Below are 81,725 nucleotides of genomic sequence, written 5' to 3' on the forward strand. Positions count from 1 at the left end.
GACGCACATCGCGATCCAGTCGGGCGCTGAGATCGGCGCGCAACGGCTTACCGCTGGCTGCCGGGACATTCGCGGCGTACAGCGTGCCGTCTTCGGTTTCCGGCATACCGGGTATGCCAATCCCTACCGACCCTTTTACGCCAAATCGCTGGTCGGCTTCCGCGACCAGCTCGCACACGGCGTCTAAAAAGGCGCTATAGCTGGCATGGGGCGTGGGAACCCGTTTTTCCCACTGCAGCCGCCGCGTTGAGTCAAATACGCCTAACGCAATCTTTGTTCCGCCAATGTCAAACCCGTAATACATCACCGCTCCTTGTTTTTATATTCCGCGATTACTGGCCGCTCAATACTCGCGCAGGGTCAATGTTGCTCGCCCGCCGCGCCGGATACCAGCTCGCCAGTAAGCTTAACAACAACGCCGTGACCAGTACGTAAACAACGTCCAGCCAATGTAATTCGGATGGCAGGAAGTCGATAAAATAGATATCGCCGGACAAAAACTGATGCCCGATCTCCTTTTCAATCCCATTAATAATGGCGGTAAGCTGAAGCGAAACGACAACGCCGATCGCCACGCCAATCAAGCTGCCCAGCAAGCCCGCCAGTAGCCCGTACCAGACGAAAATGGCACGAATCAAACCATCTTTCGCCCCCAGCGTTCTTAATACCGCAATGTCGCCGCTTTTGTCTTTTACCGCCATCACTAAGGTGGAAACGATATTAAAACAGGCCACGCCGATCACCAGAATCATCGCCAGATACATAATGGCGCGAATCATCTGGATATCGCGATACATATAGCCGTAGGTGCCGATCCAGCTCTTAATGTAGACATAGCTGTTAGTCACTTCACCCGCGTCACGCACCAGTTTGTTCGCATTAAACACGTCGTGGACTTTAAGCGCGATACCGGAAACGCTGGACCCCATATCCAGATACTGCTGCGCATCCTCAAGCGGGATCATGGCGAAGCTGTGATCGAGCTGGCCGCTCAGTTGCAGAATCCCGATGACATGCAAACGCACGCGTTTGGGCTGGAGCAGCTTATGGTCGGCATTCGCATTGGGGATCATGATGGACACCCAGTCGCCCTGTTTCACGTTCAGCGCATCGGCGACGCCTTTGCCGATAATGATCTGCTGCTCGCCCGCTTTGAAATGATCCCAGGCGTGATTTTGCACAAATGACGGTAACGCGCTAAGCTGCTGCTCTTGCTTAGGGTCGACGCCTTTAACCTGAATGGCGCGCAAATTCGCCCCGCTCTCTACCAGGCCGGTAAAATTGATATACGGCGCGGCGGCGGCAATGCCCGGCACCTTCTGCACTTTTGCCAGCGCTTCACGCCAGTTGGTCCACGGCTGATTGACCGCTTCAATCTCCCCGTGCGGAACCACCGCCAGAATACGGTTATTCAACTCGCGTTCGAAACCGTTCATCGCGCTTAAACCGACAATCAATACCGCCACGCCCAGCGCGATACCGATGGTAGAAATGACGGAAATGAGCGAAACCATACCGCCGCGCCGCCGCCCACGGCTGAAGCGCAAGCCAATTAACAATGATAAAGGCGACGCCATTACTCAGCCCCCATCAGGCTCAGTTCCGCCGTCAGGCGGCCATCGCGCATCTCAAGCTGGCGGCTCATACGTTTCGCCAGTTGCAAATCGTGAGTCACCACCAGAAACGCGGTTCCCTGCAGACGATTTAACTCGCCCAGAAGCTCAAAAATACTGTCGGCATTACGCGCATCCAGATTACCGGTCGGCTCATCCGCCAGTACCAGACGCGGGTTATTCACCAACGCGCGCGCTATCGCGACACGCTGGCGCTCACCGCCGGAAAGTTCCGAAGGTCGATGGGTTGCGCGATGCTCCAGCCCTACGGCGTGCAGCATTTCTCGCGCCCGAGCGTCAATCTCCGCCGGTTTCTTTTTGCCAATCAATAATGGCATCGCCACGTTTTCCAGCGCCGTAAAATCCGGCAGGAGATGATGAAACTGATAGATAAACCCCAGTTTCTGGTTACGTAATTCCGCTTTTGCCGCAGAAGAGAGTTTGCTCATCGGCTGGCCGCTAAAAATCACATCGCCGGAGGTGGGCGTATCCAGCCCGCCTAACAGATGCAGCAACGTACTTTTACCCGAACCGGAACTGCCGACGATCGCCATCATTTCGCCTTCGCCGATACTGAAGCTGACATCGTGCAACACGTCGGTTTGTACGGTGCCTTCCTGATAGCGTTTGCACAGGTTGTCGCATTGCAACAGGATCTTATTCATAACGTAAAGCCTCAGCGGGTTGAGTGGCGGCAGCGCGCCAGGAAGGATAAAGCGTAGAAAGCAGCGCGATGGCCATTGCCACCAGCGCGATAACGATCACCTGTAACGGCTCTATCGCCACGGGCAACGCAGCGCCATCCAGAAACGCGCCGATGATCGGCATCAGGTTATTCAGTTGGCTGGCAAGCAATGCGCCCAGCGCGGCGCCCAACAGCGCGCCGATAATCCCGGCGCTGGCGCCCTGCACCATAAAGACCATCATAATTTGTCGCGGCGTCAGCCCTTGAGTTTGTAAAATCGCCACTTCACCCTGCTTCTCCATGACCATCAGGCCCAACGAAGTAATTATGTTAAAAGCCGCGACTGCCACGATGAGACTCAGCAACAATCCCATCATGTTCTTTTCCATGCGCACAGCCTGGAACAACTCGCCTTTGCGTTCGCGCCAGTCCTGCCACTTCGTGCCTTGCGGCAGCGTCTGTTGGCTGAGGGTATCGACTTGCAGCGGTTCATCCAGCCACAGACGCCAGCCGGTAATATTGCCTGCCGGATAGCGCATTAAACGCGACGCGTCCTGAATATTGACCAGCATTTCATAGCCATCGACCTCGCTATTGGCGGCAAATGTGCCAATCACCGTAAACAGACGCTGACTGGGCAGGCGTCCCATTGGCGTAAACTGGCTGGCAGATGGCACCATTAGCCGAATCTGATCGCCGCGGTTGACCCCTAACTGTCCGGCGAGCTGCTCGCCGAGGATGACATTATACTTACCCGGCTGTAATTCGCTTTGCTTCACATTGACCAGATACGGCGTTAATGGATCTTTTTGCGCCGGATCGATACCTAACATCACGCCAACCGCAACGCTACGCGCGCTTTGCAGTACGACATCGCCCGTCGTCAGCGGCGCAATACGGTTAACGCCTTGCAGATTCACCGCTTTTTCCGGCATCTGATTCGGGTTAAGAGAACCATGTTCAGCAGAGAGGATGGCCTGAGGCATCAAACCAAGAATGTTATTTTGCAGTTCGCGCTCAAAACCGTTCATCACCGACAATACCGTGACCAGCGCCATCACCCCCAGGGTAATGCCGATAGTGGAAAGCCAGGAAACGAAGCGACCGAAGCGATCTGCTGCACGCCCGCGCATGTAACGCAGGCCAATGAATAGAGCGACAGGTTGATACATGTAATCCGTCTGGTTGCTGTTAGCAAAGTCCCGAGTATATAAGCGAAAGCGGAATGCGTAAATGTCTGAACCGTAAGAGTTCGTCAGCGTTATTCTGAAAAAGGCCGACAAATCAAGTCACTTACATGTTCATACTTTACCTGTTCGGCGCGTTATCCGGCGGATTCAATTTGCTAATAAACAACGATCGCGGATAATAAAGAACATTGCTTATCAGTCATATGCCCCTGAATACCTGAGTCCTTCATGCTGTCCCGGCGCGCAGCCAACCATGAAGCAGCCTGAAGGGTGACGCGTAGAGTGCGGCGTAAAACAAAAAGAGATACTGACAACCGTTATGCCTGAAAAACAACGTTACACGCTGCCGACAAAAGCGGGCGATCAGCGCCAGTTGGGCGAACTTACCGGTGCCGCCTGCGCTACGCTGGTGGCGGAGATAGCCGAACGCCATGCCGGTCCGGTGGTACTCATAGCGCCTGACATGCAAAATGCTCTGCGATTGCATGATGAAATCCGCCAGTTTACCGATCAGATGGTCATGAACCTGGCGGACTGGGAAACGCTACCGTATGACAGCTTCTCCCCGCATCAGGAAATTATCTCTTCGCGTCTGTCCACGCTCTACCAGTTGCCGTCGATGCAGCGCGGCGTCTTGATTGTACCGGTAAACACCCTGATGCAGCGCGTTTGTCCGCATAGCTATCTGCATGGTCATGCGCTGGTGATGAAAAAAGGCCAGCGGCTGTCCCGCGACGCTCTGCGCGCGCAGCTTGACAGCGCCGGTTATCGGCATGTCGATCAGGTGATGGAGCATGGCGAATACGCGACGCGCGGCGCGCTGTTGGATCTCTTTCCGATGGGCAGCGAACAGCCTTATCGCCTCGACTTTTTTGATGATGAAATCGACAGCCTGCGTCTGTTTGACGCGGATACCCAGCGTACGCTGGAGGAGGTTGAGGCCATCAATTTGTTGCCCGCGCACGAATTTCCTACCGACAAAGCCGCTATTGAGCTTTTCCGTAGCCAGTGGCGCGATACCTTTGAGGTAAAACGCGACGCCGAGCACATCTATCAGCAGGTCAGCAAAGGCACTCTGCCCGCCGGGATCGAATACTGGCAGCCGCTCTTTTTCAGCGAACCGTTACCGCCATTATTTAGCTATTTCCCCGCCAATACTCTGGTGGTGAATACCGGCTCGCTGGAAACCAGCGCCGAACGCTTTCAGGCCGACACGCTGGCGCGTTTTGAAAATCGTGGCGTCGATCCTATGCGCCCGCTTTTGCCGCCGGAAGCCCTCTGGCTACGGGTGGATGAGCTCTTTTCCGAGCTTAAACGCTGGCCTCGCCTCCAGCTTAAAACCGACCATCTGCCGGAAAAAGCCGCCAATACCAATCTCGGTTTCCAGAAATTACCGGATTTGGCTATCCAGGCACAGCAGAAAGCGCCGCTGGACGCGCTGCGTAAGTTCCTCGAATCTTTCAGCGGTCCGGTGATTTTTTCTGTGGAAAGCGAAGGACGCCGCGAAGCGCTGGGAGAGCTCCTGGCCCGCATAAAAATCGCGCCGAAGCGGATATTACGCCTGGACGAGGCGCAGGATGCGGGACGCTATCTGATGATTGGCGCCGCAGAACATGGTTTTATCGACACCCAACGCAATCTGGCGCTGATTTGCGAAAGCGATCTCCTGGGTGAACGGGTCGCGCGTCGCCGCCTGGATTCCCGTCGTACGATCAACCCGGATACGTTGATTCGTAACCTGGCGGAGCTCCACGTCGGTCAACCGGTAGTGCATCTGGAGCACGGCGTCGGACGCTATGCCGGCATGACCACTCTGGAGGCTGGCGGCATCAAGGGTGAGTATCTGATGCTCACCTACGCCAATGACGCCAAACTGTATGTGCCGGTTTCCTCATTGCATCTGATTAGCCGCTATGCTGGCGGCGCGGAAGAAAGTGCGCCGCTGCATAAACTGGGCGGCGACGCCTGGTCGCGCGCCCGGCAGAAAGCGGCGGAAAAAGTGCGCGATGTCGCAGCGGAACTGTTGGATATTTATGCGCAACGGGCGGCAAAAGAGGGGTTTGCCTTTAAGCATGATCGTGAGCAGTATCAGTTATTCTGCGACAGCTTCCCGTTTGAAACGACGCCCGATCAGGCACAGGCGATTAACGCCGTATTGAGCGATATGTGCCAACCGCTGGCGATGGACAGGCTGGTGTGCGGCGACGTCGGCTTCGGCAAAACCGAAGTGGCGATGCGCGCCGCGTTCCTGGCGGTGGAAAACCATAAACAGGTAGCGGTACTGGTGCCTACCACGCTGCTGGCGCAGCAACACTATGACAACTTCCGCGACCGTTTCGCCAACTGGCCGGTACGCATTGAGATGCTGTCCCGCTTTCGCAGCGCCAAAGAGCAGACGCAAATCCTGGCGGAAGCCGCCGAGGGTAAGATCGATATTCTGATCGGTACGCATAAACTGCTACAAAGCGATGTGAAGCTGCACGACCTCGGCCTGCTGATTGTCGATGAAGAGCACCGTTTCGGCGTGCGCCACAAAGAGCGAATTAAGGCGATGCGCGCCGATGTCGATATTCTGACGCTCACGGCGACGCCGATCCCGCGGACGCTGAATATGGCGATGAGCGGTATGCGCGATCTCTCCATTATCGCCACTCCCCCTGCCCGTCGTCTGGCGGTAAAAACCTTTGTTCGCGAGTATGATAGCCTGATAGTAAGGGAAGCGATTCTGCGTGAAATCCTGCGCGGCGGTCAGGTTTACTATTTGTACAATGACGTCGAAAATATTCAGAAAGCCGCAGAGCGGCTGGCGGAACTGGTACCGGAAGCGCGAATCGCTATAGGCCACGGGCAGATGCGCGAACGTGAGCTGGAACGGGTCATGAATGATTTCCACCATCAACGTTTTAACGTGCTGGTGTGTACTACCATTATCGAAACGGGGATCGACATTCCCACCGCTAACACGATCATCATTGAACGCGCGGATCATTTCGGCCTCGCGCAGTTGCACCAGCTGCGTGGCCGCGTTGGGCGCTCGCACCACCAGGCCTACTCCTGGCTGTTGACGCCACATCCTAAGGCCATGACCACCGATGCGCAAAAACGGCTGGAGGCGATTGCGTCGCTGGAGGATTTAGGCGCCGGGTTTGCGCTGGCGACCCACGACCTGGAGATCCGCGGCGCGGGCGAACTGCTTGGCGAAGAGCAAAGCGGCTCAATGGAAACCATTGGCTTCTCACTCTACATGGAACTGCTGGAAAACGCCGTCGATGCGCTGAAAGCAGGCCGCGAACCCTCGCTGGAAGATCTCACCAGTCAGCAAACGGAAGTCGAGCTGCGAATGCCGTCGTTACTGCCGGATGATTTTATTCCGGATGTTAATACCCGGCTGTCATTCTATAAACGCATTGCCAGCGCGAAGAACGAAAACGAGCTGGAAGAGATCAAAGTGGAATTGATCGATCGCTTCGGCCTGTTGCCCGATCCGGCGCGTAATCTGCTGGATATCGCCCGCCTGCGCCAACAGGCGCAAAAGCTCGGCATCCGAAAACTGGAGGGTAACGAGAAAGGTGGAACGATTGAGTTCGCCGAGAAAAACCACGTTGACCCCGCCTGGCTTATCGGGTTACTGCAAAAACAGCCGCAGCATTTCCGTCTGGATGGCCCGACGCGCCTCAAGTTTATTCAGGATTTAAGCGAACGTAAAACGCGTATAGACTGGGTACGCCAGTTCATGCAGCAACTGGAAGAAAACGCTATTGCATAAGCGTCAGGTCGGGCGTCATTACTCTGCGTCCGGCCTAATCTTTACAAATTCTTTGCACTTCCCTGCAGTTCCAGACACAGCCAGCCGCCATAATTCTTATTTCCTCTTTTATAAAAATAACCACATAATAATCATGGGTTTATTATAATGTTCAACAATACGCGACTCTCTCGCTGGTGGGCGTTGCTTGCGCTTACCGCGACCATCATGCTTGCCCTTCCCGCGCAGGCGAATACGTGGCCTCTTCCGCTCCCCGGCAGTCGACTGGTGGGAGAAAATAAATTCCATGTCGTTGAAGACGACGGCGGCTCGCTGGAGGCGATCGCCAAAAAATATAACGTGGGCTTTTTAGCCCTGTTACAGGCCAACCCCGGCATTGATCCTTACGTGCCACGCGCAGGCAGCGTGCTAACGATTCCGCTGCAAACGCTGCTACCGGACGCGCCACGTGAAGGTATCGTCATTAACCTCGCGGAATTACGGCTTTACTATTATCAACCGGGGAAAAATACGGTCACGGTCTACCCTATCGGGATTGGCCAACTGGGCGGCGATACCCTGACGCCAACGATGGTGACGACCATTTCGGATAAACGCGCCAATCCAACCTGGACGCCGACCGCCAATATTCGCGCCCGTTATAAAGCGCAAGGCATCGATCTCCCCGCCGTGGTGCCTGCCGGTCCCGATAACCCAATGGGGCATCACGCGATTCGTTTAGCGGCCTACGGCGGCGTCTATCTGTTACATGGCACGAATGCCGATTTTGGCATTGGTATGCGCGTCAGTTCCGGCTGTATCCGTCTGCGCGACGGTGATATAGAGACATTGTTCCGTCAGGTCACGCCGGGAACCAAAGTGAATATTATCAATACGCCGATTAAAGCCTCGGTGGAGCCAGGCGGCGTGCGACTGGTGGAAGTTCATCAGCCGCTGTCTAAAAATATAGGCGACGATCCGCAGGTGCTGCCGATTGTGCTGAATGGCCCGATGCAGGCCTTTAAGGACGCGCCGCAGACCGATGCTGCGGTGATGGAACATGTTATGGAAGTGCGTTCCGGAATGCCGGTGGATGTAACCCGTCAAGCAGAGGCGAAACCGCAGTCGCTGTAAGCGTGAATAGCTGACCGACAAAAAAGCCTCGCGATGCATCGCGAGGCTTTCTCTTTTTATTGTGGCAATCGCAGCGGCATTAATGAGGGTTAATGCTTACTTATAGATTACCGCCGTACCGTGGAGGGTATTCGGGCCGGTAACAGAGGTAATACGGAAAGACTTCGCCCCCATCTCCTGTGCTTTTTGCGCCAGCTGATCTTCCAGCGAGCCCAGATTCGTGCCGCCATTCGCGGAAATGGTGCCGAACTTCTGTTGACCTTCTGGCGTTGCCTGAACTTCAACGGCGGCGAAGCTGGCGAATGAGAGCGAACTCAGTACCGCAGCAGCGATGAGGGTTTTTACGTTTTTCATAGTGATGACCTTTAGCAGATGAATGGGTGTCGTAAGCATTAACTTAACGATCGATAAGTTAATCATAGATGTGATCTACATCACACGTCAACCTCTTTTTATAATGATCGTTATATAATTTATAAAGATGTTATTTTTCATGTGAATAGAATTGATTTATTTTTCTAATGAATACTCTGGAGCCAGAAGTGGTTTGTTTTTATAATAGAGAGACTGCTCTTTAAACAGGTACAACGGCATCATGACAACGGATACCACGAGTTGCGCGAAGAAAAGCCGTGGCCGACCAAAAGTGTTCGACAGGGAAGCCGCGCTTGATAAGGCCATGACTCTCTTCTGGCAGCACGGCTATGAAGCAACTTCGCTTGCCGATCTCGTAGAGGCTACCGGGGCGAAAGCGCCTACTCTCTATGCGGAATTCACTAACAAAGAAGGATTATTTCGCGCTGTCCTGGATCGCTACATCACTCGCTTTGCCTCAAAGCACGAAGCCCAGCTCTTTTGTGAAGAGAAAAGCGTGGAATCGGCGCTGGAAGATTACTTCACAGAAATTGCCGCCTGCTTTACCAGTACAGACACGCCGGCTGGCTGCTTTATGATTAATACGTCCGCCACCCTCGCCGCCTCCTCGCGCGATATCGCCCGCACGGTAAAATCACGCCACGCCATGCAGGAACAGACGCTCATCCAGTTTCTGCGCCAACGTCAGGAGCGCGGTGAAATTCCGGCGCACTGTAACCCGCAGGCGCTCGCGGAATATATAAACTGTATTTTACAGGGAATGTCGATCAGCGCCCGTGAAGGTGCCACCTTCGAACAACTGATGCAAATTACGCGTACGACTCTGCGCATCTGGCCTGAACTGATCAAGTCCTGAACGACGCGGCTTCGGATAAAAAAAAGCCCCTCAGCCTGAGCGAATGAGGGGCTAACTTGCAGAGTACAGCTTTTTTATGCTTTGTTATTCAGAACCAGTTGGCCATTGCCGTCGAGGGGAATTTGCGTTCCGGGGTCTTTATCCATGCGGATTTTGCCCTGCTGATCGCCAATTTTGTAGGTCACGTCGTAGCCAAGCATCTTTTCAGATTTGTCATACACCGTCTTACAGCGTTGCTGCGTGGTAGTGTAGGTATCACTTTCCTGCATTGATCCCTGGATTTGATTGCCAGCATAACCGCCGCCCAGCGCTCCGACGACCGTCGCCACATCTTTACCACGACCGCCGCCAAATTGATGTCCAATCACGCCGCCTGCTACTGCGCCAAGCACCGAGCCGGCAATACGGTTTTCGTCCTGAACCGGTCTACGATGCGTGACCGTGACATTACGGCACTCCTGACGCGGCGTTTTTACCGTCTCTTTAATCGGTTTAGCCGATATCACCTGCGCATACTGCGGACCACGATCAAATACGTTGAGACTGGCCACTGCCGCCACACCCAGCGCAGCCGCTACGCCAATCCCTATACCCGCCAACATTGATTTATTCACGGGAGTTCCTCCTTCGTTGCTATTGGTAACAATTTTGCAACCAGTATGCGAACAAAGCCAATCGGAATGAGGATGAAAAATGCGGGATGAGGCGGTAAAGCTGAAGGATTCGGACAACTCCGAAGCAAGAGATGGAGAATCGCTCACCGGCGCGAGCAGCCGGTGAGGCACAGAGAAATTAATGCAGTTTCAGGCGCGGACGAATGACGCGGTTAATACTGCCCACCAGCATCATCAGGCCGGTTTTAAAGTATCCATGCAGCGCTATCTGGTGCATACGGTATAGCGAGATATACACGAAGCGGGCGATACGTCCTTCAATCATCATTGAACCGCGGGTCAGGTTCCCCATCAGACTACCCACGGTAGAGAAGTTGGACAGAGAGACCAGCGATCCATGATCTTTATACTGGTAAGCTTTCAGCGGTTTGCCATTCATCTGCGCCAGAATGTTATTCATCGCGCAGGTAGCCATCTGATGCGCCGCCTGAGCGCGAGGCGGCACAAAACCTCCTTCCGGACGTGCGCAGGAAGCGCAGTCGCCAATCGCATAAATATCAGGATCGCGCGTGGTTTGCAGCGTCGGTTCCACCACCAGTTGGTTAATGCGGTTCGTTTCCAGACCACCAATCTCTTTCATAAAATCCGGCGCTTTGATACCCGCCGCCCACACCATCAGATCGGCCTGAATATATTCACCTTCTTTCGTATGCAGACCGCCTTCGTCGGCGCTGGTGACCATAGTTTGCGTCAGCACGCGAACGCCCAGTTTGGTCAGTTCATTATGCGCGGCGCTGGAGATACGCGGCGGCAACGCAGGCAGAATACGCTCGCCAGCCTCAACCAACGTCACGTTCAGCGCGTCGTTGGTCAGCCCCTTATAACCATAGCTATGCAGCTGTTTTACCGCATTATGCAGTTCAGCCGACAGCTCAACCCCCGTCGCACCACCGCCAACGATGGCGATATTGACCTTACCGTTCGCGCCCAGATTAGCCGAATACTTGAGGAACAGGTTCAGCATCTCCTGGTGAAAACGGCGCGCCTGATGCGGGTTATCGAGGAAGATACAGTGCTCTTTCACGCCCGGCGTGTTGAAATCATTAGAGGTGCTGCCCAGCGCCATCACCAGCGTGTCATACGCGATTTTGCGCTCCGGCACCAGCAGTTCGCCCTTTTCATCACGCAACTCGGCAATGGTGATGGTCTTCGCTTCGCGATCGATATCCATCACCGACCCCAGTTGGAACTGGAAACCATGATTGCGCGCATGGGCCAGATAGCTCAGCGCATCCACGCCTTCGTCCAGAGAGCCAGTCGCCACTTCGTGCAGCAATGGTTTCCACAGATGGCTGTGATTTCTGTCTACCAGCGTGATTTTCGCTTTTTTCTTGCGCCCCAGTTTATGGCCTAACTGCGTCGCCATTTCCAGCCCGCCAGCGCCGCCGCCGACAATCACGATCTTTTTTAATGGTGTAGTCAACGTGACCCCCTTAAATTTATTAACCAATTGTTAATTAAAAGTTATTAGTATAGCCTTTAATTAACAACAAGTTACGTTAATGAGAATAAGCTTCTGATATGAGAATAGCATGAACGGTGCATTGGTCATACCAAAATTGATGTGCATCAAGTTTTCATGCTGAAAAGATAGACAGTTTGCGAGAATTGAGCATAAAAAAACCAGCCGCAAGGCTGGTTATCCGGTCACTGATAACGCCATATTGCCGGATGGCGTTACCCCAGCGTTTTAAACGCTTTGATACGTTGCAAGTGCGGCGAAATATTTTTGAATTTGTGAGTCTGTTCCTCATCCCACACAATTTCATAATACGGGTGAAGCGCTTGCGCTGAGCGTTGGCTGTCCAGCGCTTCGTCATGACGCGAGAGGATCACCAGACAACGATCGCGATTTTTTTCGCGAAAGTTGGTCACGCACTTTGTAGCGATGTCCGCATATTCTTCCGGGCGATCGATTTTCCCCTCCATGTTTTCATAGGGGAACAGGTTCGGGTTAAAAACCACCTGACGGATATCGCACAAAAAGCCAATCCGCTCCGCCCAGTAACCGCCCAGCCCCACGCCACAGATTAAAGGGCGCTCGTCCACATTCAACTGCAACATTTTGTCCACTTCTTTCAGCAGATGCTGCATATCGTGCTTAGGATGCCGCGTACTGTAGCTTACCAGCCGAACATCCGGGTCGATAAACTGTAATTGCAACACTTTTTCATGGTTGCCCGGACTATTTGAATCAAAACCGTGTAAATAAATAATCATCTGGCACCCTCACGAAAACTCGAGTTAATGACCTGCTTTTTCTTCCTGCCAGCGTTCATGTAACTGGTTGAGCTGGGCGCTGGCTGTTTTCCAGCGTGCTGAGTCCATGAGCTCCCGGCGTGAAAATGAACCTTTATGATACAAACGTGTAACACGCTCTGCTTTGATCGGCGACAGATTATCCAGCACGCTGACTGCGCCTTTACGATTATTGCAGACCAGAATCATATCGCAACCCGCATCCAGCGACGCCTGAGCGCGCTCAGCATAGCTGCCCATAATCGCCGCGCCCTCCATCGACAGATCGTCGGAGAAAATGACGCCGTCAAAGCCTAACTCCTGACGCAGCACCGTTTTCAGCCAGTACGGCGAACCGCTTGCCGGGCGTGGATCGATAGCGCGGTAGATCACGTGGGCAGGCATAATCGCATCCAGTTTATTCTCGCTAATCAGCGTGCGGAATACCGACATATCTTTGCCACGGATGTCCGTTTCAGGACGTGGATCGCACGGCGTCTCTTTGTGGGAGTCCGCCGTGACCGCGCCGTGGCCGGGGAAATGCTTACCGGTCGTTTTCATCCCGGCGTCATGCATGCCGTCAATAAAGCGCGTTGCCATTGCCAACGCTTTTGCGGGATCGGCATGATAGGAGCGCTCGCCAATTGCCGCGCTGATATGCCCGACGTCCAGCACTGGCGCAAAACTGATATCAATATCCATCGCGATCATTTCGCTGGCCATCAGCCACCCTGCCTCCTGCGCCAGTCGCCCCCCCTCTTCCAGCCCATGCAGCGCAAAAAAAGATTGCGCCGCGGGCAGGCGGGTAAACCCTTCACGGAAACGCTGTACGCGCCCGCCTTCCTGATCGACGGCCACCACCAGATGGTTACGCGATGCCGCCCGAATCTGGCGCACTAATTCGCGCAGCTGTTCCGGGTCATGGTAATTACGCGTGAACAGAATAAGCCCGCCAACCAGCGGATGCGCCAGTATCTCGCGCTCCTCCGCATCCAGCTCACATCCTTCGACATTCAACATTACTGGGCCCACACTGCTCTCCTTATCCTTTCATACGTAGCTGGCGCCAGGTTTCATCGGCCAGCCTGATAAATTGTTGCTCGCCGGTTTGTCGCCAGCGGTATTCGAACCACCCTGCTTTTAGCATAATGACCCAGGGGTGCCATAATCGTATCTGTCGCCATAGCTGCCGGGCGTCGATTCGCGCGCGCGCGGCATAAGCGTCTGCCAGTTGTCGGTGCTGGCGTTCATCCTCAACCCATACTGCCGCCAGCTCCAACGCAATATCGCCGTCGCCGGCATACTCCCAGTCAATCAGTCTCAACCCGGCGGACGTTAATACTATATTGTCGCCATGGACATCCATATGCAAAGGCGCGAGCCGCAACGGGCGAGGTTCACCGTTTTTTTGCAACTGTTTGAGCCGCCGCAACCAAAACGGCGTACGCCTTGCCGGATCGCAACACGACCAGTACTGCGCCAATAGTGGCGATAGCGCGATACGCCAGCCAAAACGCGGCTGTTGATGCAAATGATACAGTAAGGCCGCCAGTTCGTCGGCATCTGGCAGAGCGGAATTTACCACACCATGCAGATATTCTACCGCCATCCAGCCTGGAGTATAAAAAAGCGCTCGCGGCGCAAGACTGGCCGGCAATTGGGATAAGGCGCGGTAATGACGTAAAAAATGGGCTGGTGGAGCGTCAGGGTCGTGATGACGGCGCAGCACGACACGGTGAGTATCGTGGGCAATAATACAGCTCCCGCCGCTTAGCCCCTGCGATGTGGCGACGGCGGGACGATACTGGGGAAAATAGCGCGACAGGATCTCGTCGCGCGTTAAGGGATTATTGTTGTTGGACCGCACCTTTACCTGACCAGATTATCTCGCCAGTTTGCACCAGCATTAACTGCATCTGTAATGCAGGCGCGTTAACGTTACCGGATGCGCTGGAGTAAAGTACATATTGCGCCCCGACATTGCGCGCAATGCCAATAGCTTTACTGCGCGTTCCCAGACTATCCTGCGGAGACAATCCTAACTGCTGTTTTGCCATCGAGAGTTGCTGTACGGACACCAGCGTAAATTTACCGTTGTTCGCCAGCGCATTACGTAACGTTTCCGTTGCCTCGTTCGCATTTAACGACCCATTCGTCCGGTTATTCACGCTGTCAACAAGCAATACGCTTCCGGCCGTCACGCCATCAGCCTGCAACATTTTGCTGACCAGCGGTTGCATCGCGCCGTTCCAGTCATAGTGGCGCACCTTAGGCGCTGGCTGGCCCGTTTGATCTTCATGTTCGATCGGCCCCGGTTGCTGTGGAATCGTTGGCACAGACGGCACAACAGGAGGCTGCGGCGGCTGCGCGGGTTGTTCTGGCGCTGGTTTTACCTCTTCAACTGGCGCAGGTTGACGTTGCGCCATACACCCGGAGAGAAATATCGCCAGCGCAGCAATGGCAGCGTAGCGATGCATTTTTGTCATCAAAATTCACTCCTCACAAATAAAGATAAAGCCTGACCTTATGCGCCCCCAGATAATTGGCGCTGCCAAATAGCGTTACCGACGAACGCGCGGGTATGGTTACGCTACGCGGCGCCTCCAGCGGATGCATCTCCAGCCCCCGCGCGTCATACCAGTAAAACCGATAATGAACGGTTATGGGCTCTTGCCTTTCGTTATAGACGCGGGAAGAGGCTGATGGCTGGATATCAGACGCCGTCAGTTCAGGCGGCTCTGCGGTGACGCCCGCCGCCAGAACCGTGGACTCCATCACCAGCGACTGCGCGTCGCTTACCGGAATTTCAGGGTGTAACCGGCAGCCGGTAAGCAGCAGCAAGCCCAGAGAAACCACGATGCATCCTTTGATCATACTTACAAGCCTTTATGCGCCAGCATCGGGCCTAGCGGGCGGCCGCCCAGTAGGTGCATATGGATATGATAAACCTCCTGGCCCCCATGACGGTTGGTATTCATGATTAAACGATACCCATCTTCGGCAATGCCTTCCTGTTCGGCGATTTTCGCCGCCACGGTGATCATCCGACCTAACGCCTGTTCATGTTCCGCCGTCACGTCATTGACGGTTGGGATCAGGATATTGGGAATAATCAAGATATGCGTCGGCGCCTGCGGTGAAATATCACGAAAGGCGGTGACCAGCTCATCCTGATAAACGATATCCGAAGGGATTTCACGACGAATAATTTTGCTGAATATAGTTTCTTCTGCCACGACGTTTTCCTTTTTCATAATAGCCCTTGCAGCGCACATGCTACGCCGAGCCATACTGCGAGTATAGAGTATGAGCGAGTTACCGACGCTCTTTCAACTTTAACCCACGATTTATTAAGCGAAAAATGACTACATGCTGGACTTACCGCCATATCCCCCTGCCATGACGCCTTTGTACGCTTAAAAATATTTCTGGTTTCCCTGTTTATACCGTTTTACACATTTAATACAAATGCGTATATTTCTCATTTGCATTTTTATGCGCATTAACTAGCAAAGAATGAAAAGGTTCAACGTCATACGTCCTGAACTTACCCCAATAACAAGCAAGGATTTTCAGATGTCTTTCATTCAATACCGCCGGGACAAACACCTTCCGTCCACCGCCGCACCGTCGCTGTTAGCTATGGGTATGGCGATGGCATTTATGCCTGCCGCCTTCGCGGCTGAGGATACCGTTATTGTCGAAGGCGCGACGACCGCTGACGCCGTAAACCGTGAAGAACAGGATTACAGCGTGAAAACGACCGCAGCGGGCACCAAAATGCCGATGACTCAGCGCGATATCCCGCAGTCGGTCAGTATTGTCAGCCAACAGCGTATGGAAGACCAGCAGTTGCAAACCCTGGGCGAGGTGATGACCAATACGCTGGGAATCAGTGGAAGCCAGGCTGACTCCGATCGCATCAGCTATTACTCGCGCGGGTTTGAAATTGACAATTATATGGTTGACGGTATTCCAACGTATTTTGAGTCCCGCTGGAATCTGGGCGATGCGCTAACGGATACCGCGCTGTATGAGCGCGTGGAGGTGGTTCGCGGCGCGAATGGGCTGATGACCGGAACCGGCAATCCTTCTGCCTCAATTAATATGATCCGTAAACACGCCACCAGTCGGGAGTTCAAAGGTAACGTCTCCACAGAATACGGTAGCTGGAATAAGCAGCGTTACGTCATGGATCTGCAAAGTCCGCTCACCGCAGACGGCAATGTCCGTGGGCGCATCGTGGCGGGTTATCAGAATAATGATTCCTGGCTGGACCGCTATAACAGTGAGAAAGCGTTCTTTTCCGGAATTATCGATGCCGATCTGGGGGCAACTACCAGCCTTTCAGCCGGTTATGAATATCAAAAAATTGATGTCAACAGCCCGACCTGGGGCGGTCTGCCGCGCTGGAACACCGATGGCAGCAAAAATAGCTATGACCGCGCGCGTAGTACCGCCCCGGACTGGGCTTATAACAATAAAGAGATAAATAAATTCTTCGTCACGCTTAAGCAGCGTTTTGCCGAAAGCTGGCAGGCGACCCTGAATGCGACCCATACTGAGGTCAAATTCGACAGTAAAATGATGTATATCGATGCGTTAGTGGATAAAGAGACAGGTACGCTGGTGAGTCCTTATGGCGCAAGCTACCCCGTGGTCGGCGGTACGGGCTGGAACAGCGGCAAGCGCAAAGTAGATGCCATAGATCTCTTTGCCGATGGCGCTTATGAGCTGTTTGGCCGTCAGCACAATATGATGTTTGGCGGCAGTTATAGTAAACAGAATAACCGCTATTTTAGCGCCTGGGCGAACGTCTTTCCGGACGACATTGGCAACTTCAGCGCCTTTAACGGTAATTTCCCCCAAACCCACTGGGCGCCACAAAATCTGGCGCAGGACGATACCACGCATATGAAATCGCTGTATGCCGCTACGCGCATTTCGCTGGCCGACCCGCTGCATCTGATTCTCGGCGCTCGTTATACCAACTGGCGTGTTGATACACTGACCTACAGCATGGAGAAAAACCATACCACGCCGTATGCCGGGCTGATTTATGATATCAACGACAACTGGTCCGCTTATGCCAGTTATACCTCTATCTTTCAGCCGCAGAATAAACGCGACAAAGCGGGTCAATATCTGGCTCCGATTACCGGTAATAACTATGAAGCGGGTCTGAAGTCCGACTGGATGAACAGTCGCCTCACCACCACGTTGTCCGTGTTCCGCATTGAGCAGGATAACGTCGCTCAGGCAACCACTATTCCCATCCCTGGCAGTAATGGGGAATTTGCCTGGAAGTCTACTGACGGAACGGTGAGCAAAGGCGTCGAATTCGAAGTGAACGGCGCAATTACCGATAACTGGCAGATGACTTTCGGGGCTACCCGGTATGTTGCCGAGGACAATGAAGGTAACGCCGTGAACCCTAATCTCCCGCGCACCAGCGTGAAGTTATTCACCCGCTATCGTCTGCCGGCGATACCGGAGCTGACGGTCGGCGGCGGTGTGAACTGGCAGAATCGGGTTTACAAAGATACCACGACGCCGTACGGCACTTTCCGCGCCGAACAGGGCAGCTATGCGCTGGTCGATCTGTTTACCCGCTATCAGGTGACGAAAAATTTCTCCGTACAGGGAAACATCAACAACCTGTTTGATAAAACCTACGACACCAATATTGATGGTTCCATTGTTTACGGCGCGCCGCGTAACGTCAGCCTCACCGCCAATTATCAGTTCTGACAGACTGTCGGAGAGCGGCATGTAAAGCGCCATTAAAAAAGGCAGCCGAATGGCTGCCTTAATTCTCCCCAACATCATTACTGCTTAGCTGTTACGGATGTACTCATCCATTTCCGTTTTCAGGTTATCGGATTTCGTACCGAAAATAGCCTGAACGCCGGAACCCGCGACGACAACGCCTGCCGCGCCCAGTTTCTTCAGGCCAGCCTGATCCACTTTCGCTACATCGGCTACGCTCACGCGCAGACGCGTGATACAGGCATCCAGGTTAGTGATGTTCTCTTTACCGCCAAACGCCGCAACCAAAGCCGGCGCCATTTCGCTGGTCGCGCCCGCTTTTGCGTCATCAGTAGTGTCTTCACGACCCGGCGTTTTCAGATCCAGCGCTTTGATCAGCACGCGGAACACGGTGTAGTACACAATCGCGTAACCGGCGCCAACAATCGGGAACAGCCACAATTTACTGCTGTTACCGGACAGCACGATAAAGTCGATCAGACCGTGGGAGAATGACGTACCGTCACGCATCCCCAGCAGGATACAGATCGGGAATGCCAGACCTGCCAGAATCGCGTGAATAATGTACAGGATCGGCGCCACGAACATGAAGGAGAACTCGATAGGCTCGGTAATACCCGTCAAAAACGAGGTCAGCGCGGCGGAAATCATGATACCGCCCACTTTTGCGCGGTTTTCCGGTTTAGCAGAGTGCCAGATAGCAATGGCCGCAGCCGGCAGACCGTACATTTTGAACAGGAAGCCACCAGACAACATACCCGCCGTCGGGTCGCCCGCCATATAGCGCGGAATGTCGCCGTGGAATACCTGACCCGCGGCGTTGGTGTATTCGCCGATCTGCATCTGGAAAGGAACGTTCCAGATATGATGCAGACCAAACGGCACCAGGCAACGCTCGATAAAACCGTAAATACCAAACGCGACAACCGGATTCTGATAAGCCGCCCACTGCGAGAACGCCTGGATAGCCGTACCGATTGGCGGCCATACGAAAGACAGCACCACACCGGTAAAAATAGCGGCCAGACCCGAAATGATCGGCACGAAGCGTTTGCCCGCAAAGAAGCCCAGATACTCAGGCAGTTTGATACGGTAGAAGCGGTTAAACATATACGCTGCGATCGCACCGGAGATAATCCCCCCGAGAACACCCGTATCAGCAAGGTGTTTAGCGGCGATCTCTTCAGCAGGTAAATGCAGAACCAGCGGCGCAACCACAGCCATGGTTTTCACCATGATGCCATACGCTACTACCGCCGCCAGAGCCGAAACGCCGTCGTTGTTGGTGAAGCCCAACGCCACGCCGATAGCGAAAATCAGCGGCATATTGGCAAAAACAGATCCGCCCGCTTCTGCCATAACGTGCGATACAACGGCTGGCAGCCAGCTGAAGTTAGCGGAACCGACACCCAGCAGGATACCTGCGATAGGGAGTACGGATACCGGCAGCATCAGCGATTTACCGACCTTTTGCAGGTTAGCAAATGCATTCTTAAACATAATTGAGAGTGCTCCTGAGTATTTGTGCTTTTCTACGTTCTCACGCATTGGCGAGGGGGGAGAACCCCGCCGTGGACAGGACATCTAAGTGCCCTTTTATTTATTACACAGAGTAAAATAAATACGTCTGATTTTGTTTGACGGCTATCACGTTTCAGCGCCAGATAGCCTAAAAAGTATCACATTCTGCCAAAATGAGTTTCCGAATGTTTCCATAAACTTGCTCACCGCCCCTTTTGTGGCGGTGAACTTTACGCGCTTTGCTTATTAATTACGAGCTTTAAAAAAACTCGTTTAACGGATTGATGACAGGCGAGACGCGTCAATATGGAACAGGCGAGCAAAGTTATCGGTGGTGATCTGCGCCAGTTCTTCAACGGCAACCCCTTTCAATACCGCCATATATTCTGCGACGTCGCGTACCATCGCAGGCTGGTTCTCTTTACCGCGATGCGGCACCGGCGCCAGATAAGGAGAATCGGTCTCGACTAATAACCGATCCAGCGGCACATAGCGCGCCGCATCACGCAACTGTTCAGCGTTACGGAACGTTACGATGCCGGAAAAAGAGATATAAAACCCCAGATCCAGCAATTTGCCGGCCGTTTCTCTGTCTTCTGTAAAACAGTGTAGTACGCCGCCGCAATCCGTCACTTTTTCTTCGCGCAGGATAGCCAGCGTATCGGCACGCGCGTCGCGAGTATGGACAATCACCGGTTTATGCAATTCGCGGCCAATCTGGATATGATGAATAAAAGACGCCTGCTGACGGATTTTGGTCTCAGGCGTGTAAAAGTAATCAAGCCCGGTCTCGCCCATCGCCACCACATCGTCTTCTGCAGCAAGGAGGCGCAGTTCTTCTACGTGATATGCTTCATTCTGATTTAACGGATGCACGCCGCAGGAAAAGACCACATTATCGCGCTTGCCCACCAGCTCGCGCATATGGCGATACCCCGGCAGCGTCGTCGCCACCGCTAAACAGAACTTCACATCGCGCGCGGCGGCTTTCGCCAGCACATCGTCCACGTCCTTATGCAAAGATTGATAATCCAGACCATCAAGATGGCAGTGTGAGTCGACTAAAAACATAATGTCTCTCTCAAAGATGAGGAACAGGCAACAAGGTGCCTGGTTGCAGGTAATGCTCGATGCGGAGAATGAGATCGGTTAATACCAGTTCGCGGTTTAATCCGGTCACATGAAGTAATTGATCACGACAATGGCAAACATCGTTCAGGATTGCCTGAATACGCGCCGGGGATAGCGGCCCCGCCAGCGCGGCAACAACCGCGTCCGCATCAACGTTTGTCAGGTACGACGCGCCGTGCTGACGTTTCAGCGCGTCTACCAGCAGCGTCGCCAGCCAGTGCAGGCGCGCCGGGGCTTGCTCATGATTGAGCGCCGTTAATACCGCATACCAGTCGCCCGTATGCAAACTGTCCATTAACGCCTGACACAGCGCCTCACGCTGCGCCCAGCGTTCAGACTGCAACAGCGCCAGCGCGGCGCCGGGCGACCCCGCATTCAGACGTAGCGCCGTGAGCAATGCTTCTTGTGACGCCGTCACTTCTCGCGACAGCCATGACATCGCATACGATTCGGACGGCGGCGCCAGATGATGCAGCCGGCAGCGGCTGCGTAATGTCGCCAACAGACGAGCAGGCTCCGGGCTGGCAAGGAAAAACCAGGTTTGCTCCGGCGGCTCTTCCAGCGTTTTGAGCAACGCATTGGCGGCGGCGTCGGTTAATAGCGCCGCATCCGCAATCCACACCACCTTCGCGCCGCCCAGACGGGAGTGCTCGTACAATTTCTCGCTGACCTCGCGTACCGCATCTACGCCGAGGCTGCTTTTGCCTTTATCCGGCGTCAGCGTGTAATAGTCCGGATGCGTGCCAGCCTGCATAAGCTGACAGCCACGGCAATGCCCACAGCTTTTGTGGCCCTCAGGCTGCTGGCATAACAGATAACGGCTCAGCGCATAGCACAGCGCCTCGTCGCCCATGCCAGGTAAGGCCTGAATCAGTAGCGCATGGTGCCCACGTCCCGCCTGGTAACTTTCTACCAGTTTTTCATAGGCGGGCCGTAACCATGGATACCATTTCATGCCGCTTGCTCCTGCACCCACTTCGTCACCGTGGCGCGAATGTCGCGCATGACGACATCCAGCGGCTGGGTCGCGTCAATGGTGCGGATACGCGAGTCTTGCGCCGCCAGTTCCAGATAGCGCGCGCGAGTCCGGTTAAAGAAATCAAAAGATTCCTGCTCAATGCGATCCAAATCGCCGCGCGCTCTGGCGCGTTTTAGCCCGACTTCCGGCGTGACATCCAGATACAGCGTCAGGTCAGGGCGAAAATCGCCCAGCACGGCATCGCGTAGTGTCGCCAGCATGGTTTGATCAATGCCGCGCCCTCCCCCCTGATACGCCTGGGTCGAGAGATCGTGGCGATCGCCGATCACCCATATGCCTTGCGCCAGCGCGGGCTTGATTACCGTTTCGACGAGCTGTACGCGAGCGGCATAAAACATCAGCACTTCCGCTTTATCGGTAATCACTTCGTCGCCTACCGATCGAATATCCAGCACCAGACTTCGTAGTTTTTCGGCAAGCTGCGTACCGCCCGGCTCACGGGTAAAAATCATGTTACGAATACCCAGTTGCTCAAGGGTCTCCACCACCACGTCGCGCGCAGTGGTTTTTCCGGCGCCTTCCAGGCCCTCGATGACGATATAATTACTGCCCATTTTTTTCCTTAAGCACTTTCAGGTACTCCTGCACTGACCGATTATGGCTGGCAAGATTGGTGTTAAATGTGTGACCGCCTTTACCGTCGGCCACAAAATAGAGATACGGCGTTTTCGCCGGATGCGCCGCCGCCTGCAATGACGCTTCGCTGGGCGATGCAATCGGTCCTGGCGGCAGCCCGGTTATGGTATACGTGTTATAAGCCGTCGGCTTTTCCAGATCCGCACGCGACAAGTTACCATTATAACTCGTCCCCATCCCGTAAATCACGGTGGGATCGGTCTGAAGGCGCATACCGATTCTCAGGCGATTAATAAAGACTGAGGCCACCTGATCGCGTTCGCTGGCGACAGCCGTCTCTTTTTCAATAATCGAGGCCATTGTCACCAGTTGGTTCTGATCTTTATAAGGCAGCCCCTCGGCCCGACCTTTCCAGACAGTATCGACAGCTTTCACCATCTTTTGATGCGCTCGCTTGAGAATAGCGACATCGCTGGTGTTGGCGGTATACATCCAGGTATCGGGCCAGAACCACCCTTCTACCCATTCCGGGTGCGCAAGCTTTAATGCCTGAGCGACAGTGGCGTAGTCATCATCCGGCAATGTATGGCGAATATACGGCGCCTCTCGTAGCTGTTTTAGGTAGTCGCTAAGGCGCATCCCTTCCACAAACCGCAACGGGAATTGCGCTTCTTTGCCGCTCTCCAGCAACTCAAGCATCTCCCGTACGGTCATCCCCGGCGTAAAACGGTAAGTTCCCGCTTTAAAGTGCGATAACTCAGGCTCCACGCGCAGCAGCCACTGAAATACCCGGGGGCGATTAATGATTTTTTCATCATAAAGCTGGTCGCCAAGCGCCAGCCGCCCCGTTCCCGCCTTGAGCGTAAAGATAGTCTCGTTTTTAATAAGTAACGTGCTGTTTGCCAGATGGCGAACTTTCCACATCCCCACGCCCGCGGCAATACCCAGCACAACCAACAGCAGAAGGAAAACGCCTGACAATTTTTTCATAACTAATTCGGATGCTCACAAAATGGGGCTAAAAATTGAAACAGTGTTCGCGAAGAATACGACGTCCCGTGATAGGCGCGTATGGGAATAATCGGCATTAGCGCGTTGCAGATGATAACCTCATCCGCCTGCCTGACCGCCTCCTCTCTCGCCTGTACTTCAAGAACCTGGAAAGGAGATTGCGCCAGTTGGCGTAAACAAAATTGTCGCATAATGCCGTTCACCCCAGCCTGATCCAGACGCGGCGTAAAAACAATATCGCCTGTACGCCAGAACAAATTAGCCGCACAGCATTCCGTAACCCATCCCTCGCTGTCAAGAACCAGCGCCTCATCGGCGTCCGTCTGCTCAAGATGAGAGCGAATCAACACCTGTTCGAGGCGGTTCAGATGTTTTAATCCGGCAAGATAAGGATTGCGCCCAAGCGGTATGGGACTAAGGGTAAGAGTGATGCCTTGCTTACGCCACTGAGAATAATAAGCGGGATAAGCAGAAACGGAGAGGATTCGGGTAGCTGCCTGACAATTCGTGGCGCTGTATCCCCGGCCGCCGCTGCCACGGCTAATGATCACTTTCAACACGCCTGAATCATGCCCTGTGGCCAACATTGTCATCTCTTGCCGAAGGGTCGCCCAATGGCTAAAAGCGATCCGTAATTTTTCACAGGCAACCTGCAAGCGCTGAAGATGCGCTTCCAGATGGCAAATGTTGCCATCAACAATACGTGCGGTCGTAAAACTGCCATCGCCGAACTGCGTCGCCCGGTCGCTTACAGCAAGTTGATCCTGCGCATGGCCATTAATTAAAAACATAGTGGCTCCTTATCCGTCGCCTGCTAGTGTGGCAGGATGAATAACGCAGAACAAGAGGTGATATGCCTGATAAAAAAGGCCCGACAAGCGGACCTTTTTATTAATGTCTGTCTCTGGCTTAACTTAGATCTTTTTAAAGATCAAGGAACCGTTAGTTCCGCCAAAGCCAAAGGAGTTACACAGAGCGTACTCCAGATCGCTGACCTGGCGCGCTTCATGCGGCACGAAGTCCAGATCGCAACCTTCATCCGGGTTATCCAGATTAATGGTTGGCGGAATGGCCTGATCGCGTAGCGCCAGAATAGAGAAAATAGACTCTACTGCGCCTGCGGCGCCCAACAGATGGCCGGTCATCGATTTGGTCGAGCTCACCATCACTCGGCTTGCGGCATCGCCAAAGACTGACTTAACCGCCTGCGTCTCAGCTTTGTCGCCGGCAGGCGTCGACGTGCCGTGCGCGTTGACGTAGCCAATCTGAGCAGGCTCAATCGCGGCATCACGCAACGCGTTAACCATCGCCAGCGCAGCGCCTGCGCCATTTTCCGGCGGCGACGTCATATGGTAAGCATCGCTGCTCATACCAAAGCCGACGATTTCAGCATAGATTTTCGCACCACGCGCTTTCGCATGTTCGTACTCTTCAAGCACCAACATACCGGCACCGTCGCCCAGTACAAAACCATCGCGTTCTTTATCCCACGGACGGCTTGCCGCCTGTGGGTTATCGTTGCGGGTCGACAGCGCGCGCGCTGCGCCAAAACCACCTACACCCAGCGGCGTACTGGCTTTTTCTGCGCCACCTGCCACCATCGCGTCCGCATCGCCATAGGCGATGATACGCGCGGCATGGCCGATGTTATGCACGCCTGAAGTACAGGCAGTCGCAATAGAGATGCTTGGCCCACGCAGGCCATACATGATAGTCAGATGGCCTGCTACCATGTTAACAATCGTCGACGGGACAAAGAACGGGCTAATCTTACGCGGTCCGCCTTTTACCAGCGAACTGTGGTTTTCTTCGATCAGACCGAGACCACCGATACCGGAGCCGATAGCGGCGCCAATACGGCTTGCGTTCTCTTCCGTCACTTCAAGGCCAGAATCCTGCATGGCCTGTACGCCAGCGACAATTCCATATTGAATGAAGGCATCCATCTTGCGCTGTTCTTTGCGCGAGATAATGTCATCACAGTTAAAATCCTTTACTAAGCCAGCAAATTTCGTTGCATAGGCGCTAGTATCGAAATGGTCGATCAGGCTGATGCCACTCTGACCGGCAAGGAGAGCTTTCCAGGTAGACTCTACGGTATTGCCGACAGGAGACAACATGCCCAGTCCGGTCACAACTACACGACGCTTAGACACGGTTGTCCTCCAGGGAGGGAAAATGATTCTAGTGGGACAAAAAGATAAAACTCAGGCGGTCGAACGACCGCCTGGAGATGTTCACTTACGCCTGGTGGCCGTTGATGTAATCAATGGCAGCCTGAACGGTGGTGATTTTCTCAGCTTCTTCGTCCGGAATCTCAGTATCAAACTCTTCTTCCAGAGCCATTACCAGCTCAACGGTGTCAAGAGAATCTGCGCCCAGGTCTTCAACGAAAGAAGCATTGTTGGTTACTTCTTCCTGCTTAACGCCCAGCTGTTCGCCGATAATTTTCTTAACGCGTTCTTCGATAGTGCTCATACTCTTAAATTTCCTATCAAAACTCGCTTTCGCGATGGTTTTCGTAGTGTATAAAATGTTGAAAAATTTGCAACTAAATCCCGGCAGGTCTTACCACGATTTTACGTTATTTTGCGGCCTTTCGCCCTAATAACGCAAATATTTTTCAATCGTGATTAAACCATGTACATTCCGCCGTTGACGTGCAGAGTCTCACCAGTGATGTAACTCGCTTCGTCAGAGGCTAAAAATGCAACCGCACTGGCGATTTCCTGAGCGCCGCCGAGGCGACCCGCAGGCACCTGCGCCAGGATACCCGCACGCTGATCGTCAGACAGCGCACGCGTCATGTCCGTTTCAATAAAACCCGGAGCCACAACATTGACAGTAATACCACGGGACGCAACTTCACGCGCCAGTGATTTACTGAAACCGATCAGGCCCGCTTTCGCCGCAGCGTAGTTTGCCTGACCTGCATTTCCCATGGTACCAACCACAGAACCAATAGTGATAATGCGACCACAACGCTTTTTCATCATAGCGCGCATTACCGCTTTTGACAGGCGGAAAACGGATGATAAGTTGGTTTCGATAATATCGTTCCACTCATCATCTTTCATTCGCATCAACAGATTATCACGAGTGATACCGGCATTATTAACCAGGATATCCACTTCACCAAATTCTGCGCGAATATTTTCCAGAACAGATTCAATAGATGCAGGATCGGTCACATTCAACATCAAACCTTTCCCGTTAGCACCTAAATAGTCGCTAATGTTCTTCGCACCATTTTCACTGGTCGCAGTCCCGATAACTTTCGCGCCGCGGGCAACGAGAGTCTCTGCAATTGCGCGGCCTATGCCACGGCTTGCACCAGTCACCAGCGCAATCTTTCCTTCAAAGCTCATGGTTTTCCTCTTTTATTGCGTAAGTGCCGCAGACAGCGCCGCCGGCTCGTTCAGCGCCGACGCTGTCAGGGTGTCGACAATACGTTTCGTCAGACCAGTGAGGACTTTACCTGGACCCACTTCATAAAGATGTTCAACGCCCTGCGCCGCGATAAATTCCACGCTCTTCGTCCACTGTACCGGATTGTACAACTGGCGAACCAGCGCATCGCGGATAGCGGCGGCATCGGTTTCACATTTCACGTCAACGTTGTTTACTACCGGCACCGTTGGCACGTTAAAGGTAATTTTGGCTAATTCAACCGCCAGCTTATCTGCCGCTGGTTTCATCAGCGCGCAGTGCGACGGTACGCTCACCGGCAGCGGCAGCGCGCGTTTCGCGCCAGCGGCTTTACAGGCTGCGCCTGCGCGTTCTACCGCCTCTTTATGCCCGGCGATAACCACCTGTCCCGGCGAGTTAAAGTTAACCGGTGAAACAACCTGCCCTTCGGCAGATTCTTCACAGGCTTTAGCAATAGAGGCATCATCCAGCCCGATGATCGCAGACATGCCGCCAGTACCTTCCGGAACCGCTTCCTGCATGAATTTACCGCGCATTTCCACCAGACGAACGGCATCAGCAAAGTTGATGACGCCAGCGCAAACCAGCGCGGAATATTCGCCCAGGCTGTGACCTGCCATTAACGCAGGCATTTTACCGCCCTGCTGCTGCCAAACGCGCCAAAGCGCGACGGAAGCGGTTAATAACGCCGGCTGCGTCTGCCAGGTTTTATTCAGTTCTTCCGCTGGACCTTGCTGGGTGAGCGCCCACAGATCATATCCCAGAGCCGCAGAAGCTTCAGCAAACGTTTCTTCTACGATAGGGTAATTTGCCGCCATCTCGGCCAACATCCCAACGCTCTGAGAACCCTGACCGGGGAACACAAATGCAAATTGCGTCATGTTTAAATCCTTATACTAGAAACGAATCAGCGCGGAGCCCCAGGTGAATCCACCCCCGAAGGCTTCAAGCAATACCAGCTGACCGGCTTTAATTCGCCCGTCACGCACGGCTTCATCCAGCGCGCACGGCACAGAAGCCGCGGAGGTATTGCCGTGCCTGTCCAGCGTGACGACGACATTGTCCATCGACATGCCGAGTTTTTTCGCTGTCGCGCTAATGATACGCAGGTTAGCCTGATGCGGCACCAGCCAATCGAGTTCTGAGCGATCCAGGTTATTAGCCGCCAGCGTCTCATCGACAATATGCGCCAGTTCAGTGACCGCCACTTTAAAGACTTCATTACCCGCCATCGTCAGGTAAATCGGGTTATCCGGATTTACGCGATCGGCATTCGGCAGGGTCAGTAATTCACCGTAACGGCCATCGGCATGAAGATGAGTGGAGATAATACCCGGCTCTTCAGAAGCGCTCAGTACGGCCGCGCCTGCGCCATCGCCGAAAATAATGATCGTACCGCGATCGCCAGGATCGCAAGTGCGGGCTAATACATCGGAGCCGACCACCAGCGCGTGTTTAACCGCGCCGGATTTAACGTACTGGTCGGCGATGCTTAACGCGTAGGTGAAACCTGCGCACGCTGCCGCGACATCAAACGCCGGGCAACCTTTAATACCGAGCATACTTTGAATCTGACATGCCGCGCTTGGAAATGCATGCGTTGCTGATGTGGTAGCTACCACAATCAAGCCAATTTGGTCTTTATCGATCCCCGCCATCTCAATCGCGCGATTCGCAGCGGTAAAGCCCATCGTCGCGACAGTTTCATTAGGCGCGGCGATATGGCGTTCACGAATACCTGTACGAGTGACAATCCACTCGTCAGAGGTCTCAACCATTTTTTCCAGATCGGCGTTAGTCCGCACTTGTTCAGGCAGATAGCTGCCAGTACCAATAATCTTCGTATACATGTACGCTCAGTCACTTTTCGGTTATATACCGTTACCTGTAAACGTCTGGCACGCTGGCGGCGCCGGGGAGACAGCGATTATTATCTGTGCGCCCGCAGGTTTACGCCTTTGCCATCGTCCAGCGGTTCAAATCCGGCTGGGTATACAGATTCCAGGCGAGCGGCAATTCGCTGAGGAACTTGTCGCTGCACCGCCTGCACTGCCTGTTCAATCGCGACTGCAAATGCTCGCTGATTGGCCGCACCATGACTTTTTATCACCGTGCCGCGCAATCCTAACAGACAGGCGCCATTATACTGGTCGGGGTTGAGGTGACTGAATCGCCTCGTCAGGCTTTTTTGTAACCAACGTTTTAATAACAGCAGCCACCACGACCGTTTTTTCCCCTCGCCCTGTGATTTCAGCAGTGAAAGGAACATTCTGACAACCCCCTCCATCGTTTTAAGTGTGACATTGCCTGTAAAGCCGTCACACACCAGTACATCGGTTTTTCCCGTCAGTAACTCATTCGCCTCAAGGTAGCCGATGTAATTGATGGTTGGGACTGTTTTTAACATTAAAGAGGCTTCGCGAATACTGTCGAGGCCTTTGGTTTCTTCTTCCCCGATATTGAGTAGCGCCACGCGGGGATTTTTGATCCCGACGACCTCTTCCGCCAAAACGGCGCCCATCACGGCAAACTGCACCAGCATGGTACTGTCGCAGTCGACGTTGGCCCCCAAATCAAGCACTACCGTTTTGCCCTTTTGCTGGTGCGGTAATACCGTCACCAACGCCGGACGCTCAATCCCCTCAAGAGGCTTGAGCAATAATTTCGCCAGCCCCATCAGCGCCCCGGTATTACCGGCGCTAACGCAAGCTTCGGCTCGGCCTTCTTTCACAAGCTCCAGGGCCACACGCATGGATGTCCCGCGACTGGCGCGGATCGCCTGCGAAGGCCGGGCATCACTGGCAACAACTGACTGTGCAGGGATAATCTGCAGACGCGAACGTTGTTCAAAGTCAGCTTTGGCAAGTAATGGCGTGATAATATCGGGATTCCCGACTAAAAGAAGAGTGAGCTGCGAATTAGCGTTCAGTGCCTGCAATGCTGCAGGCACCGTCACGGAAGGACCAAAATCGCCCCCCATGACATCTAACGCCAGGGTTAGACGTGTCAAGGTATCGTCGCTGCCTGGTTCGGTGTTCTCCGCTTACGCGGAGAAATCCTCACTAAGCTTTATCACGCTTGTACTCTTCGGCTTTTACACCACAGGCACGCCTGTGATGCAAAAGGCATCGAGTATCGCGCGATTACTTAGCGATGACCTTACGGCCGCGGTAGTAACCGTCGGCAGTGATGTGGTGACGCAGGTGTTTTTCACCAGAAGTTTTGTCTACAGACAGGCTGGTGACTGCGGTCAGAGCGTCATGGGAACGACGCATGCCACGTTTGGAACGGGTTGGTTTATTCTGTTGTACGGCCATGGACCTTACTCCTCAATTACGGTTTATCCCTGCGTCCGCGGGGAAGACCTATTACTTACGCTTTAAGCTGGCTAATACGGCAAATGGGTTTGGCTTTTGCGCTTCATCAGGCAGTTCGCCAAAGACCATGTCCGCCTCGGACACTTCACAGTGTTCAGAATCATGCACCGGAACTACCGGCAAGGCGAGGATGATTTCATCTTCAACCGTCGCCAGCAGATCGATTTCGCCGAATTCGTTTACCTCAATCGGCTCATACGCTTCCGGCAGTGCTTCAGCCTGCTCGTCGGAACGGACAGGGCTAAAACAATACGTTGTGTGAACCTGATGGGTAAACGGTTTCCCGCAACGCTGGCATTCGAGCGACACCGTAACGACCGCATCGCCGGTTAAAACGGCGAGACGCTGGTTATCGATAGCGAACGACATGGAGCATTCCACATCACTGTCCACACTGACTACAGATTCGGCAACGCGCTCAACCTGATCGGGGGTATAGATACCCTGGTAATCAAGGCGTTTTTGAGCGGTACGAACCGGATCAAGAGTCAGGGGTAATTTTACCTTTTGCATAGGGCGCGCATATTAACTTCGTAACGTCATATAGTCAAAGAAAAAGGCAGCCTGCGGTTGCCTTTTGCCAATAATTCGCACACATTGCGGGTTACAGACTTATTTTCGCTCAAGACGAGTCAGTATGACAGGCTTGAAGACCGAAGAGCATAGTTTAAGATGGCTCTCATCATTACGCTATATCTGAGGGAAAAAATATGCCCCGTCTCATCCTTGCGTCTACCTCTCCCTGGCGTCGCGCGCTGCTGGAAAAGCTGACGATTCCTTTCGAATGCGCCGCGCCGGATGTTGATGAAACCCCCATGCCGGGCGAAGCGCCGCGTCAGTTGGTGCTGCGGCTGGCGCAGGCGAAGGCGCAATCGCTCGCCGCGCGTTTCCCGAATCATTTGATTATTGGCTCCGACCAAATTTGTGTTCTGGACGGCGAAATCACCGGCAAACCGCTGACGGAAGAAAAAGCGCGTCAGCAATTAGCCAAAGCCAGCGGAAATATTGTGACGTTTTATACCGGACTGGCACTGTATAACTCCGCCTCCGGGCAATTACAAACCGAAGTGGAGCCTTTTGACGTTCATTTTCGCCATTTAAGCGAAGCGGAAATAGACGACTATGTCCGTAAAGAGCATCCGCTGCACTGCGCGGGAAGTTTTAAAAGCGAAGGTTTAGGCATTGCATTATTTGAGCGCTTAGAGGGTCGTGATCCGAACACGCTGATCGGCTTGCCGCTTATTGCCCTGTGCCAGATGCTGCGACGGGAGGGCTTCAACCCGCTACAGCAGTAAACGGCCTACTCTGTAGGCTTTTCAAATACCCCTAAAAGCCGTTTCTGCACGTGTTGGTAGTTATCTCCCGTTTATTGGGGAGCAGTTTCGACCGCTTCCAGTTCTAACCAACTGGAAAGCGCTTGTTGTGAACAATTTAGCGCCTGCCGATCTTCACTCTCTTCGTGCGGGCCCGTTTCCTGGTCAATCCATTCACCGACCAGAAAAAAAGCATTGGCATTACGAACCGATGTACGGTGCGTTTTATCCCATAGGGTATCAACAGCGGTATACGTGCGCGTTAATGAATTCCCCATCTCAGTTCAGTTTTGTAAAAACACATGTTCTCAATACTCGCCTGACGCGCTCTACGGCGTCAAAAGCGGCTTACGAACTTATTCTCGCGAACAACTCTCAGGACGTTTACTGTCCTGAAACCTTCCCTTTGCGACTCGTTAAATTCCATCTCGCGATGAGTTTACGCCCTCCCCCGAACATTGCTTCACCTCACGACACATTCCTTTAATTAACGCCGCCAGCGTCAGCCGCATCTTGTTGACTATGTATAAATTCAACCATCTGCTGAGTAAGATGGTTTATATCATTCTGCGTAATGAAAAAATTAAATTTTTGATCCTGAAAGTGTTCTTTTGCTGCCAGGTCTACAAAAACCGCTTTTCCATCCGTTTCAAAGCGGACTTTATTTCCCTGTTTTTGCAGAAACTCGCCCATTGCGACCAGCTGGTCGAGCCGCTTTCCGCGCAGAAAATAATAGCGAGTCATCGTCTCATCCAGCGGTGTTACGGTTTTATTCCACGCAGCGTCAAAGACAGGCTTCACATCAGAGGGGAGCTTTAAAGCAGAATATTTTTTTCTGTTTTCACTACTCACATTTTTCAACCGAAGGATAAATCGATTGTTTACGTCACGAGCCACACGTAGCTCGTTCAGGAAAACCAGATTATCACGCTCAGACTGGATAACACCGGTGATCTTATCCTCCTGGCCGGTCTCATACACCACAGCAAAGATTTGCCCGTAGGCAGCTAATAGTACATCGTAGTCATCGGCGTAATGACCAAAAGCCTGACGTTGGGCTGGCGTCAACTCACAGACGCCCACCACGGGAGACGTAATGACTTGCGTATTCAAATACTCAACGAAAGCCCGTCGTGAACTATCGCCCTTCCCTTCGCAACCGGTCAGCATCGCGATAACGAACGGCACGATAACGTATTTTCCCCAACGCTGAGTAAATGAGCGCATCCAGCTAGTATTGGCCATCTGTTCGTCCTTAAACACGCCGAAATCCGGATCGCAAGAATAAACAGTACACAACGGTAAAAATGCGTCGGATACAGCAAAACAAAAATATTATGAGAAAAGTGAGATTCGGGCAGATAACCTGCCCGAGAGAGGAACTATTTTGCGTTACGCAGCACCTGTAGACAGCGCTTCAGGGCGTTATCCATTGGCGCTTCAATGCGCATGACGTCGCCCGTTCCCGGATGCGTGAACTTCAGCGCCGCGGCGTGCAGAAAGAGACGTTTAAGACCGGTTCCCGCTTCGGTAAGCTGTTGATCAAACTCACGGTCGCCGTAGCGATCGTCGAACGCAATAGGGTGACCGGCATATTGGGTATGTACGCGAATCTGATGCGTACGGCCCGTGACCGGGCTACAGCGCACCAGCGTGGCGAAGGCATAGCGCTCTTCCACCTTGAAGCGCGTTTCTGACGGTTTGCCTTCCTGGCTCACGCGAACAATGCGTTCGCCGCTTTGCAGAATGTTCTTTAATAATGGCGCCTGTACGGTTTTAACGTGCGATTGCCACTGGCCGCGCACCAGCGCCAGATAATCTTTCTGCATTCCCTTTTCGCGCAGTTGCTCATGCAGCGAACGCAGCGCGGAGCGTTTTTTCGCCACCAACAGCACGCCGGAGGTATCGCGGTCAAGACGATGCACCAGTTCCAGGAATCGCGCTTCCGGGCGCAATGCCCGCAGCCCTTCGATGACGCCGAAACTTAACCCGCTCCCGCCGTGTACGGCGGTGCCGGAAGGCTTATTCAGCACCAGAATATGGTCGTCTTCATACAAAATGACGTCCGCCAACGCCGCCACTTTTTGCAAATGCGGCGACACGGCCTCTTCTTCGCGTTCAGCAACGCGAACCGGCGGAATGCGGACTTCATCGCCCGCTTCCAGTTTGTATTCCGGTTTAATGCGTTTTTTGTTCACCCGCACCTCGCCTTTACGCAAGATGCGATAAATCATACTTTTTGGTACCCCTTTCAGTTGGGTGCGCAAAAAGTTATCAATGCGTTGCCCCGCTTCGTCAGCGGCGATAGCAACAATTTTTACGGATGGCGTTTCTGTTTTCATGGGGGGCGATTCTAAATAGCCTGTGAGATTCGCGCCACACATTTTTCTATGCTTATAGAGACGTCTACGCCAGTGGATGAACATTTTTCACTGCGGTTTTGCTGGTTATTAAAGCGATTGGCTCACGCTGGTGAAAAAACTGTGAGTAAGCGGGTGATAAATGGTAAAAGTCATCTTGCTATAACAAGGTTAGCAGTGGAATAATGATGCGGTTTCCGCACCGAAACTTGTTAAAACAAAAAGTTTAGCGGAATAACCCATTTTGTCTGACCGATCATCAACGCAGCAATGGCGTAAGACGTATTGATTTTTCAGACAGTTAGCGGGCTGCGGGTTGCAGTCCTTACCGGTAGATAGGATCTTCTCTGGAGAGTAATGCCCAGGCTGCTTCCCTGATAATTGCGCTGTGTTTCCGTATGAAATACAGGCAACCGACACTCTGCGCCTCTTTGAGCTGACGATAACCGTGAGGTTGGCGACGCGAAATAGTCACGAGGCCATCGGTTCATGCCCGGTAAGGCGTCACCATGCCCGCAGCTTAGTCGTCAACGTAAGAATAATGAGTAAGTTACGATGAAAAGAATGTTAATCAACGCGACTCAGCAGGAAGAGTTGCGCGTCGCCCTTGTAGATGGGCAGCGTCTGTACGATCTGGATATAGAAAGCCCCGGACACGAGCAGAAAAAAGCGAACATCTATAAAGGCAAAATTACCCGTATTGAACCGAGCCTGGAAGCGGCTTTTGTTGATTACGGCGCAGAACGCCACGGTTTCCTCCCGTTAAAAGAAATTGCCCGCGAATATTTCCCCGCTAACTACAGCGCTCATGGTCGCCCGAACATTAAAGACGTGTTACGCGAAGGCCAGGAAGTCATTGTTCAAATCGATAAAGAAGAGCGCGGCAACAAAGGCGCGGCGTTAACCACCTTTATCAGTCTGGCGGGCAGCTACCTGGTACTGATGCCGAATAACCCGCGCGCGGGTGGTATCTCCCGTCGCATTGAAGGCGACGATCGTACCGAGTTAAAAGAAGCGTTGGCCAGCCTGGAACTTCCTGAAGGGATGGGGCTTATCGTGCGTACCGCGGGCGTGGGTAAATCCGCCGAAGCGTTGCAGTGGGATTTAAGCTTCCGCCTGAAACACTGGGAGGCCATTCAGAAAGCCGCTGAAAGCCGTCCCGCGCCTTTCCTGATCCATCAGGAAAGCAACGTCATCGTACGCGCGTTTCGCGACTATCTGCGTCAGGATATCGGTGAAATCCTGATCGACAATCCAAAAGTGATGGAAATGGCGCGTCAGCATATCGCCGCGTTGGGCCGCCCGGATTTTAGCAGCAAAATTAAGCTGTACACCGGTGAAATCCCGTTGTTCAGCCATTACCAGATCGAATCGCAGATCGAGTCAGCGTTCCAGCGTGAAGTGCGCCTGCCCTCCGGCGGCTCCATCGTCATTGACAGTACCGAAGCGTTAACCGCCATCGATATCAACTCCGCCCGCGCGACTCGCGGCGGCGATATCGAAGAAACCGCGTTCAATACCAACCTGGAAGCGGCCGATGAGATTGCCCGCCAGTTGCGTCTGCGCGACCTGGGCGGCCTGATCGTTATCGACTTTATCGATATGACGCCGGTACGTCACCAGCGCGCGGTAGAAAACCGTCTGCGTGAAGCGGTGCGTCAGGACCGGGCGCGTATTCAGATTAGCCATATTTCCCGCTTCGGCCTGCTCGAAATGTCGCGTCAGCGCCTGAGCCCGTCGCTGGGCGAATCCAGCCATCACGTGTGTCCGCGCTGTAGCGGTACCGGCACCGTGCGCGATAACGAATCTCTGTCGCTGTCCATTCTGCGCCTGATTGAAGAAGAAGCGCTGAAAGAGAATACGCAGGAAGTCCATGCCATTGTTCCGGTGCCGATCGCCTCTTATCTGCTTAACGAAAAACGGACGGCAGTTAACGCTATTGAGACGCGTCAGGATGGCGTCCGCTGTGTCATCGTCCCGAACGATCAGATGGAAACGCCGCACTATTCCGTGCTGCGCGTACGCAAAGGGGAAGAAACGCCGACCCTGAGCTACATGCTGCCGAAGCTGCACGAAGAAGCGATGGCGCTGCCTTCTGAAGAAGAGTACGCCGAGCGTAAACGCCCGGAACAGCCTGCGCTGGCGACATTCGCTATGCCAGATGTGCCTCCGGCGCCGACGCCTGTCGAACCGGCGGTTAGCGTCGCCACGGCGAAAAAGGATAATGTTGCCGTCGCGCAGCCTGCCCAGCCGGGTCTGTTTAGCCGCTTCCTTAACGCGCTGAAACAACTGTTCAGCGGTGAAGAAACGAAAGCCGTCGAAACAGCCGCGCCGAAAGCGGAAGAAAAAGCGGAGCGTCAGCAGGATCGTCGCAAGCCACGGCAGAACAACCGTCGCGATCGTAACGAACGCCGCGACACCCGTGATAACCGTGCCGGACGTGACGGCGGCGAGAGCCGCGACGATAATCGTCGTAACCGTCGCCAGACGCAGCAGCAAAATGCGGAAGCGCGCGATACCCGCCAGCAGGAAACGGCGGAAAAAGTGAAAACCGGCGATGAGCAGCAACAGACGCCGCGTCGCGAACGCAGCCGCCGCCGCAATGATGACAAGCGCCAGGCGCAGCAGGAAGTAAAAGCGCTTAACCGCGAAGAACAACCTGTCCAGGAGACCGAGCAGGAAGAACGCGTTCAGCAGGTTCAGCCGCGCCGCAAGCAGCGCCAGCTTAATCAGAAAGTCCGCTTTACCAACAGCGCAGTGGTTGAAACGGTTGACACGCCGGTCGTCGTCGACGAACCACGCCCGGTTGAAAACGTTGAACAGCCCGTTCCAGCGCCGCGTACCGAGCTGGCGAAAGTTGATTTACCTGTCGTCGCCGATATCGCGCCGGAGCAGGATGATAGCGTAGAACCTCGCGATAATACCGGTATGCCGCGTCGCTCCCGCCGTTCTCCGCGCCACCTGCGCGTAAGCGGTCAGCGTCGCCGTCGCTATCGTGACGAGCGCTACCCGACACAATCGCCGATGCCGTTAACCGTCGCCTGCGCGTCGCCGGAAATGGCGTCCGGTAAAGTCTGGATCCGCTACCCGATTGTCCGTCCTCAGGAAACGCAGGTTGTTGAAGAGCAGCGTGAAGCAGATCTGGCGCTGCCACAACCGGTTGTCGCTGAACAGCAGGTTATCGCTGCGACCGTAGCGCTCGAACCACAAGCGTCAGTACAGGCGGTAGAAAACGTTGCCGTTGAGCCGCAGACCGTCGCCGAACCACAGACGTCGGAAGTCGTCGAGGTCGAGACAACGCATCCGGAAGTCATTGCCGCGCCGGTTGATGAACAGCCGCAACTGATTGCCGAAAGCGATACGCCGGTGGCGCAAGAGGTTATTGCTGACGCCGAACCGGTAGCAGAAACCGCCGACGCGTCCATTACGGTGGCTGAAGACGTAGCTGATGTTGTCGTTGTCGAGCCAGAAGAAGAGACAAAAGCGGAAGCGGCTGTTGTGGAGCACACGGCAGAAGAAACCGTTATCGCACCGGCCCAGGTGGTGGAAAAACCGCAGGACGTTGTCTGCGTTGACGATCATAACCACGCCAGCGCGCCGATGACGCGTGCGCCAGCGCCGGAATATGTGCCGGAAACCCCGCACCATAGCGACTGGCAGCGCCCTTCCTTCCACTTTGAAGGTAAAGGCGCAGCAGGCGGACACAGCGCCACACGTCACGCCAGCGCCCCGGCGACACGCCCACAGCCGGTAGAATGATGTAAATGCTGATACAAAGCCGACCGCCAGGTCGGCTTTTTTATGCCCCTTACAGGGCGATGCCTCACCCCATGGCGTCTTTTAGTCACTCCAGGCGTTTATGAGATCGGGCGGGATAATACGTACGGATGGCGACGCTACGGGCGCGACAATATGACCACTAACTCAATGACGACTAAAAAAATGCCCGCGCCGGGGTGGATGGCGCGGGCAGACAAAACATATCCAGTTTCGTGATATGTTTCAAAAAGAGGCGTTACCGGTTCAACTGGAAAAGCGACATTCCCTGCATGTCGGTAAACGTTTTATAGGACGCCTGTAATGCCGCCTGTTGCATTACGTAGGAGGAAATGACCGAGTTCCAGTCCACATCTACCAGGTTGCTCATCTGCAACTTCTGTCCCAGCGCACGGTCGCTTCCCAGTGAATCCAGCGTACTGAGTTCGCTCAGTTGCGTTCCCAGTTCCGCACGAACGGTCAGGACGTTATTAAGCGAATTTTTTAAGCCGCGATTGGTTTTATCAATGGCGGCAGCGGCTTTTTCTTTTTCCACGTCATTGCCTTCCACCGGGGTCTTGAGCGCGGCAATTGCCGTATCGAGCATGACAAACAGATTCTTTTCGGAGTCCGAGCCATCCGGTTCCGGCACCGCATTGCTAGTGATGCTATTAAAAATTTGCGCTCCCGTATGGCCAATTACCATCGTGCGTGCGGAATCCACCTGCTGGGTAACACTTTTCTCGCCGCCATGATAACCACCTGTCGCCTGGTCGAATGGCGCCGCTTCCGTTTTATACCCGGCAAAGATATAGCGACCATTGCCGTCAGTGCTGTTTGCCAGGTTCATCAGCTGATCGCGGATGCCCTGTAAATCCGTCGCCAGCGACGCGCGGTCATCGTCGCTTAACGTGCCGTTTCCGGCATAGACGATTTTTTCCTGCGCGGTTTGAATCGCCGTCGTCACCTGACTGAGTACGCTTTCTTCCAGCGACACTTTTTGGGTGGCAAACGTACGCGCCAGGGCGTACTGGCTATTCTGCGCCTGCGCCTGAGAGAGTACTACCGCCTGCGACGCGGCGATCGGATCGTCAGATGGGTTGGTAACGCGCTTACCGGTAGACATCTGCTCGCCCAGCTTCATCCATTCGGCCTGAGAATTAGTGATGCCGCTCATATTTTGTTCGTACATCATCTGGGTACTGATACGCATGTCATCCTTCTCCTTTAGCGAATATTCAATAACGCATCAAACAGCGCATTCGCGGTCTGCAATACTTGCGCATTCGCCAGATAATACTGCTGATAACGCTGCAAATTGCCGTACTCTTCGTCGAGGTTAACGCCGGAAACCGACTGTTGCTGTTTATAAAGCTGTTTAACCACATTCGCCTGCGTGGTGCTGCTGGTTTTCAGCGTTGACGTTTTGTTACCCACATCGCTGACCAACGTGGCGTAAGCATCGTTAAAAGTTTTGTTGCCGCCCACTACATTGCTGTTTTGTAAGTCCAGCAATGCCTGACCATTGCGGTTATCGCTGTCGCCGGTATCCACGTCAGGATCGAGTTTTGACTCAGACGCCATCGCAATCTCGGCTTCATTCGTCACTTTAACGTTCATGTCGACGATAGCATTGCTAACCGGCTTGAGAAGAAAACTGTCGTTTTTCTGTGCGCCGGTCCCTACCGTCACTTTCAGACCGTCAATCTCCAGTTTTCCGTCAGCATCTTTTGTCGCCGTGAAGGTGGTGTTATCCGCAGTGCGAGTAACCTGCCAGTCTGTACCGTCAAAAACAATCTTATAATCCGTTGCCTGAACCTTCGTGCTGTCGACCACCTTAGCGGTTAGCGATACCGTTTTATCGGCATTATTACTGTTGCTATATACCACCGGCGAGCCAATGCTAAAGAAGTCTTTCCCTTTATTGCCGTCGGCGTCATAACCTTTGGTATGCTGCGCGTTAAACGCATCGGCAAACGCCAACGCCAACTGGCCCAGCGTATTACGAGTCTGATCCAGATCCTGAGAACGGAACGTCAGTAGCCCGCCGAGCGAACCGGTGTTCAGCAACTTTTCCGGAATTTCGATGTTACCGGCGGCCTCATCGACATAAGCGACAGTCGTTCGCGTCGGGTCGGCGCTGGAGGGAACCGCCGCCAACTGACGCGCCGTCGACCCCTGCACCAGCGTATAGCCATTGGCCATCGTCAGGTTATAGGTGCCGCCGTCCTGTACACTCACCTCGACGCCAACGATCTTGTTAAGCTCGCTGACCAACTGATCACGCTGATCGAGCAGGTCGTTCGGCGATGCGCCCGCGCCTACGCCCGTCATACGGGAGATTTGATCGTTCAGGTTAGCTATCTGCTTCGCGTAATTGTTGATTTGCGCCACGCTGGAGCCAATCGCGATATTGACCTGTTTATCCTGATCGCGCAGATACTGATCGGTGGTTTTGAACTGGTTTACCAGCCCTTCCGCTTTACCAATCAGCGCCTGACGCGCCGCAGGATCTTCCGCATTACTGACTAACGTTTGCAGGCTGGTAAAAAAACTCTGCAACGAACCAGACAGTGAGCTGGATTTATCGGCCAGCAGGTTGTCGATTTTCGACATCTGTTCATAGCGCGTGGTCAAGCCGCTGCTCTGGTTTTGCGCGCCGCGTAGCTGATTAGTGATAAACGCATCATATTCGCGCTGTACGCCTGAAACGTAAACGCCATTACCTATCCAGCCGCCAGCCCCTAACGTACTGTTTGCCTGCGCCAGAATAGTTGTCTGCCGGGTATAACCCGCAACGTTATAATTGTTGATGTTATTACTGACCGTATTTAACGCGGCCTGCGCGGCGTTAAGTCCGCTCATGGCGTGATTAATCAAGCTGGACATGATGGTTCCTTTTAATCCTTCAATACTCGTTGTTATCGGCAGCGACTACGTGGACTTGAGCAATTTAAAAGAGATTGTCGAGATTCGCGCTGTAGGTTTTGCTGACCTTTTCACTCATCGCTTTCAACTGCTGAATCATGCTGGTCAATTTACGCGCGTAATTCGGGTCAGTGGCGTATCCGGCGTTTTGCAGAGCCACTGCGCCCTGCTCTGCCGTGGCGGCAGTGGTCACGGCAGCGTAGCGTGGGTTACGCGTTAACAGCGCGACATAATCCGATAATGCCTCCAGATACGAGCTATAGACGCGGAATTTCGCTTTCACTTTTTTCGCTTCGCCATTTTCGTATTCAGTGGTGGTGATTTCCGTCACCGGCCCTTTCCAACTGGCGGTCGCTTTCACGCCAAATACGTTATAGCTGGGTTCGCCATTCTCCCGCAGGATTTGCCGCTGCCCCCAGCCGGACTCCAGCGCCGCCTGCGCCAGAATCAGATGATGCGGCACCCCGCTTTGTTCGCTGGCCAGCCTCGCCGGGAGCGAAAGCCGGGCCAGAAAGTCTTTACTGTCGCCGGAGAGCGGCGCATCGCTGCTGTCCGGCGTTTTCGGTATGGCTTTGCGCACCAGTTGGGTCAGCGCCTGATTTTGATAGCTGTTTACCGTCTCCAGGGAGAATTTAAGCGGTACTTGCGGCGCATCATCCGCAGGCATCGTCTGCCCGCTGGTCATCTGTTTAACCATCATATCCGCCAGCCCCAGTCCCTTGCCGGCAGTCATCTGCTGGGCGATCTGCTGGTCATACATGCTGGTATACAGACGCGTCTGATCGCTGCTGAATAAACCATCTTTGGGTAAAGCCTCGCGCATACTTTTCAGCATCATCTGCACAAACATCCCTTCCACCTGACGGGCCACAGGACGGATATTCGCCGCCGGGTCCTGGCCCGCTTTCGCTTTCAGTTCGTTCAGAGATTGCGCATCCCAGGCCGCGCTGGCCAGCAATTTACCGTCTCCGATCATCAGATGATTTCCAGTTTGGCGCGTAGACAGCCCGCGCTCTGCATGGACTGCAAAATCGACATCAGGTCCATCGGCGTCGCGCCAAGCGCATTCAGCGCACGCACTACGCTGTTCAGATTGGCGCTGGAACGCACGCTCTGTAGCGATCCGCCGCTCTGACGCAAATCTATTTGAGTCTGTGGCGTCACCACGGTCTGCCCGCCGCCAAATGGCGTATTCGGCTGGTTGACGTTGAGCTGGCGATTGACTGTCACTGACAAATTGCCCTGCGCCACAGCGCAGCTATCCAGCGTGACTTCCCGATTCATGACCACCGAACCGGTACGCGAGTTGATCACGACTTTTGCATCCTGCGGCGTCACGTTGACTTCCATATTTTGAATGTCCGCCAGAAAACGCACCTGCGAGCTGTTGCCGCTGGGCACGCGCACCTGTACCGTTCGCGCATCAAGCGCAGTGGCGCTGCCGTAACCGCGGGCGCGGTTAATGGCGTCGGTAATTTGCTGCGCCATCGTAAAATCTTCGTCGTTCAATTGCAGATTAATGGTGTTGCCAGCGCCGAACTGAGTCGGCAACTCGCGTTCGATAATCGCGCCATTAGTGATGCGCCCGCCATTAAGCTGGTTAACCTGCACGCTACTGCCGCCTGCGGAAGCGCCCGCGCCGCCGACCAGAATATTGCCCTGCGCCAGAGCATACACCTGGCTGTCCACCCCTTTTAACGGCGTCATTAATAACGTCCCGCCACGCAGACTTTTAGCGTTCCCCATTGAGGAAACGACGACATCGATCGTTTGTCCCTGTCGCGCAAAAGGCGGATACGACGCCGTCACCATCACCGCCGCCACGTTTTTCAACTGCATGTTGGTGCCGGTGGGGACCGTAATCCCCAGTTGTGACAGCATATTATTCAGCGTCTGGGTGGTAAATGGCGTCTGGGTCGTCTGGTCGCCCGTACCGTCCAGCCCGACCACCAGCCCGTAGCCGATCAGCGAGTTTTCCCGTACTCCCTGGACACTGGTCAGATCCCGGATACGCTCGGCGTGCGCCAGAGTGGCAACCAGTGCCAGAACGATTCCTGCAAGAGCTTTAAACACATACACCTCGCTTACATCGGCGACAAATTAAGGAAGAAACGTTGCAGCCAGCCCATATTTTGCGCTTCGTTAATATAGCCGTTCCCGACATATTCAATCCGCGCATCCGCCACCTGTGTCGAGGGAACGGAGTTGCTGCCGCTGATGGTGCGTGGATTTACCACGCCGGAGAAGCGGATGAATTCCGTTCCCTGATTAATCGCGATCTGTTTTTCCCCCACGACGTGTAAATTGCCATTGGCCAGAACCTGATCGACGGTCACGGTCAGCGTGCCGCTAAAGGTATTGCTGGCATTCGCGCCGCCTTTACCATTAAAAGAGTTGCCGCCGGAGGCCTCCATATCCGCGCGGGAATTACCGAATAATCCCTGCAGATAACGCGGTACCGTATCAAAACCAAAGCTGGTTTTGCCGTCGCGGCTGGCATTTGCCGACGAGCTTTTACTGGCGCTGACGTTTTCCTGTAACACAATCGTGAGCGTATCGCCGATATTACGCGGTCGACGATCTTCAAAAAGCGGCTGATAGCCATAATTAATCGGCTGCGCAGACTGAAATATGGAGCCATTCGCCACCGGTACCGGGCCAGGTATCGGCTGCGCCGTGGTCGCCCCCTGCACGAGCGGTTTAGCGGGTATCCAGGCGCATCCTGTCAGCGTCGCGACCATCAGGGCCATAACTGGGTAAGCGTGAAGCGCGTATTTTTGCATTACCTTCATCTTCAAAATCAGGGAGCCGGTGGCGTATCCCCACCGGCGGCCCCTTAGAGTTGCGTCAGTTTCTGCAGCATCTGATCGGTCGTCGATACTGCTTTACTGTTAATTTCATAGGCGCGTTGAACCTGAATCATGTTCACCAGCTCTTCCGCCACGTTAACGTTCGACGTTTCGACATACCCTTGATACAACAACCCCGCGCCGTTGAGCCCCGGCGTGCTTTCGTTCGGCGCGCCGGACGATTGCGTTTCGATATAGAGGTTCTCGCCGATGCTTTCCAGCCCGGTGTCGTTCATAAAGGTGGTCAGGTTAAGCTGCCCGACCTGAACCGGCGCGGCCTGCCCCTGCTGGGTCACGCTGACCACGCCGTCGCGGCCAATCGTGATGCTTAACGCGTTGGCCGGAATGGTGATTGCCGGCTGCACCTGAAAACCGCCCGCCGTCACCAGTTGACCATTCTGATCCACCTGGAAAGAGCCATCGCGGGTATAAGCAGACGTACCGTCCGGCAGCATGACCTGGAAAAAGCCCTGCCCTTTAATCGCCACATCTTTACTGTTGTTGGTCTGCGACAGGTTCCCCTGACTGTGCAGACGCTCCGTGGCGACCGGACGCACGCCGGTACCGATTTGCAGCCCTGAAGGCAGCGTCGTCTGCTCGGACGACTGCGCGCCCGGCTGGCGGATGGTCTGATACAACAGATCTTCAAATACCGCGCGCTGACGCTTAAAACCATTGGTGCTGACGTTTGCCAGGTTATTGGCAATCACATCCATATTGGTTTGCTGCGCGTCCAGACCGGTTTTGGCGATCCATAATGAACTGATCATAAAATGTCCTGTATTAACTCATCGACAGCAGTTGGTTAGCTCGCCCTTCGTTCTCATCTACGCTGGTGATAACCTTCATCTGCATTTCAAAACGACGTGCGTTGGCGATCATGTCGGTCATCGCTTCAACCGGCTTGACGTTACTGCCCTCCAGCACGCCCGACATAATGCGAATTGACGGGTCGGCGGCCAGTACCGCCCCGCGTTCAGCCTGTGCCTCGGCGGTAAGGCGGAATAAACCGTCATCGCTCCGCTGCACCTCATTGCCTTCCGCTTTGACCAGCTTCAGTCGCCCAACGGGCGCCACCGTGTTTGGCGGGTCGCCGGGATTGAGCGCGGAGATCGTGCCGTCTGCCGCAATGGTGATTTCCGACCCTTCAGGAACGGTAATCGGGCCGCCTTCGCCGATAACCGGATGTCCCTGAATGGTTAACTGCCCGGTCGGACCCACCTGGATATTCCCGTTACGGGTATATCCTTCAGCGCCATCCGCCGCTTGCACTACCAGCCAGCCGTCCTGCTGTAACGCGACATCCAGCGGACGGGAGGTGTAGTCCAACTGACCCGGGGTCATATCCGCCCCGGGCGTCGACGCCGTAACCAGCGTGCGCGTTGCTAAAGAGAGGCCATCAACGGGCACCGCGCGTAGCGCGTTAAGCTGCGCGCGAAAGCCCGGCGTTGAGGCATTAGCCAGGTTGCTGGCCGTTACCGCCTGCTGGTTAAGCGTCTGGCTGGCCGCCCCCATGGCGGTATAAATTGCGTGATCCATTAAGCTATCCCGTCAGGCGCTTAGCGCAGGTTAACCAGCGTATTGAGGATCTGGTCCTGGGTTTTGATGGTCTGCGCATTCGACTGGTAGTTACGCTGCGCGACGATCATATTCACCAGCTCTTTACTCAAATCCACGTTAGAGGCTTCCAGCGCGCCGTTCGTCAGCTTACCGAAGTTGCCGGAACCGGCAGTCCCCAGCAGCGCAACCCCGGAAGCCTGCGTCGCCGCCCAGACGTTATCGCCCTGGGATGCCAGACCTTCGTTGTTGGCGAAGTTAGCCAGCACAATCTGCCCCAGCACCTGCTCCTGCTCGTTGGAGTAGTTGCCAACCACGGTGCCGTCGTTGTTAATCTGGTAGCTCACCAGGTCGCCCGGCTTATAGCCGTTCTGATTGGTGGCGACGATGTTGTTAGCCCCGGTGTTCTGCTGCATGGAGTTAAGGAAGCTGAGGGAGAAGGTGGCCGCTGTCGCGCCATTAATCGTACCGGTGGTGATGTTCACCGTACCGCCGGATTGCAGTGTCCCGTTTGCGTTAAATACCAGAGTGGTTGATGGTGCCGCCGGCGCTGTGGCTGCAGGATCGCTGCTGTCATGGGTGTACACGGCCCATTCATTATCTTTGGTTTTCACAAAATAGACGTTCATATCATGGGCATTACCCTGGCTGTCATAAACGGTGACGGTGCCTTTTTTGTTATACGAATCCGCATCACTCACGCTAAAGGGCGTTTTAGACGGTACAGGGTCCGTTGAGTTCAGGTTGATCTGCATTGACGCGGTGGTGGTCGATTTCGCCGCCATCAGCGTGTTCGGAATGGTGATCGGCGCAGGATTCGCCCCCTGCTGAATGGTCGGCGGCGTACCGGTGGCCGGATAGCCGGTCAACTGCATCCCCTGCATATTGACCAGGTTACGGTTCTCGTCCAGTTTGAACTGGCCGTTGCGGCTATAGAACACGGAACCGTTGCTGTCTACCAGGCGGAAAAAACCGTTCTGGCTAATCGCGACATCCAGCCCGCGCCCGGTGTTCGTTGTCGTACCGTCGGTAAAATCCTGGGTAATCCCCGCCACTTTTACGCCCAGCCCCACTTTGGAACCGGCGAACATATCGGCAAATGATGCCGTACCGGACTTAAAGCCATAGGTGGCGGAGTTGGCGATGTTATTACCGATAACATCAAGGTTGGTGGCCGCAGCGTTCAGGCCGCTAACCGCTTGAGAAAAAGACATGACTGACTCCTGATAAGTGTAAGGGCTTAGATTATTTGCCGAACTTCGTCGAGTGTGGTGGTGCCGTAGGTACCCAGATCCAACAGGTTGCCGTTACTGCCCTTCGTCACGCCCTGTACCAGAGCGAATTGCAGCGGCTGCGCCACCAGTTGCGTCCCGCCATTGCTGGCGGTAATCGCAATGTTGTAAGAACCATTCGGTACCGTTGTTCCGTCCGTTTGCTTACCATCCCAGGTAAAGGTGTGTACCCCGGCTCGCAACTCACCGATCTCCAGCGTCCGTACCACCCGGCCATCTTTATCGGTAATGGTTGCCGTCACTTTGTCCGCAGGCTGTTGCAATTCCACGCCAAACGGCGTCGTGGACGTCACGGCCCCTTCTTCCGCGCCTTTACCCGCCAGAATTGTGGTGCCAGGCACCATAACGCCATGTCCAATCAGCGTGGTCGCCTGTAGGGACTGACTATTATCGATTTGCCCGGAAATAGCCCCCAGCGTCGTATTCAGTTTTTCAATGCCGCTCACGGTACTGATTTGCGCCAACTGTGTCGTTAACTCATTATTTTGTAATGGGTTAGTCGGGTCCTGGTTCTTCAATTGCGCGACCAGTAAGGTCAGGAAACTGCTTTGCAGATCGGCAGCGTTGCTTCCGGTCATCGACCCGCTGCCGGTCGTCGTTTTGACGCCCGTGTTGGTCGGGTCATTCATATTTACGGCAATAGACATACGCGCCTCCTTTACTGGCCTAATGTCAGCGTTTTAAGCATCATGCTTTTTACGGTATTCAGGACTTCGATATTTGCCTGATAGCTGCGCGAGGCTGACATCGTGTTGACCATTTCGCCGACCACATCGACGTTGGGCATTTTGACGTAACCATTAGCGTCCGCCAGCGGATTGCCTGGCTCATAAACCAGCTTTTCCGGTGCCTGACTTTCAATCACGCTGGCGACCTTTACCCCGCCAGTGGCTTGACCCGGCGCGGCGTCCACCTGAAAAACCACCTGTTTGGCGCGATAAGGCTGTCCGTCCGGGCCGGTGACGCTATCCGCATTCGCCAGGTTACTGGCCGCAACGTTCAACCGCTTGGACTGCGCGGCAAGCGCCGATCCGGCAATATCAAAAATGTTTAACAGCGCCACGAATTAGTTTCCTCCCTGTAGCACATTCATCATGCCTTTGAGTTGGCTACCCAGAACGGTAAGCCCCATCTGATATTTGAGACTGTTATCCGCAAACTGCGTACGTTCCCTGTCCATATCTACGGTGTTACCATCCAAAGAAGGCTGATCGGGTACGCGGTAAAGCAGATCCACTGCGGGAGAAGAGACCGCCTGGGCGGGAATATGGTGAGAGGAAGTCAACGTTAACGCGACGCCGCCGGTTTCTTCCCGTCCACGCACCATCACCTTTTTTAACTCACTGGCAAAATCAATATCGCGCGCCTGATACCCCGGCGTATCGGCATTGGCGATATTCGCCGCTAATATTTCCTGACGTTGCGCGCGCAGATTTAGCGCTTCCTGCTGAAATCGTAAGGCGGCATCGAGCCTGTCGAGCATATCTCCTCCGCAAATGGCAAAATTCAGCCGACAGCTTAAATGCCTTCACGCGCGCGTTATCGCCGGAATAAACGCAAAATGCGTCGCTATTTATTGCGTTGATGCTTGCTTCACACGGGTAGAATCCTGTCATGACATCAACCAGGGGGAAGTACCATGCAAACGTTAAAACGAGGATTCGCCGTGGCAGCTTTGCTGTTCAGCCCCCTGACAATGGCGCAGGACATCAACGCCCAGCTGACCACGTGGTTTTCCCAGCGTCTGGCTGGCTTCAGCGACGAGGTGGTTGTCACGCTCCGTTCATCGCCCAATCTGCTACCGAGCTGCGAGCAGCCAGCCTTCAGCATGACGGGCAGCGCGAAGCTGTGGGGCAACGTCAATGTGGTGGCGCGCTGCGCCAATGAAAAACGTTATTTGCAGGTGAATGTGCAAGCGACCGGCAATTATGTCGCCGTTGCCGCGCCCATCGCGCGCGGCGGAAAATTGACGCCGGCCAACGTCACGCTAAAACGTGGCAGGCTGGATCAGTTACCGCCGCGGACGGTACTGGATATCCGTCAGATTCAGGATGCCGTCAGTTTGCGCGATCTCGCTCCCGGGCAGCCGGTACAGCTTACGATGATACGTCAGGCCTGGCGCGTCAAAGCGGGGCAACGAGTACAGGTCATCGCCAATGGCGAGGGGTTTAGCGTCAATGCGGAAGGTCAGGCGATGAATAATGCCGCCGTCGCGCAAAATGCGCGCGTACGCATGACATCGGGTCAAATCGTGAGTGGAACCGTCGATTCTGATGGGAATATTCTTATTAACCTATAATTGTGTAAAGATTTTGTCGCGGCTGCCGATGAGATATTCAACCATGATGGTAGCTGGCCGCTACAACGTAACCCTCGATGAGGATAAATAAATGAGCATTGACCGTACCTCACCTTTGAAACCCGTTAGCACTGTCCAGACGCGCGAAACCAGCGACACGCCGGTACAAAAAACGCGTCAGGAAAAAACGTCCGCCGCGACGAGCGCCAGCGTAACGTTAAGCGACGCGCAAGCGAAGCTCATGCAGCCAGGCGTCAGCGACATTAATATGGAACGCGTCGAAGCATTAAAAACGGCTATCCGTAACGGTGAGTTAAAAATGGATACGGGAAAAATAGCAGACTCGCTCATTCGCGAGGCGCAGAGCTACTTACAGAGTAAATAAGCGTATGACTCGTTTGTCAGAAATACTTGACCAGATGACCACCGTCCTGAATGACCTGAAGACGGTGATGGACGCCGAGCAACAACAGCTTTCCGTAGGCCAGATTAACGGCAGCCAGCTACAGCGTATTACAGAAGAAAAAAGCTCGTTGCTGGCGACGCTGGATTATCTGGAACAACAGCGCCGTCTGGAGCAGAATGCGCAGCGTAGCGCAAACGATGACATTGCAGAGCGCTGGCAGGCGATTACCGAAAAAACGCAGCATCTTCGCGACCTCAACCAGCACAACGGCTGGCTGCTGGAAGGGCAAATCGAGCGTAATCAACAGGCGCTGGAGGTGCTGAAACCTCACCAGGAGCCGACCTTGTACGGGGCTGACGGTCAGACTTCCGTCTCTCACCGCGGCGGTAAAAAAATTTCTATCTAATCATTGCCGGATGGCGACGTTGCGCCTTTCCGGCCTGAATGCCTTGTAGGCCTGATAGCACAGCGCTATCAGGCACTGAATTTACGCCGTCCGGCGAACAAACTCTTTCACTTTAAAGCCCAGCACGGCAAGCGCAGCGAAATAGGCCGCGATACCCGCGATCACTACCGCCATCAAACGCAGCAAACGCCATAGCATCGACCCTTGCGACCACTCCGGCATAATATGCAACACGCCGAACAATACGGCGGCCATCACCAGTACGGAAATGATCAGACGCATCAGGAACCACATCCAACCCGGTTGTGGCGTAAAGATATTCTGTTTGCGCAGTTGCCAGTACAGCAGCGACGCATTGAGACATGCCGCCAGACCAATAGAGAGCGACAGCCCGGCGTGTTTCAGCGGTCCAATAAACGCCAGGTTCATTAACTGCGTCATGATTAACGTCACGATGGCGATTTTCACCGGCGTTTTAATATCCTGGCGAGAATAGAAGCCCGGGGCCAGCACTTTTACGACGATCAAGCCAATCAGCCCCACCGAATAGGCGATTAACGCCCGCTGCGTCATCGCCGCATCAAAGGCGGTGAATTTACCGTACTGAAACAGCGAGACTGTCAACGGCTTCGCCAGAATGCCTAACGCTACCGCGCTCGGCAACGCCAGTAAAAAGCACAAACGCAGCCCCCAGTCCATCAGGCGGCAGTACTCATCATGATTGCCGCTGGCAAAGCTTTTCGACAATGACGGCAACAGGATGGTCCCCAACGCCACGCCCAGCACGCCGGACGGGAACTCCATCAACCGATCGGCATAGTACATCCATGAAACCGAGCCAGAGGCCAGAAACGAGGCGAAAATGGTATTGATGATAAGGGAAATCTGACTGACGGAAACGCCCAAAATCGCCGGCCCCATCTGTTTGACCACCCGCATCGCCCCGGTGTCGCGAAAGTTAATGCGCGGCAGCACCAGCATACCGATCTTTTTCAAATACGGAAGTTGATACACCAGTTGCAGCACACCGCCGACGGTGACTGCCCAGGCTAACGCCAGCACCGGCGGATTAAAGTATGGCGCGGCGAATAATGCAAAACCGATCATGCTGATATTAAGAAATGTCGGCGCAAAAGCGGGAATAGAGAAGCGATTCCAGGTGTTGAGAATGGCGCCAACCAGTGAAGCCAGCGAGATCAGCAGAATATAGGGAAACGTAATCCGCAGCAGTTGCGTCGTCAGCGCGAATTTATCCGCAGTATCGGCAAAACCCGGCGCGGTTACCATAATCACCCACGGGGCGGCCAGCATACCGGCCACCGTCACGACGGCCAATGCCAGCGTCAACAGGCCGGAAACGTAAGCGACAAAGATCCGCGTCGCTTCTTCACCCTGCTTGCTCTTATATTCCGCCAGGATAGGCACAAAGGCCTGAGAAAAAGCGCCTTCGGCAAAGATCCGGCGTAGTAGATTGGGGAGTTTAAACGCCACAAAAAAGGCGTCGGTCGCCATCCCTGCGCCAAAAATTCTGGCGACAATCGCATCACGGGCAAAGCCCAACACGCGTGAAAACATAGTCATCGAGCTGACGGCAGCCAGCGATTTCAATAAATTCATTTCTTTTGTATTCCAGACCCTGGCGTAAAACTCCTGCATGGCTGATCCATCGACCGGATAACGCAACTTCTGCCGTATCCGGCTGTATCACCGCGCCTGACGGCGACGTTAAAACGTCTTATCAGGCCTTACAGACTCCCCACGGTTTGCCATTATTCACTGTGAAAAGAGGTATTATGTAGAGTGGGCATATATACCCGCCATACTTCGAGCTGCATGTGCGTTAGCTTTTCTGCAACTCGAATTATTGAGGGTATAGTACCTGGATTACGATGAATTACTACCGCCAGATGTTACAGAGGATTATTCGCTGATGGCGTCCCGCCACAGCGCCTCCACGACGCGCTGGGCCAAAATCGCCTGCTCCCCCGCCGTTTCCGGAACCGTCTGATTTTGTACGCAGTCAATGAAATGCCGCGCGCATCCGACAAAACCACGCTGTTCAAGCGTCGTTTGCCAACTAGGAATGGGTTTGATGAGAATACCCTGCCCGCGCTCTTCGCGCCATTCACGCATATCCGTCACGTCATATAGCCCGCCGTCGGTGACGGCCTGGACCGATTCACGCTGACTTCCGGCGCGCCGGTGCATACTGGTGGTAATTTGTAGTTTGTCGGCGGAAAAATGATGTTCCGCATAGCACATTTCGCCGGACTCGCTGGTGAGCAACGTGCCGCTGGCAAGGCGCGCCTCGCCGCCCGCCAGCCACAGAGCGGTATCCACGACATGCAGATAGTCATCGAGCAAAGTAAAACGTAAGTCGTGCGGCCCGATGCTATCGGTACGATGTTTATCCATACGCAGTGACGCCGCAGTGCCGAGGCGCGTCTTCAGTTCGCGGTACAGCGGCGCGAAACGGCGATTAAAGCCAACCATCAGCGTCAATTTTTTTTGCGCCGCCAGCGCCACCAGCCGTTCGGCATCACGTAGATTTTCCGCCAGCGGTTTATCCACGCAGACATGGACGCCGGCATTGAGAAGTTCGCTGACCACGGCATAATGGCTTGCGGTACTGGAGTGGACGAAGACCGCATCGCAGCCGGACGCTAAATTCGCCAGCGAATCCACATACGGTATGCGCCAGCTTTCGCAAATACGTAAGGCTTTATCCCGCGAAGGAGACCAGGCGCCCTGTAACGTCCATCCGGCGGTGTTGGTTAATACCGGCAGCCAGGCCTTCTGCGCAATACCGCCTAACCCGACAATGCCAATCCGTAATGTTCTCACATTACTCTCCCAGGTGAGCTAACAAAGAATCCAGCCGCTGCTTTAACTCCGCCACTTCGCTTTCCAGCGCTTCGACGCGCGACTGAAGATCGCCCGACGCACTTTCCGGCGCAGACGTCTGGAGAGACAGTTCATCGACGTCGCCGCAAAAAAGGTGCATATAGCGGCTTTCGCGCTTACCCGGTTCACGCGCCAGACGGACGACATACGGGCCGTCCTCACGACTGGCAAGCCGTTCCAGCGTGGATTCAACTTCCGCCATATCGCTGAATTCATGCATCCGCGACGCCCGGCTACGCAACTCGCCGGGCGTTTGCGCGCCGCGCAGCAGCAGCGTAGTGACAAGCGCCACTTCCGCCGCGCTAAGTTTCAGATCGCCAAATTCGGAATTACAGAAACGCTGTTCATATTTGGTGACGCGGTTGCCAAACCCGCTGACCGTACGCAAAAAGTGGCGTTTCACCAGGTTATCGAGCTGTTCTTGTACCTCTTGTTCCGTCAGGTTCATCACCGGTTCACGGTTGGTTTTCTGATTACAGGCTGTCACCACCCCGTTGACGGAAAGCGGATACTGTTCCGGCGTTGTCACCTGCTTTTCCAGCAGACAGCCAATCACTCGCGCTTCAGTGGCAGTTAATTCATATTTCATCGTTTTCTCCCTTTGCCTCTCATTCCGTAAGCCGCTCAACGCCCCGGCGTCCATAACGGCGTGGTTAACGCCGTCAGGACATGGTCGCGCCATTGTCCATCAATCAACAGGTAATCTTTCGCATAGCCTTCTTTTTCAAAGCCAAGCCGCGCCAGCAACGCGCCGCTACGTTTGTTGTGCGGCATATAGTTCGCCATGATACGGTGGATATGCTGAGTGCGCTGCATATAGCGAATCGCAGCGGTTAAGGCTTCAAACATCAGCCCTTGCCCCTGCCACTTCTGCGCAATGGAATAGCCCAGATAACAGGCATGAAAAGAACCGCGCACCACATTGGAAAAATTCGCCACGCCGATAATTTCTTTTTCTTCCGGATCAAGTAGCGCGAAATAGAAGGCGGAGCCCTGTTTGTGAAATTCACCGATCATTCCCAGACGCGCCTGCCATCCTGAAGGATAACAATGACTTTCATCACGGACCGGTTCCCAGGGTTTTAAAAAATGACGATTTTCCGCGTAATAATCGGCCAGACGCCAGGCATCACGCTCATGCACTAAACGTACCACCAGACGATCGGTGGTTAAGCGCACTTTTGGCACGTTACTACGATAGCCAAACATTCTATACCTACTCCTTCCTGTAACGTCTTCAGCACGCCAGTAACATTACTATACCTGCGCAACCAGGCTCTGTGAAAAGCGCAAATCGTCATTTTTTGAATTGCTGCCACATTTTGATGAAAACTCTCGATTAAAAAGGACTTTTGATAAAAAAATATTGTCCCGCTAACGGTAGGAAAAAACGAAACGCCGCCGCAGAATAGAAGACGCTCATCTTTTATTTCCCGGGAGGGGAAATGTCGCGCGTCTCGCAGGCGAGGAACCTGGGTAAATATTTTCTTCTCATCGATAACATGTTAGTGGTGCTGGGTTTTTTCGTCGTCTTCCCGCTCATCTCTATTCGCTTTGTCGATCAAATGGGGTGGGCTGCCGTAATGGTAGGGATCGCGCTCGGCCTGCGCCAGTTTATTCAACAAGGTCTGGGCATTTTTGGCGGCGCCATCGCCGATCGCTTTGGCGCGAAACCGATGATTGTCACCGGTATGCTGATGCGCGCCGCAGGCTTTGCCACCATGGGTATCGCGCATGAGCCCTGGCTCTTGTGGTTTTCCTGCTTTCTTTCCGGTCTCGGCGGTACGCTTTTCGACCCGCCGCGTTCAGCGCTGGTGGTCAAATTAATTCGTCCGGAGCAACGGGGCCGCTTCTTCTCTCTGTTGATGATGCAGGACAGCGCGGGCGCGGTGATTGGCGCGCTGCTGGGAAGCTGGTTGCTACAATACGATTTTCGCCTGGTCTGCGCGACGGGCGCTATTTTGTTCATATTATGCGCCCTTTTCAATGCATGGCTGCTTCCGGCCTGGAAGCTATCAACGGTCAGAACGCCGGTGCGTGAAGGAATGCGCCGCGTCATGAGCGATAAAAGGTTTGTCACCTACGTGCTGACGCTGGCGGGCTACTATATGCTGGCGGTACAGGTCATGTTAATGCTGCCGATTATGGTAAACGATATCGCCGGCTCGCCTGCTGCCGTGAAATGGATGTACGCTATTGAGGCGTGTCTCTCGCTGACGTTGCTCTACCCGATTGCCCGCTGGAGCGAAAAGCGTTTTCGGCTGGAGCATCGGCTGATGGCCGGTTTGCTCGTCATGTCGCTGAGCATGATCCCCATCGGGATGGTGGGCAATTTACAGCAGCTTTTTACGCTTATTTGCGCTTTCTACATCGGCTCGGTTATCGCCGAACCGGCGCGCGAAACGCTCAGCGCGTCGCTCGCGGACGCGAGGGCGCGGGGAAGCTATATGGGCTTTAGCCGTCTGGGATTAGCCATTGGCGGCGCGATTGGTTATATCGGCGGCGGCTGGTTGTTTGATATGGGTAAAGCGCTTGCGCAGCCTGAACTACCGTGGATGATGCTCGGTATTATCGGTTTCATCACCTTTTTGGCTTTAGGCTGGCAATTTAGTCATAAACGCACGCCGCGCCGGATGCTGGAACCCGGCGCCTGATTTGATACCTGTCGCTATCTCCTCCATACTGGTCAGATACCGACAGTCAAATGGAGGAGAAACGTGAAGCTTTATATTTACGATCATTGCCCTTTCTGCGTTAAAGCCCGCATGATTTTCGGCCTGAAGAACATCCCCGTTGAACTTAACGTGTTACAAAATGACGACGAGGCGACGCCCACCCGGATGATTGGTCAAAAGATGGTACCCATCCTGCAAAAAGATGATAGTCGCTACCTTCCTGAAAGTATGGATATTGTACATTATGTCGACAACCTCGACGGCAAACTGCTGTTAACCGGGAAACGCAATCCAGCCATTGAAGAGTGGTTGCGCAAAGTTAACGGTTACGTTAATCAGCTACTGCTGCCGCGATTTGCAAAATCCGCTTTCGATGAATTTTCTACCCCTGCGGCGCGCCAGTATTTTATCCGCAAAAAAGAAGCCTCATCTGGCAGTTTTGACAACCATCTTGCGCACTCTGCCGGACTGATTAAAAAGATCGGCGATGATTTACGTTTGCTGGATAAACTCATCGTACAGCCTAACGCCGTTAACGGCGAATTATCGGAAGATGATATTCATCTGTTTCCGCTTCTGCGTAATCTGACGCTGGTCGCCGGTATCCACTGGCCGACAAAAGTCGCGGACTATCGCGATAATATGGCGAAGCAGACGCAAATTAATTTACTCTCCTCAATGGCTATCTAACGCCCGCCAGGCGGCAACCCTTTCTTGCCGCCTTTTTCAGCTTTTTCTAGTGACGCCATGTCCGCTGGCGCGACATGCTGCTTTGTGTCAAGATTAGGGCACAGGCAACATGCTAAGGAACGCCATGAAAAAGTTTTTTTTTGCCGCTGCGCTGGTAGTTAGCGGCCTGTTAGTGGGTTGTAATCAACTTACGCAATACACCATTAGCGAACAAGAAATCAATCAAGCGCTTGAAAAACGGAATAATTTCTCAAAAGATATTGGTCTGCCCGGCATTGCCGACGCGCATATCGTATTGACTAACCTTGCCAGCCAGATTGGTCGGGAAGAGCCTAATAAAGTCACCCTTACTGGCGATGCCAGGCTGGATATGAATTCCCTGTTTGGCAGTCAAAAAGCGACGATGAAACTCAAGCTAAAAGCCCTGCCGGTCTTTGATAAAGAAAAAGGCGCCATCTATCTTCAGGAGATGGAAGTAGTAGACGCCACCGTGACGCCGGAGAAAATGCAATCGGTGCTACAAACGCTCCTGCCCTATTTAAATCAGTCTTTACGTAGCTACTTTAACCAGCGGCCAGCTTACGTGTTGCGTGAGGACAGTAGTAAAGGCGAAGCGTTAGCGAAGAAACTCGCGAAAGGCATTGAAGTTAAACCTGGTGAAATCGTTATTCCTTTCACCAATTGATTTCGGAGGGCGCGCTCGCGCCCTTTTTTTACGTGCAAACGAAAACGTTTCCGCTTATCCTTTGTTTCCGGCAAAAAGACTATTCCTCAGCCGGAGCTTATTAATGACTGCACCATCCCAGGTTTTAAAGATCCGCCGCCCGGACGACTGGCACGTTCACCTTCGCGATGGCGACATGTTAAAAACGGTCGTACCCTATACCAGCGAAATTTATGGTCGCGCTATCGTGATGCCGAACCTGGCGTCCCCCATCACGACCGTTGATGCAGCGATCGCCTACCGCCAGCGTATTCTCGATGCGGTGCCCGCCGGGCATGATTTCACGCCGTTAATGACCTGCTATTTAACGGATTCGCTCGATGCCGATGAACTGGAGCGTGGTTTCCATGAAGGCGTATTTACTGCGGCTAAGCTTTACCCGGCCAATGCCACCACTAACTCCAGTCATGGCGTAACGTCAGTCGACGCTATCATGCCGGTACTGGAGCGGATGGAAAAACTCGGAATACCATTGCTGGTCCACGGGGAGGTGACCCATGCGGATGTTGATATATTCGATCGTGAAGCGCGTTTTATCGACACCGTAATGGAACCGCTACGCCAGCGTCTGACCGCGCTTAAAGTGGTCTTTGAGCACATCACGACCAAAGATGCCGCGCAGTATGTACGTGACGGCAACGACTACCTGGCGGCTACCATTACGCCTCAACATTTAATGTTTAACCGTAATGATATGCTGGTCGGCGGCATTCGTCCTCACCTGTACTGTCTGCCGATTCTGAAACGCAATATTCACCAGCAGGCGTTACGCGAACTGGTTGCCAGTGGTTTTACGCGCGCCTTCCTGGGGACGGATTCAGCGCCGCATTCACGTCATCGTAAAGAGACCAGTTGCGGCTGCGCCGGTTGTTTCAACGCCCCCTCCGCCCTTGGCAGTTATGCCACCGTGTTTGAGGAAATGAACGCGCTGGCGCACTTTGAAGCGTTCTGTTCACTGAATGGCCCGCAATTCTATGGCCTGCCGGTGAATACGGGGTGGGTGGAACTGGTTCGCGATGAACAACAGGTACCGGAAAATATCGCGCTGGCTGATGATTCGCTGGTGCCTTTTTTAGCGGGTGAAACAGTACGCTGGTCAGTAAAAAAATAAAAAATGCGCTTATCTGTTGCTATATATTGGATTTAACTGTATATATATCCAGTATATTCAACAGGGGGCCATTATGCGTATTGAAGTCACTATAGCCAAAACGTCACCTCTGCCTGCCGGTGCGATTGATGCGCTGGCGGGCGAACTCTCCCGTCGTATTAGCCATCATTTTCCTGAGAACTTGGGTAACGTCACCGTGCGTTACGCTACCGCCAACAACTTGTCCGTCATTGGCGCATCAAAAGAGGAAAAAGAACGCATTAGCGAGATTCTCCAGGAGACCTGGGAGAGCGCTGATGACTGGTTCATCAATGAATAAAAAATGATATGCAGTGATGTATGTTTGCCGGGTCGCCCCGGCTTTTTTATTTGCGCAACTGATGAATATTTCGCCTGACCGTCAAAATAATTGCACAACATCCTAAAAAAATATGAATGAACTGCCGCTTTATTGTTCATATAATTCTTAAAAAGAGAAATTTATCCTCCGGTCTCTTTAAAAACGCAGTGAATAGCCTTATTAATTGGTATACTGAAGTTGCTTCAGAAGAAAAACACGCATTGAACCTCGAGAACCGTTGTCTTATAACACGTACCAGGGGGGCATGATGGAAAAGAATAATGAAGTCATTCAGACCCATCCGCTTGTAGGATGGGACATCAGCACCGTCGATAGCTATGATGCGCTGATGCTGCGTTTGCACTACCAGACCCCAAATCGTCCGGAACCGGAAGGGACTGAAGTTGGTCAAACGCTCTGGTTAACGACAGATGTAGCCAGGCAATTTATTTCAATATTAGAAGCCGGCATCGCCAAAATAGAATCAGGTGATTACCAGGAAAACGAGTATCGTCGCCATTAGCGTGACGCGCTCCCCCTCTCTCAGGCACCGTAAGGTGCCTCACTTATTTCTGGCTTGTATATCTCAGCGCAGTTATTTACCCTGAAATCATCGCGATAGCAGAGAGAAGCTGATGAAATACGACCTTATTATTATCGGCAGCGGTTCGGTTGGCGCCGCCGCTGGTTATTACGCCACCCGCGCCGGGCTAAAGGTCCTGATGACCGATGCGCATATGCCGCCTCATCAACAGGGCAGCCATCACGGCGATACCCGACTTATCCGCCACGCTTATGGTGAAGGCGAAAAATATGTCCCGCTGGTGCTTCGCGCCCAGGCGCTTTGGGATGAACTCTCCACACACAATGAAGAGCCTATTTTTGTCCGCTCCGGCGTCGTCAACCTCGGCCCGGCCGATTCCGCTTTCTTAGCCAACGTCGCACGAAGCGCGCAACAGTGGCAATTGAACGTCGAGCGCCTGGACGCGACGGCCCTCATGACGCGCTGGCCGGAAATTCGCGTGCCCGATAATTATATCGGGCTGTTTGAAGCTGACTCCGGTTTCCTGCGCAGCGAATTAGCCATTACCACATGGCTTCGTCTGGCCCGAGAGGCTGGCTGCGCACAGCTATTCAACAGCCCGGTAAGCCATATTCACCATGATGATAACGGTGTGACGATAGAGACGAGTGAAGGCAGCTACCACGCCAGCAAGGCGCTGATTAGCGCGGGCACCTGGGTCAAAGCGCTAGTACCGGAGCTGCCCATTCAGCCTGTACGTAAAGTCTTTGCCTGGTTTAAGGCGGATGGACGCTACAGCACTAAAAACCGCTTTCCGGCCTTTACCGGCGAAATGCCCAACGGCGATCAATATTACGGCTTCCCGGCGGAGAACGACGAGTTAAAAATCGGCAAACACAATGGCGGACAGCTAATACAGGCTCAGGAAGAGCGCAAGCCCTTTGCCGCCGTTGCCAGCGATGGCGCGGAAGCATTTCCTTTCCTGCGTAACGTATTGCCGGGTATCGGCGGTTGTTTACATGGGGCGGCATGTACCTATGATAATTCGCCGGACGAGGATTTTATTATCGATACGCTGCCTGGCCATGAGAACACGCTTGTCATCACTGGACTCAGCGGACATGGTTTTAAATTCGCCCCGGTGTTAGGAGAAATCGCTGCGGATTTTGCGTTGGGAAAAACGCCCTCCTTTGATCTGACGCCGTTCCGGCTTTCCCGTTTTAGCCAATAATTTGTCGGCCCCGTAAAGGGGCTGTTTATTAAGGTAAGCTATGCGTCGTCTCTTTCATTTTCTGATGAATAATATTCGCGAACATTTCATGCTTTACGTTATTCTTTGGTCGCTGCTGGCGGTGATGGATATTGTTTATCTCCTTTTCTTCTGATTGCTTTTCATTGACGTTAACTGACACTTCCTGAAAATTCCTCACTTTTTATTTCATAACGTTGAAGCACGGCAATAATGCCAGTTCCTGCCGTTGCGCGGTTATCAGGGGGAAATATCTCGAAACTTCTGAAGCTGAACCGCAAACAACATCAAAATTATTGAAATAAAAATAAATATCATTCAAATTCTTATTTATAAGTTGCATTCGGCGCTTTTCCACGCCATTTTCATTCTCTCGTGAAATATTCGTTGGTGTGTTTATGCAATTTAAAAATACTCCACAGCGTTATGGCGTGATTTCCGCCGCGCTCCACTGGCTGACCGCCCTGGTGGTCTATGGCATGTTTGCGTTGGGCTTATGGATGGTCACGCTCAGTTATTACGACGGCTGGTATCACCAGGCACCGGAAATGCATAAAAGTATTGGCATATTACTGATGATGGCGCTGATCGTGCGTATTATCTGGCGGCTTTATTCGCCACCGCCCGTTGCTTTGACCAGCTATTCCCGTTTAACGCGCGCTGGCGCCGCCGCGGGGCATCTCCTCCTGTATCTCCTGCTCTTTGCGATAATCATTAGCGGCTACCTGATTTCCACCGCCGATGGTAAACCGATTAGCGTCTTTGGCTGGTTTGAGATTCCGGCCACGCTTACGGATGCGGGCGCGCAGGCTGACATCGCCGGAACGCTGCATCTGTGGTTTGCCTGGTCGCTGGTCATTATCTCGCTCTCGCATGGGGTTATGGCGCTAAAACACCATTTCATCGATAAAGACGACACACTGAAACGTATGACAGGAATGTCGTCATCTGACTATGGAGCTCAAAAATGAAAAAAAACCTGCTGGGATTCACCCTCGCATCCTTGTTATTCACGACCGGTTCCGCCGTGGCGGCGGAGTATAAAATTGATAAAGAAGGCCAACATGCGTTCGTCAATTTCCGCATTCAGCATCTGGGCTACAGCTGGCTATACGGCACCTTTAAAGATTTCGACGGCACGTTCACTTTTGACGAAAAAAATCCGTCGGCAGACAAAGTGAACGTGACCATTAACACCAATAGCGTCGACACTAACCATGCCGAACGTGACAAACACCTGCGTAGCGCGGAATTTCTTAATGTTGCGAAATTCCCGCAGGCAACCTTCACCTCTACCAGCGTGAAAAAAGAGGGCGATGAACTGGATATTACCGGCAATCTGACGCTCAATGGCGTGACTAAACCGGTAACGCTGGAAGCGAAGCTGATGGGCCAGGGCGACGATCCGTGGGGCGGTAAGCGCGCGGGCTTTGAGGCCGAAGGAAAAATTAAGCTGAAGGATTTCAATATAACTACCGATCTCGGCCCGGCCTCACAAGAGGTTGAGCTTATCATCTCAGTAGAAGGCGTTCAGCAGAAGTAACGCCTGGCGAAATGCCGGATAGCGGCCTTTACGCTGCTATCCGGCAAAATATTACTCGGCCGGATCGGGAATGCTCAGTTTGCTATTAAGCCGACCACGCGATTTATTAAAAATTTTGTTGCCGTTCTCACGACCCGCGCGACGTCGCCGCTGTTCTTCCTCCGGCAAGGCCAACTCTTCACAGCATTGTTCACTACAGCAGCCGTTAAATTTACTGGCGCACTGCGGACACTGGATAAACAGCAGATGGCAACCGTCATTTTTGCAGTTGGTATGGCTATCGCAGGGCGCGCCGCACTGATGGCAATGCGCGATAACCTCATCCGAGATTCGTTCGCCCATTCGCTCATCAAATACAAAGTTTTTGCCGATAAAGCGAACGGGAAGCCCCTGCTCGCGCGCGCGACGGGCGTACTCAATGATGCCACCCTCAATATGCCAGACTTTATTGAAACCGTTGTGTTTCATCCAGGCGCTGGCTTTCTCACAACGAATACCGCCGGTACAGTACATCACTATCTTTTTATCTGCATGTTCCCGCAGCATTTTAACCGCTTTTGGCAACTGTTCACGAAACGTATCCGCCGGGATTTCCAGAGCATTTTCGAAATGGCCGACTTCATACTCATAGTGGTTGCGCATATCAATAAAGACCGCATCAGGATCGTCCAGCATCGCATTCACATCTGCCGCCTTCAGATAATCGCCGACATTACTGGCGTCAAAACTCGGATCGTCAATACCGTCAGCGACGATACGGTCGCGAACTTTCATACGCAGCACCCAAAATGACTTTCCGTCATCCTCCAGCGCGATATTTAAACGCAGCCCGTCCAGCGCGGGATCGAACGTATAAAGCTGTTGACGAAACGTCTCGAGCTTGCTTTGCGGCACGCTGATTTGCGCATTGATGCCTTCATGTGCCAGGTAAACGCGACCAAAAACGTCCAACGCCGTAAACACCTGATACAACGCGTCCCGCGTCTGTTGCGGCGAGGCGATTGTGAAATATTTATAAAAAGAAATTGTCGTACGCGGCTCGCTTTCCGCCAGCATTTTGGCTTTCAGCTCGTCATTAGAGATGCGGTTGTGTAACACTGGCATGGTGTACGTATCCTGCAATCAGCAAAAAATAAAGTGGGCAGGCATGATAAGGCAAGTCTCGCCAATTTACATCCACACATTTTGCGCTACATTTCCTGCTTTACACTAAATAATTAACAACAATTGTCGATTTAATCGCCACTCTCCTGCTACATATTTTTGCTCAACGCAAAAAGATGCGAGAATACGGGGAATTGTTCGTTGAAAGACAGGATAGAAATGACGAAGTTGCCTAAGTTCTCCGTGGCCTTACTGCACCCGCGCTATTGGTTAACCTGGTTGGGTATAGGCGCGCTTTGGTTGGTCGTGCAACTCCCCTACCCGGTCATCTATAAGTTGGGTTGCGCATTGGGCCACCTGGCGCGACGCGTAATGAAACGCCGCGCGAAAATCGCCTATCGCAACCTTGAATTATGCTTTCCGGAAATGAGCGCGCAGGAACGCCACACCATGGTGGTCAAAAACTTTGAATCCGTCGGTATGGGCGTGATGGAAACCGGCATGGCCTGGTTCTGGCCCGATCGGCGAGTGAACCGCTGGATGGAAGCGAGCGGTCTGGAGCATATCCGTGAAGTTAAAGCGCAGGGGCTGGGGTTCATTCTGGTAGGAATACATTTCCTTACCCTTGAGTTTGGCGCCCGCATGTTTGGTATGCATAACCCAGGGATCGGAGTTTATCGCCCGAATGATAATCCGTTGCTCGACTGGTTACAGACCTGGGGACGCTTACGCTCCAATAAATCGATGTTGGATCGCAAAGATCTGAAAGGCATGGTTAAGGCATTGAAAAGCGGCGAATTGATCTGGTATGCGCCGGATCACGATTATGGCCCGCGCGCCAGCGTTTTTGTACCATTATTTGCCGTCGACCAGGCTGCCACGACCTCCGGTACCTGGATGCTGGCGCGCATGTCTAAAGCCTGTATTATCCCCTTCGTTCCTCGCCGTAAACCCGATGGGAAAGGCTACGAACTGATCATTCTTCCTGCGGAATATTCGCCTCCGCTGGAGAGCGCAGAAGCGACTGCCGCATGGATGAATAAGATTGTTGAGCAGTGCATTATGATGGCGCCAGAGCAGTATATGTGGCTGCATCGCCGCTTTAAAACTCGCCCTGAAGGCGTACCGTCGCGCTATTGACAGGATTGCAGCCGTCAGGCTGCAATTTTTCCCCTCTTTTAGCTTTAAAAGCTCCCCACATTGCGAGGCTGGTAAGGTCGGCGCATAATTATAATTAGTACGCTCATAATTAAATTGATGATAGCGCAAAACGCGCATCATACTGTGGAACGCTATGTCACCCTCTGATGTCCCCATAAACTGGAAACGCAATCTAACCGTTACCTGGCTGGGCTGTTTTTTAACCGGCGCGGCATTCAGTCTGGTCATGCCTTTTCTCCCTCTCTACGTTGAGCAACTCGGTGTAACAGGCCATAGCGCGCTTAACATGTGGTCCGGGCTGGTCTTTAGTATTACGTTCCTCTTTTCAGCTATCGCTTCCCCTTTTTGGGGCGGTCTGGCGGATCGTAAAGGGCGTAAGATCATGCTGTTGCGTTCCGCTCTCGGCATGGCCATTGTGATGCTGTTAATGGGCATGGCGCAAAATATCTGGCAATTTCTGATCCTCCGCGCGTTATTAGGCCTGCTGGGCGGATTTATTCCCAACGCCAATGCGCTCATCGCCACTCAGGTGCCGCGCCACAAAAGCGGCTGGGCGTTAGGGACGCTCTCTACTGGCGGCGTCAGCGGCGCTCTGCTTGGCCCACTTGCGGGCGGTCTGCTCGCCGACCATTACGGCCTTCGTCCGGTCTTTTTTATTACCGCCAGCGTTTTGTTTATCTGTTTTCTGCTCACCTTCTTTTTCATTCGCGAGAATTTCCTGCCGGTGAGCAAAAAAGAGATGCTTCACGTTCGGGAAGTGGTCGCCTCGTTAAAAAATCCCCGCCTGGTGTTAAGCCTGTTTGTCACCACGCTGATTATTCAGGTGGCGACGGGGTCTATTGCGCCCATCCTGACGCTCTATGTGCGCGAACTCGCAGGCAATGTCAGTAATATTGCGTTCATTAGCGGAATGATAGCGTCCGTTCCCGGCGTGGCGGCATTACTTAGCGCCCCCCGGCTCGGCAAGCTTGGCGACAGAATTGGCCCGGAAAAGATCCTTATCGTCGCGCTGATTATTTCCGTACTGCTGCTGATTCCAATGTCTTTTGTGCAAACGCCGTGGCAGCTCGCGCTATTGCGGTTTCTGCTTGGCGCGGCGGATGGCGCGCTGCTGCCAGCCGTTCAAACTCTGCTGGTTTACAACTCTACCAACCAGATAGCCGGGCGCATATTCAGTTACAACCAATCTTTCCGCGATATCGGCAACGTCACCGGCCCTCTCATGGGCGCCGCAATTTCCGCGAGCTATGGCTTCCGCGCCGTATTCTGCGTCACGGCAGGCGTGGTGTTGTTCAATGCTATCTATTCATGGAACAGCTTACGACGGCGCAGACTGGCAATAGAATAATTTTTGCGCTTTCATACTTGCAATATTACAGAATCAGCTATTCTTTCCCTAAATACCTCATCAAATCAAAGGGAGACACTGATGACCATGTATGCCACGCTGGAAGAAGCTATCGATGCAGCCCGGGAAGAATTTCTGGCTGACCATCCAGGCCTCGAACAAGACGAAGCGAATGTGCAGCAGTTCAACGTTCAGAAATATGTACTGCAGGATGGGGACATCATGTGGCAGGTCGAATTTTTCGCCGATGAAGGTGAAGATGGCGAATGTCTGCCGATGCTGAGTGGTGAAGCCGCGCAGAGCGTGTTTGACGGCGATTATGATGAGATAGAGATCCGCCAGGAGTGGCAGGAAGAGAATACTTTGCATGAATGGGATGAAGGGGAATTCCAGCTTGAACCCCCGCTTGATACCGAGGAAGGCCGTACTGCGGCAGACGAATGGGATGAGCGTTAATTACTCATAAGGCCCGTGGTGAATATCGAGCGGCAGTAGCAGTGTATCGAAGATCAGTGAGAAGGGCAGATCGAGGATAGTGATATAGCGCCATGCGGAATCACGCATATCCCACTGCACGCCAGGGTAATACTGGTTACCGTGTCCTTGTCCGGGGATCGTTCTGCTGATAATACTGCCGCAGCCGCTCAGGGTAATTACCATTATACTCACCGCGAATATACGCACCTGATACCTCATTTCACTATAAAAATACCGGCATCACGCCGGTATTTTTCACCTCACTCCAGACCTGAAGACCTTATCTCGCTGACGATGTTCGTCCCTGCAACGCCTGCGGATTCAGGACGAGAGACTGATAATGGTTTACCCAGGAAGAGTATCTCTCTGGCGCATTCCAGACCCGATAGTGTAAACGCGCCATCGTCACCGGATCGCTGAGCAAAACCAGACGCCGATCGCGGTTCAGTTTCTCCGGCGTTTCGTTTAGCGCCTGCTCCACATGACGATCGCGGGCTATTTCCAGTACCTTACTGGCGCGGTGACGCGCAGTGGCCATCGCGGTCGCCAGCGCATTAAGCGACGGGTTAAATACCGCATGCATAAAGCCATCGTCCAGAATACGGCGGCGATTCATCTCCAGATATTTATCGGTATCGACCAACACCTGAGGCGGCGAATACTCTTCTGGGATCAGGAACAGCTTCCAGCGTTTGGTGCGTAATCCTACCGTTGAACGACTGGAGATCACCGAAACAAATGGCGACAGAATCAGCGAAAAGACAATCGGCGCCAGCCAGAACAGAAAGCGTAAATCCAGCCACGCCATACCCACCGCCCAGACCAGCCCCAGCAGCAGTTGAGAGCCGTGACGCATAAAGGCTTCTCCCCACGGCGTAGAATCATCGTCGCGTTGCGGTGAGTTCCAGACCACTTCCCAGCCGAGAAACGCGCTGACCACAAACACGGTATGAAACAGCATACGCACCGGCGCCAGCAATACGGAGAACAGCACTTCCAGCAACAGCGACAGCGTAACGCGCCAGAAACCGCCATACTCTTTGGTGCCTTTACACCAGATCAGCATAATACTGAGCAGCTTCGGCAGGAACAGCAGCACCATCGTTGATGCAAACAGCGCGATTGCCAGTTCCGGACGCCACTGCGGCCAGACCGGAAAAAGCTGGCGCGGCTGAAGGAAATATTGCGGCTCTGTTAACGCATGAACGACCTGCAGCGCGGTAGAAAGCGCGAGGAACATAAACCATAACGGCGCGGACAGATATGACATTACCCCCGTCAGGAACACGGCGCGATGCACCGGGTGCATTCCTTTCACCAGGAACAGACGAAAGTTCATCAGGTTGCCGTGACACCAGCGGCGGTCGCGTTTAAGCTCATCCAGCAGGTTTGGCGGCAGCTCTTCATAGGAGCCGGGGAGATCGTAGGCAATCCAGACGCCCCACCCTGCCCGACGCATTAGCGCCGCCTCCACAAAGTCGTGGGAAAGAATCGATCCGGCGAACGAACCTTCTCCCGGCAGCGGCGCCAGAGCGCAGTGCTCGATAAACGGCTTCACGCGGATAATGGCATTGTGCCCCCAGTAGTGCGACTCCCCCAACTGCCAGAAGTGCAGCCCGGCGGTAAACAGCGGCCCATAGACGCGGGTCGCGAACTGTTGGCAGCGGGCATACAGAGTATCCATCCCCGACGCTTTCGGCGAAGACTGGATAATCCCGGCGTTTGGATTCGCTTCCATCAGGCGCACCAAGCCGCTCAGACACTCGCCGCTCATCACTGAGTCCGCGTCCAGCACCACCATATAGCTGTACTGATTGCCCCAGCGGCGGCAAAAATCGTCAATATTGCCGCTTTTGCGTTTCATACGGCGGCGGCGGCGACGGTAAAAAATTTGGCCTTCGCCCTGCACTTCCGCGATAAGCTCCATCCACGCCTTTTGCTCCGCCACGCAGATATCCGGGTTATAACTGTCGCTAAGGATATAGACGTCGAAATGCGCGGCGTTGCCTGTGGCTTTAACGGACTCCCAGGTCGCGCGCAGACCGGCGAAAACGCGACTAACGTCTTCATTACAGATAGGCATGATCAGCGCCGTCCGGTGTTCCGGATTGAGGGGCTCATCGCCAACCGTAGACGCGGAGATGCTGTACTTATCGCGCCCGATAAGCAGTTGCAGGAAGCCCATCAGCGCCGTCCAGAATCCGGCTGACACCCAGCAGAACAGCACGGCAAACAGAATCAGGATACCGGTTTGCAGCATGTAGGGCAGGAGCTGCATAAAAGAGACCCAAATATCCTGCCCCACCATATCCATAGGATTGATGAGCGCCCATCCCTGATAAGGCAGAATGGTCTTCATATACCAGGTCGCGACGACGGTTTGCGCCAGAGTCAAAATTAACAAAATATAGCGGCGTATAGTGCCGACGGTACGCCATTTTTGCTCGCTCGCCTGCTCTTCTTTTGTCAGACGAGAAACATAGCGCGGCGTTACATCCCGCCCACGCAGACGATCCCAGAAACGGCCAACCGGGTTGGTTCGCCAGGGATCAGGAAACATCGAAGAGCGCGTCGCTTTTGGCATAGCCTGCAACTGATCGCGCCCTTCATCATCTTTAATTAACTGCCCCTTCGCCAATGAATCCGGCCAGGCGTGTTCAAGGCGGGCTTTTACGGAACCCTGCGGTGAATCGTCTTCTCGCGAGTAAGTCCGATGCTCGGCATCCAGCGCCTGATGCACGGCGCGGATGTCAGTTTTCGGCAATGCCGCTTTCTCACGTTCAGAAAGCAGCAGTGCGTCAATATACTCAGTTGTTTTATTCATTGGCAGGTAACTGGTAGCTCCAGGTTTCACTTAGCGTCTGATCGGCATTCACCAATGCGGCACGCATTTCCGTGGTTTTCTTCGCGTCTTTGACTTTCACGCGCAGCATTAAACGCCAGCCTTTAGTGACTGGGTTATAGCGTACATTACTGTCAACGATTTCACCGTTATCGCCAATGCTGGTTTGCGCAGCGACAGGCGTATCCGGCGGCAGTTTTTTCATGTCGGCGCCAACGAAATCCACCACAAAGGCAATAGTGCCGTCGGGCTGGCGAATCAGATTCGACTGTTTAACGTCGCCCGTTGAGCGGCGTGTTTGCAGCACCCAAGCATTATCCGGCGCATGAAGTTTATCTTCATCGCGGCTGAAGGTCAGAGTGTACTTGAAGTTCATCTCTTTACCCGGTTCCGGCAGTTGATCCGGAGTCCAGTAAGCGACGATGTTATCGTTGGTTTCATCATTGGTCGGAATTTCAACCAGTTCAACCTTACCTTTGCCCCAGTCGCCTTTCGGGGTAATCCAGGCGCTTGGACGCAGGTCGTAGCGATCGTCTAAATCTTCAAAGCGCGAGAACTCGCGACCACGCTGCAACAGGCCGAATCCCTGAGGGTTTTCCATTGCATAGCTGCTCACAGCGAGGTGTTTTGGATTGTTCAGCGGACGCCAAATCCACTCGCCATTACCCGCATGAATGGATAAGCCGTTCGAGTCATGCAGTTCCGGACGATAGTTGGTCGTCGGCGACGGCTGGTTTGGCCCAAACAGGAACATACTGGTTAATGGCGCAACGCCCAGCTTGCCCACTTTATCGCGCAGATAGACTTTTGACTGCACGTCCACCACGGTATCGCGGCCAGGAATGATCACAAAACGGTAAGCGCCGGTCGCGCGCGGAGAATCCAGTAATGCATAGACGGTCAAACGCTTATCGGTGGGTTTTGGACGCTCAATCCAGAACTCGCGAAAGCGGGGAAACTCTTCACCAGATGGTAAGGCGGTATCAATCGCCAGGCCGCGCGCAGATAAGCCATATACCTGGCCTGCGCCGATAACGCGGAAATAGCTGGCGCCAAGCATACTGACGATTTCGTCGTTCTTATCTTTACTGTTGATGGGGTACAGAACTTTGAACCCGGCGAAGCCTAAATCTTTTACCGTGTCTTTATCGTGCTGAACATTGCCAAAATTGAAGTAATCCGGGCTGTATTTGATTCTTTTGACCGTCGTCGCCGTCACTTCGTTAATCTTGACCGGCGTATCGAAGTACATCCCCTGATGGTAAAATTCGAGCTTAAAAGGGGTCTTTAAGTTGTTCCAGTAGGCTTTATCGCTGTTAAACTGGATCTGCTGATAATCCGCATATTTCATGTCGCGGAAAACGGAGGGCAAGTTGCTTTTAGGCGCCTCATAGCCTTTCCCGGCTAAAGATTGAGCTTGTTTTGCCACGTCATCAATACTGAACGCCCAGCTCGATGATGCGTAAAGCGTTAACATAATAGCTGCGCCCAACCAACGCATTTTCATCATTTGTCGTTTATGTTTCATAATAAGTAAGCACTTCCCCCTTTGTGTGCTTATATCGATCCGATCCATTTTAATGGATAATCAGGCATTACGACAACTGAATCCAGGCTTTGTTCAGCGCGCTGGCTCATGGATTAAGCACCTCCCGCGCCTGTTTTCACTTTGCGTGCTTATCCTGGAGACAGGTTGTCGGAGTTGGTGTAGGGTTGCTACCGAATGTAACTATAATTCGCCTTATGGATAAGGTGAAAAATCTGAGAATACGTGACCTTATATGAGCTCTGTACCCGCGCCGCGTGAATATTTTCTTGACTCTATCCGCGCATGGCTGATGTTGTTAGGGATTCCCTTTCATATCTCGTTGATCTATTCCACTCACAGTTGGCATGTCAATAGCGCCACGCCATCATGGTGGCTAACCCTGTTTAACGATTTTATCCACGCTTTTCGTATGCAGGTGTTTTTTGTTATTTCTGGTTATTTTTCGTACATGTTGTTTTTACGTTATCCGTTAAAACGCTGGTGGAAAGTACGGGTAGAACGTGTGGGTATTCCCATGCTTACCGCAATCCCTTTGCTTACCTTGCCGCAATTTATCCTGTTGCAATATGTCAAAGAGAAAACAGAGAACTGGCCTACACTCTCTGCCTATGAAAAATATAATACGTTAGCGTGGGAACTCATTTCACATCTGTGGTTTTTACTGGTGCTGGTGATATTAACCACAGTCAGCATCGGGATTTTTACCTGGTTCCAAAAAAGGCAGGAAACAAGCAAGCCTCGTCCCGCCGCTATTTCACTGGCCAGGCTTTCGCTTATTTTTTTCCTGCTGGGGATGGCTTACGCCGCTATCAGGCGCATTATTTTCATCGTATATCCGGCAATCCTCAGTGACGGCATGTTCAATTTTATTGTGATGCAAACGCTATTTTATGTGCCATTTTTTATTCTCGGCGCGTTGGCCTTCATTCACCCCGATCTGAAAGCGCGCTTCACCACGCCCTCACGCGGATGCACTTTAGGCGCTGCCGTTGCTTTTATCGCGTATCTGCTGAATCAACGTTATGGGAGCGGCGACGCCTGGATGTACGAAACCGAATCCGTGATTACGATGGTAATGGGGCTGTGGATGGTGAACGTGGTATTCTCACTGGGGCATCGCTTGTTAAACTTTCAGTCCGCGCGTGTCACCTATTTCGTGAATGCTTCGCTGTTTATCTATCTGGTGCATCATCCCTTAACGCTTTTCTTTGGCGCGTATATTACGCCGCATATCTCCTCCAACCTGATCGGGTTCTTGTGCGGGCTGATATTTGTTATGGGTATTGCGTTAATTCTGTATGAAATTCATTTACGCATCCCGCTCCTGAAATTTCTCTTTTCAGGTAAACCGCCGGTAAAACGAGAAAGTCGCGCCACGATCGGGTAGTTTTCCGCGCGTGGGTTCACAGCAACCATTCCACAGGTAAAATTGCCGCCAACCGTACCAGAACTCGTTGCCAGAAACGCGTAGCGGGTTCTTTCTTTAACACCTTTTCCTCTTCTTGCTGACGATCGATCCAGTTAATTCGTCCCCAGCGATCCAGCCGCAGTTGCCAGGCCGCATCGCGTTGGCTCTGTGTAAAACGCTTATGGATAAGCGTCGCCAGCGTTTCACTTTCAATGACAAAGCCCATTTCGGTATTTAAAAGCGTTGAACGGGGATCAAAATTAAGCGACCCGATAAACACCTTACTACCATCAATACTGAACGTTTTAGCATGTAAGCTGGAACCTGAGTTCCCGGTGAGTCCGCGATCATGTACGGCGGTTTCATGTTCGCGGGTCGGTTTCAGTTCGTAGAGCTCCACGCCATAGCGCAGTAATTTCTTGCGCCAGCGCGCGTACCCTGCGTGAACGACCGCCACATCGTTGGCCGCCAGAGAGTTAGTTAAGATGGCGATCTTCACGCCTTTCCTGACCAGATTAAGCAACTGCGCCACGCCTGCGCGCGTAGGAACAAAGTAAGCGGAAATAATGTCGATACGCTCCGTCGGCGACCCCATCACGTCAAATAATCGCTGCGGAAGAAGCGAATGGCGCTGCGCCTTCCCCTCGCCTTTAGAAGGGTCATCGCTAAGCAAGCGTGTTTTTGCCCAAATCAGCGGCAACGTTCCGCGATCGAGATCCGCCATAAACTGACTGGTTTCCAGCTTATGCAGATAACGGCGGGTGATCTCATCGTTATACCAGGATTCGGGAAGTTCGATACGCTGCGTCAGTTCCTGCTCAGAAAGGGATAATACTTGCTGCAATGTCGACACTGAACTACAGCGCCAGTAACGTTCAAAATCATTGGCGACATCATTGACCACCGGGCCAATGGCCATCACGTCCAGATCGGAAAATAGCGGCTCCTCGCCAGCGCCGAAATAGGCATCGCCGATGTTGCGCCCACCGACCAGCGTCACTACGCCGTCAGCAGTGTAACTTTTATTGTGCATCCGCCGATTCAGCCGCGCAAAATCCGTCAAATATCCCAGCGCGCGTAGCGTACGAAAAGAGAAAGGATTAAACAGACGAACTTCGATATTAGGATGGCTATCCAGCAAGCGCAACGTATCATCCAGACCAGGCGTATTGTTATCATCCAGCAACAGACGAACATGAACGCCGCGCTTCGCCGCCGACAGCAGTACCGAAAAGAGCAGTCGCCCGGACATATCGTCTTCCCAAATATAATACTGCACATCCAGCGTCCGCGCCGCCATTTCGGTCAGGCGGTAGCGGGCGGCAAAAGCGTCCAGACTGTTATCCAGCGCAAGAATGCCGCACTCTCCGGGATGGCGCGCGCATAGCGGTTCAACGGCACGCTCCAGGCGTGTTTTATCAGGCAGGGTCGTCGCCTTGCTGAGTAAGTAATCTTGCGTAAAGCCGGGCAGTTTCTTCATCATAACAGACAAAGTATACCTGTTCAGGCAGAGCGTAACGGGTAATAAAATCTGAAACCGTCCTGACGGCGACTTCAGCGGCCTGGGCGCGTGGATAGCCATAAACGCCGGTACTGATTGCCGGAAAAGCGATGGAACGAAAGTGATTCGCCTCGGCAAGCAGCAAACAATTCCGGTATGCCTCTTCGAGTAGCTCAGCTTCCTGGTGTTCGCCGCCTCGCCAGACGGGCCCCACTGTGTGAATAACCGCCTTTGCCGAAAGCTTGCCAGCAGGCGTGATAACCGCATGTCCCGTCTGACATTCGCCCTGTTGCTGACGGATGAGTTTACAGGCGTCCAGCAATGCCGGCCCCGCCGCGCGATGAATCGCGCCGTCTACGCCACCGCCGCCCATTAATGATGCGTTAGCGGCATTCACAATCGCATCGACGCTAAGTTGAGTGATATCACCCTGTATGACCTGAAGACGTGATGTCATAACCCCCCCCCTTTTGTCTCACCTTATCTGCAAAGTGTACAGCAGGGCTTTCAACAGAGTCGCTCTTTTTATATCTATGACACCGCCGTTAACGGTACTCAATATTCATCACCGCCAGGCTTTTTTGCGCATCGAGATAATGCAGCCGTACCGTCGCAATGGACTGAATATCCTGCGGTAATCCAGATGCCTGCCGAAGGTCTATCCGGTGCATTTGCTTTTTACCTTCGCGTAGGCAGGTTAAATCAATATTTTCGGCGTGAGTAGAAATATCGCACAGTGGCTCAACAATCGCGCCGCGAAAATGGATAACGCCGCCCTGTACCGTTTGTTGCCCTACCGCAGAATGGATAAAAAAAGCGCAGATACACAGGCCTATGGCAGGGATATTTTTCTTGATTACGGACATGTTAACTCCTCAATGATTAGTCATCCTCGAGGGTTCGGCGTTACCTTTTAGCGACATGCCGAGACGATGAGACGCTTTTATCGCCTCTTTATACCCAGGTCAGCCAATCCATTTCCGCCACCATCAAAAACTACTGTGCAGAAGGCGGCCATTGTTGTGATAAATGCAGTGATTGTCCGTCCGAAACAGTAACAATAATTTTAACCGAGTCCTCTGAAGATATATTTACACTAAGACGAGACAACTCAATCGGTTGATTAGCAGGTAAAGATAGCGTTTGTTTTTGCTGTGTATGGCTTTGTCCCCCGACGCCGTCGCGCACAGAGAGAATTTGCACCTGACAGACGCAGGGTTCGTTTAATGTGACCTGAGGGATCACCGTGTAAATATCGCCTTGCTGAGTCGTAGTAAACGTAATCTGATTTGAAAGTGCGGCAAGGAGCAATAAAGTATGCATAATTTCCTCCCGAAAAAAAACAGGGCTTATGCCCTGTTTTTTTATTAGCGCAGACGCTAAATTAATACTGGTTAGCCGTGGCGTTGTTGCCAAAACCAACCTGACGCACCATTACGCTGGAATCAGATGCGGTCTGATTAACCAGCGCGGCGTTATTACCGCCGTATTGACCGACAGTAATATCGGAGTTTTTAGCGTTCCACTGGTCGATGGTGGCATTGTTTCTGAAACCATTCTGAGTCAGTTCAATAGTACTGTTATCCGCACCCTGGCCTACATCGGCGCCGTTACCATAACCGCTCTGGGTAATGGTCGTTTCAGATTTACGGGCATCGCTTTGCAGAGCAAGCGCAGCGTTAGCGGAACCGTACTGATAAATGCTCAACGTGGAATCCGGGCCGGAACTATTGCCGCCGCCGTTATGATTACCGCCGCCGCCCCATTGTGGAACGACGCCAGCCAGAGCACTGCCAGAAACTACGATTGCTGCGAATGCTGCCACTTTTAAAAGTTTCATGGTAAAACCCCCATCGGATTGATTTAAAAGTCGTAACGGTATTAGCGTTGGGTGACGCGAATAGCCATATGCGACTGTTTCTGCACTACAACTGCTGTTTTCTGCGTACCGTACTGGGTAATATTGGCCTTATTTCCAGAACCTTTCTGGATAATAGCCGCACTATTACCGTAAGCGCTTTGCGATATACTGGCATCGTTGGCATTGCCCGTTTGCTCAATATACGCAAAGTTATAATTCCCTGCCTGGTCGACTTTCGCCCGATTATTTCCTCCTTCTTGTGAAATAACGGACAATAGTTTTGATCCTTCCTGGCGTACTCTGGCACTATTATCCGTGCCGACTTGACCAATAATGGCCGCCTGATTAAATGAAGACTTGCTTAATTCATTTACCGCAAAATTATACTCTGAACGAGCCAGATCATAATTTGTCGCGGTTGCAATCCCAGGCGCACCCAGTATTGTCAACATCATAAATAACAATTTGTTTTTCATGCTGTCACCCTGGACCTGGTCGTACATAGCGAAAATTATCTATTACTTTGTTAGCGACATGCGTTTTTTGTTAACGCGTCGTTACGATGAAGAGTATGTCCGTGGAAACATTTTTAATAACTCACCCACGCGTGGTATTTTGTTATTTAAGCTCATACCAAAGTACTAATAAAACGATAGCCATGTGATTTTTTATAATTGATTTTTGGCCACAGAAGAGAGTGTATCGCGAACCCAAAAAATGAAGTGTTGGTGTGTGTTATGCCGCCATGGGGATGTTCTTATGCTTCCCATGGGGGGCAATACGCACAAGACGTGACACACTTCGTTTTTTTTGTCTTTGTGCTGTCCAGGTTAATGCCACGTCTCAAATTTTAAGAAAAAATAAAATCAAAACATAACATATAATAATTAAAATGATTAAAAATCAATGAATTATTATAATTTGTATGATTTTTTAAATCTATGCAATAACAGCGAAATGTACAACTTTACTATCAAATCTAAACTTCAAAAAAACCCAAAAACAACATTTTAATATATATTTTTACATCTTGTTACAAGTTTAACACTTGCTTTAAGATTTGTAATGGCTAGATTGAAAACAGTTAAAAGTATTTTCGTAAATATTTTTCTCTTTCTGGATAATGGGCTATTTCAACCCACAGCAGTGCAACATCTGTCAGTACTTCTGGTGCCTTTATTTTATGGGGGCAGCTGTCAGATGTGCGATTAAAAAAAGTGGAGTTTCATCATGTTTAATGAAGTCCATAGTAGTCATGGTCACACACTATTGTTGATCACAAAGCCATCTCTGCAAGCTACGGCATTATTGCAACATTTAAAGCAATCGCTGGCCATAACCGGAAAACTGCATAATATTCAACGTTCTCTGGAAGATATCTCAGCCAGTTGCATTGTTTTAATGGATATGATGGAAGCGGATAAGAAGCTTATCCACTATTGGCAGGATAATTTAAGCCGCAAAAACAATAATATAAAAACATTATTGTTAAATACCCCTGACGATTATCCCTACCGTGAAATTGAAAACTGGCCTCATATTAACGGCGTGTTTTACGCCACTGAAGACCAGGAACACGTGGTCAGCGGATTACAGGGTATTCTGCGGGGCGAATGCTATTTTTCACAAAAATTAGCCAGTTACCTGATTACACACTCAGGAAATTACCGCTACAACAGCACCGAGTCCGCATTACTCACTCATCGCGAAAAAGAGATCCTCAATAAGTTACGTATTGGTGCCTCTAATAATGAAATCGCCAGGTCGCTATTTATCAGCGAGAATACGGTTAAGACACATCTTTATAATCTTTTCAAAAAGATAGCTGTCAAAAATCGCACCCAGGCAGTTTCATGGGCAAACGATAATCTCAGGCGGTAAGGCCATGAAACGCTATCTGACCTGGATTGTAGCAGCAGAGTTACTGTTCGCTACCGGAAACCTGCATGCCAATGAAGTTGAAGTCGAGGTTCCCGGATTGTTAACCGACCATACCGTCTCTTCGATAGGACATGAATTCTATCGTGCATTCAGCGACAAATGGGAAAGCGAATACACCGGCAATCTGACCATTAATGAAAGACCCAGTGCGCGTTGGGGAAGCTGGATAACCATAACGGTAAATCAGGACGTTATTTTCCAGACCTTTTTATTTCCAATGAAAAGAGACTTCGAGAAAACCGTCGTCTTCGCATTAGCGCAAACAGAGGAAGCATTAAATCGCCGACAAATAGATCAAACGCTATTAAGTACGAGTGATTTAGCGCGTGATGAATTCTAAAACATGATTTTTATCCGGAGGCTGTCATGCGTGTTAAACATGCAGTAGTGCTGCTCATGCTTTTTTCGCCATTAACCTGGGCTGGAAATATGACGTTCCAGTTCCGTAATCCTAACTTTGGTGGAAACCCCAATAACGGTTCCTTTTTATTGAATAGCGCCCAGGCGCAAAATTCATATAAAGACCCCGCTTATGATAACGATTTTGGTATCGAACCCCCCTCAGCGTTGGATAACTTTACGCAGGCTATTCAATCGCAAATTCTGGGCGGCTTGTTGACCAATATTAATACCGGGAAACCAGGACGTATGGTGACCAACGATTTTATTATCGATATCGCTAATCGCGACGGACAGCTCCAGCTCAACGTCACGGACAGAAAAACGGGAAGAACCTCGACCATCGAAGTGTCAGGTTTACAAACTCAGTCAACCGATTTTTAAGCTACAGTCACTAAAGGATATAAATCATGCCGCGCTTACTTATTTTGGTTGCCGTTTTATTGTTGAGCGGATGCTTAACTGCCCCGCCGAAACAAGCTGCGAAACCGACATTAATGCCCCGCGCACAAAGTTACAAAGATTTGACGCACTTACCTGCTCCCACCGGTAAGATCTTTGTTTCGGTATATAACATTCAGGATGAAACGGGCCAATTTAAACCTTACCCGGCAAGTAACTTTTCTACGGCTGTGCCGCAGAGCGCCACCGCTATGTTGGTCACTGCGCTGAAAGATTCGCGCTGGTTTATCCCGCTGGAACGACAAGGCTTACAGAATCTTTTGAATGAACGGAAAATTATTCGCGCAGCCCAGGAAAACGGCACCGTGGCGATGAATAACCGTATCCCGCTTCAGTCGCTGACGGCGGCAAATATTATGGTGGAAGGTTCTATTATTGGTTATGAAAGTAACGTCAAATCCGGCGGGGTCGGCGCAAGATATTTCGGTATTGGCGCCGATACGCAGTATCAGCTGGATCAGATTGCTGTCAACCTGCGCGTGGTTAACGTCAGTACGGGCGAGATCCTTTCTTCGGTGAACACCAGTAAAACGATCCTTTCCTATGAAGTACAGGCAGGCGTGTTCCGTTTTATTGATTACCAGCGCTTACTGGAAGGCGAAATCGGCTATACCTCGAACGAACCGGTGATGCTGTGTCTGATGTCAGCCATTGAAACCGGCGTTATCTTCCTCATTAATGATGGTATCGATCGCGGACTGTGGGATTTGCAGAATAAAGCGGACAGGCAAAATGATATTCTGGTGAAATACCGTGAGCTGTCAGTACCGCCAGAATCCTGATCAATACGACAAAGCGTGGGGAAGAACCCCACGCTTTTTTATTTTGTGACCGCCGTATTCGCTGAATGTTGCTCGCGGCGTGATGCCAGCCATAGCCCACTATTTTTCATGGCATAGCCAAAGATTAGCCCCAGCGCCAGCGACGGTAATACCAACCGCCAGTCACCCTGCCCTGCAAATGTCGCGCAGGCGCCGATAAATGTTCCCGGAACAAAAGAAAGCAATAGCTGCTTTGCCTGGATACACATCAGGAATGCCACGATCCCCGTCAACACGTAACTGACAATTTCCAGATGCGGCGCCAACGCGCTACCGTGAATAATGACCAGCGCCCACACCATACCGCTTAACAGCGTACAGGCGGAAATCAACAATCCCTTAAAGCCGCCCTGCGGACAGGCGAAATAAGCCGTACAGCCTAAAAAACCGGCCCAGCTTAGTAACCCCAGGGAGACGGCCACCCATCCCCATATTCCAGAAAGGATGCCCGTAGTGATAGCAATAGAAAGAAGTATGTTCATGGCGCGCATCATAACAGAAAAGCGGCACATTAATGAGATCACGCACACATTTTATGCAATGATGTAAAACCCGTTGCAGTTAATGGTGATTTACATCACATTATTCTTCATCTTCTTCCTGAAGTTCATCCCACATGGCCCCTATCGCATCACGCGTTAGCGGCGCCAGAGTGCGCCAGAATGGCGTAACGGCATGGGCTTCAACTTTACCGAGGAAGGTATTGCACCAGGGAAGCAGATAATCGGCAAATAAGGTTTCCAGCGCTTCACTTTCATCTTCGGCAGACTGATCTTCCAGCCAGGAGGCCGCGAGCAATAAAGTGCCAATGTGATCGGCAGGCGTATCGGCCAGCGGCATCCCTCGCGACGTTAAAAAAGCGCGCACCTCAGACTCTTCCGCGCCTTCGACCCACGCACTGCGGTATGGCGCTACCGCGCACTCTTCCCCAACAAATAACGCATTGTAATCAGTGGAAATCTGCGTGATATCGCAGCTTTTCTGTAAACGCGCCAGCATGTCATCCTGCTCCAGCGGCCAGTTTGCCGCCAGTTTACCTTCACGGATTAACGTAAACAGCGGAACCAGTAAAGGATCTTGCGGTTGGCGGTAAAACAACGATCCCAGCACACGGCACAGGATTGAAAACTCATTCATTGATATCTTCCCATAAATAACGATTAAAGTTCGGCAAATTCCGGTACAGGCGCCATACCGCGTGATTCGAGAAAGGCCAGTAAGCGCTGCGGAGAGACGTTCAGGATTCGATCTTCCGGAAAATTCACCGCATCCAGAATTTTCCGGCATTCGGTGAAATCGCCAAGCGTAAAGGCCGTATGGGAATCAGAGCCTAACGCTACCCAGCCTCCCGCATCGCGTACGGCGGCAGCGACCGCGCGGCAATTATCTTCGCTTCCTTTACGCGAATGCAGAAAAGAAGAGTTGTTGATTTCCAGCGCTACATGGTGTTTCGCCGCCGCCTGCGCGATGGCTTTAACCTCCACTGGATACTTTGGATTTCCGGGGTGACTAATTATATGCACCTTGCCGCTGGCGATGGTCGCGATCATCGCCTGAGTATTGGTTTCTTTATCATGCGGCGCAAAAACGGGCTCATGAAAGCCTGCGATAATCAGATCCAGCGAGTCGAACATCTTTCCGGAACAATCAATTTCACCGTTAATATTCTTGATATTCGCCTCAATGCCACGCAGTATCCCCACGCCGTCAACCAGACGCGGCCAGATGCGCATGTTAATAAAATGCCAGTGATGCGGCGCATCTTCCATGTCCGGACCATGATCGGTAATCGCAAAAAGTTTAATGCCTTTGCGTTTGGCTTCCGCGATATAATCGCTCAGAGTACTGTAGGCATGAGTGCTGGCGACGGTATGCATATGCAGGTCAACGGGATACATTGCTCTCTCCTGTAGTCATTTCCGACAAGGATAGCAGGTATCGCCAGCGTTTTTTAGCGAAACCCGGCCTGCGCCGGGTTGATATCAATATCCTCTCGCCCGATCCACCTGCCCCGTTACCGGCTCTCCCTTCTCCAGCTGGGTAATGGTGCGGCTAATATAATCGATGGCTTCCGCCGGACGGGTGACTGCCGCAATGTGCGGCGTCATGGCGACTCGCGGATGGCGCCATAATGGACTTTCCTGCGGTAACGGTTCCTGGCTAAAGACATCCAACATCGCGCCTTTTAGCTTACCGCTATCAAGTGCAGCCAGCAGATCCGCCTCCTGAACATGCACGCCGCGCGCGAGATTCAACACGTAAGCGCCATCCGGCAATTGATCCAACAATTCGCTATTAATAATTCCTACCGTTTGGGCCGTATTCGGCAGCAGATTAATCAGCACCCGCGTCTGGTTCAGGAAAGCGTGCAGCTCTTCACGCCCAACATAACTTTCCACGCCAGGCCAGGATTTGCGACTACGACTCCAGCAACGTAACGGGAACCCCCACGCCTGTAGACTTTCTGCCACTTTTGCACCCAGTACCCCTGCGCCCATGATACCGACGCTAAACTCTTCGCGGGTATATTCCGGCAACGGTTTCCATAGCGCCTGATTTTTCAGCGCCTGATAATCATCGAAACGACGGAACCAGTGTAATACCTGGCTGACGGCATACTCCTGCATTTGCAGGCCCATTCCGGTATCTTCCAGACGGAATAGAGGAATGGAGGCGTCCAGCATTTCCGGATGCGCATTTAATTTACTCAGAATTGCATCCACCCCCGCGCCCAGCGCAAAGACGGCTTTTAAGCGTCTTCCGGCCAGCATTTCAACCGGGGGCTGCCATACAAGCGCATAGTCTGCGGGGTTGTTATCACCGACCTTCCATTCACGAACGCGCGCATGTGGGAGAGCCTTCTCCAGTGCATTTACCCACCAGGCGGCGTTAAATGTCGGGTGATAAAAAATTATCTCCATGTTATCTCCTGAGCAGTATTGTGCGGAATGTGATTGCGCCTGTTATCAGCGTTTTCAACGGGATGTGCAGCATAGCAAATTTCCCGGCGCGGGCAAAAAAAGCAGTTTTCGCTTATTAAAACCACAGATTGGTGGAAGTTTGTATAAACGCGCTTTTTTTTAAAAAAGTTGATTGACGTAGAAAAGATATTTCCCTACATTAGCGCCCGTTCCAGTAATGCTGGAGCGACAATATGGTGAGGTGTCCGAGTGGCTGAAGGAGCACGCCTGGAAAGTGTGTATACGGCAACGTATCGGGGGTTCGAATCCCCCCCTCACCGCCATATTTAAGTTGAGAGCCTGTACAGAAGTACGGGCTTTTTGCTTATATGTATCCCCCAAACCAAGGGGGGATGAGAACCACCGACCGGGGTTCGACAACTGGCGCAGCCAGTTGGACAGACGACGAGCTTGCGAGGAGAGTGCCCGAAGGGCGAGCGCAGCGAGTCAATCCCCCCCTCACCGCCATATTCAAGTTGAGAGCCTGTACAGAAGTACGGGCTTTTTGCTTATATGTATCCCCCAAACCAAGGGGGGATGAGAACCACCGACCGGGGTTCGACAACTGGCGCAGCCAGTTGGACAGACGACGAGCTTGCGAGG

The 81,725-nt window shown here is 52.8% G+C and carries 86 protein-coding genes, 1 tRNA gene and 1 other RNA gene (1 of these 88 only partly in view); 29 read left to right on the forward strand and 59 right to left on the reverse strand.

The features are described from left to right. The 4 genes in view from nagK to lolC are tightly spaced (at most 28 nt apart) and all read right to left on the reverse strand, a layout consistent with a single transcriptional unit that may run on beyond the window. Positions 1-304, reverse strand: the 5' end (the start) of a protein-coding gene (nagK, locus tag J4617_RS05250) for an N-acetylglucosamine kinase (protein WP_017465434.1). The gene continues 608 nt to the left of window position 1, outside the view; only the first 304 of its 912 coding nucleotides appear in the window; the start codon lies at positions 302-304; its stop codon lies off the left edge, out of view. Between the two features lie 28 nt (positions 305-332). Beyond that, positions 333-1,577, reverse strand: a complete 1,245-nt coding sequence (lolE, locus tag J4617_RS05255) for a lipoprotein-releasing ABC transporter permease subunit LolE (RefSeq protein ID WP_000168092.1) — start codon at positions 1,575-1,577, stop codon at positions 333-335. Then, positions 1,577-2,278: a lipoprotein-releasing ABC transporter ATP-binding protein LolD gene (gene lolD, locus J4617_RS05260; protein ID WP_001033714.1), complete on the reverse strand. Its 702-nt coding sequence runs from the start codon at positions 2,276-2,278 to the stop codon at positions 1,577-1,579. Before lolD ends, lolE begins: the two co-directional genes overlap by 1 nt. Continuing rightward, complete coding sequence (lolC, locus tag J4617_RS05265; RefSeq protein WP_001518787.1) at positions 2,271-3,470, reverse strand: lipoprotein-releasing ABC transporter permease subunit LolC; 1,200 nt, start codon at positions 3,468-3,470, stop codon at positions 2,271-2,273. Before lolC ends, lolD begins: the two co-directional genes overlap by 8 nt. 337 nt (positions 3,471-3,807) lie before the next feature. On the opposite strand from lolC, the gene mfd reads away from it, so the two are divergent. Continuing rightward, positions 3,808-7,254: a transcription-repair coupling factor gene (gene mfd, locus J4617_RS05270; RefSeq protein WP_208290674.1), complete on the forward strand. Its 3,447-nt coding sequence runs from the start codon at positions 3,808-3,810 to the stop codon at positions 7,252-7,254. A 147-nt stretch (positions 7,255-7,401) separates the two neighbouring features. Further along, entirely contained in the window at positions 7,402-8,367 is a 966-nt protein-coding gene (locus J4617_RS05275) for a L,D-transpeptidase family protein (protein ID WP_017466047.1), read from the forward strand. 96 nt (positions 8,368-8,463) lie between these two features. On the opposite strand, the gene bhsA is transcribed toward J4617_RS05275, so the two are convergent. Beyond that, a complete protein-coding gene (bhsA, locus tag J4617_RS05280; protein ID WP_000800159.1) occupies positions 8,464-8,721 on the reverse strand; it encodes a multiple stress resistance protein BhsA in 258 nt (85 codons plus the stop codon). 241 nt (positions 8,722-8,962) lie between these two features. On the opposite strand from bhsA, the gene comR reads away from it, so the two are divergent. After that, on the forward strand, positions 8,963-9,598 hold the full coding sequence (gene comR, locus J4617_RS05285; RefSeq protein ID WP_000205984.1) for a TetR family copper-responsive transcriptional repressor ComR: 636 nt from the start codon (positions 8,963-8,965) through the stop codon (positions 9,596-9,598). Positions 9,599-9,672: 74 nt separating this feature from the next. Here the strand turns inward: comR and J4617_RS05290 are convergent, their stop codons facing one another. The 8 genes from J4617_RS05290 to hinT form a co-directional block, all read right to left on the reverse strand. Further along, a complete protein-coding gene (locus J4617_RS05290; protein ID WP_001043449.1) occupies positions 9,673-10,212 on the reverse strand; it encodes a glycine zipper 2TM domain-containing protein in 540 nt (179 codons plus the stop codon). A 178-nt stretch (positions 10,213-10,390) separates the two neighbouring features. Next, on the reverse strand, positions 10,391-11,695 hold the full coding sequence (gene ndh / locus J4617_RS05295) for an NADH-quinone dehydrogenase (RefSeq protein ID WP_000211053.1): 1,305 nt from the start codon (positions 11,693-11,695) through the stop codon (positions 10,391-10,393). 254 nt (positions 11,696-11,949) lie between these two features. Beyond that, positions 11,950-12,492, reverse strand: coding sequence for an alpha/beta hydrolase YcfP (ycfP, locus tag J4617_RS05300; RefSeq protein WP_000587945.1), 543 nt, complete (start codon positions 12,490-12,492; stop codon positions 11,950-11,952). 24 nt (positions 12,493-12,516) lie between these two features. Then, a complete protein-coding gene (gene nagZ / locus J4617_RS05305) occupies positions 12,517-13,542 on the reverse strand; it encodes a beta-N-acetylhexosaminidase (RefSeq protein ID WP_000529340.1) in 1,026 nt (341 codons plus the stop codon). A gap of 10 nt (positions 13,543-13,552) precedes the next feature. After that, positions 13,553-14,377: a thiamine kinase gene (thiK, locus tag J4617_RS05310; RefSeq protein WP_001257342.1), complete on the reverse strand. Its 825-nt coding sequence runs from the start codon at positions 14,375-14,377 to the stop codon at positions 13,553-13,555. Then, entirely contained in the window at positions 14,358-14,996 is a 639-nt protein-coding gene (gene lpoB / locus J4617_RS05315; protein ID WP_000164359.1) for a penicillin-binding protein activator LpoB, read from the reverse strand. The genes thiK and lpoB overlap by 20 nt, the downstream gene beginning before the upstream one ends. A gap of 13 nt (positions 14,997-15,009) precedes the next feature. Then, positions 15,010-15,384 carry a YcfL family protein gene (locus J4617_RS05320; protein WP_017466046.1) on the reverse strand — a complete coding sequence of 125 codons (375 nt, stop codon included), beginning with the start codon at positions 15,382-15,384 and terminating at the stop codon, positions 15,010-15,012. Positions 15,385-15,386: 2 nt separating this feature from the next. Then, entirely contained in the window at positions 15,387-15,746 is a 360-nt protein-coding gene (hinT, locus tag J4617_RS05325) for a purine nucleoside phosphoramidase (protein WP_001532068.1), read from the reverse strand. 340 nt (positions 15,747-16,086) lie between these two features. On the opposite strand from hinT, the gene fhuE reads away from it, so the two are divergent. Then, the gene (gene fhuE / locus J4617_RS05330; RefSeq protein WP_017466045.1) at positions 16,087-18,261 is read left to right on the forward strand and encodes a ferric-rhodotorulic acid/ferric-coprogen receptor FhuE; all 2,175 of its coding nucleotides are present in this window, start codon (positions 16,087-16,089) and stop codon (positions 18,259-18,261) included. A gap of 84 nt (positions 18,262-18,345) precedes the next feature. Here fhuE and ptsG read toward each other — a convergent pair whose 3' ends face one another. From ptsG to yceD, 14 genes are all read right to left on the reverse strand, one after another. Continuing rightward, entirely contained in the window at positions 18,346-19,779 is a 1,434-nt protein-coding gene (ptsG, locus tag J4617_RS05335; RefSeq protein WP_000475705.1) for a PTS glucose transporter subunit IIBC, read from the reverse strand. Between the two features lie 294 nt (positions 19,780-20,073). Continuing rightward, the gene (locus J4617_RS05340; RefSeq protein WP_208290675.1) at positions 20,074-20,871 is read right to left on the reverse strand and encodes a metal-dependent hydrolase; all 798 of its coding nucleotides are present in this window, start codon (positions 20,869-20,871) and stop codon (positions 20,074-20,076) included. 10 nt (positions 20,872-20,881) lie between these two features. Then, a complete protein-coding gene (gene holB / locus J4617_RS05345) occupies positions 20,882-21,886 on the reverse strand; it encodes a DNA polymerase III subunit delta' (RefSeq protein WP_000872453.1) in 1,005 nt (334 codons plus the stop codon). Next, complete coding sequence (gene tmk, locus J4617_RS05350) at positions 21,883-22,524, reverse strand: dTMP kinase (RefSeq protein WP_017466043.1); 642 nt, start codon at positions 22,522-22,524, stop codon at positions 21,883-21,885. The genes holB and tmk overlap by 4 nt, the downstream gene beginning before the upstream one ends. After that, positions 22,514-23,536, reverse strand: coding sequence for a cell division protein YceG (gene yceG, locus J4617_RS05355; RefSeq protein WP_000736459.1), 1,023 nt, complete (start codon positions 23,534-23,536; stop codon positions 22,514-22,516). Before yceG ends, tmk begins: the two co-directional genes overlap by 11 nt. A 2-nt stretch (positions 23,537-23,538) precedes the next feature. After that, positions 23,539-24,348 carry an aminodeoxychorismate lyase gene (pabC, locus tag J4617_RS05360; RefSeq protein WP_017466042.1) on the reverse strand — a complete coding sequence of 270 codons (810 nt, stop codon included), beginning with the start codon at positions 24,346-24,348 and terminating at the stop codon, positions 23,539-23,541. 123 nt (positions 24,349-24,471) lie between these two features. Further along, the gene (gene fabF, locus J4617_RS05365; RefSeq protein WP_000044664.1) at positions 24,472-25,713 is read right to left on the reverse strand and encodes a beta-ketoacyl-ACP synthase II; all 1,242 of its coding nucleotides are present in this window, start codon (positions 25,711-25,713) and stop codon (positions 24,472-24,474) included. Between the two features lie 85 nt (positions 25,714-25,798). Next, positions 25,799-26,035 carry an acyl carrier protein gene (gene acpP, locus J4617_RS05370; protein ID WP_000103754.1) on the reverse strand — a complete coding sequence of 79 codons (237 nt, stop codon included), beginning with the start codon at positions 26,033-26,035 and terminating at the stop codon, positions 25,799-25,801. Between the two features lie 155 nt (positions 26,036-26,190). After that, positions 26,191-26,925, reverse strand: a complete 735-nt coding sequence (fabG, locus tag J4617_RS05375; RefSeq protein ID WP_000007236.1) for a 3-oxoacyl-ACP reductase FabG — start codon at positions 26,923-26,925, stop codon at positions 26,191-26,193. A 12-nt stretch (positions 26,926-26,937) separates the two neighbouring features. Then, complete coding sequence (fabD, locus tag J4617_RS05380; RefSeq protein WP_000191342.1) at positions 26,938-27,867, reverse strand: ACP S-malonyltransferase; 930 nt, start codon at positions 27,865-27,867, stop codon at positions 26,938-26,940. A gap of 15 nt (positions 27,868-27,882) precedes the next feature. After that, positions 27,883-28,836 carry a beta-ketoacyl-ACP synthase III gene (fabH, locus tag J4617_RS05385; RefSeq protein ID WP_000288148.1) on the reverse strand — a complete coding sequence of 318 codons (954 nt, stop codon included), beginning with the start codon at positions 28,834-28,836 and terminating at the stop codon, positions 27,883-27,885. A gap of 80 nt (positions 28,837-28,916) precedes the next feature. Further along, positions 28,917-29,996, reverse strand: a complete 1,080-nt coding sequence (plsX, locus tag J4617_RS05390) for a phosphate acyltransferase PlsX (protein WP_001532250.1) — start codon at positions 29,994-29,996, stop codon at positions 28,917-28,919. 133 nt (positions 29,997-30,129) lie between these two features. Further along, positions 30,130-30,303, reverse strand: coding sequence for a 50S ribosomal protein L32 (gene rpmF / locus J4617_RS05395; protein ID WP_000290727.1), 174 nt, complete (start codon positions 30,301-30,303; stop codon positions 30,130-30,132). Between the two features lie 51 nt (positions 30,304-30,354). Continuing rightward, positions 30,355-30,876 carry a 23S rRNA accumulation protein YceD gene (gene yceD, locus J4617_RS05400; protein ID WP_001174492.1) on the reverse strand — a complete coding sequence of 174 codons (522 nt, stop codon included), beginning with the start codon at positions 30,874-30,876 and terminating at the stop codon, positions 30,355-30,357. A 197-nt stretch (positions 30,877-31,073) separates the two neighbouring features. Here yceD and J4617_RS05405 point away from each other — a divergent pair, with 197 nt between their 5' ends. Further along, the gene (locus J4617_RS05405; protein WP_001137607.1) at positions 31,074-31,658 is read left to right on the forward strand and encodes a nucleoside triphosphate pyrophosphatase; all 585 of its coding nucleotides are present in this window, start codon (positions 31,074-31,076) and stop codon (positions 31,656-31,658) included. A gap of 71 nt (positions 31,659-31,729) precedes the next feature. On the opposite strand, the gene J4617_RS05410 is transcribed toward J4617_RS05405, so the two are convergent. The 3 genes from J4617_RS05410 to rluC all read right to left on the reverse strand — a co-directional run bounded on the left by J4617_RS05410 (position 31,730) and on the right by rluC (position 34,018). Then, positions 31,730-31,954 (reverse strand): hypothetical protein, encoded by a 225-nt coding sequence (locus J4617_RS05410; protein WP_000528428.1) that lies wholly within the window; start codon positions 31,952-31,954, stop codon positions 31,730-31,732. 205 nt (positions 31,955-32,159) lie between these two features. Then, positions 32,160-32,903, reverse strand: coding sequence for a DUF3053 domain-containing protein (locus J4617_RS05415; protein WP_077905581.1), 744 nt, complete (start codon positions 32,901-32,903; stop codon positions 32,160-32,162). 155 nt (positions 32,904-33,058) lie between these two features. Next, entirely contained in the window at positions 33,059-34,018 is a 960-nt protein-coding gene (gene rluC / locus J4617_RS05420; protein ID WP_000846314.1) for a 23S rRNA pseudouridine(955/2504/2580) synthase RluC, read from the reverse strand. A 573-nt stretch (positions 34,019-34,591) separates the two neighbouring features. Here rluC and rne point away from each other — a divergent pair. Continuing rightward, positions 34,592-37,795 (forward strand): ribonuclease E, encoded by a 3,204-nt coding sequence (gene rne, locus J4617_RS05425; protein WP_000827476.1) that lies wholly within the window; start codon positions 34,592-34,594, stop codon positions 37,793-37,795. Between the two features lie 256 nt (positions 37,796-38,051). Here the strand turns inward: rne and flgL are convergent, their stop codons facing one another. The 11 genes from flgL to flgB form a co-directional block, all read right to left on the reverse strand. Then, on the reverse strand, positions 38,052-39,005 hold the full coding sequence (gene flgL / locus J4617_RS05430) for a flagellar hook-associated protein FlgL (protein WP_001223032.1): 954 nt from the start codon (positions 39,003-39,005) through the stop codon (positions 38,052-38,054). Between the two features lie 14 nt (positions 39,006-39,019). Further along, the gene (flgK, locus tag J4617_RS05435) at positions 39,020-40,681 is read right to left on the reverse strand and encodes a flagellar hook-associated protein FlgK (protein ID WP_000096425.1); all 1,662 of its coding nucleotides are present in this window, start codon (positions 40,679-40,681) and stop codon (positions 39,020-39,022) included. 64 nt (positions 40,682-40,745) lie between these two features. Then, positions 40,746-41,696, reverse strand: coding sequence for a flagellar assembly peptidoglycan hydrolase FlgJ (gene flgJ, locus J4617_RS05440; protein WP_000578692.1), 951 nt, complete (start codon positions 41,694-41,696; stop codon positions 40,746-40,748). After that, positions 41,696-42,793 (reverse strand): flagellar basal body P-ring protein FlgI, encoded by a 1,098-nt coding sequence (locus J4617_RS05445; protein ID WP_001518955.1) that lies wholly within the window; start codon positions 42,791-42,793, stop codon positions 41,696-41,698. Before J4617_RS05445 ends, flgJ begins: the two co-directional genes overlap by 1 nt. 11 nt (positions 42,794-42,804) lie before the next feature. After that, positions 42,805-43,503, reverse strand: a complete 699-nt coding sequence (gene flgH, locus J4617_RS05450) for a flagellar basal body L-ring protein FlgH (protein ID WP_001174897.1) — start codon at positions 43,501-43,503, stop codon at positions 42,805-42,807. A gap of 53 nt (positions 43,504-43,556) precedes the next feature. Next, positions 43,557-44,339, reverse strand: coding sequence for a flagellar basal-body rod protein FlgG (gene flgG, locus J4617_RS05455; RefSeq protein ID WP_000625851.1), 783 nt, complete (start codon positions 44,337-44,339; stop codon positions 43,557-43,559). Between the two features lie 13 nt (positions 44,340-44,352). Then, a complete protein-coding gene (locus J4617_RS05460) occupies positions 44,353-45,108 on the reverse strand; it encodes a flagellar basal body rod protein FlgF (protein ID WP_000349278.1) in 756 nt (251 codons plus the stop codon). Between the two features lie 20 nt (positions 45,109-45,128). After that, on the reverse strand, positions 45,129-46,340 hold the full coding sequence (flgE, locus tag J4617_RS05465; protein ID WP_000010562.1) for a flagellar hook protein FlgE: 1,212 nt from the start codon (positions 46,338-46,340) through the stop codon (positions 45,129-45,131). A 26-nt stretch (positions 46,341-46,366) separates the two neighbouring features. Further along, positions 46,367-47,065, reverse strand: a complete 699-nt coding sequence (gene flgD / locus J4617_RS05470) for a flagellar hook assembly protein FlgD (RefSeq protein WP_000020450.1) — start codon at positions 47,063-47,065, stop codon at positions 46,367-46,369. A gap of 11 nt (positions 47,066-47,076) precedes the next feature. Continuing rightward, a complete protein-coding gene (gene flgC / locus J4617_RS05475; RefSeq protein ID WP_001196448.1) occupies positions 47,077-47,481 on the reverse strand; it encodes a flagellar basal body rod protein FlgC in 405 nt (134 codons plus the stop codon). Positions 47,482-47,484: 3 nt separating this feature from the next. Beyond that, on the reverse strand, positions 47,485-47,901 hold the full coding sequence (gene flgB / locus J4617_RS05480) for a flagellar basal body rod protein FlgB (RefSeq protein ID WP_000887043.1): 417 nt from the start codon (positions 47,899-47,901) through the stop codon (positions 47,485-47,487). 156 nt (positions 47,902-48,057) lie between these two features. On the opposite strand from flgB, the gene flgA reads away from it, so the two are divergent. The 3 genes from flgA to flgN all read left to right on the forward strand — a co-directional run bounded on the left by flgA (position 48,058) and on the right by flgN (position 49,529). Further along, complete coding sequence (gene flgA, locus J4617_RS05485; RefSeq protein WP_001194082.1) at positions 48,058-48,717, forward strand: flagellar basal body P-ring formation chaperone FlgA; 660 nt, start codon at positions 48,058-48,060, stop codon at positions 48,715-48,717. A gap of 91 nt (positions 48,718-48,808) precedes the next feature. Next, the gene (gene flgM / locus J4617_RS05490; protein ID WP_000020893.1) at positions 48,809-49,102 is read left to right on the forward strand and encodes a flagellar biosynthesis anti-sigma factor FlgM; all 294 of its coding nucleotides are present in this window, start codon (positions 48,809-48,811) and stop codon (positions 49,100-49,102) included. Positions 49,103-49,106: 4 nt separating this feature from the next. Continuing rightward, the gene (gene flgN, locus J4617_RS05495) at positions 49,107-49,529 is read left to right on the forward strand and encodes a flagella biosynthesis chaperone FlgN (RefSeq protein WP_000197547.1); all 423 of its coding nucleotides are present in this window, start codon (positions 49,107-49,109) and stop codon (positions 49,527-49,529) included. A gap of 81 nt (positions 49,530-49,610) precedes the next feature. On the opposite strand, the gene murJ is transcribed toward flgN, so the two are convergent. The 4 genes from murJ to rimJ all read right to left on the reverse strand — a co-directional run bounded on the left by murJ (position 49,611) and on the right by rimJ (position 53,642). Further along, positions 49,611-51,146, reverse strand: coding sequence for a murein biosynthesis integral membrane protein MurJ (gene murJ, locus J4617_RS05500; RefSeq protein WP_001537775.1), 1,536 nt, complete (start codon positions 51,144-51,146; stop codon positions 49,611-49,613). 303 nt (positions 51,147-51,449) lie between these two features. Then, entirely contained in the window at positions 51,450-52,373 is a 924-nt protein-coding gene (locus J4617_RS05505) for a Gfo/Idh/MocA family oxidoreductase (RefSeq protein ID WP_001259726.1), read from the reverse strand. A 1-nt stretch (position 52,374) separates the two neighbouring features. Then, positions 52,375-53,022 carry a YceH family protein gene (locus J4617_RS05510; protein WP_000873047.1) on the reverse strand — a complete coding sequence of 216 codons (648 nt, stop codon included), beginning with the start codon at positions 53,020-53,022 and terminating at the stop codon, positions 52,375-52,377. Between the two features lie 35 nt (positions 53,023-53,057). After that, a complete protein-coding gene (rimJ, locus tag J4617_RS05515) occupies positions 53,058-53,642 on the reverse strand; it encodes a ribosomal protein S5-alanine N-acetyltransferase (protein WP_000468204.1) in 585 nt (194 codons plus the stop codon). 236 nt (positions 53,643-53,878) lie between these two features. Between rimJ and mdtH the strand changes: the two genes are divergently transcribed. The 10 genes from mdtH to J4617_RS05565 all read left to right on the forward strand — a co-directional run bounded on the left by mdtH (position 53,879) and on the right by J4617_RS05565 (position 61,288). Beyond that, positions 53,879-55,087 carry a multidrug efflux MFS transporter MdtH gene (gene mdtH / locus J4617_RS05520; RefSeq protein ID WP_000092174.1) on the forward strand — a complete coding sequence of 403 codons (1,209 nt, stop codon included), beginning with the start codon at positions 53,879-53,881 and terminating at the stop codon, positions 55,085-55,087. 63 nt (positions 55,088-55,150) lie between these two features. Beyond that, a complete protein-coding gene (gene grxB, locus J4617_RS05525) occupies positions 55,151-55,798 on the forward strand; it encodes a glutaredoxin 2 (protein ID WP_017466078.1) in 648 nt (215 codons plus the stop codon). Positions 55,799-55,922: 124 nt separating this feature from the next. Beyond that, positions 55,923-56,483 carry a lipoprotein gene (locus tag J4617_RS05530; RefSeq protein ID WP_000713054.1) on the forward strand — a complete coding sequence of 187 codons (561 nt, stop codon included), beginning with the start codon at positions 55,923-55,925 and terminating at the stop codon, positions 56,481-56,483. Positions 56,484-56,586: 103 nt separating this feature from the next. Further along, positions 56,587-57,633, forward strand: a complete 1,047-nt coding sequence (gene pyrC / locus J4617_RS05535; RefSeq protein ID WP_017466077.1) for a dihydroorotase — start codon at positions 56,587-56,589, stop codon at positions 57,631-57,633. Between the two features lie 73 nt (positions 57,634-57,706). Beyond that, positions 57,707-57,952: a DNA damage-inducible protein I gene (dinI, locus tag J4617_RS05540; protein WP_001217764.1), complete on the forward strand. Its 246-nt coding sequence runs from the start codon at positions 57,707-57,709 to the stop codon at positions 57,950-57,952. A gap of 289 nt (positions 57,953-58,241) precedes the next feature. Beyond that, positions 58,242-58,496, forward strand: a complete 255-nt coding sequence (gene bssS / locus J4617_RS05545) for a biofilm formation regulator BssS (protein WP_000414441.1) — start codon at positions 58,242-58,244, stop codon at positions 58,494-58,496. A 112-nt stretch (positions 58,497-58,608) separates the two neighbouring features. Continuing rightward, positions 58,609-59,727: an N-methyl-L-tryptophan oxidase gene (gene solA, locus J4617_RS05550; protein WP_000872768.1), complete on the forward strand. Its 1,119-nt coding sequence runs from the start codon at positions 58,609-58,611 to the stop codon at positions 59,725-59,727. A gap of 40 nt (positions 59,728-59,767) precedes the next feature. Further along, entirely contained in the window at positions 59,768-59,881 is a 114-nt protein-coding gene (locus J4617_RS05555) for a YceO family protein (protein ID WP_001253282.1), read from the forward strand. 262 nt (positions 59,882-60,143) lie between these two features. Beyond that, positions 60,144-60,716, forward strand: coding sequence for a cytochrome b (locus J4617_RS05560; protein WP_001159776.1), 573 nt, complete (start codon positions 60,144-60,146; stop codon positions 60,714-60,716). Continuing rightward, positions 60,713-61,288 carry a YceI family protein gene (locus J4617_RS05565; protein ID WP_000739886.1) on the forward strand — a complete coding sequence of 192 codons (576 nt, stop codon included), beginning with the start codon at positions 60,713-60,715 and terminating at the stop codon, positions 61,286-61,288. Before J4617_RS05560 ends, J4617_RS05565 begins: the two co-directional genes overlap by 4 nt. A 51-nt stretch (positions 61,289-61,339) precedes the next feature. On the opposite strand, the gene J4617_RS05570 is transcribed toward J4617_RS05565, so the two are convergent. Then, a complete protein-coding gene (locus tag J4617_RS05570) occupies positions 61,340-62,392 on the reverse strand; it encodes a rhodanese-related sulfurtransferase (RefSeq protein ID WP_001748342.1) in 1,053 nt (350 codons plus the stop codon). 219 nt (positions 62,393-62,611) lie between these two features. Between J4617_RS05570 and J4617_RS05575 the strand changes: the two genes are divergently transcribed. The 3 genes from J4617_RS05575 to J4617_RS05585 all read left to right on the forward strand — a co-directional run bounded on the left by J4617_RS05575 (position 62,612) and on the right by J4617_RS05585 (position 65,357). After that, positions 62,612-63,532: a Kdo(2)-lipid IV(A) acyltransferase gene (locus tag J4617_RS05575; protein ID WP_000163973.1), complete on the forward strand. Its 921-nt coding sequence runs from the start codon at positions 62,612-62,614 to the stop codon at positions 63,530-63,532. 154 nt (positions 63,533-63,686) lie between these two features. Then, a complete protein-coding gene (gene mdtG / locus J4617_RS05580; protein ID WP_000075053.1) occupies positions 63,687-64,901 on the forward strand; it encodes a multidrug efflux MFS transporter MdtG in 1,215 nt (404 codons plus the stop codon). 81 nt (positions 64,902-64,982) lie between these two features. Further along, positions 64,983-65,357 carry a MysB family protein gene (locus tag J4617_RS05585; protein ID WP_000180050.1) on the forward strand — a complete coding sequence of 125 codons (375 nt, stop codon included), beginning with the start codon at positions 64,983-64,985 and terminating at the stop codon, positions 65,355-65,357. Here J4617_RS05585 and J4617_RS05590 read toward each other — a convergent pair whose 3' ends face one another. The 3 genes from J4617_RS05590 to mdoG form a co-directional block, all read right to left on the reverse strand. Then, entirely contained in the window at positions 65,358-65,585 is a 228-nt protein-coding gene (locus tag J4617_RS05590) for a YceK/YidQ family lipoprotein (protein WP_001217832.1), read from the reverse strand. A gap of 73 nt (positions 65,586-65,658) precedes the next feature. Then, the gene (mdoH, locus tag J4617_RS05595) at positions 65,659-68,202 is read right to left on the reverse strand and encodes a glucans biosynthesis glucosyltransferase MdoH (RefSeq protein ID WP_001044610.1); all 2,544 of its coding nucleotides are present in this window, start codon (positions 68,200-68,202) and stop codon (positions 65,659-65,661) included. Next, on the reverse strand, positions 68,195-69,730 hold the full coding sequence (gene mdoG, locus J4617_RS05600; protein WP_001562609.1) for a glucans biosynthesis protein MdoG: 1,536 nt from the start codon (positions 69,728-69,730) through the stop codon (positions 68,195-68,197). Before mdoG ends, mdoH begins: the two co-directional genes overlap by 8 nt. A gap of 271 nt (positions 69,731-70,001) precedes the next feature. Between mdoG and mdoC the strand changes: the two genes are divergently transcribed. Next, complete coding sequence (gene mdoC / locus J4617_RS05605; RefSeq protein WP_017466076.1) at positions 70,002-71,156, forward strand: glucans biosynthesis protein MdoC; 1,155 nt, start codon at positions 70,002-70,004, stop codon at positions 71,154-71,156. Between the two features lie 16 nt (positions 71,157-71,172). On the opposite strand, the gene J4617_RS05610 is transcribed toward mdoC, so the two are convergent. The 6 genes from J4617_RS05610 to csgB form a co-directional block, all read right to left on the reverse strand. Beyond that, positions 71,173-72,660, reverse strand: a complete 1,488-nt coding sequence (locus J4617_RS05610; RefSeq protein WP_000976323.1) for a phospholipase D family protein — start codon at positions 72,658-72,660, stop codon at positions 71,173-71,175. Beyond that, positions 72,596-73,135, reverse strand: coding sequence for an O-acetyl-ADP-ribose deacetylase (ymdB, locus tag J4617_RS05615; RefSeq protein ID WP_000203944.1), 540 nt, complete (start codon positions 73,133-73,135; stop codon positions 72,596-72,598). The genes J4617_RS05610 and ymdB overlap by 65 nt, the downstream gene beginning before the upstream one ends. A gap of 88 nt (positions 73,136-73,223) precedes the next feature. After that, positions 73,224-73,544 (reverse strand): type 1 fimbrial protein, encoded by a 321-nt coding sequence (locus J4617_RS05620; protein ID WP_000111254.1) that lies wholly within the window; start codon positions 73,542-73,544, stop codon positions 73,224-73,226. A 130-nt stretch (positions 73,545-73,674) separates the two neighbouring features. Beyond that, positions 73,675-74,001 (reverse strand): curli assembly chaperone CsgC, encoded by a 327-nt coding sequence (csgC, locus tag J4617_RS05625; protein WP_000557256.1) that lies wholly within the window; start codon positions 73,999-74,001, stop codon positions 73,675-73,677. A 61-nt stretch (positions 74,002-74,062) separates the two neighbouring features. After that, on the reverse strand, positions 74,063-74,518 hold the full coding sequence (csgA, locus tag J4617_RS05630; RefSeq protein ID WP_000771416.1) for a curli major subunit CsgA: 456 nt from the start codon (positions 74,516-74,518) through the stop codon (positions 74,063-74,065). Between the two features lie 41 nt (positions 74,519-74,559). Beyond that, positions 74,560-75,015 (reverse strand): curli minor subunit CsgB, encoded by a 456-nt coding sequence (gene csgB, locus J4617_RS05635; protein ID WP_000791655.1) that lies wholly within the window; start codon positions 75,013-75,015, stop codon positions 74,560-74,562. 754 nt (positions 75,016-75,769) lie between these two features. Here csgB and csgD point away from each other — a divergent pair. Genes csgD through csgG form a run of 4 tightly spaced genes read left to right on the forward strand, consistent with a single transcriptional unit; the run spans position 75,770 to position 78,123 of the window. Further along, positions 75,770-76,420: a biofilm master transcriptional regulator CsgD gene (csgD, locus tag J4617_RS05640; RefSeq protein WP_000481519.1), complete on the forward strand. Its 651-nt coding sequence runs from the start codon at positions 75,770-75,772 to the stop codon at positions 76,418-76,420. A 4-nt stretch (positions 76,421-76,424) separates the two neighbouring features. Then, complete coding sequence (csgE, locus tag J4617_RS05645) at positions 76,425-76,820, forward strand: curli production assembly/transport protein CsgE (RefSeq protein WP_000833307.1); 396 nt, start codon at positions 76,425-76,427, stop codon at positions 76,818-76,820. Between the two features lie 26 nt (positions 76,821-76,846). Then, positions 76,847-77,263, forward strand: coding sequence for a curli production assembly/transport protein CsgF (gene csgF / locus J4617_RS05650; protein WP_001264072.1), 417 nt, complete (start codon positions 76,847-76,849; stop codon positions 77,261-77,263). Positions 77,264-77,289: 26 nt separating this feature from the next. After that, complete coding sequence (gene csgG, locus J4617_RS05655) at positions 77,290-78,123, forward strand: curli production assembly/transport protein CsgG (protein WP_001137620.1); 834 nt, start codon at positions 77,290-77,292, stop codon at positions 78,121-78,123. A 38-nt stretch (positions 78,124-78,161) separates the two neighbouring features. Here csgG and J4617_RS05660 read toward each other — a convergent pair whose 3' ends face one another. From J4617_RS05660 to ghrA, 4 genes are all read right to left on the reverse strand, one after another. Then, on the reverse strand, positions 78,162-78,644 hold the full coding sequence (locus J4617_RS05660; RefSeq protein ID WP_001546652.1) for a DUF1097 domain-containing protein: 483 nt from the start codon (positions 78,642-78,644) through the stop codon (positions 78,162-78,164). A 100-nt stretch (positions 78,645-78,744) separates the two neighbouring features. Next, positions 78,745-79,299, reverse strand: coding sequence for a molecular chaperone (locus J4617_RS05665; protein WP_001001883.1), 555 nt, complete (start codon positions 79,297-79,299; stop codon positions 78,745-78,747). A gap of 23 nt (positions 79,300-79,322) precedes the next feature. After that, positions 79,323-80,060, reverse strand: coding sequence for a phosphatase (locus J4617_RS05670; RefSeq protein WP_000283643.1), 738 nt, complete (start codon positions 80,058-80,060; stop codon positions 79,323-79,325). 84 nt (positions 80,061-80,144) lie between these two features. Continuing rightward, entirely contained in the window at positions 80,145-81,083 is a 939-nt protein-coding gene (gene ghrA / locus J4617_RS05675; RefSeq protein ID WP_000402551.1) for a glyoxylate/hydroxypyruvate reductase GhrA, read from the reverse strand. Positions 81,084-81,318: 235 nt separating this feature from the next. On the opposite strand from ghrA, the gene J4617_RS05680 reads away from it, so the two are divergent. Beyond that, positions 81,319-81,406 (forward strand) — tRNA-Ser (locus J4617_RS05680). Between the two features lie 48 nt (positions 81,407-81,454). Continuing rightward, positions 81,455-81,590: non-coding RNA, RtT sRNA (locus J4617_RS05685), on the forward strand. The last annotated feature ends 135 nt before the right edge of the window (positions 81,591-81,725 follow it).

It is taken from the genome of Salmonella sp. 32010601201800023SM (assembly GCF_017572235.1).
In the GTDB taxonomy this organism is placed as follows: domain Bacteria; phylum Pseudomonadota; class Gammaproteobacteria; order Enterobacterales; family Enterobacteriaceae; genus Salmonella; species Salmonella enterica.

Bases quoted from the DNA above. Each gene is read 5' to 3' on its own strand.
- lolE (WP_000168092.1), bottom strand. From the start codon at position 1,577: ATGGCGTCGCCTTTATCATTGTTAATTGGCTTGCGCTTCAGCCGTGGG.
- lolD (WP_001033714.1), bottom strand. From the start codon at position 2,278: ATGAATAAGATCCTGTTGCAATGCGACAACCTGTGCAAACGCTATCAG.
- lolC (WP_001518787.1), bottom strand. From the start codon at position 3,470: ATGTATCAACCTGTCGCTCTATTCATTGGCCTGCGTTACATGCGCGGG.
- mfd (WP_208290674.1), top strand. From the start codon at position 3,808: ATGCCTGAAAAACAACGTTACACGCTGCCGACAAAAGCGGGCGATCAG.
- J4617_RS05275 (WP_017466047.1), top strand. From the start codon at position 7,402: ATGTTCAACAATACGCGACTCTCTCGCTGGTGGGCGTTGCTTGCGCTT.
- bhsA (WP_000800159.1), bottom strand. From the start codon at position 8,721: ATGAAAAACGTAAAAACCCTCATCGCTGCTGCGGTACTGAGTTCGCTC.
- comR (WP_000205984.1), top strand. From the start codon at position 8,963: ATGACAACGGATACCACGAGTTGCGCGAAGAAAAGCCGTGGCCGACCA.
- ycfP (WP_000587945.1), bottom strand. From the start codon at position 12,492: ATGATTATTTATTTACACGGTTTTGATTCAAATAGTCCGGGCAACCAT.
- lpoB (WP_000164359.1), bottom strand. From the start codon at position 14,996: ATGACAAAAATGCATCGCTACGCTGCCATTGCTGCGCTGGCGATATTT.
- J4617_RS05320 (WP_017466046.1), bottom strand. From the start codon at position 15,384: ATGATCAAAGGATGCATCGTGGTTTCTCTGGGCTTGCTGCTGCTTACC.
- fhuE (WP_017466045.1), top strand. From the start codon at position 16,087: ATGTCTTTCATTCAATACCGCCGGGACAAACACCTTCCGTCCACCGCC.
- ptsG (WP_000475705.1), bottom strand. From the start codon at position 19,779: ATGTTTAAGAATGCATTTGCTAACCTGCAAAAGGTCGGTAAATCGCTG.
- J4617_RS05340 (WP_208290675.1), bottom strand. From the start codon at position 20,871: ATGTTTTTAGTCGACTCACACTGCCATCTTGATGGTCTGGATTATCAA.
- holB (WP_000872453.1), bottom strand. From the start codon at position 21,886: ATGAAATGGTATCCATGGTTACGGCCCGCCTATGAAAAACTGGTAGAA.
- tmk (WP_017466043.1), bottom strand. From the start codon at position 22,524: ATGGGCAGTAATTATATCGTCATCGAGGGCCTGGAAGGCGCCGGAAAA.
- yceG (WP_000736459.1), bottom strand. From the start codon at position 23,536: ATGAAAAAATTGTCAGGCGTTTTCCTTCTGCTGTTGGTTGTGCTGGGT.
- pabC (WP_017466042.1), bottom strand. From the start codon at position 24,348: ATGTTTTTAATTAATGGCCATGCGCAGGATCAACTTGCTGTAAGCGAC.
- acpP (WP_000103754.1), bottom strand. From the start codon at position 26,035: ATGAGCACTATCGAAGAACGCGTTAAGAAAATTATCGGCGAACAGCTG.
- fabG (WP_000007236.1), bottom strand. From the start codon at position 26,925: ATGAGCTTTGAAGGAAAGATTGCGCTGGTGACTGGTGCAAGCCGTGGC.
- fabD (WP_000191342.1), bottom strand. From the start codon at position 27,867: ATGACGCAATTTGCATTTGTGTTCCCCGGTCAGGGTTCTCAGAGCGTT.
- fabH (WP_000288148.1), bottom strand. From the start codon at position 28,836: ATGTATACGAAGATTATTGGTACTGGCAGCTATCTGCCTGAACAAGTG.
- rpmF (WP_000290727.1), bottom strand. From the start codon at position 30,303: ATGGCCGTACAACAGAATAAACCAACCCGTTCCAAACGTGGCATGCGT.
- yceD (WP_001174492.1), bottom strand. From the start codon at position 30,876: ATGCAAAAGGTAAAATTACCCCTGACTCTTGATCCGGTTCGTACCGCT.
- J4617_RS05405 (WP_001137607.1), top strand. From the start codon at position 31,074: ATGCCCCGTCTCATCCTTGCGTCTACCTCTCCCTGGCGTCGCGCGCTG.
- J4617_RS05410 (WP_000528428.1), bottom strand. From the start codon at position 31,954: ATGGGGAATTCATTAACGCGCACGTATACCGCTGTTGATACCCTATGG.
- J4617_RS05415 (WP_077905581.1), bottom strand. From the start codon at position 32,903: ATGCGCTCATTTACTCAGCGTTGGGGAAAATACGTTATCGTGCCGTTC.
- rluC (WP_000846314.1), bottom strand. From the start codon at position 34,018: ATGAAAACAGAAACGCCATCCGTAAAAATTGTTGCTATCGCCGCTGAC.
- rne (WP_000827476.1), top strand. From the start codon at position 34,592: ATGAAAAGAATGTTAATCAACGCGACTCAGCAGGAAGAGTTGCGCGTC.
- flgL (WP_001223032.1), bottom strand. From the start codon at position 39,005: ATGCGTATCAGTACCCAGATGATGTACGAACAAAATATGAGCGGCATC.
- flgK (WP_000096425.1), bottom strand. From the start codon at position 40,681: ATGTCCAGCTTGATTAATCACGCCATGAGCGGACTTAACGCCGCGCAG.
- flgJ (WP_000578692.1), bottom strand. From the start codon at position 41,696: ATGATCGGAGACGGTAAATTGCTGGCCAGCGCGGCCTGGGATGCGCAA.
- flgH (WP_001174897.1), bottom strand. From the start codon at position 43,503: ATGCAAAAATACGCGCTTCACGCTTACCCAGTTATGGCCCTGATGGTC.
- flgG (WP_000625851.1), bottom strand. From the start codon at position 44,339: ATGATCAGTTCATTATGGATCGCCAAAACCGGTCTGGACGCGCAGCAA.
- J4617_RS05460 (WP_000349278.1), bottom strand. From the start codon at position 45,108: ATGGATCACGCAATTTATACCGCCATGGGGGCGGCCAGCCAGACGCTT.
- flgE (WP_000010562.1), bottom strand. From the start codon at position 46,340: ATGTCTTTTTCTCAAGCGGTTAGCGGCCTGAACGCTGCGGCCACCAAC.
- flgD (WP_000020450.1), bottom strand. From the start codon at position 47,065: ATGTCTATTGCCGTAAATATGAATGACCCGACCAACACGGGCGTCAAA.
- flgB (WP_000887043.1), bottom strand. From the start codon at position 47,901: ATGCTCGACAGGCTCGATGCCGCCTTACGATTTCAGCAGGAAGCGCTA.
- flgA (WP_001194082.1), top strand. From the start codon at position 48,058: ATGCAAACGTTAAAACGAGGATTCGCCGTGGCAGCTTTGCTGTTCAGC.
- flgM (WP_000020893.1), top strand. From the start codon at position 48,809: ATGAGCATTGACCGTACCTCACCTTTGAAACCCGTTAGCACTGTCCAG.
- flgN (WP_000197547.1), top strand. From the start codon at position 49,107: ATGACTCGTTTGTCAGAAATACTTGACCAGATGACCACCGTCCTGAAT.
- murJ (WP_001537775.1), bottom strand. From the start codon at position 51,146: ATGAATTTATTGAAATCGCTGGCTGCCGTCAGCTCGATGACTATGTTT.
- J4617_RS05510 (WP_000873047.1), bottom strand. From the start codon at position 53,022: ATGAAATATGAATTAACTGCCACTGAAGCGCGAGTGATTGGCTGTCTG.
- rimJ (WP_000468204.1), bottom strand. From the start codon at position 53,642: ATGTTTGGCTATCGTAGTAACGTGCCAAAAGTGCGCTTAACCACCGAT.
- mdtH (WP_000092174.1), top strand. From the start codon at position 53,879: ATGTCGCGCGTCTCGCAGGCGAGGAACCTGGGTAAATATTTTCTTCTC.
- J4617_RS05530 (WP_000713054.1), top strand. From the start codon at position 55,923: ATGAAAAAGTTTTTTTTTGCCGCTGCGCTGGTAGTTAGCGGCCTGTTA.
- pyrC (WP_017466077.1), top strand. From the start codon at position 56,587: ATGACTGCACCATCCCAGGTTTTAAAGATCCGCCGCCCGGACGACTGG.
- dinI (WP_001217764.1), top strand. From the start codon at position 57,707: ATGCGTATTGAAGTCACTATAGCCAAAACGTCACCTCTGCCTGCCGGT.
- bssS (WP_000414441.1), top strand. From the start codon at position 58,242: ATGGAAAAGAATAATGAAGTCATTCAGACCCATCCGCTTGTAGGATGG.
- solA (WP_000872768.1), top strand. From the start codon at position 58,609: ATGAAATACGACCTTATTATTATCGGCAGCGGTTCGGTTGGCGCCGCC.
- J4617_RS05555 (WP_001253282.1), top strand. From the start codon at position 59,768: ATGCGTCGTCTCTTTCATTTTCTGATGAATAATATTCGCGAACATTTC.
- J4617_RS05560 (WP_001159776.1), top strand. From the start codon at position 60,144: ATGCAATTTAAAAATACTCCACAGCGTTATGGCGTGATTTCCGCCGCG.
- J4617_RS05565 (WP_000739886.1), top strand. From the start codon at position 60,713: ATGAAAAAAAACCTGCTGGGATTCACCCTCGCATCCTTGTTATTCACG.
- J4617_RS05570 (WP_001748342.1), bottom strand. From the start codon at position 62,392: ATGCCAGTGTTACACAACCGCATCTCTAATGACGAGCTGAAAGCCAAA.
- J4617_RS05575 (WP_000163973.1), top strand. From the start codon at position 62,612: ATGACGAAGTTGCCTAAGTTCTCCGTGGCCTTACTGCACCCGCGCTAT.
- mdtG (WP_000075053.1), top strand. From the start codon at position 63,687: ATGTCACCCTCTGATGTCCCCATAAACTGGAAACGCAATCTAACCGTT.
- J4617_RS05585 (WP_000180050.1), top strand. From the start codon at position 64,983: ATGACCATGTATGCCACGCTGGAAGAAGCTATCGATGCAGCCCGGGAA.
- mdoH (WP_001044610.1), bottom strand. From the start codon at position 68,202: ATGAATAAAACAACTGAGTATATTGACGCACTGCTGCTTTCTGAACGT.
- mdoG (WP_001562609.1), bottom strand. From the start codon at position 69,730: ATGATGAAAATGCGTTGGTTGGGCGCAGCTATTATGTTAACGCTTTAC.
- mdoC (WP_017466076.1), top strand. From the start codon at position 70,002: ATGAGCTCTGTACCCGCGCCGCGTGAATATTTTCTTGACTCTATCCGC.
- J4617_RS05610 (WP_000976323.1), bottom strand. From the start codon at position 72,660: ATGATGAAGAAACTGCCCGGCTTTACGCAAGATTACTTACTCAGCAAG.
- ymdB (WP_000203944.1), bottom strand. From the start codon at position 73,135: ATGACATCACGTCTTCAGGTCATACAGGGTGATATCACTCAACTTAGC.
- J4617_RS05620 (WP_000111254.1), bottom strand. From the start codon at position 73,544: ATGTCCGTAATCAAGAAAAATATCCCTGCCATAGGCCTGTGTATCTGC.
- csgC (WP_000557256.1), bottom strand. From the start codon at position 74,001: ATGCATACTTTATTGCTCCTTGCCGCACTTTCAAATCAGATTACGTTT.
- csgA (WP_000771416.1), bottom strand. From the start codon at position 74,518: ATGAAACTTTTAAAAGTGGCAGCATTCGCAGCAATCGTAGTTTCTGGC.
- csgB (WP_000791655.1), bottom strand. From the start codon at position 75,015: ATGAAAAACAAATTGTTATTTATGATGTTGACAATACTGGGTGCGCCT.
- csgD (WP_000481519.1), top strand. From the start codon at position 75,770: ATGTTTAATGAAGTCCATAGTAGTCATGGTCACACACTATTGTTGATC.
- csgE (WP_000833307.1), top strand. From the start codon at position 76,425: ATGAAACGCTATCTGACCTGGATTGTAGCAGCAGAGTTACTGTTCGCT.
- csgF (WP_001264072.1), top strand. From the start codon at position 76,847: ATGCGTGTTAAACATGCAGTAGTGCTGCTCATGCTTTTTTCGCCATTA.
- csgG (WP_001137620.1), top strand. From the start codon at position 77,290: ATGCCGCGCTTACTTATTTTGGTTGCCGTTTTATTGTTGAGCGGATGC.
- J4617_RS05660 (WP_001546652.1), bottom strand. From the start codon at position 78,644: ATGAACATACTTCTTTCTATTGCTATCACTACGGGCATCCTTTCTGGA.
- J4617_RS05665 (WP_001001883.1), bottom strand. From the start codon at position 79,299: ATGAATGAGTTTTCAATCCTGTGCCGTGTGCTGGGATCGTTGTTTTAC.
- J4617_RS05670 (WP_000283643.1), bottom strand. From the start codon at position 80,060: ATGTATCCCGTTGACCTGCATATGCATACCGTCGCCAGCACTCATGCC.
- ghrA (WP_000402551.1), bottom strand. From the start codon at position 81,083: ATGGAGATAATTTTTTATCACCCGACATTTAACGCCGCCTGGTGGGTA.